The organism is Halomonas sp. A40-4 (assembly GCF_015767635.1).
Lineage (GTDB): Bacteria > Pseudomonadota > Gammaproteobacteria > Pseudomonadales > Halomonadaceae > Vreelandella > Vreelandella janggokensis.
The window spans coordinates 1,497,018-1,612,360 of sequence record NZ_CP065230.1 but is presented as its reverse complement, the minus strand read 5'-3'; the positions used below and the strand labels follow the sequence as shown (position 1 = coordinate 1,612,360).

Annotated in this window: 103 protein-coding genes, 2 pseudogenes and 2 riboswitches (1 of these 107 only partly in view); of the genes and pseudogenes, 44 read left to right on the top strand and 61 right to left on the bottom strand. The window is 57.3% G+C overall.

Translation table 11 applies throughout. The features are described from left to right. Positions 1-1,536 carry the 5' portion of an AAA family ATPase gene (locus IT895_RS07530; protein WP_199285162.1) on the bottom strand. Its footprint begins 183 nt before the window's first position, so the window shows 1,536 of its 1,719 coding nt (coding positions 1-1,536); its start codon is at positions 1,534-1,536; its stop codon lies beyond the left edge, outside the window. 335 nt (positions 1,537-1,871) lie between these two features. After that, a riboswitch (cobalamin riboswitch) is annotated at positions 1,872-2,063 on the top strand. A gap of 64 nt (positions 2,064-2,127) precedes the next feature. Between IT895_RS07530 and IT895_RS07525 the strand changes: the two genes are divergently transcribed. The 5 genes from IT895_RS07525 (at position 2,128) to IT895_RS07505 (ending at position 6,619) form a co-directional block, all read left to right on the top strand. Further along, positions 2,128-3,144: an ABC transporter substrate-binding protein gene (locus tag IT895_RS07525; RefSeq protein ID WP_066319062.1), complete on the top strand. Its 1,017-nt coding sequence runs from the start codon at positions 2,128-2,130 to the stop codon at positions 3,142-3,144. Further along, entirely contained in the window at positions 3,141-4,205 is a 1,065-nt protein-coding gene (locus IT895_RS07520; protein ID WP_066319060.1) for a FecCD family ABC transporter permease, read from the top strand. Before IT895_RS07525 ends, IT895_RS07520 begins: the two co-directional genes overlap by 4 nt. Continuing rightward, complete coding sequence (locus IT895_RS07515; RefSeq protein ID WP_199285161.1) at positions 4,205-4,969, top strand: ABC transporter ATP-binding protein; 765 nt, start codon at positions 4,205-4,207, stop codon at positions 4,967-4,969. The genes IT895_RS07520 and IT895_RS07515 overlap by 1 nt, the downstream gene beginning before the upstream one ends. Before the next feature lie 90 nt (positions 4,970-5,059). Further along, on the top strand, positions 5,060-5,950 hold the full coding sequence (locus IT895_RS07510; RefSeq protein WP_199285160.1) for an NAD-dependent epimerase/dehydratase family protein: 891 nt from the start codon (positions 5,060-5,062) through the stop codon (positions 5,948-5,950). A gap of 51 nt (positions 5,951-6,001) precedes the next feature. Beyond that, positions 6,002-6,619: a hypothetical protein gene (locus IT895_RS07505; protein ID WP_199285159.1), complete on the top strand. Its 618-nt coding sequence runs from the start codon at positions 6,002-6,004 to the stop codon at positions 6,617-6,619. Between the two features lie 10 nt (positions 6,620-6,629). On the opposite strand, the gene IT895_RS07500 is transcribed toward IT895_RS07505, so the two are convergent. From IT895_RS07500 to cobT, 14 genes are all read right to left on the bottom strand, one after another. Next, a complete protein-coding gene (locus IT895_RS07500; protein WP_199285158.1) occupies positions 6,630-7,835 on the bottom strand; it encodes a hypothetical protein in 1,206 nt (401 codons plus the stop codon). Positions 7,836-7,942: 107 nt separating this feature from the next. After that, on the bottom strand, positions 7,943-8,536 hold the full coding sequence (locus IT895_RS07495; RefSeq protein ID WP_199285157.1) for a hypothetical protein: 594 nt from the start codon (positions 8,534-8,536) through the stop codon (positions 7,943-7,945). 188 nt (positions 8,537-8,724) lie between these two features. Then, positions 8,725-9,129 (bottom strand): hypothetical protein, encoded by a 405-nt coding sequence (locus IT895_RS07490; RefSeq protein WP_199285156.1) that lies wholly within the window; start codon positions 9,127-9,129, stop codon positions 8,725-8,727. Positions 9,130-9,294: 165 nt separating this feature from the next. Next, the gene (locus IT895_RS07485; protein WP_199285155.1) at positions 9,295-10,506 is read right to left on the bottom strand and encodes a hypothetical protein; all 1,212 of its coding nucleotides are present in this window, start codon (positions 10,504-10,506) and stop codon (positions 9,295-9,297) included. Beyond that, the gene (locus IT895_RS07480; protein WP_199285154.1) at positions 10,503-14,075 is read right to left on the bottom strand and encodes a hypothetical protein; all 3,573 of its coding nucleotides are present in this window, start codon (positions 14,073-14,075) and stop codon (positions 10,503-10,505) included. The genes IT895_RS07485 and IT895_RS07480 overlap by 4 nt, the downstream gene beginning before the upstream one ends. Positions 14,076-14,089: 14 nt before the next feature. Then, positions 14,090-14,896: a DUF4123 domain-containing protein gene (locus IT895_RS07475; protein ID WP_199285153.1), complete on the bottom strand. Its 807-nt coding sequence runs from the start codon at positions 14,894-14,896 to the stop codon at positions 14,090-14,092. Further along, complete coding sequence (locus IT895_RS07470) at positions 14,896-17,001, bottom strand: type VI secretion system Vgr family protein (protein ID WP_199285152.1); 2,106 nt, start codon at positions 16,999-17,001, stop codon at positions 14,896-14,898. Before IT895_RS07470 ends, IT895_RS07475 begins: the two co-directional genes overlap by 1 nt. Positions 17,002-17,171: 170 nt before the next feature. Beyond that, the gene (locus tag IT895_RS07465) at positions 17,172-17,597 is read right to left on the bottom strand and encodes a bifunctional adenosylcobinamide kinase/adenosylcobinamide-phosphate guanylyltransferase (RefSeq protein WP_085919861.1); all 426 of its coding nucleotides are present in this window, start codon (positions 17,595-17,597) and stop codon (positions 17,172-17,174) included. After that, positions 17,549-18,202 carry a histidine phosphatase family protein gene (locus IT895_RS07460; protein WP_085919862.1) on the bottom strand — a complete coding sequence of 218 codons (654 nt, stop codon included), beginning with the start codon at positions 18,200-18,202 and terminating at the stop codon, positions 17,549-17,551. Before IT895_RS07460 ends, IT895_RS07465 begins: the two co-directional genes overlap by 49 nt. Next, complete coding sequence (gene cobS, locus IT895_RS07455; protein WP_199285433.1) at positions 18,139-18,909, bottom strand: adenosylcobinamide-GDP ribazoletransferase; 771 nt, start codon at positions 18,907-18,909, stop codon at positions 18,139-18,141. The genes IT895_RS07460 and cobS overlap by 64 nt, the downstream gene beginning before the upstream one ends. Positions 18,910-18,935: 26 nt before the next feature. Next, positions 18,936-19,472 (bottom strand): bifunctional adenosylcobinamide kinase/adenosylcobinamide-phosphate guanylyltransferase, encoded by a 537-nt coding sequence (locus tag IT895_RS07450; RefSeq protein ID WP_199285151.1) that lies wholly within the window; start codon positions 19,470-19,472, stop codon positions 18,936-18,938. Next, the gene (cobD, locus tag IT895_RS07445) at positions 19,456-20,571 is read right to left on the bottom strand and encodes a threonine-phosphate decarboxylase CobD (RefSeq protein ID WP_199285150.1); all 1,116 of its coding nucleotides are present in this window, start codon (positions 20,569-20,571) and stop codon (positions 19,456-19,458) included. Before cobD ends, IT895_RS07450 begins: the two co-directional genes overlap by 17 nt. Continuing rightward, positions 20,568-21,605, bottom strand: coding sequence for an adenosylcobinamide-phosphate synthase CbiB (gene cbiB, locus IT895_RS07440; protein ID WP_085919865.1), 1,038 nt, complete (start codon positions 21,603-21,605; stop codon positions 20,568-20,570). The genes cobD and cbiB overlap by 4 nt, the downstream gene beginning before the upstream one ends. Next, positions 21,602-22,666 carry a nicotinate-nucleotide--dimethylbenzimidazole phosphoribosyltransferase gene (gene cobT, locus IT895_RS07435; RefSeq protein WP_199285149.1) on the bottom strand — a complete coding sequence of 355 codons (1,065 nt, stop codon included), beginning with the start codon at positions 22,664-22,666 and terminating at the stop codon, positions 21,602-21,604. The genes cbiB and cobT overlap by 4 nt, the downstream gene beginning before the upstream one ends. 270 nt (positions 22,667-22,936) lie before the next feature. Between cobT and edd the strand changes: the two genes are divergently transcribed. From edd to IT895_RS07390, 9 genes are all read left to right on the top strand, one after another. Continuing rightward, positions 22,937-24,826 carry a phosphogluconate dehydratase gene (gene edd / locus IT895_RS07430; RefSeq protein ID WP_199285148.1) on the top strand — a complete coding sequence of 630 codons (1,890 nt, stop codon included), beginning with the start codon at positions 22,937-22,939 and terminating at the stop codon, positions 24,824-24,826. After that, complete coding sequence (glk, locus tag IT895_RS07425) at positions 24,826-25,791, top strand: glucokinase (RefSeq protein WP_199285147.1); 966 nt, start codon at positions 24,826-24,828, stop codon at positions 25,789-25,791. Before edd ends, glk begins: the two co-directional genes overlap by 1 nt. Positions 25,792-25,813: 22 nt before the next feature. Beyond that, entirely contained in the window at positions 25,814-26,683 is an 870-nt protein-coding gene (locus tag IT895_RS07420; protein ID WP_085919869.1) for an aldo/keto reductase, read from the top strand. 44 nt (positions 26,684-26,727) lie between these two features. Continuing rightward, positions 26,728-27,690, top strand: a complete 963-nt coding sequence (locus tag IT895_RS07415) for a carbohydrate kinase family protein (RefSeq protein ID WP_199285146.1) — start codon at positions 26,728-26,730, stop codon at positions 27,688-27,690. Between the two features lie 156 nt (positions 27,691-27,846). After that, positions 27,847-28,566, top strand: coding sequence for a FadR/GntR family transcriptional regulator (locus IT895_RS07410; RefSeq protein ID WP_199285145.1), 720 nt, complete (start codon positions 27,847-27,849; stop codon positions 28,564-28,566). A gap of 33 nt (positions 28,567-28,599) precedes the next feature. Beyond that, positions 28,600-29,748 (top strand): galactonate dehydratase, encoded by a 1,149-nt coding sequence (gene dgoD, locus IT895_RS07405; protein ID WP_085919872.1) that lies wholly within the window; start codon positions 28,600-28,602, stop codon positions 29,746-29,748. 28 nt (positions 29,749-29,776) lie between these two features. Next, on the top strand, positions 29,777-30,742 hold the full coding sequence (locus IT895_RS07400; protein ID WP_199285144.1) for a 2-dehydro-3-deoxygalactonokinase: 966 nt from the start codon (positions 29,777-29,779) through the stop codon (positions 30,740-30,742). A 28-nt stretch (positions 30,743-30,770) separates the two neighbouring features. Beyond that, complete coding sequence (locus tag IT895_RS07395) at positions 30,771-31,382, top strand: 2-dehydro-3-deoxy-6-phosphogalactonate aldolase (protein ID WP_199285143.1); 612 nt, start codon at positions 30,771-30,773, stop codon at positions 31,380-31,382. Next, a complete protein-coding gene (locus tag IT895_RS07390; protein ID WP_199285142.1) occupies positions 31,379-32,260 on the top strand; it encodes an SMP-30/gluconolactonase/LRE family protein in 882 nt (293 codons plus the stop codon). The genes IT895_RS07395 and IT895_RS07390 overlap by 4 nt, the downstream gene beginning before the upstream one ends. Positions 32,261-32,293: 33 nt before the next feature. On the opposite strand, the gene IT895_RS07385 is transcribed toward IT895_RS07390, so the two are convergent. The 7 genes from IT895_RS07385 to IT895_RS07355 all read right to left on the bottom strand — a co-directional run bounded on the left by IT895_RS07385 (position 32,294) and on the right by IT895_RS07355 (position 39,319). After that, a complete protein-coding gene (locus IT895_RS07385) occupies positions 32,294-32,956 on the bottom strand; it encodes a bifunctional 4-hydroxy-2-oxoglutarate aldolase/2-dehydro-3-deoxy-phosphogluconate aldolase (RefSeq protein WP_085919876.1) in 663 nt (220 codons plus the stop codon). Positions 32,957-32,997: 41 nt separating this feature from the next. Further along, complete coding sequence (gene pgl, locus IT895_RS07380; RefSeq protein ID WP_199285141.1) at positions 32,998-33,663, bottom strand: 6-phosphogluconolactonase; 666 nt, start codon at positions 33,661-33,663, stop codon at positions 32,998-33,000. Position 33,664: 1 nt separating this feature from the next. Further along, entirely contained in the window at positions 33,665-35,170 is a 1,506-nt protein-coding gene (gene zwf, locus IT895_RS07375) for a glucose-6-phosphate dehydrogenase (RefSeq protein ID WP_085919878.1), read from the bottom strand. A gap of 505 nt (positions 35,171-35,675) precedes the next feature. Next, positions 35,676-36,392, bottom strand: coding sequence for an anti-sigma factor (locus tag IT895_RS07370; protein WP_085919879.1), 717 nt, complete (start codon positions 36,390-36,392; stop codon positions 35,676-35,678). Continuing rightward, complete coding sequence (locus IT895_RS07365) at positions 36,389-36,943, bottom strand: sigma-70 family RNA polymerase sigma factor (RefSeq protein ID WP_233337418.1); 555 nt, start codon at positions 36,941-36,943, stop codon at positions 36,389-36,391. Before IT895_RS07365 ends, IT895_RS07370 begins: the two co-directional genes overlap by 4 nt. Positions 36,944-37,058: 115 nt before the next feature. Continuing rightward, complete coding sequence (locus IT895_RS07360; RefSeq protein ID WP_199285140.1) at positions 37,059-37,583, bottom strand: DUF3455 domain-containing protein; 525 nt, start codon at positions 37,581-37,583, stop codon at positions 37,059-37,061. A 191-nt stretch (positions 37,584-37,774) separates the two neighbouring features. Continuing rightward, positions 37,775-39,319 (bottom strand): carbohydrate porin, encoded by a 1,545-nt coding sequence (locus IT895_RS07355; protein ID WP_199285139.1) that lies wholly within the window; start codon positions 39,317-39,319, stop codon positions 37,775-37,777. Positions 39,320-39,710: 391 nt separating this feature from the next. Between IT895_RS07355 and IT895_RS07350 the strand changes: the two genes are divergently transcribed. The 6 genes from IT895_RS07350 to IT895_RS07325 all read left to right on the top strand — a co-directional run bounded on the left by IT895_RS07350 (position 39,711) and on the right by IT895_RS07325 (position 46,835). Then, on the top strand, positions 39,711-40,982 hold the full coding sequence (locus IT895_RS07350) for an ABC transporter substrate-binding protein (protein WP_085919883.1): 1,272 nt from the start codon (positions 39,711-39,713) through the stop codon (positions 40,980-40,982). Between the two features lie 14 nt (positions 40,983-40,996). Next, complete coding sequence (locus IT895_RS07345; protein ID WP_199285138.1) at positions 40,997-41,983, top strand: carbohydrate ABC transporter permease; 987 nt, start codon at positions 40,997-40,999, stop codon at positions 41,981-41,983. Next, complete coding sequence (locus IT895_RS07340; protein ID WP_085919885.1) at positions 41,980-42,822, top strand: carbohydrate ABC transporter permease; 843 nt, start codon at positions 41,980-41,982, stop codon at positions 42,820-42,822. The genes IT895_RS07345 and IT895_RS07340 overlap by 4 nt, the downstream gene beginning before the upstream one ends. 30 nt (positions 42,823-42,852) lie before the next feature. Beyond that, positions 42,853-44,478, top strand: coding sequence for an alpha-glucosidase family protein (locus tag IT895_RS07335; RefSeq protein WP_199285137.1), 1,626 nt, complete (start codon positions 42,853-42,855; stop codon positions 44,476-44,478). Positions 44,479-44,541: 63 nt separating this feature from the next. Beyond that, positions 44,542-45,648, top strand: a complete 1,107-nt coding sequence (locus IT895_RS07330) for an ABC transporter ATP-binding protein (RefSeq protein WP_199285136.1) — start codon at positions 44,542-44,544, stop codon at positions 45,646-45,648. Between the two features lie 137 nt (positions 45,649-45,785). Continuing rightward, a complete protein-coding gene (locus tag IT895_RS07325; RefSeq protein WP_233337392.1) occupies positions 45,786-46,835 on the top strand; it encodes a LacI family DNA-binding transcriptional regulator in 1,050 nt (349 codons plus the stop codon). Between the two features lie 9 nt (positions 46,836-46,844). Here IT895_RS07325 and gap read toward each other — a convergent pair whose 3' ends face one another. Then, the gene (gene gap / locus IT895_RS07320) at positions 46,845-47,849 is read right to left on the bottom strand and encodes a type I glyceraldehyde-3-phosphate dehydrogenase (protein WP_085919889.1); all 1,005 of its coding nucleotides are present in this window, start codon (positions 47,847-47,849) and stop codon (positions 46,845-46,847) included. A gap of 282 nt (positions 47,850-48,131) precedes the next feature. Between gap and pyk the strand changes: the two genes are divergently transcribed. After that, entirely contained in the window at positions 48,132-49,604 is a 1,473-nt protein-coding gene (pyk, locus tag IT895_RS07315) for a pyruvate kinase (RefSeq protein WP_085919890.1), read from the top strand. Between the two features lie 22 nt (positions 49,605-49,626). Then, positions 49,627-50,103, top strand: a complete 477-nt coding sequence (locus IT895_RS07310) for a methylglyoxal synthase (RefSeq protein ID WP_085919891.1) — start codon at positions 49,627-49,629, stop codon at positions 50,101-50,103. A 44-nt stretch (positions 50,104-50,147) separates the two neighbouring features. Here IT895_RS07310 and cra read toward each other — a convergent pair whose 3' ends face one another. Next, the gene (gene cra, locus IT895_RS07305; RefSeq protein WP_199285135.1) at positions 50,148-51,149 is read right to left on the bottom strand and encodes a catabolite repressor/activator; all 1,002 of its coding nucleotides are present in this window, start codon (positions 51,147-51,149) and stop codon (positions 50,148-50,150) included. A 181-nt stretch (positions 51,150-51,330) separates the two neighbouring features. On the opposite strand from cra, the gene ptsP reads away from it, so the two are divergent. The 4 genes from ptsP to pgi (IT895_RS07285) all read left to right on the top strand — a co-directional run bounded on the left by ptsP (position 51,331) and on the right by pgi (IT895_RS07285) (position 58,750). After that, positions 51,331-54,204 (top strand): phosphoenolpyruvate--protein phosphotransferase, encoded by a 2,874-nt coding sequence (gene ptsP / locus IT895_RS07300; protein WP_199285134.1) that lies wholly within the window; start codon positions 51,331-51,333, stop codon positions 54,202-54,204. Beyond that, positions 54,204-55,175: a 1-phosphofructokinase gene (gene pfkB / locus IT895_RS07295; protein ID WP_199285133.1), complete on the top strand. Its 972-nt coding sequence runs from the start codon at positions 54,204-54,206 to the stop codon at positions 55,173-55,175. Before ptsP ends, pfkB begins: the two co-directional genes overlap by 1 nt. After that, positions 55,172-56,914, top strand: a complete 1,743-nt coding sequence (locus tag IT895_RS07290) for a PTS fructose-like transporter subunit IIB (RefSeq protein WP_199285132.1) — start codon at positions 55,172-55,174, stop codon at positions 56,912-56,914. The genes pfkB and IT895_RS07290 overlap by 4 nt, the downstream gene beginning before the upstream one ends. Before the next feature lie 168 nt (positions 56,915-57,082). Then, entirely contained in the window at positions 57,083-58,750 is a 1,668-nt protein-coding gene (gene pgi / locus IT895_RS07285; RefSeq protein WP_199285131.1) for a glucose-6-phosphate isomerase, read from the top strand. Positions 58,751-58,868: 118 nt separating this feature from the next. Beyond that, positions 58,869-59,044, bottom strand: a riboswitch (FMN riboswitch). Between the two features lie 110 nt (positions 59,045-59,154). Here pgi (IT895_RS07285) and tpiA read toward each other — a convergent pair. The 13 genes and pseudogenes from tpiA to IT895_RS07220 all read right to left on the bottom strand — a co-directional run bounded on the left by tpiA (position 59,155) and on the right by IT895_RS07220 (position 73,598). Then, on the bottom strand, positions 59,155-59,913 hold the full coding sequence (tpiA, locus tag IT895_RS07280) for a triose-phosphate isomerase (RefSeq protein WP_233337391.1): 759 nt from the start codon (positions 59,911-59,913) through the stop codon (positions 59,155-59,157). Positions 59,914-60,008: 95 nt separating this feature from the next. Beyond that, positions 60,009-61,999 (bottom strand): annotated as a pseudogene (tkt, locus tag IT895_RS07275) (transketolase). Positions 62,000-62,015: 16 nt separating this feature from the next. Next, a complete protein-coding gene (gene tal / locus IT895_RS07270) occupies positions 62,016-62,975 on the bottom strand; it encodes a transaldolase (RefSeq protein ID WP_199285129.1) in 960 nt (319 codons plus the stop codon). 142 nt (positions 62,976-63,117) lie between these two features. Further along, on the bottom strand, positions 63,118-64,185 hold the full coding sequence (locus tag IT895_RS07265) for an ABC transporter permease (protein ID WP_199285128.1): 1,068 nt from the start codon (positions 64,183-64,185) through the stop codon (positions 63,118-63,120). An 11-nt stretch (positions 64,186-64,196) separates the two neighbouring features. Further along, positions 64,197-65,783, bottom strand: coding sequence for a sugar ABC transporter ATP-binding protein (locus IT895_RS07260; protein WP_199285127.1), 1,587 nt, complete (start codon positions 65,781-65,783; stop codon positions 64,197-64,199). A gap of 52 nt (positions 65,784-65,835) precedes the next feature. Next, positions 65,836-66,483, bottom strand: coding sequence for a DUF2291 family protein (locus IT895_RS07255; RefSeq protein ID WP_199285126.1), 648 nt, complete (start codon positions 66,481-66,483; stop codon positions 65,836-65,838). 67 nt (positions 66,484-66,550) lie between these two features. After that, positions 66,551-67,546, bottom strand: a complete 996-nt coding sequence (locus IT895_RS07250; RefSeq protein ID WP_199285125.1) for a substrate-binding domain-containing protein — start codon at positions 67,544-67,546, stop codon at positions 66,551-66,553. A 65-nt stretch (positions 67,547-67,611) separates the two neighbouring features. Beyond that, the gene (locus IT895_RS07245) at positions 67,612-68,409 is read right to left on the bottom strand and encodes a GolD/DthD family dehydrogenase (RefSeq protein ID WP_199285124.1); all 798 of its coding nucleotides are present in this window, start codon (positions 68,407-68,409) and stop codon (positions 67,612-67,614) included. A gap of 68 nt (positions 68,410-68,477) precedes the next feature. After that, the gene (locus IT895_RS07240; RefSeq protein WP_199285123.1) at positions 68,478-69,275 is read right to left on the bottom strand and encodes an SDR family NAD(P)-dependent oxidoreductase; all 798 of its coding nucleotides are present in this window, start codon (positions 69,273-69,275) and stop codon (positions 68,478-68,480) included. A gap of 77 nt (positions 69,276-69,352) precedes the next feature. Continuing rightward, positions 69,353-70,312 (bottom strand): sugar-binding transcriptional regulator, encoded by a 960-nt coding sequence (locus IT895_RS07235; RefSeq protein WP_199285122.1) that lies wholly within the window; start codon positions 70,310-70,312, stop codon positions 69,353-69,355. A 16-nt stretch (positions 70,313-70,328) separates the two neighbouring features. After that, the gene (locus tag IT895_RS07230; protein WP_199285121.1) at positions 70,329-71,816 is read right to left on the bottom strand and encodes an FGGY family carbohydrate kinase; all 1,488 of its coding nucleotides are present in this window, start codon (positions 71,814-71,816) and stop codon (positions 70,329-70,331) included. Between the two features lie 10 nt (positions 71,817-71,826). Then, positions 71,827-72,765: a transketolase family protein gene (locus IT895_RS07225; RefSeq protein ID WP_199285120.1), complete on the bottom strand. Its 939-nt coding sequence runs from the start codon at positions 72,763-72,765 to the stop codon at positions 71,827-71,829. A gap of 2 nt (positions 72,766-72,767) precedes the next feature. After that, the gene (locus tag IT895_RS07220; protein ID WP_199285119.1) at positions 72,768-73,598 is read right to left on the bottom strand and encodes a transketolase; all 831 of its coding nucleotides are present in this window, start codon (positions 73,596-73,598) and stop codon (positions 72,768-72,770) included. A 585-nt stretch (positions 73,599-74,183) separates the two neighbouring features. On the opposite strand from IT895_RS07220, the gene pgi (IT895_RS07215) reads away from it, so the two are divergent. Further along, complete coding sequence (pgi, locus tag IT895_RS07215) at positions 74,184-75,851, top strand: glucose-6-phosphate isomerase (protein WP_199285118.1); 1,668 nt, start codon at positions 74,184-74,186, stop codon at positions 75,849-75,851. Between the two features lie 219 nt (positions 75,852-76,070). Here pgi (IT895_RS07215) and dhiA read toward each other — a convergent pair whose 3' ends face one another. From dhiA to IT895_RS07200, 3 genes and pseudogenes are all read right to left on the bottom strand, one after another. After that, positions 76,071-76,592, bottom strand: coding sequence for a type II toxin-antitoxin system antitoxin DhiA (dhiA, locus tag IT895_RS07210; RefSeq protein ID WP_066317313.1), 522 nt, complete (start codon positions 76,590-76,592; stop codon positions 76,071-76,073). Continuing rightward, the gene (dhiT, locus tag IT895_RS07205; protein WP_066317314.1) at positions 76,586-76,855 is read right to left on the bottom strand and encodes a type II toxin-antitoxin system toxin DhiT; all 270 of its coding nucleotides are present in this window, start codon (positions 76,853-76,855) and stop codon (positions 76,586-76,588) included. Before dhiT ends, dhiA begins: the two co-directional genes overlap by 7 nt. Positions 76,856-76,921: 66 nt before the next feature. Further along, a pseudogene (locus tag IT895_RS07200) lies at positions 76,922-77,042 on the bottom strand (DinB family protein); the annotation flags it as partial. A 93-nt stretch (positions 77,043-77,135) separates the two neighbouring features. On the opposite strand from IT895_RS07200, the gene IT895_RS07195 reads away from it, so the two are divergent. Together IT895_RS07195 and IT895_RS07190 are read left to right on the top strand one after the other, a co-directional pair. After that, positions 77,136-78,221 carry a PA0069 family radical SAM protein gene (locus IT895_RS07195; RefSeq protein ID WP_199285117.1) on the top strand — a complete coding sequence of 362 codons (1,086 nt, stop codon included), beginning with the start codon at positions 77,136-77,138 and terminating at the stop codon, positions 78,219-78,221. A 41-nt stretch (positions 78,222-78,262) separates the two neighbouring features. Then, positions 78,263-78,568 carry a winged helix-turn-helix domain-containing protein gene (locus IT895_RS07190; protein WP_066317317.1) on the top strand — a complete coding sequence of 102 codons (306 nt, stop codon included), beginning with the start codon at positions 78,263-78,265 and terminating at the stop codon, positions 78,566-78,568. A 6-nt stretch (positions 78,569-78,574) separates the two neighbouring features. On the opposite strand, the gene IT895_RS07185 is transcribed toward IT895_RS07190, so the two are convergent. The 7 genes from IT895_RS07185 to IT895_RS07155 all read right to left on the bottom strand — a co-directional run bounded on the left by IT895_RS07185 (position 78,575) and on the right by IT895_RS07155 (position 84,347). Next, the gene (locus IT895_RS07185; RefSeq protein ID WP_233337390.1) at positions 78,575-79,420 is read right to left on the bottom strand and encodes a DUF2797 domain-containing protein; all 846 of its coding nucleotides are present in this window, start codon (positions 79,418-79,420) and stop codon (positions 78,575-78,577) included. Beyond that, on the bottom strand, positions 79,404-79,688 hold the full coding sequence (locus tag IT895_RS07180; protein WP_199285116.1) for a YeaC family protein: 285 nt from the start codon (positions 79,686-79,688) through the stop codon (positions 79,404-79,406). Before IT895_RS07180 ends, IT895_RS07185 begins: the two co-directional genes overlap by 17 nt. 14 nt (positions 79,689-79,702) lie before the next feature. Continuing rightward, positions 79,703-80,551 (bottom strand): rhomboid family intramembrane serine protease, encoded by an 849-nt coding sequence (locus IT895_RS07175; protein WP_199285115.1) that lies wholly within the window; start codon positions 80,549-80,551, stop codon positions 79,703-79,705. Positions 80,552-80,797: 246 nt separating this feature from the next. After that, complete coding sequence (locus IT895_RS07170) at positions 80,798-81,814, bottom strand: metallophosphoesterase (RefSeq protein WP_066317325.1); 1,017 nt, start codon at positions 81,812-81,814, stop codon at positions 80,798-80,800. Positions 81,815-81,816: 2 nt separating this feature from the next. Continuing rightward, complete coding sequence (locus IT895_RS07165) at positions 81,817-82,725, bottom strand: NAD(+) kinase (protein ID WP_066317328.1); 909 nt, start codon at positions 82,723-82,725, stop codon at positions 81,817-81,819. Between the two features lie 113 nt (positions 82,726-82,838). Next, on the bottom strand, positions 82,839-83,708 hold the full coding sequence (locus IT895_RS07160; RefSeq protein WP_199285114.1) for a carboxylate/amino acid/amine transporter: 870 nt from the start codon (positions 83,706-83,708) through the stop codon (positions 82,839-82,841). A 117-nt stretch (positions 83,709-83,825) separates the two neighbouring features. Then, the gene (locus IT895_RS07155; protein WP_199285113.1) at positions 83,826-84,347 is read right to left on the bottom strand and encodes a YqaE/Pmp3 family membrane protein; all 522 of its coding nucleotides are present in this window, start codon (positions 84,345-84,347) and stop codon (positions 83,826-83,828) included. 223 nt (positions 84,348-84,570) lie between these two features. On the opposite strand from IT895_RS07155, the gene IT895_RS07150 reads away from it, so the two are divergent. The 5 genes from IT895_RS07150 (at position 84,571) to putA (ending at position 92,189) form a co-directional block, all read left to right on the top strand. Continuing rightward, the gene (locus tag IT895_RS07150; RefSeq protein ID WP_066317336.1) at positions 84,571-84,978 is read left to right on the top strand and encodes a CBS domain-containing protein; all 408 of its coding nucleotides are present in this window, start codon (positions 84,571-84,573) and stop codon (positions 84,976-84,978) included. Positions 84,979-85,249: 271 nt separating this feature from the next. Further along, positions 85,250-85,609: a hypothetical protein gene (locus IT895_RS07145; protein ID WP_066317341.1), complete on the top strand. Its 360-nt coding sequence runs from the start codon at positions 85,250-85,252 to the stop codon at positions 85,607-85,609. A gap of 23 nt (positions 85,610-85,632) precedes the next feature. Beyond that, positions 85,633-86,457: an AraC family transcriptional regulator gene (locus IT895_RS07140; protein ID WP_199285112.1), complete on the top strand. Its 825-nt coding sequence runs from the start codon at positions 85,633-85,635 to the stop codon at positions 86,455-86,457. A gap of 427 nt (positions 86,458-86,884) precedes the next feature. Then, complete coding sequence (putP, locus tag IT895_RS07135; RefSeq protein WP_066317345.1) at positions 86,885-88,375, top strand: sodium/proline symporter PutP; 1,491 nt, start codon at positions 86,885-86,887, stop codon at positions 88,373-88,375. A gap of 148 nt (positions 88,376-88,523) precedes the next feature. Further along, on the top strand, positions 88,524-92,189 hold the full coding sequence (putA, locus tag IT895_RS07130) for a bifunctional proline dehydrogenase/L-glutamate gamma-semialdehyde dehydrogenase PutA (RefSeq protein WP_199285111.1): 3,666 nt from the start codon (positions 88,524-88,526) through the stop codon (positions 92,187-92,189). Positions 92,190-92,369: 180 nt separating this feature from the next. Here the strand turns inward: putA and ltrA are convergent, their stop codons facing one another. Continuing rightward, a complete protein-coding gene (gene ltrA, locus IT895_RS07125) occupies positions 92,370-93,758 on the bottom strand; it encodes a group II intron reverse transcriptase/maturase (RefSeq protein ID WP_199283554.1) in 1,389 nt (462 codons plus the stop codon). On the opposite strand from ltrA, the gene IT895_RS07120 reads away from it, so the two are divergent. Further along, positions 93,757-93,993, top strand: a complete 237-nt coding sequence (locus IT895_RS07120) for a hypothetical protein (protein ID WP_199283555.1) — start codon at positions 93,757-93,759, stop codon at positions 93,991-93,993. The genes ltrA and IT895_RS07120 overlap by 2 nt on opposite strands. 276 nt (positions 93,994-94,269) lie before the next feature. Here the strand turns inward: IT895_RS07120 and IT895_RS07115 are convergent, their stop codons facing one another. Further along, positions 94,270-95,154 carry a LysR family transcriptional regulator gene (locus IT895_RS07115; protein ID WP_066317353.1) on the bottom strand — a complete coding sequence of 295 codons (885 nt, stop codon included), beginning with the start codon at positions 95,152-95,154 and terminating at the stop codon, positions 94,270-94,272. A 316-nt stretch (positions 95,155-95,470) separates the two neighbouring features. On the opposite strand from IT895_RS07115, the gene IT895_RS07110 reads away from it, so the two are divergent. The 3 genes from IT895_RS07110 (at position 95,471) to IT895_RS07100 (ending at position 98,315) form a co-directional block, all read left to right on the top strand. Beyond that, positions 95,471-96,337: an aspartyl/asparaginyl beta-hydroxylase domain-containing protein gene (locus IT895_RS07110; RefSeq protein WP_199285110.1), complete on the top strand. Its 867-nt coding sequence runs from the start codon at positions 95,471-95,473 to the stop codon at positions 96,335-96,337. Between the two features lie 11 nt (positions 96,338-96,348). Further along, positions 96,349-97,215: a DMT family transporter gene (locus IT895_RS07105; protein WP_066317355.1), complete on the top strand. Its 867-nt coding sequence runs from the start codon at positions 96,349-96,351 to the stop codon at positions 97,213-97,215. A gap of 473 nt (positions 97,216-97,688) precedes the next feature. Then, positions 97,689-98,315: an OmpW/AlkL family protein gene (locus tag IT895_RS07100; RefSeq protein ID WP_066317356.1), complete on the top strand. Its 627-nt coding sequence runs from the start codon at positions 97,689-97,691 to the stop codon at positions 98,313-98,315. 74 nt (positions 98,316-98,389) lie between these two features. Here IT895_RS07100 and IT895_RS07095 read toward each other — a convergent pair whose 3' ends face one another. Continuing rightward, positions 98,390-98,722, bottom strand: coding sequence for a YqcC family protein (locus tag IT895_RS07095; RefSeq protein WP_066317359.1), 333 nt, complete (start codon positions 98,720-98,722; stop codon positions 98,390-98,392). A 285-nt stretch (positions 98,723-99,007) separates the two neighbouring features. Between IT895_RS07095 and IT895_RS07090 the strand changes: the two genes are divergently transcribed. The 4 genes from IT895_RS07090 to IT895_RS07075 all read left to right on the top strand — a co-directional run bounded on the left by IT895_RS07090 (position 99,008) and on the right by IT895_RS07075 (position 102,082). Beyond that, positions 99,008-100,048, top strand: a complete 1,041-nt coding sequence (locus IT895_RS07090) for a DUF3549 family protein (protein WP_199285109.1) — start codon at positions 99,008-99,010, stop codon at positions 100,046-100,048. 76 nt (positions 100,049-100,124) lie between these two features. Further along, positions 100,125-100,565, top strand: a complete 441-nt coding sequence (locus IT895_RS07085; RefSeq protein WP_066317365.1) for an ATP-dependent zinc protease family protein — start codon at positions 100,125-100,127, stop codon at positions 100,563-100,565. Positions 100,566-100,638: 73 nt separating this feature from the next. After that, positions 100,639-101,547 (top strand): 30S ribosomal protein S6--L-glutamate ligase, encoded by a 909-nt coding sequence (gene rimK, locus IT895_RS07080; protein ID WP_066317374.1) that lies wholly within the window; start codon positions 100,639-100,641, stop codon positions 101,545-101,547. Between the two features lie 88 nt (positions 101,548-101,635). Beyond that, positions 101,636-102,082, top strand: coding sequence for a hypothetical protein (locus IT895_RS07075; RefSeq protein WP_066317376.1), 447 nt, complete (start codon positions 101,636-101,638; stop codon positions 102,080-102,082). Here IT895_RS07075 and IT895_RS07070 read toward each other — a convergent pair. The 9 genes from IT895_RS07070 to IT895_RS07030 all read right to left on the bottom strand — a co-directional run bounded on the left by IT895_RS07070 (position 102,079) and on the right by IT895_RS07030 (position 109,998). Then, the gene (locus IT895_RS07070; protein WP_066317378.1) at positions 102,079-102,759 is read right to left on the bottom strand and encodes a SanA/YdcF family protein; all 681 of its coding nucleotides are present in this window, start codon (positions 102,757-102,759) and stop codon (positions 102,079-102,081) included. The two genes, IT895_RS07075 and IT895_RS07070, sit on opposite strands and share 4 nt — an antisense overlap. Before the next feature lie 19 nt (positions 102,760-102,778). Then, positions 102,779-103,348: a putative Fe-S cluster assembly protein SufT gene (sufT, locus tag IT895_RS07065; protein WP_066317380.1), complete on the bottom strand. Its 570-nt coding sequence runs from the start codon at positions 103,346-103,348 to the stop codon at positions 102,779-102,781. An 8-nt stretch (positions 103,349-103,356) separates the two neighbouring features. Then, positions 103,357-104,622 carry an aminotransferase class V-fold PLP-dependent enzyme gene (locus IT895_RS07060; protein WP_199285108.1) on the bottom strand — a complete coding sequence of 422 codons (1,266 nt, stop codon included), beginning with the start codon at positions 104,620-104,622 and terminating at the stop codon, positions 103,357-103,359. A 14-nt stretch (positions 104,623-104,636) separates the two neighbouring features. Next, complete coding sequence (sufD, locus tag IT895_RS07055; protein WP_092829347.1) at positions 104,637-105,977, bottom strand: Fe-S cluster assembly protein SufD; 1,341 nt, start codon at positions 105,975-105,977, stop codon at positions 104,637-104,639. Next, the gene (sufC, locus tag IT895_RS07050; protein ID WP_066317385.1) at positions 105,974-106,723 is read right to left on the bottom strand and encodes a Fe-S cluster assembly ATPase SufC; all 750 of its coding nucleotides are present in this window, start codon (positions 106,721-106,723) and stop codon (positions 105,974-105,976) included. Before sufC ends, sufD begins: the two co-directional genes overlap by 4 nt. A gap of 74 nt (positions 106,724-106,797) precedes the next feature. Further along, a complete protein-coding gene (sufB, locus tag IT895_RS07045; RefSeq protein WP_085919940.1) occupies positions 106,798-108,240 on the bottom strand; it encodes a Fe-S cluster assembly protein SufB in 1,443 nt (480 codons plus the stop codon). A 79-nt stretch (positions 108,241-108,319) separates the two neighbouring features. Beyond that, positions 108,320-108,784: an SUF system Fe-S cluster assembly regulator gene (locus IT895_RS07040; RefSeq protein ID WP_199285107.1), complete on the bottom strand. Its 465-nt coding sequence runs from the start codon at positions 108,782-108,784 to the stop codon at positions 108,320-108,322. A gap of 268 nt (positions 108,785-109,052) precedes the next feature. After that, positions 109,053-109,529: a YbhB/YbcL family Raf kinase inhibitor-like protein gene (locus IT895_RS07035; protein WP_085919919.1), complete on the bottom strand. Its 477-nt coding sequence runs from the start codon at positions 109,527-109,529 to the stop codon at positions 109,053-109,055. Positions 109,530-109,620: 91 nt separating this feature from the next. After that, a complete protein-coding gene (locus IT895_RS07030) occupies positions 109,621-109,998 on the bottom strand; it encodes a thiol-disulfide oxidoreductase DCC family protein (RefSeq protein ID WP_085919920.1) in 378 nt (125 codons plus the stop codon). A 78-nt stretch (positions 109,999-110,076) separates the two neighbouring features. Here IT895_RS07030 and IT895_RS07025 point away from each other — a divergent pair, with 78 nt between their 5' ends. Further along, positions 110,077-110,538 (top strand): flavodoxin family protein, encoded by a 462-nt coding sequence (locus tag IT895_RS07025; protein ID WP_199285106.1) that lies wholly within the window; start codon positions 110,077-110,079, stop codon positions 110,536-110,538. 100 nt (positions 110,539-110,638) lie between these two features. Next, positions 110,639-111,727, top strand: coding sequence for a histone deacetylase family protein (locus tag IT895_RS07020; RefSeq protein WP_199285105.1), 1,089 nt, complete (start codon positions 110,639-110,641; stop codon positions 111,725-111,727). Positions 111,728-111,801: 74 nt separating this feature from the next. Here IT895_RS07020 and fadA read toward each other — a convergent pair whose 3' ends face one another. Beyond that, the gene (fadA, locus tag IT895_RS07015) at positions 111,802-112,980 is read right to left on the bottom strand and encodes an acetyl-CoA C-acyltransferase FadA (RefSeq protein ID WP_267905864.1); all 1,179 of its coding nucleotides are present in this window, start codon (positions 112,978-112,980) and stop codon (positions 111,802-111,804) included. A gap of 24 nt (positions 112,981-113,004) precedes the next feature. Then, entirely contained in the window at positions 113,005-115,182 is a 2,178-nt protein-coding gene (gene fadB / locus IT895_RS07010; protein ID WP_199285103.1) for a fatty acid oxidation complex subunit alpha FadB, read from the bottom strand. Between the last annotated feature and the right edge of the window lie 161 nt (positions 115,183-115,343).

The following is a 115,343-nucleotide window of genomic DNA, read 5'->3' as shown; positions in this document are numbered from 1 at the left end:
GTGCAGCCCGGGCTCGCGGCGCTGCCACTGATGGATCAGACGTTTGGCCTCGATCACCGCCTCGCGCAGCGGCGTGCCGCCGCCGCCGGTGGCGGCCTCCAGCGCCGCCTCTACACGCTTGGGTGCACGTTGCCGGGAGAGCAGAGGCACCACGCCGCCGTTGCCGAACCCGACGACGGCGACCTGTTCGCGTGCCGCGTAGGCCTGGCGCACCAGCGCTTCCACAAGCCCCTTTGCCTGGCCCAGCAGGCGCTGCCCCAGGGTGGAGCCGGAGGTATCCAGCAGTACCAGGTGCGCCCTTGGCTGCCCGGCCTGTGTCTTGCGCATTTTAAGCGTTCGCCAGGGCCACTGCCCGCGGTTGGCGATCAGGGTGCCAAAGCCGTCCAGACGGGACGTTTCAGTCCGCGAGCGTCCCTTGCCTGATACCTGCCCTTTTTCACCGGACGCCGAAGTCATCGCCGTTTTCGCCTGACCAACACCGTTTGGCGTATTCGCCAGTTCAGGCACTGCCTGCTGAATGGTTGACTGAGCCTGGGGCGGCATGGCGCCCCACTGACCCTGTTCGCCGCGCTGCTCGGATGATCCGCTGGTCGACGTATTAGTCGTTGATGACGAACCGCCCTCGCCTCCCGAAGGTGGTGCCTTCGGCGGCGAAGACGGCGGGGTTTGCTCGGGCGATTGGGTGCGCCGATGGTCCAGCACCCACGGCTCGACGGTATCGATATCCTGCTGCGCCACTTCGCTTGCACCGCGCCAGGCGGAGTGGGCACGAGCGGCGCGGTGCCAGGTGACGTCGGCTCGCAACCCTTCCACACCGGCGGTTTCACAGCGCGAGGCGATGGTCTGATACACCCATGACGGGGTAATGACATCCACCAGATGGCGCTGGGCCTGATGAATCCGCTCGGTCAGTGCGGCCTGGGCCTCCTCGAAGCCACGGGCCGCCCCCGCAGGGTCGCGGTCAAAGGCTTCGCGCTGCTGGACGATGGCGATACGTTCTTCCACGCTGATGCTCGCGGCCTGGTCGATACACAGCCCAAAACGATCCAGCAACTGCGGGCGTAGCTCGCCTTCATCCGGGTTCATGGTGCCAATCAGGCTGAAGCGCGCCGGGTGGGAGTGGCTGATACCGTCGCGCTCGACGATGTTCGTTCCGCTGGCGGCCACATCCAGCAGCAAATCGACCAGTGTATCCGGCAGCAGATTGACCTCGTCCACATACAGCACGCCGCCATCGGCTTTAGCGAGCAGCCCGGCATGAAAGGTGGCTTCGCCATTGGCCAGCACCTTTTGCAGATCCAGACTGCCGACCAGCCTGTCTTCACTGGCGCCCAGGGGCAGAGTCACAAAAGGAGCACGCTGCCCGTCGCTATCGCCAGGTAAAATAGCGGCCAGAGCCCTTGCCAAGGTCGACTTGGCGCTACCTCTTGGCCCACTAACCAGCACCCCACCGATACGCGGATTAATGGCATTAAGGATCAGCGCGGTTTTCAGCGCTTCCTGGCCCACCACCGCCGCAAAGGGAAACTCACTCACCGGCACCTCCCGTGCTGGCCAAGCCGGTCAGCCGGTCAACATCCGCCAGTTGATTTGATGGCTGCGAGACTTGAATATGATTCATGGCAATTAGCTGAGGGATAATAAAACCATTCATAAAGAAGTGGGAATATAAAAGGTGTTCAGTATAGAGGAAGGCATGGCGGCGAGGCCAATTTGTTACAAGCTATTAACTTTGCGAAGGCGTATATCAGCTGACGCTAAGAATCCCGCTGGATTTTTACACGTCTTCTAAATGTAATGTTATAACATTGCTTTTATGATAAGGTCTCATAAGATCCTTAGGCTTTGTGTTGTTCGCTATCCCCCTGCCACCTAGAATAGCCAGTGTCGGTGTTCCCCACGGAACTTAATAGAGAATCCGCCGCGGCTTGCCGCGAAACGGAACTGCCCCCGCAACTGTAGGCGGCGAGCGATGCTTTTTGATGCCACTGGACACATTGTCTGGGAAGGCGAGCTAGCCATGACCCGTCAGTCAGGAGAACTGCCGATATATTGTTTACATCGAGCGAAGTGGCTCGGCCAGTGTTTTCTGGCCGAATGCGGAGCTCATCATGCACGGGAGTGTACATGATGTTGAGATTGACCACGGCCATCGCCGCGAGCGCTGTTGGCCTTGCCCAGGCGGCTTACGCCTCCACCGACTACCCGCTTACGCTAACCAATTGCGGTGTAGAGATCAGCGTGGCGTCGCCCCCGGAGCGAACGGTGACGGTAGGCCAGTCAGCCACGGAGATCCTCTATTCGCTGGGGCTCGCTGATCGAGTGAATGGCACCTCGGTGTGGTTCACCCCGGTCCTGCCCCAGTTTGCTGAGGTCAATGAAGCGATCGAGCGGATCGCCAACGACGACCCAAGCTTTGAGGCCGTGGTCAATAAACGGCCTGATCTGGTGGCGGTACAATACGAGTGGCACGTGGGCCCCACCGGCAGCGTCGCCACCCGGGAACAGTTTCATGAGCTGGGTATTAACACCTATATTATGCCCGCCGACTGCGACACCAAGGATAACTCTACTGGCGGCGATGGCACCCGCACCGCCGCCTTCTCGACGGACTCCATCTATAAAGGGATCACCGAGTTAGCCAAGATCTACGACGTTCAAGACGCTGGTGAGGCGTTAGTAGCAGAGCTGAACGACCGCGAACAGCGCGCTATCGACTTGGCGAGCAGCCTTGATTTACCGGAAGACTTGTCAGCGGCATTCTGGTTCTCATCGACAGACCTGGGGGTTAGCCCCTTTGTTGCGGGTCAGTTGGGCGCGCCGGGCTATATGATGGATAAGCTCGGTATGCGCAATGTGATCGAGTCCGATGAGGAGTGGCCCACGGTGGGCTGGGAGAGCATCGCCAGGGCTGACCCCGATGTGCTTGTTATCGCTCGCATGGATCGCCGTCGCTTTCCTGCCGACGACATTGAAGCCAAGCGTGAGTTTCTGCACAGTGACCCGGTTACCCGTGAAATGACGGCGGTTAAAAACAACCACATCATAGAGATGGATGCCCACGCCATGAGCGCCACGATGCGCACTATTTACGGCCTTGAAACACTGGCCGAGGCGCTAGCGACAATGGCATTTGACGAATGAGCATTGCGTTAACGCGTCTATCTACGGCAGGTTTTGCACTGCGCTGGCTATGGATCACGCCGCTGGTGCTCGTGGTGGCGCTGATCGCGGGCACCGCCATCGGCGAGACACCGATTCCCGTTGATACCATTCTCAAAGTGCTCGCCAATCAGCTACTGGGCGCGGATTATGCGGTTGACCGGATCGATGCAGGCATTATCTGGAACTACCGGCTTAGCCGCGCCGTGGTCGCTGCCTGTTGTGGTACCAGCCTGGCCCTGGCAGGGGTCGTGCTTCAGGCGCTGCTGCGCAATCCCTTGGCCGACCCCTACTTGATGGGCATTTCCGCTGGGGCCTCTACCGGCGCGGTGGCCGTTGCCGTCGCTGGCCTTGGCGCGGGGGCGCTTTCGCTCTCCCTGGGTGCCTTTGTGGGCGCCCTTCTCGCCTTTGGTATCGTGGTGATGCTCGCCCATGCGGCCAACAGCGGCGTGGGGGGTGGCCGCGGCGTTCAGGCAGCGGGGGCGATTATTCTGGCAGGCATCGCAGGCTCACAGCTGTTCAATGCGCTGACCGCTTTTATCATTACCAAGTCGGCGAGCGCCGAGCAGGCCCGGGGCATCATGTTCTGGCTGATGGGCAATCTTTCCGGGGTGCGCTGGGCCGATGTGACCTTGGCGGTGCCTGCCGCGCTGTTTGGGGTACTGGTTTGCCTATGGCACCGCCGCTCCCTGGATGCCTTTACCTTCGGTGCCGACAGCGCCGCCTCCATGGGGATCGCGGTGCGCCCGGTGCGCGGCATGCTGATTATCGCCATGGCGCTGGTCACGGCGGTGATGGTGTCTATTGTGGGGGCGATTGGCTTTGTTGGGTTGGTAATTCCCCATGCCATGCGTTTTATCGTAGGTAGCCAACACACGCGTTTGGTTCCAGCCACGGCGCTTGCTGGGGCGGTCTTTTTGATTGGCTCAGATATTCTTTCGCGCACTCTGATCCCCGGCCAAGTGCTACCGATCGGGGTGATTACTTCACTGATTGGCGCACCTGCCTTTGCGCTCATTCTCGTGCGCGGCAAGAGGTCTTAATGCAGTTAACCGCTCAAAAACTCGATTGGTCAGTGCATGGCACGCCTCTACTGATTGACATTAACCTTGCCGTCGAGCCCGGCCAAACCTTTGGCCTGGTGGGGCCGAACGGCTCGGGCAAAACGTCGCTACTTCGCCTGTTGGCAGGCTTGAACAAACCCAAAGCAGGACAGGTGCTAATGGGAAGCCAGCCCCTGCACAACCTCAAGCAGCGGGCGATTGCACAGTCTATTGCCTTAGTCGAGCAACAGGCTGATACCACCGATAGAATTAGCGTGCGTGACGTAGTGGCGCTGGGCCGGACGCCCTTTCTTACCGCATTGCGCCCCTGGTCAACTGAAGATGATGCCATCGTGGTTCAGGCGCTGGTCGATGTCGATATGGCGCATATGGCCGACCGGCTTTGGCACACGCTTTCCGGCGGTGAGCGCCAGCGCGTGCATATTGCCCGCGCATTGGCGCAGCAACCCAAGATTCTGCTGCTCGATGAGCCCACCAACCATCTGGATATCCGCCACCAGCTGTCGATCCTTGAGCTGGTCAGGCAGCTTCCGGTTACGGTGATTATCTCGCTGCACGACCTGAACCACGCCATGGAGTGTGACCGCATCGGCGTAATGGACGGCGGCCGCCTGGTGGATAGCGGCCCGCCTAAAGAGGTACTGACGGCATTCCGGCTACGCCAGACCTTTGGTGTCTACGCCGATATCTTCGCCGACCCCATCGACGGCAGCCAGATGATGCGTTTTCGCAATGCTATTTAGTCATGACGCGCACAGCCAGGTGATCAATCAGCGGGGTTAGCCGTTGTTTGCTAAGGTGATGTGGTGCTTACCATTAACCAAGGGATACCTATGCGACTTCTATTCACCGGTGGCAGTGGCAAGGCGGGCCGCCATGCGACCGCCTATCTTCGCGACCAGGGTCACCGCGTCACCAACCTGGACTGGGCAACATCCGACGTGCCCGGCATTACCACTCTGAAGACAGACCTCACCGATGCTGGCCAGGTGTTCAACGCCTGCCACGCCTACGCCGGAATGGACGAGCTGGAACCGGGCACCGGCGTGCCGCGCTACGATGCCATTGTCCACTTTGCGGCGATACCCGCCATCCTGCACCGGCCGGACAACGAGACCTATCGCATCAACACCTTGAGCACTTACAACGTACTGGATGCCGCCACCAAGCTGGGTATTCCCAAGGTGATTTTTGCCTCCAGCGAGACGACCTACGGCGTATGTTTTGCCGACGGCGAGGTGCAACCGGATTACCTGCCGGTCGATGAAGAGCACCCCACCGTGCCCCAGGACAGCTACGCCATGAGCAAGGTGGTCAACGAAGTCACCGCGCGCTCCTTCCAGGCACGCTCGGGTATCGATATCTACGGCCTGCGCATCAATAACGTTATCGAGCCCCATGAGTACCGCCAGCATTTCCCGACCTACATGGACAACCCGGCGCTGCGCCGTCGCAACATCTTCGCCTACATCGACGCCCGCGACCTGGGCCAGATGGTCGATTGCTGCCTGAAGACGGACGGCCTGGGCTACCAGGTGTTCAACGTCGCCAATGACGATCTATCGGTGGGGCTAACAAACGCCCAGGTGATTGAACGCTTCTACTCAGGGGTACCGATCAAGCGGGAAATGGGCGAGCACGAGACCTTCTATAGCATTGAGAAAGCGCGTCGTCTGGTCGGCTTTACACCGCGCCATTCCTGGCGGGATGAGCTGGAGAAGTAAGGGTGCCGTGAACTAGCGACGTTGATTTGTCTAGCCAACAAGGAGACGACCATGGCCGATTCCCCGGTAGCGGGTGTGCCTCGATGGCTGAAGCTGGCCTTTTCGTTGTGGGTCCTGATCTGGGCGCCGAGCTATGCAGTGCTGCTGGGCCCCCAGAATTTCTTCTGGCTGTGCAACGTGGCAAACTTCCTGTTGCTGGTGGCGCTTTGGACGGAGCACCGTACCCTGATGTCGATGCAGTGGCTGGCAGTGGCGCTGGTCGGTAGCCTCTGGACGTTTGACGTCGCGACGGCGGCGTTCACCGGCGTACACCCCATCGGTGGCACCGAGTACATGTTCAACCCCGAGCACCCACCCATGACGCGGGCCATGTCGCTTTATCACGTTGTACTCCCGCTGGTGGCAGGCATCGGCGTGGCGAAACTGGGCTACGCGCGCCGCGCCCTGCTGTGGCAGACCCTGCTGACCTGGATCGTGGTGCCGTTGTCCTACTTGCTCACCGACCCAGACCGTAATATCAACTGGGTACACGGGCCCTTTGGCCAACCTCAAGACAGCCTCGACCCAGTGCTTTATCTGTTCCTACTGGCGCTGATATGGCCGGTAGCCGTCTACCTGCCGCTGCACCTGGTGATGGTTGGCGGGCAGCGCTGGCGGAATCGTAGTTAATGCGACGTCGTTAATGATTGTCAGGCTTGTTCTGCGCAGTTGAGTCTTTTGCATCAGCGCGCTCAACAAAGCGGTCCGCCTTGTTGGGGAAGCGGCCGTAGGCGTTAACGTCTTCGGGTTCTGCGGTATAGCTGTCGCCATAGCCGGGCACAGATTGGGCCATTAGGTCCGGGCGGCTGCCCCAGGGCGCGGCATCGACCACCTTTCGGTGCTCCTCGCGCCATTGTTTCAGTTCCTTCTCGCTGGCATTCGCGTAGAGGTCACGCCAGTAGGTCGCCGGTCGACCGCGCTTACCCTCCTCATCAAAGGCCTTTGTGGTGGGGTCGAGATGACGAAAGGGCTCTAGTCGAGGAATATCAGGTAGTGGCTGGCTGACGTCCATATAGCGGCCCAGCATGTCCCACATGGCATAGCGCTCGGCGATACTGCCGGTATCGGTGGGGAAGGTGAACTCCAACGGCAAGCCGCTGTGTTTGTCCTTGCTGAATTGCGGATAGCGATGACGCACCTTAAGGGTGTGACGCTGATTGCCCTTCATGTCCGCGCTCATTTCGATAAAGGCATCGAACTCGTAGAATGGAAAATTCCCCTGAAAGCTCTTGACCAGGCCGGAACGACGACAGAAAGCAACATCATCCGACCAGTTCTGGTTACTCTTGTAGAAACGAATACTATGTTTCTCAAACAGAGTTTTAAATACAGTCGCCACACCACAGAGTGCAAAAACTGACAAAGGAACAGCTAGTGCGCCGAAAGGAAATTTTTCACTTGGATCAAAAACCTCCAAAACCAGGAGAAGCACGAGCAGTACCATAGCAATGGCTGAAAAAAACCACCCTCCCCCCTTTCCTCCTCCAGGTCCAATAAAACTAAAACCATGACTGACAATAACAAACCAGAATCGAAAAAAACGATAGATCAGGCTGATATCTTCATCGACGAACTTCGACCAACGCAATTCGTTAATATGATTAAAGTCATGGAAATCCTGCTCTCCCATATACTCGTAGTCACGATACCATCCTCCGGAATATTCATATTCGAACTCCGAGGGATTAATGCCGACATAGTGCCCCCAAGGTAGCCGCGCGACGTCAAAGTTACTTCCCAGTTTCCCCCAAACGCTTTTTTCTGGCGGTGGTGCCTGGCGTGGAATGGCGTCAGCCTGGAAGACGGTCTCGGCATAGTGATCTTGTGGCTGTTCCGTCAGGCTCATACTCCAGCTCCTTGTTTGTTCCATACCCGTTTAGCCACGCTACCGCCATGGGAAGGCCGCCAGCGGCCTTCCGAAAGAACGTATTGATAACGCTTGCTGTGGTGTCGTTAATGGCTGTCGCGCTTGTTCTGCTGGGATGCTTCTTTTGCTTCAGCGCGCTCGACAAAGCGGTCCGCCTTGTTGGGAAAACGGCCGTAGGCGTTGACGTCTTCGGGCTCAGCGGTATAGCTGTCGCCATAGCCGGGCACGGATTGGGCCATCAAGTCCGGGCGGCTGCCCCAGGGCGCGGCGTCGACCACCTTTCGGTGCTCTTCGCGGAGTTGTTTCAGTTCCTGCTCGCTGGCCTTGGCGTAGAGATCACGCCAGTAGGTCGCCGGACGCCCACGCTTACCCGCCTCATCAAAGGCCTTAGTGGTCGGGTCGAGATGACGGAATGGCTCCAAGCGGGGGATATCCGGCAGCGGTTGGCTAACGTCCATATAGCGGCCCAGCATGTCCCACATGGCATACAGCTGGGCAATGCTCCCGTCGGCCGGGAAATCGAAGTCAAGCGGTAGACCGTTGCGCTCGTCTTTGCTGTGCTGTGGATAGCGATGACGCACCTTGAGGCTATGGAACTGATTACCCTTCATATCCGCGCGCATTTCGATAAAGGCATCGAACTCATAAAAAGGGAACTCCCCACGGAAGGTCTTCACCATACCCGTGCGCCGACAAAAAGCGATATCGTCAGACCAGTTTTTATTGCTTTTGTAAAAGCGAATGCTGTATGTCTCATAAAGTCTTCGCAGTATGGTAGCTGCTCCGCAGAAAGCGATAGTCCATGCTGGAATGATCAATAAGTTAACTGATAGCTCAGGATTCTCAGAAAAAATTTGTGGCACTGCAATCAACAATGAAGCCACAACAGTAAGTCCAACAATAAAATACCCCCCCCACCTATAAAACTAAACCCGTGGGAGATGACCACAAACCAAAATCGCAAGAAACGATAAAGCAAGCTGATATTTTCATCGACAAACTTTGACCAGCGCGACTCATTAATCATGGCATAGGCTAGATAATCCTCCTTCATATACTGGTAATCCTCAAACCACTCATTGTCGTACTCATATAGGGTGGGATTCACGCCAATATAATTTCCCCAAGGTAGCCGGGCCACATCTAAATTGCTGCCCAGTTTTTTCCAAGTGCTTTTTGCTGGCGGTGGTTCCTGGCGGGGAATGGCGTCGGCCTGGAATGCGGTCTCGGCGTAGCCTTCCGCTGGTGTTAGCGATTCGTTTTGCAAACTCATCGGCGGCCTCCCGGCTGGGTCCATACCCAGGTCAACGACGAGGGTTGCGTTGTGAAGGTCATTTCGTCCTCAGTCAATAAGGGGCCGACTACGCACGCTACCGCCAAGGAAGGCAATTGCTGCCTTCCCGGACGGATAACCAATGGATGTTTGCCGAATTAGCTATCAGCGTCGGTTTTCGTCGTTCTGCTGCTGATCATGTGAATCCACGGACTGGGTCGCTTCTGGCCGATCAGAGAACTTTCCTGCCTTCCAAGGAAAGCGCCCAAAGTCGTTGACGTCCTCCGGCTCGCCCTTGCGAGTTTCGCGGTAGTTGGGCACGGAGAGTTCCATCAGGTCTGGGCGGCCGCCCCAGTGGGCACCATCCACCTCGGCGCGATGCGCTTCGCGCAATGCCTTGAGTTCCTCCTCGCTGCTATGGGCATATAAATCACGCCAGTAGGTAGCGGGACGACCACGCTTACCCGCTTCGTCGTAGGCCTTGGTGGTCGGGTCGAGGTGACGAAAGGGTTCTAATTCAGGTACATCCGGCAGCGGCTGAGAGACATCCATATAACGCTGCAGCATATCCCAGACGGCGTATAGCTGAGCGATACTGCCATCCACAGCAAAGCTAAATTCAAGTGGGTTATTGGTAAGCGGGTCAGGGCTACGGTGGGGGTAGCGGTGGATTACTTTGAACGAGTGAAACTGTGACCCTTGGGTGCCTACCCGCATTTCGATATAGGGATCAAACTCATAGAAGGGGAAATCACCTCGAGAGGTCATGACCATGCCGGTGCGTCGACAAAAAGCATAGTCATCTGACCAATTACGGTTACCTTTGTAGAATTTCAACTCATGCTTTTCCCAAAGCTTCAGAAGAAGAGTAGCGACACCACAAAATGTAGCAACAGCTATCGGAACTCCAAAAAGCACAAACGGGAATTGAGGTTCTTCCACAAAGAACTGCCCTATCGTGCCTACTAAAAAGGTGAAGACTGCGATGCCTGTAAATATCACCCCTCCGCCCACACCTCCACCTGTTCGAATAAAGCTAAAACCATGGGAGTAGATAACAAAGATAAAGCGTAACAGGCGATAAAGAATGCCTATGTTTTCATCAACCCTCTTTGACCAGCGATGCTCGTTTATCATGGTATAGTCATGATAGTTGTCGCCGATATATTGATACTCCCGAAACCAGCTTTCCGAATACTGATAGGTAGTCGGGTTGACACCTAGATAACTGCCCCAGGGAAGGCGAGTTTCCAAAATGCGTCCGCGCAGCATCTCGTTTTGAGGGGCATAGCTCTGTTCGGGAATAGCATCGGCGCGGTAAGCAGTTTCGTCGTAGCCTCCTCCCGCTGGTGTTAGCGCTTCGTCTTGCAAGCTCATCGACGGCCTCCCTGCTGATTCCATACCCAGGTCAACGACGCTGGGTGCGTAGTGAAGGTCATTTCGTCCTCAATGGGTTGATAGGTTCTGCTAGCCCGATCCCAGAACTGAATGGAGCCCTGCCCCGTTAGGTCATCAAGATACAGACGCACTAGACTGGCTTTCTGATGATATTCCTGCGTGTAATCGGGCTCATGCTGAAAACGGCCACGGCTATTGCGCAACCAGCGTGGGTCTACACCTAAGTGCGAGCTGGGAATACCCATGCGCTGCCATTCGCGGGGCAAGGAAATTCCCAGATAACGGATAGCTTTATCTTCAGGGTCTTCTGCCTCCGCAGAGGCCACCAAGCGCTGCCCCTTGACGACCGGGTAATACTGATAAGTGAAGCCCATATCAGGCACCGGCGCCAAATAGTCCGCGCTGACGCCTAGAGGGGGAAGCTGGAACTCACCATAGCGTAACCCGGCGCAGCTGAATTTGACCGCGATATCACAATCTGCGAAGCGCGGAGATCGCTCAGCTAACGCTCGAGGAGAGACAAGTTCAGCATAAGTGTCATGCAGCCCCTGCAGTAGGTAAAGATAGGCTTGGTGGGGGCTGGCCCCTTTTAGCTGTACCAGGTAATCATGAATGGCGGCTGAATCCTGATCATCCTCTTGGGCGGCGAGCTGGGCCAAGCGCGATTCCAGTTCATCGCGACGGCTGCCGAAGGGGCCGTAATGCACCCAAAGAGAGAAGCCATCATCACGGTTATTCGTAGCCAGGTACTGAAAGAAAACAGAGGCCGCCAGGCTAATCACGGTGATGGGCACTGGTCTTGGTGTACCCACCCAGCCCAATACTCGGTTAGCAAGATGATAAGGTAATAATCTAGCCTCGGATACACGACTGGCAGCTGTACCGAAACCAGAGCCATAAACGGTCGCCACGCCTATAGCGGCGGCCTGAGCGGCGGTCAATCGTGCAGCTCGCTGCTCACCACGCTGGGCCAGTTGATAAGCATCATTGGCCACAAGCATGGTAGTCAACAAACCGGCCCCTAATGTCGCTAAACCACGGTATTTTCCCGCATCGGCCATGGCTTCTTGCCAAGCGCCAGATCTGACATAGGAAGTATCTAGAAAGTTGTTGGTCTTGACTGCCCAACCCCATTTACTATTTGCAAGCTTCAATCCTTGTGCGCTAAGCAAAAAAGCGTCGGCCGATGCGCTACCGAATTTTGCAAAACTCTCCAAGCTTGGATCAGTGATGAGATCACCACTACTATTTGATAAGTTGGCAGTTTCTAGTACCACCAAAACTGCCCAAAACGCTGTATAGCCTGTCCGCGCCATATTAAAACGCCATTCGGTTGTCTCCCGACCAGTGACACGAACGGTTTGTGAAGGGGACGACGAGGTGTGATTGCCCCCAAGAGCATTGGTGGTGGCAGTGGCCTTTAGAGCTGCACTGGCTTGGGCCATTTCTTCGGTGACGGTTTTGAACTCGCGCGGAGCAATCCATACAATCCCGCCGCCCTTTAGTTCGGCTTTGATCGGCAAGCCGCCTCCCAAGGCGCCTTTTAGATCAGCATAGTCCGAAGCGATATCCACAGACATGGACTGGCCCAGTTTGAGCCAGGGAATCGCGGCCATCAGCGGAGGCAGTGTATTAATGACAATCGCGTCGGAGCCATTAAGCACACGGCGCATAACATCCGCCGTGGGGTTTGTTTCTTCGACAAGCTGGTTCTGCAGGGCCAGCAGGTCATCTGCCGTCATCGTAGCCGCGTTGGCTTCCTGAGAAAGTATTTGCTGCGATGCCTGGGTGATTCGATCCAAGTCTCTTTCATAAGCTTCACCCCAGCTGTTATTTACATCGCACAGCTTCCCTTGGAAGAAGAACGTTGAGACAGGGTGCTTACCCTCATAGAGGGCATCAAGAGTAGCTCGACACCGCTCCGGGGAGTGGTAGTCAGCAAGTTCCTCTGTGGTGCCCTTGGGGTCAAAGGGCCGTAACCCATTCAGCAACATATCGATACTTCGAGCCAGGATGACATAGGGTTCGAGCAGATTGATGTCATCGAAAAGCATGGCATCATGCAGAGCATGTGCAAGCGCCCCTGGCGAGACGTCATTCAGCAATTCGGCAAGGGCTGTAAGGGCCTGATCGCGCCTTAATCGCGCAAGGCGGCGCTCTTCCATTTTGACTAGCCGACAAAACAGGCTTTCCCGACCACGGTCAAGCTTACGGTCAAACCACTCATCCAGGTAGCGGGGGTTGCTTTCACCATCCGGTCCTTCGGCCATAAAACAGTTAGCATGTATCAGTTCTGCCGAGGCGCCATGAGGGTGGTACTTCATGCTCTCCGCCAGCACCATCAGCAATTCGGTCGTGGCTTGGATATCGGCCATCAGGTGTTCTACTGTCTGCTTAGGATCACGCAGAAAGAGACAGCAGAGCTGCTGATCGCGTAGCGTTGCAAAACAATCCTCTGTGGCGGTAGGCGCCTTTATAAGCGCTAACTCTGATTCTTCAGCCTGTTCATCATTAGGCCTTAGGGGGTTGCACCACTGTTGTAACAGGGTGCCACGCAGCCCTGGCGAGAAGTTACGCTGCCTTTTCGCCATATCGATATCCGGGAGCGTTGCGTCTTCCTCTTCGGAATCGAAAAAGGCACGTTCTGACTCAAGCTGGTCGATTAATGCGCTCCAGCCTTCTGCAGTCGGGTCTTCAATATAGTCTCTTGGGCTACCCCATGCTTGCTCATATACCGCATCGCGTGGGCGCATGGACGGCAGCCAGTCCAGGGCGGCCTTGCCAGCGCACTCGTCACGGCCGACCTCCACGCTATGGGTGTACATGTTGCGCATGTCGCCCTGCAGCATGGCACTCACTGACGATTCATTGAGGGCAAGCGGTTGGCAGCGTTGGTTGATCAACGCTGGGTTGGCTTCCAACTGTTCGATATGCGCCCAGGGCCAGGGGTGATCAGAGAAAGCCAGGCGCACATTGGCTGCTTCGCCGTTGAGCTTGAGGGGCAAATGGAGCTGTGCCAGAGCGGGACCGGTGAATTCGCGAACGGTGGAAACGTCACCCTGTTGCCGGTACGTCGCGATGTCGCTATCGGTGAACCGCGGCGCTTGGTTCGGCTCGCCGGATACCACCAACTCCCTGATCAGTCGGTTGTCGAGAAACACGTAGATGAAGCCGCCACGGCATGGCCCTGCCGCCAGCTCCTGATGATCGATGTACAGCATGGGCAAGGTCGAGACCATCAGGTTGTGCTGGAAGGCGCGTTGCTTGGGAATCAGGCCGCATTTAGATACCTCTTCCACCTGCAGTAGCGGCACTTCAATATCGCCTATCTTTTGTACCAAGCGATAGTTTGCCAACTCTTCTTCTAAGTACGTTTGCTGGGTCTCGACAATCGGCCCGTAACGGCCTTCCGAAGCATCTCCCTCTGCCAGGCATTCTTCGGCGGCGTCACCCTGATAAAGCCAGTATTCATTCTGGTCGTTATCCGTATGACGACCGGTGATTTCCACGTAGATCGCCTTGGGGCTGCACGCATGGTTCTGTGACATTCCCGTGTCCTTTGTCATGTCATTGCATCGAGAGAAAGGGACTCGATGAAGTGTTCAAATGCGTCACTCGCTATCAGCTTGCCTTGCGCGTTTTCCACCGCTTGCTTGCGTGACAGATTGAGTTGCCAGGTGTCGTGCCAGTAGTGCTCCAGCGCCCACCATAGAGAGGTGATGCAGTCGTCTTCTTTTTGCAGCAGGTCGAAACGGTGGACGGCGTCTCCCAGTAAGGGCATCAGCCGGGAAAACTGCCTCAAGCCTTGCAGACGCTGCTGAGTCTCCGGCGCCAATCGTAGCGGCTTACCGTCTGGCCAGTTGTTACCGCCCGCCGAGAAATAGCGTTCATGGACGATGTTTTCCTGACTCAGGCAAAGCGGCCACGACCAGCAAGTGTCCTCCCCCATCAGGACAAGGCGGTCTGTCTGATCGAGTTGTTCCTCACCCAGCAAGAGGTGCAAGACGGCTGGCTCGTGAAAGCGCAGCAGCCCCATCCCGCTGCCAGACGTGTCGATGGTCAAACAGGCGGCCAGGCGCTGTTGCAGGTCATCCAGAGAGGCAGGCGTGTCGATGACCACCGATGCGGCATACGGCATCCAGTCTGCACTGCATTGCTGCCACACCTTGGCATTGTGTGTGATATCCAACAGCACGGGGCCGCTTTCTCGCACGCCGTGATAGGCCGTGCCGTCGTAAAGCCAGCGAAACATGGGCTGGTCCACTACGCTATAGAAGCGACGCAACACCTCACCTTCGGGAAGGCTGGCCGTATCGATCAACCAGTAGCGCCGTTCTCTTTGCTCTGGAAGATTCACTGCATAACGCATTAACTCGCCCTACCCCGGCATGGACAGTCAGACAGTGGGCAACTGCCATCGGTCTGCTTTTGGCATAGTTGGACGATGCTAGCCTCCTGTGCTGAAGCTTCCAGCAGCGCCTCATGGGTGACGGGCGGTATGACCTCATGCGCTTCCGCCACCGCATGCCCTGGCAGCAGCGGGCCTTCCACCGCCTGCCCGCTGCCACTGCTGGGGCTGCCGCCTGCGTTGACGCGCACCTTGGGGCCCACCACGGTGACGCCGCTGCCATCCAGCTTGAGAAAGCTGCCGCCAGCGTTCAGGGTTAATTCGTCACCCGCCTCAAGCACCACTTTGTGACCTGCCTTGATATGCAGTTCCCGGCCGCTTTCACTAAGCCAGGCCTGGCCTGCGTTGATATGCAGGGTGCCTTGTACCGTCAGGTGCTGCTGGCCTTCGGTATGCTCGAAACGGTTGCCGTGCACCGTGTGGTGATCGTCGTTGTCGACCTCGCTGATGCGGTCGTTATTGACCTTCAAGAAGCTGTCGTTGCGGGTCTCTTCAATACGGTCGTTGAGCGTCAGCAGCTCCAGGTCTTTCTGGGCATGGAGCCAGATTTGCTCTTCGCCCGCTTCGTCTTCAAAGCGCAGCTCGTTGAAGCCTTCTGCCTTGTGGCTTTGGGTGCGCAGCACCGTGCGAGTCATGTGTTCCGGCAGCGGGTACGGCGCGGTGTTGACGGCGTGATAAGTACGACCGGTGACCAGCGGCTGATCCGGGTCGCCTTCCAGAAACGAAACAATCACCTCATGGCCGATGCGCGGCATGGCGATGCTGCCATAGCCGCCGCCCGCCCAGCCCTGGGCAACCCGCACCCAGCAGCTGGCCGTTTCATTCGGCTCGGCGTAGCGGTCCCAGGGGAACTGGACCTTGACCCGGCCGTGTTCGTCGCAGTGAATCTCTTCGCCCTCGGGGCCGACCACAAAGGCGACCTGGGGGCCGTCGACACGGGGCTTGGGATTTGGCGTGGCCCGCCAGGGGGCATCGCCGGGGATCAGCGTGACCTGATTGTGGTAGCGGGTCATACCGTTTGCATCACCCTGGGTGATGCCGTCCTCTTCCAACGCCTGGGGTTGCTCGCCGTGGTGAGTAACGCTAATGGCCTGCCAGTCGCGGTTGAGGCTGTCGCTGTCGTGGTCGGTCAGCGTGAAGCGCAGGCCGGGGGCGAGCTCGGGCAGGTCGCTTTCGGCGCTGGCAGTAATCGCCTCACGGCGCAGCTGTTCCAGTCGAATGCGGGTAAACGGCTCGCCGGAAGCGTCCTGCTTGTAGCGGCCGGGGTAGTCGTAGTGCTCGTAATCCACCTGCTGGCCGTGCTGCTCGACGTCGCGGCCCAGATGGTCGTGAAGTTGCGCGTAGGCCGGGTTCTTGAAGCTGTAGTCTTTCAGCGTGGCGGACGAACTCGCTACCCGGGCGGTATGGCTGAGCTTGCGTACATGGCGCGTGGGCGCAGTGCCCCCGGCACGGCTGTGGTACGTGCGCTCGCCGAGATGGGTCAGTACCTGCGGATCATCGGCAAACACCAGCCGATGGGCGCCGTTGGCACTCTCCTCGAACTCATGAAAGTAAAACAGCCCTTCTTCGGCGGCCAGGCGCTCGATAAAGGCAAGGTCGGTCTCGCGGTACTGCACGCAGTACTCGCGCTCGGGGAGCTCGCGAGTGACCGCAAAGGCTACATCCCGGATGCCTCGCTCATCGCATAGGGTATTGATAATGGTGAGCGGGTCGACCTTCTGAAAGATGCGCGAGTTCTGGCGCAGCGAGAGCCGCCAGAGCGCCGGGCGCAGTACCAGGGAGTAGAAGGTACGCCGGTGGCCGCGGTCGCCGCGGCCAAATTCGCTGACGATACCGTGCACCCGGCGTAGCGGTTCGCCGTCCTGCCAGATAGTCAGGGTGGCTTCACGATCCAGGAGGTCGGCGGCATCCAGGCTGCCGTCGCGGCTGGCCAGGTTGAGCGCCAGCTCGAAAGGCTGGGAGAGTGCTTCGCGATGGGTGAAGTCGATCACCGCGATATCATCCACCCCCGGTAGCGCTAGGGTGAATTGCAGGCCTGTTTTGTTCGCCCCCGTCCTTTCCGACATAATGCCGCTCCCTGGACCATCAATCGCTAATGAAAACGGTCAGAATAGCGAGCCGGAAGCGAAGCGCAACCCTTGCAGGGCACGTCACAGCGATCTCTTACACCGTGTAAGAAATAGCTTACAAAATGGGCAAGAATTCGCCCGAATTAGCGTGATAAAAGCCGGGATAACTACTTGATCAACTGCACCAATCCATGCCGTACGTACCAAACCTTGTCTGCCTGGGCGGTGGCGTCTTGAGTGAACCAGCCATTGAGGTCGCGCAGGCGGCGCTGCTTGGGTTGCATGGGCACAATACCCCGGCCAACGTCATTGGCAATAATGATCAGCGGCGCCTTTAGCTCGCCAGCACGCTGGCAGAGCCGTGTCATATCGCCCTGCCACTGTTGGCGCAGTGCATCGTTTTCCGCGTTTGCTAAAGCGGCTTCGAGCCACTCGAGCACACCGGTTATCACCAGCGGGGTGTCGGCAACCAGGGCTTGCTGGCACTCTTCCAGCCGCTTTCCCGGTGCGAGGCGATGCCATACGGCGTCGGGAAAGCGAGCCGTTACGGCGTCGCGTTTACCAGCGCAGGCACCGCCGATGAAGAGCTGCATTGCCAATCTCCTTTGCCATTCGCATCGGTTTGATAAGTGAGTGTCCAGCGCCTGCCCTGGGCCTGACTCACTGAGCCATCCCAGAAGTGAAGGGTTTCAAAACGACGGCGCAGTTCGCGAATCACACCACCATGAGTGACCGCTAGAATCTTTCGCTGGCCGCCCTGCCGGGCATTCACGGCGACATCATGCAACCAGGCCTCCAGGCGTGTGCGCAGTTGGGCGGCGGATTCACCGCCAGGGATTTGCAGCTCGCCGACGCTGTCGATCCAGGCGCGGTAATGGGGCAAATCTTTTAGTTCGTCGTAGACCTTGCCTTCATAGTCGCCAAAATCGAGTTCGCGCAGACGCGGCTCCAGCGCAACCGGCACGCCCTCTTTTGCCGCCTGGATCCACTCAAGCGTCTGTTGGCAGCGGTTCAAGTCGCTTGAGTAAATGGCATCAAAACGCTCATCCACCATTGCGTCGCGCAGTGCGATCAAGCCCTCTTCAGCCTCAGGAAACAGCAGCGCAATATCGCGCTGGCCCTGGTAACGGCGCTCTAGATTCCAGGCGGTGATACCGTGGCGAACTGCCACCAGCTCCACACTAAGATCAGTAACCAAAGCTCTCCTCCTTCGATGGTGGCACCGACCATGTCACCGTTGATGCCATTAAACAGGCGCTGCATAAGCCAGCGCATAAGTCCCACAAAAACGCAGGCCGTCAGCAGCATCACCACCAGTGTGGGTGCCAGCAGGGCTATCACCGCCAGCGGTACCAGCGCCAGCGCCACATCCTGGCCGCTAAGCGACTGCTGCCAGCTCCAGGCCAAGCCCTTAGGCTGGGCGCAAGGGGTCAGCACCAGCAATGCCACACCTGCCCAGCGCCCGAGCGCGGGCACCACCAGCAGCCACCAGAGCGGCGCTTGATAGGTAAGTAATGCCCACAGTAGAACGCCCTTCCAGGCAAGTAGAAACACCAGCGCCAGCATGCCGAAACTGCCGATTTGCGGGTCCTTCATGATTGCCCAGCGGCGTTCCAAGGGTTGATTGCTGCCCAGCGCATCGGCGATGTCCATGACGCCATCCAGGTGCAGCCCACCGGAAAGCGCGACCCAAAGGCTAAGCAGCGCCAGCGCGGTCATAGGCGTGGGGACGTTTTGCATGGCGAATGCCACCAGCACCAACACGCTGCCGATGAGCAAGCCGACCAGAGGATAGGCACGCACCGCCCAGCGCCGGGTTGCAGGCGTCCAGGGGCAAGCGACAGGGATCGGGATTCGGGTCAAAAACTGCAGTGCGAGCAAGAGACCGAACAGAACGTTTTTCACCGCGTGTTCTTTTACAGTACTTTCTTTCACATCAACTTCCCGTCGTTTTTCCACTCGATGGCACAGCCCGCGACCACTTCCAGCACCGAACCCGCCTCTGCCGCCACGCTGCGGTGGGCACGCTGAAGAAAGGCCAGGTAGCGCCAGGTCTCGACATCGCTGGGCGGTAACGTTTCGTTGATATCGTTAGAGACAATCACTAGATGCACGCGGCGCGCCTGGGCATCTGCGAGGGCGTCTGCCAGTAACGCCAAGCCTTCGTCTTCGCTAAGCTCACTGGCATACAGTACCTGACTGGCCCAGAGGGTCAGGCAGTCCAAAAGCACGCTGCTGCCATCAGGCACTTTTTGCAGTGCTCGATCAATGGCCAACGGCGCTTCCAACGTCAGCCACTGCGCGCCCCTGGATTGCCGATGACGAGCAACACGCGCGGCCATCTCGTCGTCATATACGTCTGCGGTAGCTAGATAGTAACAGGTTGAACTGGCTGCCACGTCCAGCACCCGCTGCTCGGCGATGTCGCTTTTGCCGGAACGCGCCCCGCCGCTAACGAAGACAATCATGCAGTACCTTTTTTAATACATTCAATAACCGCTGATTGTCAGGCTTGTCGCGCAGGGCCACACGGAGCCAGTCGCCATCGAGCCCGGCAAAATTGTGGGTATGGCGCACCAGCATGCCTTCGTGTAGCAGTCGCTCAAATAGCACATCGCTGGAGATGCCTGCGGCGCGCTGCTCGGTACCCGGGCGGGTAAGGAAAAAGCAGGCCTGGCTGGGTACCACGTCCAGCCCCAGCTCGCTAAGCGCTTGGGTCATACATGGACGCTCGCTGGCTAACCAGCGTTGGGTGCGCCGGGTGAAGGCGCCGTCCGCCAGCAACGGCGCTACCAGCTCCGCTGCCAGGTGATTCACGCTCCAGGGCGGCTGGTGGGTCTGTGCTGCTTGAATCGTGGCCGTATCCGCCAGCATATAGCCTAGCCGTAGCCCTGGCAGCGTATAAAACTTGGTCATTGAGCGCAGCAGCATCAGATGCGGGTAGCGATCCAGCAGCGGTACCAGCGACACTGCATCATGCGTATCGCCGACCATATCCACAAAGGCCTCGTCCACCACCACTCGGCAGCCCGTCCAAGCCGTGTAATCCAGCAATGTCTCCATGACTGATGTATCGATAAGCGTCGCCGTGGGGTTATTGGGCCGACATAGAAACAGCACATCGATACCATTAAGTGCTGCCAACAGCGCATCAAGATCCAGGGCAAAGTGCGGTGCGGGTAGTACGATCTCAGTGACTGAAAGCCGATGGGCGCAACACGCTCGGGCGTACTCGCCAAAGCTTGGCGTCATAATCGCCGCCCGCTGCCAAGCGTGTAGCGCGGCGGCAAGAAAAATCGCCTCAGCGCCACCGTTGGTCAGCAGCACCTGTTCGGGCTGAAGCTGGTGATGGCTGGCGATGGCATCACGGGCAGCGGAATAGTCCGGCGCCGGGTAGTGCTCAAGGCCAGCCAGCTGTTGTGTCAAACAGTCGCGTACCCAGGCGGGAGGCCCCAAGGGATTCAGATTGGCGCTAAAGTCGTACAGCCGGTGCCCTGGTGGCAAGCCGAAGTGTGCTAATAACGCCTCGGACTGCCCGCCGTGGCTGGGCCATTCGGGTATGCTCATAAAAGCCTCGGAAGAATCAAACTCAGCCCAACCATCAAGACAGCTGACAGCCACATAAACAGCATCCAGCCACCGTGCATCAAGCGAATCGTTGCGTCGATATGGGCGACGTGCAGCGCCTCCAACGGCTCGCCCAGCGTCGCACGATGAGAGGCAACACCCTGATAGAAATTAGTGCCCCCTAACTGAACGCCGAGCAAACATGCCACCATGGCTTCCGGCCAGCCGGCGTTGGGGCTTGGGTGGCGGGGCGCCTCGCGGCAGGTGTCACGCAACGCGCCCCGCCAGCGCAACCGTAAAACGCCTGAAACGCCTGAAACGCCTGAAACGCCTGAAACGCTGAGCAACAGCCCTGCAAGCCACAGACACAAGGCCGTCAAGCGTGCTGGCAGCCAGTTGGCCACGTCATCCAGCTTGGCCGAGGCGTAGCCAAACTCGTTATAGCGTGCGTTGCGGTAACCGACCATCGAATCCAGAGTATTCACCGCCTTGTACGCCAGCGCCAGGGGGGCACCGCCGATCAGGGCAAAAAACAGCGGTGCGGTAATGCCATCGACGGTATTTTCCGCCACGGTTTCCACCGCCCCGCGGGTGATCCCGGCTTCATCCAGGCCCTGAGTATCGCGCCCCACTATCATGGCCAGCGCTTGCCGAGCAGCAGGCAAATCGCCTTTGGCAAGCGGAACGGCAATGGCACGCCCTGCCTCCGCCAGCCCTTTAATCGCCAGCGTCGTGGCTAACAGCCCTATCTCGGCGACAACGCCAAGCCATGGGTGCAGCGCGCTCAACAGTGCCAGCACCAGCCACGCAACGCCAAAGGTCCCCAGCACGATAACGGCGGTGAGTAAAAACCCCAACCGCCATCGACGCTTGGCGGCGCCCTGGTTCCAACGTTTTTCCAGCGCACTGATGGCTCGGCCGATGATCACCACGGGGTGCGGCAGCGATCGCGGATCACCGACGATCAGGTCAATTACGATCGCCACGGTCACCCAAACCAGCATGGCCGGAAAATAGTCGCTGAACGGCATCATTGGGAGTTGTTGTCGCTAACGCCTGCATCGGCGAAGGTCGCCATCTCATTGAGCATTCCGGCAGCCGCCTGGAGCAGCGGGAATGCCAGCGCCGCGCCACTGCCTTCACCCAGCCGCATGCCCAGCGCCAGCAGCGGTTGGGCGTCAAGTGCCTCCAGGGCCGTGGCGTGGCCGGGCTCTTCCGAGCGGTGGCCAAACACCAGATAACCTCGCACCGCCGGGCATAGGCGGCACGCCACAAGCGCTGCCACCGTGGCGATAAAGCCATCCACAACGGCGGGCAGCCGGTGAACCGCTGCGGCTAAATAAGCACCCACCATGGCAGCAATTTCCAGCCCGCCGAGTTTCGCAAGTACGTCTAAAGGGTCATCGGGGTCGGCCTGGCGTGCCTGAATGGCGCGTTCGATTACCGCCACCTTATGCGCTTGCTGGACGCTATTGATACCCGTCCCGGCACCGACTGCCTGGGCCACCGGGGTGCCGGCCAACACCGCCAGCATGGCGCTACTGGCGGTGGTATTGGCAATCCCCATTTCGCCGACGATGAGGCATTTAGCACCTGCCTGCCGAGCCCGCTCCACGGCGGCCACGCCTACCTCAATCGCCGCCTGGGCTTCCTCAGGTTGCATGGCATTTTCGAGTGCCATATTGGCCGTACCCTGACGCACCTTGGCGTGGGTCACGCCAGGCATCGTCAAGTTAGACGCCACGCCCACATCCACGATCTCGACATGGGCGTCAATCTGCCGGGCAAACACATTAATTGCCGCCCCACCGCTGGCGAAGTTGGCGACCATCTGGGCGGTCACGGCCTGGGGAAACGCCGACACGCCTTCTGCCGCCACACCGTGGTCGGCGGCGAACACCAGCACGCCGGGCGGCGTTACCCTGGGCATTAGCTCACCGGTAATGCTGCTTAGCTGAACCGCGAGCGCTTCTAGCTTTCCAAGGCTGCCCGGCGGTTTGGTGAGCGTATCAAGATAGGCACGCGCACGTTCACCTGCGCAAGCGTCTACCGGCACGATACGCGCGATCATCGACGGGGCAACATCGGGGGGCATGGTGGCTCCAAAGCGTTCAACATAAAGGAAGGGGGAATGGTAGCAAATGCAGGCCTGCTATACTTGCGGTTTAAACTTGGCAAGCGGGCACTGACCGCCACGATCAGCCAGTCCTCTTTAGCCCCGGTTGTTCAGAGCGATAGTTGTCATCAATTAGGGTAATAAAACTACAAATAGCAATTTTATTGCCGTAAAGTCTCTCCTATCGCCACCAAAAAATGTAAAATAACTACAGGTTTGACTCACCGTCTCTACCATGCAGAGGTAATTATGCCGAGCTCAACACACGCCCCTTTAAATCCCACCGTTGCCGAGGTTACCCAACGCATACGTGAGCGTTCTGCCGAACGGCGCGCCCTCTATGAGCGCCGCATGGCCGATCAGCACAAGCGCGGCGTGCATCGCGGCGAGCTCTCCTGCGGTAACCTGGCCCACGGCTTTGCTGCCTGCAACCCGCAGGACAAAAATTCCCTCAAGCTGATGAATAGCGCCAACCTGGGGATCATTTCGGCCTACAACGACATGCTGTCGGCCCACCAGCCATTCGAAACCTTCCCGGCCACTATCAAAGCCGCAGCCAGCGCGATGGGGTCCACAGCCCAGTTTGCCGGTGGCGTACCGGCGATGTGCGATGGCGTGACCCAGGGCCAGCCGGGGATGGAGCTGTCGCTATTCTCACGGGATGTAATTGCCATGGCCGCCGCCGTGGGCCTTTCCCATAACATGTTCGATGCGGCACTTTACCTGGGCGTGTGCGACAAGATTATCCCCGGGCTGTTTATCAGTGCCGCACGCTTCGGCCACCTGCCCGCGATGTTCGTGCCGGCAGGCCCCATGCCCAGCGGCCTGCCCAACAAGGAAAAAGCCCGCATTCGCCAGCTTTACGCCGAAGGCAAGGTGGGTCGCGATGCGCTGCTGGAGGCGGAATCCGAGTCTTATCACAGCCCTGGCACCTGCACCTTCTACGGCACGGCCAACTCCAACCAGCTGATGATGGAAGTGATGGGCCTGCACCTGCCGGGCACTTCGTTCGTCAACCCTGGCACCGAAATGCGCGAAGCCCTGACCCGCTACGCGACCGAGCAGGCGATCCGCAACACCGAGCCTGGCGGTGACTACCGCCCGTTCTATAAGCAGATCGACGAGCGTGCTATCGTCAATGCCGTCGTCGGGCTACTCGCCTCCGGCGGTTCCACGAACCATACCATGCACCTGATCGCCATGGCGGCAGCGGCAGGCATTACCCTGAACTGGGACGATTTCACCGACCTTTCCGCGGTCACGCCCAGCCTGATGAAGGTGTATCCCAACGGCCAGGCAGACATCAACCACTTCCAGGCAGCAGGCGGCATGAGCTACCTGTTCCGCGAGCTGCTGGGCGCTGGCCTGCTCCATGGCGATATTCCCACCGTGTTCGGTACCGACCTGACCGCCTACACCCAGGAGCCCTTCCTTGAAGACGGCAAGGTCGTCTGGCACGAAGGTCCTGAAAAAAGCCTCGACGAAGACGTTGTACGCCCGGTTTCATCGCCCTTTGCGCCCACCGGCGGCCTGACGGTGATGAAAGGCAACCTGGGCCGGGGCGTGATCAAGGTCTCGGCGGTTACCGAAGAGCACCGCGTGGTGGAAGCGCCGGTGAAGATCTTCGAAGACCAGAACGAGATGAAAGCGGCCTTCGAATCCGGCGACCTGGATCGCGACGTGATCGTGGTCGTCCGTTTCCAGGGCCCCAAAGCCAACGGCATGCCGGAACTGCACAAACTGACGCCGTTCTTGGGTGTGCTACAGGATCGTGGCTATAAAGTGGCGCTGGTGACTGACGGCCGCATGTCGGGCGCATCGGGCAAGGTACCGGCTTCCATTCACATGAGCCCGGAGGCCCTGGACGGCGGCCCGCTGGCGAAACTCCGCGATGGCGACATCGTCCGCCTGGATGCCAACGCCGGCACGCTCGACGCCAAGGTAGACCCTGTCACCTGGGGGCAGCGTGAACTGGCCATCGGCAATCTTGACCACTACCACGTTGGCCTGGGTCGCGAGTTGTTTTCAGGCTTCCGCCACTTGGCCATGCGCGGCGAGGAAGGCGCAGGTGTCTTTGGCGGCTTCGAAGCCGACGATCTCGCCCGCCAGCAAGGTCAGATCTTCGAAGAGGACGCCTGATGCGACCAGCCTTGATCGGCGATATCGGCGGGACCAATGCACGCCTGGCGCTGGTGACGCCAGGCGACATCACCCCGCACGATATTATCAACCTCCCCTGCGCCGACTACCCAGGCGTTATTGAGGCGATTCAGGACTACCTGACCCGAGTGGGGGCGACCGGTAACAACGCCCCTCGCGAGGCATGCCTGGCGTTTGCCTGCCCGGTTCACGCCGAGCGGGTGAAGATGACCAACAACCACTGGGACTTCATGAAGCGCGAGGTTCGCGAAACGCTGAACCTGTCGCTATTCAAGGTTATCAACGATTTTACTGCTCAGGCCCTGGGCGTGCCCCACGTGACGGCCGATGACCTCGTCGCGGTTCAGGCCGGTGACGGCCAGGCACATTCCACCCGCCTGGTGATTGGCCCCGGCACGGGGCTTGGCGTAGCCGGTGTCTTCCCCGGCCAGCATGCCTGGATACCGCTGCCTACCGAGGGTGGCCACGTCACCTTCGCGCCCACCGATGACACCGAGCGCGCGCTGCTTGACGTGTTTTTACAGCGCCACCAACGTGTTAGCGTCGAGCGCATTCTGTGTGGCCAAGGCTTACTCGAGCTCTATCAGGCCCACTGCGCGCTCGACGATCAGGCACCCCGCTGCGCCTCCCCCGCGGAGGTGACCCAGGCAGCCAACGAGGGCGACTCGATCGCCACCGCCACGCTGTTACGGTTCCTGAAAATCCTCGGCGATGTATGTGGCGATGCCACGCTGACCATGGGCGCCAGAGGTGGCGTTTACCTATGCGGCGGAATCTTGCCACGCCTTCTTGACTGGCTGCCGACAAGCCAACTGCGCGAGGCCTTTGTCAACAAGGGCCGCATGGGCGCCTATAACGCCGACATCCCCGTTTGGGTGGTCACCCATCCTTGGACAGGGTTGCTGGGTGCCGCTGAGGCGTTGCACAACGAAGAAGTGTTTTAAGCCCACCAACAGGAACCTCCCTATGCCCGCGCCAACCTTCGACGTGCCCTTTGTCCTTGGCATGATGCGTCTCCACGAAACCGCCGAGATGCATCAGGCCAACCACCTGGCTGACTGGATAGAGGCACGACTCGAGCAGGGCCTGCACTGGTTTGACCACGCCGATATCTACGGCAAGGGTGCTGGCGAGACGCTGTTTGGTCAGGCACTGCGCGCGCGCCCCGCGCTTGCCAAACAGCTTCACGTGGTAACGAAAGCCAGTATCGCCAACGATAACCCGACCCCGGGGGACGGCAAGGTGAAGCACTATAACGCCAGCCCGGCCTACCTAAACCGGGCGATCGACGACGCGCTAGACCGCTTGAGCGTCGAGCGTATCGATCACTTTCTGATTCACCGCCCCGACCTGTTAATGGATGCCGAAGCCACCGGACGCGCCCTGGACAAGGCCATCGAAGCAGGCAAAATTGGCGCTGCTGGCGTTTCCAACCACCTGCCCAGTCAGTGGCGCAGATTACAAAACGCCATGCACCAGCCTTTGCGCGCCAATCAAATCGAGCTATCCATTGCCCATAGCACGCCGCTATTCGACGGCAGCTTCGACGACCTATGTGCCGACGGCCACGCACCGATGGCCTGGTCGCCGCTCGCGGGCGGCAAGCTACTGCAAGGTGAAGTCAATCACACGCTTGGGCGGCTCGCCGAGGAACACACCAGCACCCCAGGCGCTCTGGCGCTTGCCTGGCTGCGTCGCCTGCCCCATCGGCCAGTGCCGGTGGTCGGTAGCGTGAAATCCGAGCGCATTGCCGATATGCTCAAAGGCCCCGACACGCTGCCCAGAGAAGATTGGTACGCATTGCTCGAAGCTGCTCGCGGCCACTGCGTCGCTTAGGTGTATCTCCTCTCCATCTGACCAATAATCACAAGGATCCCATGATGACGCCGATAATTGCCTTTGGCGAAGCCCTCGTCGACATGCTTTCAAGCCGCCTGGGTGACGCATCCGGCCCCGAAACCTTCACGCCTTACGCTGGCGGCGCCCCCGCCAATGTGGCGGTTGCCTGCGCAAGGCTGGGCGTCCCCAGCCAGTTTCTGGGCATGGTGGGTGAAGATACCTTTGGGCATTTCATCATCCGAGAGTTACAGCACCACGGCGTGGACACCCAGGGCGTGGTACTCACCCAAGAAGCACGTACGGCGCTGGCGTTTGTTTCCCGGGACAGCGACGGCGAGCGTACCTTTGACTTTTACCGCCCACCTGCCGCCGACCTGCTCTACCGTCTTGAACACCTCCCCCAGGGCGTTTTCGAGAACCCCGCGATTCTTCACCTGTGCAGCAATAGCCTGACCGACCCGGAAATCGCCGACGTGACGCTGGCCATGGCGACCATGGCGAAACGCACAGGTTGCCTGGTTAGCGTTGATGCCAACCTGCGCCACAATCTCTGGCCAGAAGGCGAAGCGGATATGGGATTGGTGACGCAACTGCTGGATAGCGCCGAGCTGGTCAAGGTATCGCTCGACGAACTTGATTACCTGCGCGGCGATCACCCCCAAGACGCCTGGATAGCAGAGCGCCTTGCCGCGGGCGTGAAAGTCATGCTGGTAACCGACGGTCCCAATAGCGTCGCCCTCAAGGGCGCGGGTCTCGATCAGACCATCGCGCCCCCCAGGGTTGACGCCGTGGACACCACCGCCGGTGGCGATGCGTTCATCGGCGGCCTGCTGGCCGAGTTGTCAAAGCACGGTATCGAGGAAGGCTGGCACCAGGATATTGACTTCCTCTCCCGCGCGGTGGACCTCGCCTGCCGCTGTGGCGCTCACGCCGTCACGCGTCCCGGCGCCTACTCAGCGCTGCCCACCCACGCCGATATCGAAACGTTGCGCAACTATCCTTAAATAACACTCCCTATATAACACTCACTAAATAACAGCCACTTGCCCAGGGCGCACCGATAGGCGCCCTTCATTGCAGACAAAGGTCGTACAGTTCCGACTTGTATAAATGTCAGACATTTACTAGCATACCTTCACTATCGTTAATAAGTGACCGCCATGACGCTGGAGACCCTTCCCCGCCATAAAGGGGGTGCGGATGAATTAGCCCGCCTGCTGGCAAGGGCATTACTGGCAGGCCACTGGCAGCCGGGTGACATCTTCCCCAAGGAAATGGACATCGGCACGCATTTCGATGTGAGCCGTAATCAGGTGCGTAATGCGCTGGCCCGCTTGACCTCCGCTGGTCTTTTAGACCGTACCGCCGGGCGTGGCACGCAAGTCCGCGAAATGAGCGACTGGCACCTGCTGGATCCGCTGATGAGCGAATGGATGACGGGGCTTACCGACCTCGACCCGCAGCTCACGCGCGCCATCTATGCGTTTCGCTTTTCGGCCGAGCCTGTCGTGGCGGGCCTTGCCGCCGAAGCGGCCGATGCGGCCGATATCGCCCGGCTAGAAGCCGCCTTTGAAGGCATGCAGAAAACTGCCCAGTCAGCCGCCGCTCGCGCCCAGCATGCCGAGTACGACGTCATGTTTCACGATGCCACCTACCAGGCCAGCCACAACCTGGTGTGGCGGCAAATGGGACACCTGTTGCGCCCTTCGATCATGGCCCTGGTACATGGCTCTCAGCACCGCACCGACACCTTCGACGACAGCCTGTCACGGCATCGCCGCGTTCTTGAAGCCATTGTGCGCCGGGATGCCGAGGCGGCGTCTTTCGCCGCGCGGGAAGTGCTTCGCCGCACGGCGATCGACCTGGGCATCGTCAATTAACCGGCCATCGACCACTGACTAGGATCTGACCCTATGAAAATTACCCGACTGAAAACCTGGCAAGTCCCCCCGCGCTGGCTGTTTCTCAAGATCGAAACCGACGAAGGCTGCTACGGCTGGGGCGAGCCGGTCATCGAAGGCCGCGCGGCGACTGTCGAGGCTGCCGTTCATGAGCTTTCCGACTACCTGGTTGGCCAGGACCCGCACCGTATCGAACACCTGTGGAACACGCTGTATCGCGCCGGGTTTTACCGCGGCGGGCCAATCTTGATGAGCGCCATTGCGGGTATCGACCAGGCGCTGTGGGATCTTAAAGGGCGCGATCTGGGTGTGCCCGTGCACCAGCTACTGGGCGGCGCGGTGCGCGATAAAATGCGCATGTACGCCTGGACCGGCGGCGACCGTCCTAGCGACGTGGGTGCAGGCGCCAAGGCACTGGCTGACAAGGGCTTTACCGCCTTCAAGATGAACGGCACACCCGAGCTGCAAATCGTCGACTCACACCGCAAGGTAGACGAAGCGGTCGCCCGGGTGGCCGAAGCGCGCAATGCGGTCGGCCCGGATGTGGGCATTGGTATCGATTTTCATGGCCGTGTGCACCGCCCCATGGCCAAAGCACTGCTGCGCGAGCTGGAGCCCTACCACCCGATGTTCGTCGAGGAGCCGGTTGCCCCCGAGCACTTGCCCTGCCTGAAAGACATTGCCGGTGGCCTTGGGTACCCGCTCGCCACCGGCGAACGGCTGCATACCCGCTTTGAATTCCGCGACCTGCTTAAAGACGGCATGATCGACATTATTCAGCCGGATATCTCCCACTGCGGTGGCATCAGCGAGGGGCTTAAAATCGCCGCCTTGGCGTCCGCCTACGATGTCGCCCTGGCGCCCCACTGCCCGCTTGGTCCCCTGACCCTGGCCGCGTCGCTACAGTTGGACGCTGTCAGCCACAATGCCTTTATTCAAGAGCAGAGCATGGGCATTCACTACAATCAGGGCAACGACGTACTCGACTATCTGGTCGACAAATCGGCGCTCAGCATTGAAGACGGCTTCTGTGCGATTCCCCAGGGGCCAGGGCTAGGTGTGGAGATTGACGAAGCCTTCGTTGAAGAGCGCGCCAACGTTGGCCACCGCTGGCGCAACCCGGTATGGACCCATGAAGATGGCTCTATTGCCGAGTGGTAAACCAAGCGACTAACCGGGAGATAGCCCTATGGGCGCGAGTGAGTTAACACATCCTTTAGCGTGGATTGCGGTGGACTGGGGGTCAAGCAACCTGCGCGCCTGGGCCATGGATGCCCAGAATCACGTCATGGCGAGTGCCTCCAGCCCTCGCGGCATGCTGTCGCTGACCCCCGCCGAGTACGAGGCCGAGCTGCTTGGAATCGTCGGCGACTGGTTGCCCGACAGCGGCCAAACGCCCGTGATGGTATGCGGTATGGCGGGCGCGCGGCAGGGTTGGCAGGAAGCCGCCTATCTGGCGACGCCCACGCGTCTCGATCAACTCTCTCGTGGCACGGTGATGCCGGCTCTCGCCGACGCTCGCCTGCAGGTTTACTTGCTGCCTGGATTAAGTCAGTCCGGGAGCAATACGCATCTCTACGATGTGATGCGCGGCGAAGAAACCCAGTTAGCGGGCCTTCTGGCCGATTCGTACCGCTTTAACGGCCTTGTCTGCCTGCCCGGCACCCATGCCAAATGGGCACGCTTAACCGATGGTGCCGTCACCGAGTTTGCGACCTACTTGACCGGCGAGCTGTATCAACTGCTCGCGCATCAATCCGTACTGAAGCACTCCGTAGGGCAGGATGACCTGCAACACGACGGCTGTCTCCAGTCGTTTACCCAGGCGGTCAAGGCAAGCTATCAGGCGCCCGAACGCTTCAGCCAGCGGCTATTCGGCGTCCGCGCTCAGGACTTGCTGGCTAATACCTTGCCGAGCGGTGATGCCCGAGGTGCCGTGCTTGCCGCACATCTCTCGGGGTTGGCGATCGGTCTCGAACTGGCCGGTGCCTGCCACGAGCTGACGCCAGGGGAAAGCGTGACCCTGATCGGCAACGAGGCGCTCAACCACCGCTACGCACTCGCCCTGGAAGCCCTCGACATCGGCACCCAGCGCGTTGACGGCGACACAGCGGTATTGGCCGGACTGACCCTCGCCTACCAAAGCACCCGGTAATAAGCATCAGCTAAACAAGGAGAGCGCTATGACACTGCCTTTAATTGGCATTTTACGTGGGGTAACGCCCGATGATGCGGTGGCCGTTGGCGGCGCCTTGCTTGATGCGGGCATCACGCAAATCGAGGTGCCGCTTAATTCCCCCGACCCATTCACCAGCATCCAGCGCCTGGCGGACGCCTTTGGCGACCAGGCGCTGATCGGTGCGGGAACGGTATTAAGCGCTGAGCAGGTACGTGATGTTCATGCTGCAGGCGGTCGATTGACCGTCTCGCCCAACTGCCGCCCTGCCGTCATTGAAGAATCCTATCGCCTCTCAATGGCCAGTTGGCCAGGCATTGTGACGCCTTCCGAAGCCTTTGATGCCCTGGATGCCGGTGCGACCGGGCTAAAGCTCTTCCCGGCGGTACAGGTGGGCATCGAGGGGATGAAGGCTGTCCGCGCCGTGCTGCCCCTTAACACCTTGCTATATGCGGTGGGAGGTATCGGTATCGACAATTTTGCCGCCTGGCGCGCCGCGGGCGTGGATGGCGCAGGCCTGGGCAGCGCGCTTTACCAACCGGGGCAAACGCCCCAGCAAGTCGGCAAGCAGGCCCAGGCACTGGTAGACGCCTGGCAAGCCGCAGGAGATCGTTTATGAATCACAACAAGATGGCGGAACTAGCGGTGGATTGCCGCTGCGAGCTGGGCGAAGGCCCCCAGTGGGACGCCGGGAGCGGACGGCTTTACTGGTGCGATATTCTGGGCAAATGCCTCCACTGGCTGTCACTTGAAAACGGCGAGTACGGCCATTACCCGCTTGAGCAAAGGGTATCGCTCGCGACCCCGCTGAACGATGGTCGATTAATGCTGGTCGGCGAGCACAGCCTGAGCCTGTTGAATCCGGCCACGCAACGCCTTGAGCATTTTGCCGACTTTGAAGCCGACAACCCCGTTACGCGCAGCAACGATGCCCGCGTGGACCGCCACGGCAGCCTGTGGCTTTCCACCATGGGCAAGACCGCCGAACCCGAAGCGGGCAGCCTCTATCGGTTGCATCGTGGGGAGCTGACTCGGCTGCGCAGCGGGCTGACCATTCCCAATGCCGTCTGCTTTTCACCCATGGGTGACACGGCGTATTTTACCGACACAGCCACCGGCATCGTGATGCGCTGGGCATTGGATAGCCAAGGCTGGCCAGTGGGCGAACCGGTTGCCTGGGCGGACTTCACGGCGCTTGAAGGCAACCCGGACGGCGCGGTGATCGACAGCGAAGGCTGCCTGTGGCTTGCCCTCTGGGGCGCGGGTAAGGTCGTGCGGCTCGATACCGCGGGTCAGGTGATTAACGAAGTGCATGTGCCGGTCAGCCAGCCCTCCTGCCCGGCGTTTGCAGGCCCTGGCCTTGAAACGCTCTATATCACCACGGCGCAGGAGGGATTCAGCGACGCACAGCGCCGCGAAGAGCCGCTGGCAGGCGGGTTATTCAAGGCCAACGTAGGCGTTCATGGCCTCGCCGATCCGTTACTGACGCTTGAGTAAAAAAGCCCCGGCGCAAGTCCGGGGCGATTCAGGTTAGTGGTGGAAGCGTTCGGCGGCCTGGCGGGCCAGTTCGCGGATGCCGTCCCAGTCTTCCGCCTCGACCATCGCCTTGGGCGTGACCCAGGAGCCGCCCACGCACATGACGTTCGGCAGCTTGAGGTACTCTTCAGCGTTATCCACCGTGATACCGCCAGTCGGGCAGAAGCGTGCTTCCGGAATCGGCGCGCCAAACGCCTTGATCGCTTTTGAGCCACCGCTGGATTCGGCGGGGAAGAACTTGAACCGACGATAGCCGTACTGCCAGCCGGTCATCAGCTCCGAAATGGTGGATACGCCAGGCAGCATCGGCACCGGGCTTTCCACGCCGTAGCGATAAAGCGCCTCGGTCGCTCCTGGGGTTACCACGAAGTCAGCGCCGACCTGCTCGGCCTGGCGATACTGGGCAGGGGTCAATACCGTGCCTACGCCGATACTCGCCCCGGGCAGGGCGTCTTTCATGCGCTTGATGGCGTCCAGCGCGCACTCGGTCCGCAGGGTAATCTCCAGCACGGTCAGGCCACCTTCGACCAGGGCACGGCCCAATGGCACGGCGTCTTCCAAGCGGTCGATGGTAATCACCGGGATCACTTCGGCTTTCAGGCAAATGCTGTCCAGCTCTGCGGTGCGGGTCGACGGCAGCTGTTTATCGATGGTCATGCGTGAGTCTCCAAGCAAATTATTATCTGTAAAACCTGGCGCTAAGGCGCCCAGTAAATCGCCAAGGGGCAGGATAGAAAGGCACGAATGGGCAGTTGACGCATGTCGTCCCCGCTCAGTGCCTTGGCCAACACGGCCCGCTTATCGTCGCCGGTAATATGTAAGATGTGACGGCGCGCCTGATGCAGCCGGTCTGCCGAAAACGTGATGCGTGGCTGCGGTTGGCTGGGCGTTCGCACGGCGACCAGCGGCTCCTCTGTGGCGAGCGCCAGGCCAAGCTCCAGGCTGTCAGGAAAAAGCGAGGCCGTATGGCCGTCGCCGCCCATGCCCAGGATCACCACGCTTGCCGGCCAGCTAAGCGATAGCGCACGCTCGCTGACATCAGGCACGCCTTCTTCAGGAGTGCCTGCGTCGCTGGTCAAGGGTTCAAAATGGGCCGCCGCCGCTGCCCCCTGAAGCAAATGCTCGCGGACCAATTTAGCGTTGCTGTCATCACTCTGTGCATCCACCCAACGCTCGTCCGCCAGCGTGATCTCCACCCGCTCCCAGGGCAGCGGCTTGGCCGCCAGGGCTTTGAAAAAGGGGACTGGCGTCGAGCCGCCGGAGACCACCAACAAGGCGTTCTCCTGGTGTTCCAGGTCGTCGTTCAAGGCTTGAAAAACGGCCTCGGCCAACTGTTCGGCAAGCTGTGTGCGTGCATCGCTCATGTTAATAATCCTCGTACCAGCTGCGACCATCCTGGGTAATCATGGCAATGGAGGCGACCGGCCCCCAGGAACCTGCCGGATAACGCCGCGGTGGGGTTTCCCGGGCCTTCCAGCCATCAATCAGTTGATCGCACCAGCGCCAGGCGTGCTCGACTTCGTCACGGCGCACGAACAGGTACTGCTGGCCTTTCATGACTTCCAGCAGCAACCGTTCGTAGGCATCGGGAATGCGCGATTTGGGGAAGGCGTTGTTGAAATCCAGATGCAGCGGGCCGGGGCGCAGGCGCATGCCTTTGTCCAGGCCGCTGTCCTTGGTCAATACCTGGAGCGCGATACCCTCTTCCGGCTGCAAGCGGATGATCAACTTGTTGGCCGCGATATTGCGCTGATCCGGGTCAAAGATATAGTGCGGCTGCTGGCGGAAGTGGATCACGATCTGCGACAGCTTCTCCGGCATGCGTTTACCGGTACGCAGATAGAACGGCACGCCCGCCCAGCGCCAGTTGGCGACCTCGGTTTTCATCGCCACAAAGGTTTCCGTCTGGCTCTCGGTGTTGGCGCCCTCTTCTTCCAGGTAGCCCGGCACCTGCTGGCCGTCGCTGGTGCCTGCCGTGTACTGGCCGCGCACCACATCGCGACCCAGGGCTTCGCCGGTAAACGGCTTGAGCGCCTTGAGCACCTTGACCTTTTCGTCGCGAATGGCGTCGGCGTCCAGATTCGAGGGCGGGTCCATGGCAATCAGGCAGAGCAACTGCAGCAGGTGGTTCTGCACCATGTCGCGCAGCTGACCGGCTTCGTCGAAATACCCCCAGCGGCCCTCAATGCCGACTTTTTCGGCCACGGTGATTTCCACATGGGAGATATGGTTCTGGTTCCACTGGGTGCCGAACAAAGGGTTGGCAAAGCGCAATGCAATCAGGTTCTGAACGGTTTCTTTGCCCAGGTAATGATCGATGCGATACACCCGCGACTCGGGGAAGACGTCGCCAATGGCGTCATTAATCTCCTCGGAAGACGCCAGATCGAAACCGATCGGCTTTTCCACCACGACGCGCGTGGCATCATCCAGGCTGCCGCTTTGCTGAAGGTTTCGACAGATATCGCCGTAGATTTTAGCGCCCACCGACAGATAGACCACCATCGGGCGCGGCGAACCCTCACGCCATTGTCGAACGGCATCAAAGCCTTCCACGCTGGTGAAATCCAGCTTCAAGTAATCGAGGCGATCTAGAAAGCGCTCCATGCTCTCTTTATCCTGCTCGTCCTTTTTTAACCGTTTTTGCAGCGCACCGCTAACCAATTGACGAAACGCATCGGGTTCATACTCTTGGCGTGCCAACCCCAGAATACGCGTGCTTTCGGGCATTAATCCTTCACGGTCGAGGTGGTAGAGCGCAGGAAACAGCTTGCGCATCGCCAAATCGCCCAGCGCGCCAAACAGCGCTAGGTCGATGGCGTTATTCGGATCGCCCAACGGGGCACCCTGGGAAGCAGGTGACGGGCTCATCTCAGCTCCTGTTGACCATTAGATGATCTAATGTTGTTAGATTACCTAAAATCTATCTGAAAAAAGGTATTATACGCAATATTTCGTGTAATTTTACTACAAAAAACCTTCAAGCGTTACCTTAACGCTATTATGGTGTTGCACTGTTGCAATATGACATAGCGGCGGCTCTTCACATCAAGTATTCCCACCATATAAACGACTTCTGCGTCCCGGAAGAATGAGGCAGTGCAGGTATGAATAAGCGTAGCCAAGCCTGCTCAAGGGGCAATGCCAACACCGCCGACAAGAACTGAGGTTTCACTTCGTGGCTGATCAACGGACGATCAGGATAGGTGATAACGAGGATCGGAAAGGTATCCGGAAAAGGCCAAGTAGCCGCTATGATGAGAATGAGAACGCCTGAAACCTGGAACTGGAACGCAGCGGCATCGATTAGGGAGTTTTCATGGGCGAAGCAGCAGGCAAACACCCGGCAAAGGTCGGGTGTTTATTAATGAAACAACTAAATCTCCACGGCGCGCCCAATAAACTGGATAGGGCCAGTAGGCAAGCCAGTAGGTGAGCCGGTTTCTTCTTCCAGCGTCAGCTCAAACAGCTGGTTGTCCTCAAGCGGCGGCAGGTTATCTAGCTGCACGCGAATTGGCTCTCCCGGCTCTACCAAGCCAAGCGATACTGGGGCCTGCCATTCGTCGGCCTTGGTCCAGAACTCCAGCGCCTTGCCTTCCGGTACTTCAAAGGTACCCAACGGTATCAGCTCGATGTCCTGGCGGGTTGACGCCTGCACCACCCAGCCGGCGGACTGACTTTGCGGAGCCAGCAGTACGACCATGTATTCCGGCGTTGTGGGCGTGGTAGACACATTGGTCAACACCACGCCCAACACTAACGCAGCGGCCATGCCGATACCGGCGGCCCCCTGCCAAAACGGCAGGTGGTTGACCCAGCGACGGCGTGGCGGTGGCATCACGCTCTCTGGTTCTGGGTCATGCGAAGCATCAAGGCTGCGTTCGATACGTGGCCATAAATAGTCAGAAGGCCTTACTGGCTGAGTCAGCGCAGTATAGGGCATGAAGCGTTCTTCCCACGCCATCACAGCCCGGAGTAATTCCGGCTCGTTTTTGAGTCGCGCTTCGACTGCCTTACGCTGTGCCAACGATAGTGTTCCCAGTACGTATTCACCTGCCAGGGCGTGGTCGTCGTGCTCAATGGGACCGGTCATGCCATACACTCCCTTAGGCGCAGCAGGCTGCGTTTTATCCAGGCTTTAACGGTACCCAGCGGCGCACCCGTGTGCGCGGAAATTTCCGCGTGACTGAGACCATCCACATACGCATGTAGCACACAGTTTCGCCGCTCGGTCTCTAACTGATGCAGACAGTCATCCATGCGCTGGCCGGTCTGCCAATCGAAAGCGTCTTCGACAACGGACGAATGCTGGAAATGTTCGTCGAGGTCTATCTCGGTGGGGTCATTACTATCAAACGTGATTTCACGATCACGGTAACGTATGGCGTTTAATGCCTGATGGCGCGCCACGCTGAATATCCATGTTCGCGCCGACCCTTTGGCTGGGTCGAAGCTATTGGCGCGTTGCCAAATATTAATGCAGGCATCGTGGACAATATCTTCGGCCATGCCACGATCCTTGACGATTCTTAAGACAACACCCAGCAGCCTGGCACCTTCATGGACGTATAGCTGGTGCAAGGCATCATGCTCGCCGCGAGCACATCTCGCTAATGCGCCAGCATGATCAAATTCTGAGGACACGTCAGTCAAACCCTAGCTCCCTGGTGACGGCACCGACGCCAGTCGTACTCTCAGACAGCATAGCCGCTGAGGGCTCGACAAACGAGTCCTCAGCGTAATTGGCGTTCCAGCCGACTTATTCAGCCGCCCAGAAGATGTAATCGGCTTGGTAGGTAACGACGGCGGTGGCACCGTCATGATCCATATCGCAGGCCACATCTGGAGCAACGCCACCCTGGGTGTTCAGGCGCTGGATGTAGCTGACGCCAGTCATTGCACCTTCACCTTCAGCGGGGTTGGCTTCAACAAGCTGGAGCGGAATGTTGCCATCTCCATTGGCAGCCGTAGCCAGTTGGGTGCCGGTTACTTTTGAGCCATCCAACGCTTCCCAGGTGGCGGGCGGACCGTAGTAACTGCCGACCTGGCTACCGTCGCTATCATTAAGTGCAGCGTGCGGGCCTTTAAATACCCAAGCCATGGTGTCGTCGTCGTTCATTTCACACATATACGTGATTGCGCCAACACCGACAGTTTCGAGCGCAACGGCATTGCCGTCCGGTACCTGGACATCCGCGGGCGTCATGTCTGCCAACGCAGCGTGACTGAAGGATGCAATCAGAGTGGCGGCCAAGGTAGCGCGCGTTAGATGATGAATGGTCATTTTCAGTCTCCTAAGGGTTAAATATCAGTTGCCTTTCATAGCAGCTGTATAGGGAATACCCGTGAGGAAGCCTTTTGGATGCAGTCAATTCATAATATTTCTAAAAAACGTAAAAAAAGCCCGCGACGTGTCGCGGGCAAACAGAAACGGAGAAACAACAAGCGGCCTGGCCTTCTGCCAGGCTTACTAGCTTAGAACCATATCTCGCTTTGTACGCCAAAGGTCCATTCACCTCCTGTAAAGCCTGACTGACCGAAAGAGTCTGAAATATCGTTGCCGCCGGCATCAGTCGCATCGTTTTGCAGATAACCGTTCAAGTCATCATCCCAGTCGCTCCAGGTCGTAAAGAAACGAATTTCGGGGCGCTTCCAAAAGCCACCGACTTCAGGCTTGAAGGTCGGCGCAATGGTGAACTTGCTGTAGCCCCCATCAACCTCATTACGCTGACCGTAGCCTTGAGGATCTAAATCCATCCATTGATAACTCGCTTCGTACTGCATTTCGAAGTTTTCAGTCAGCTCGTTGGCCAAGCGGACGTTGAGCGTGGCCCAGTCATACGAATCGCCTTCTGCAAAACGGTCTTCGCTGGTTTCAGCAAGCACTGAGGGCGCAATACGCCATTTGGGTGCAAGATAGGTAGTCCCATAAAGCGCTAGACGGGTTGAGTTGGCATCATCGGTCAAATCACCGTTGGCGCCGATGTTTTTCGTCTCGGCGCCCAGGCCCTGGCCATGCAGCACCGCCGCTTTATAACTGCCCTCGCCCATGCCGAAGAAGCTGTCGCCGTGATAGGCTACCATGGTGTGGAAACCATTTTCGGCAGCTTCCTGACCTGACCCGATATCACGGGTGTCGTTATCGGCTGCCGACATGCCGTTGACCATCCACTGCCAGTTACCAAAGTAGTTGTTGGAAGTCAGGATCAGGTTATCGGTATTGCCTTTCAGGCCGGGGTCTTCACTGCTAACCACGTCAAAGTCGGCAAAGCTGCGGCCGTAAATCGACAGGTTGGATTTCCAGTTATCGGCCAGCTGCATGTCGTAAATACCGCCGCCGGTACCGGCGAGGAAGACCACATCGCTATCCAGCCAGTGGATGTCGAAGTTGTCGCGGTCAAAACGTTTACCGGCCCAGATGGAGGCATTTTCAAACGCACCGGTGAAGCTCGGTAGATCGCTGAATTCGGCATATACCTGACGGACGTTGATATCCGACTCGCCGCCAGTCCAGTCATTGCTCGAGGTGGTGCCGTCGGCAATCATGGTGCGGTATAGCGCTTTGGCACCGTTATCGAAACGCATGCGGTAGTTCAGAATCGCTTCGGCATAGGTATCTGGCTCGTTACCCAAGCGACCCACCGCGCCGCCTTCAGGGCCTGCAGGGGTGACGTAAGGGCCACCCTCTGCACTTTTGCCATCTTCACCGATCAACAGGCCCGAGCGCGCGTAGACATTGAATGAAAACCCTTCTTCGCCATCAGCATAGCGCTCTACCCTTGCCAGACGCTCTTCAATTTCAGCATCGCTTTCAATATCGGCGGTTGCGGCGCGCTGCTGTTCAGCCTCGGCGGCACGCTGCTCGGCGGCGACGGCCCGCTGTTCAGCGGCGATAATCCGGGCTTCCAACTCGGCAAGCCGCTCTTCCATGGTGGTATCGGCCATGGCCGCACCGCTGACACCCAGGCTGGCGGCGGCGATGGCAATCGCCAGCGGTGTTTTGAAAGTCATTTTATCCATTGTTTTAAACCCTGTTGTTGTTCGACGCCCCGCCCATCACTGCTTTTTCAATCCGATGCGCATTAAAGCGGTCGCGTTTGAGTCGATCGTTGTAAAGCGTATTTATTCCAACAGTTGGTAAAGCAACTGTTGCTACCAACCAAAACGCTGGAATACGTGAAACTTAATCGATTAAGACTTCGTAAACCAACCAGTAATCACTAATTATCGACCAATGTCTAAACACCAAGCATCGGGTTAGCACAACCTGAATAAATAATTAGACAAAAGTCTCTATTGAACTTGCTGGCAAGAGGCGGCTAACTAGGCGCATCAACTTAATCGTTTAAGTTCAAATTCGACGGGCTTGAACGGTGCGCTACCCGACAACAACAAACGCCGAGGAACCATCATGAAAAAAACGCTTTTAACGACCGCCATTGCACTCGCCAGCGCAACCGGTGGCATCAGTCAGGCCCAGGCGGCTGACCTGACCATTTCATGCGGTGCTGTGGGTGCCGAACTGACGCTTTGTGAAGAAGGCATTGAAGCGTGGGAAGAAAAAACCGGTCATGAGGTCGATGTGGTCTCGACACCCAACTCATCCACCGAGCGGTTATCGCTTTATCAGCAGATCTTGTCGGCTAATTCCAGCGATATCGATGTGATGCAAATTGACGTTGTCTGGCCGGGCCTGTTGGCCAACCACCTGCTGGATTTGCGCGAAGTGCTGGGTAATGACGTCGCTGCTGGGCATTTCGAGACCATCGTGACCAACAACACCATCGACGACCGGCTGGTCGCCATGCCGTGGTTTACCGACGCGGGCGTGCTCTACTACCGCGAAGATCTGCTCGAAAAACATGGTCATGACGTGCCCACCACCTGGCAAGAACTTACCGAGACCGCCCGCGAGATCAAACAGGCCGAGCGCGAGGCAGGCAACGACCGCATGCAGGGCTATGTCTTCCAGGGACGCGCCTATGAAGGCTTGACGGTGAACGCCCTTGAATGGGTAGCTAGCCACGGTGGCGGCAACATTGTCGAGGCCGACGGTACTATCAGCATCAATAACCCGCAGGCCGCCGAAGCCCTCGACCTTGCCGCATCGTGGATCGGGGACATCTCGCCCAATGGCGTGCTCAATTACACCGAAGAAGAGGCCCGTGGTGTGTTCCAGAGCGGCAACGCGGTGTTCATGCGTAACTGGCCCTACGCCTGGGCGCTGGCTCAGAGCGAAGACAGCGACGTGCGCGATAAGGTTGGCGTCACCCAGTTACCGGCGGGCGGCGAAGACGGTAAAAGCGCCGCTGGCCTGGGTGGCTGGAACCTGGCGGTATCACGCTACACCGAAAACCCTGAACTGGCCGCCGAGCTCGTCGCCTTTCTGACCAGCGAAGAAGAGCAGAAGCGACGCGCCATTGAAGCCTCTTATAACCCCACTATCGATGCGCTCTACCAGGATGAAGAGGTGCTCGACGCCGTCCCCTTCTTCGGCACCCTTTACGAGACGTTCACCAATGCGGTGGCACGCCCGTCAGCTCCCACCGGTGATGCCTACGGCCGGGTGAGCAACGCCTTCTTTAGCGCTTCACACGAAGTACTGTCAGGCACGAAAGATGGCGCCCAAGCCGTTGAGGACCTGGAAAACGAGCTTCTCCGTTTGAAGCGTCGTAACTGGTAACGCTGGAGAGCCTAATGACGACTTCTCACTCAAGCTCGCTCGATGGGGCGCGCACAGCCGCATTGACGGCGCGGCGCTCTCGCGGCACCAAGGTGCGGCGCCAGCGCGTCAAAGCGGCCTGGTTATTCCTGACGCCCATGCTGGTCGCGCTAGCCCTGGTGGCTGGCTGGCCTTTATTTCGCACCTTCTTTTTAAGTTTTACCGACGCCTCACTGTCTGACCTGGGCACAGCCAACTTCATCGGCTTTGAAAACTATCTGGTTCACGATAACGGCCGCTGGTTTGGCATCATGGCCGACCCCGTATGGTGGCAGTCGGTATGGAACACCGTCTATTTCTCGGTGGTGTCGGTATCGCTTGAGGTTGTCTTTGGCGTCATCGTCGCGCTGATTCTCAACGCGGAGTTTAAAGGGCGCACCATTGTGCGTGCCGCCGTACTGATTCCCTGGGCCATCCCCACCATCGTCTCGGCGCAAATGTGGGCATGGATGCTCAACGACCAGTTCGGCATCATCAACCACATGCTGATGGGGATCGGCGTCATCGACAACCCTATTGCCTGGACCGCCAGCGCCACCTACTCGATGTGGGCAGTGATCATGGTCGATGTCTGGAAAACCACTCCGTTTGTCGCCCTGCTGGTGCTTGCTGCGCTGCAGATGCTGCCCAAGGACTGTTACGAGGCCGCCGAGGTCGACGGCATTCATCCAGTGCGGGTGTTTTTCAAGGTAACGCTGCCACTGATAACGCCTGCCTTGATGGTGGCGGTGATTTTCCGTCTGCTCGACGCGCTGCGGGTGTTCGATGTCATCTACGTACTGACCTCGAATTCCACCAGCACCATGTCCATGTCGGTGTATGCACGCCAACAGCTGGTTGAGTTCCAGGACGTCGGTTATGGCAGCGCGGCGTCCACCCTGCTGTTCCTGATTATTGCCTTGGCAACCGTTGCCTACATCTATGCTGGCCGCAAGCAACTACAACTGGGAGGTGAGGCATGAACGCACGTCAGTTGAGTAAAATAGCCAAGCAGATCGGCTTCTGGGCACTAATCGTGCTGATCATGGTTTACGCCGTCTTCCCGTTTTATTACGCCGTGATTACCTCGTTCAAGCCATCGAGCGAGCTGTTCCGTGTCGAGCTATGGCCTTCTTCCTGGCACCTGGGCAACTATGTTCAAGTATTGACCCAAGCCAGCTTTTTACGCGCCATCTTGAACTCCATTGTGGTGGCGACCAGCGTGGTATTTATCGCCCTGTTGCTGGGTATCACGGCCTCCTATGCCCTGGGTCGCGTACGTTTTCGCGGGCGCTCAACGGTATTGCTGGTCATTCTGGGGGTATCGATGTTTCCCCAGGTGGCAGTGCTCTCCGGGCTGTTTGAAGTTATCCGCACGCTCAACCTCTACAACAACCCGGCCGGGCTGATCTTGAGTTACACCATCTTCACCCTGCCCTTCACGGTGTGGGTGCTGACCACCTTCATGAAGCAGCTCCCCATGGAACTTGAAGAAGCCGCCATCATGGATGGCGCCACACCGTGGATCACCATTACCAAGGTGTTTTTACCCCTGATGTGGCCTGCCATGGCGACCACCGGGCTGCTCGCCTTTATTGCCGCGTGGAACGAGTTTCTGTTCGCGCTTACCTTCACCCTGACCGACACCCAGCGCACCGTACCGGTGGCGATCGCCCTGCTGTCCGGCGGCAGCGCCTACGAATTGCCCTGGGGCCCCATCATGGCTGCGTCTGTCGTGGTAACAGTTCCGCTGGTGGTGCTGGTGATCATCTTCCAACGCCGCATCGTCTCTGGACTCACCGCTGGCGCCGTCAAAGGCTAAGGATTTTTAATGTCATCAACGGACTCTCTCATGCAAGATACCCAAGACACAAAAGCCTGGTGGCGCGGCGGCGTTATCTATCAGATTTATCCGCGCAGCTTCATGGACAGCCGCGGTGACGGTATCGGTGATTTACCCGGCGTTACTGAAAAGCTCGACTATGTAGCATCACTCAATGTCGACGGTATCTGGCTATCGCCTTTCTTTACCTCGCCAATGCTCGACTTCGGCTACGACATCAGCAACTACCGCGACGTTGATCCGATGTTCGGCACCCTGGACGACTTCAAGGCGCTGCTGGCCAAAGCGCACAGGCTTGGCCTGAAAGTGATGATCGACCAGGTCATCAGCCATACCTCGGATCAGCATGCCTGGTTTCAGGAAAGCCGTCAGGATCGCACCAACCCCAAGGCCGACTGGTTTGTATGGGCAGACCCCAAGCCAGACGGCACGCCACCCAACAACTGGCTGTCGATTTTTGGCGGGCCGGCATGGACCTTTGAGCCACGCCGCCAGCAGTATTACATGCATAACTTTTTAACCAGCCAGCCGGACGTCAACTTCCATAACCCGGAAGCACGTCAGGCCCAGCTGGATAATATGCGCTTCTGGCTGGAGCTGGGTGTCGATGGCTTCCGCCTGGACACGGTCAACTTTTTCTTCCATGACGCGGCGTTACGCGACAACCCGCCTGTTCCCAAAGGCGAAGCCAAAACCCTGGGCGCCCCGGACAGCAATCCGTATACCTGGCAACGTCATGTTTATGATCTCAGCCGCCCGGAAAATCTCGACTTCCTTAAAGACCTGCGCGCTCTGATGGATGAGTACCCCGGCACCACGACTGTGGGTGAAATTGGCGATGACAATCCGCTGGAGCGCATGGCCGAGTACACCGCAGGCGGCGACAAGCTGCACATGGCTTATACCTTTGACCTGCTCAACAAGCCGCATTCCGCTGCGTATCTACGTGAAGTGATCGAGCGTTTCCAGCGGCTGGCGGGCGATGCCTGGCCGTGCTGGGCCACCTCGAATCACGATGTTGAGCGCAGTGCCTCGCGCTGGGGCGCTGACGAAGACCCAACGGCTTATCCTAAAGTTGCCCTGGCGATGCTGTTTTCACTACGTGGCAGCGTCTGCCTTTACCAGGGCGAAGAGCTTGGCCTTCCCGAAGCCGACGTCCCCTTTGAACGCATTCAGGATCCCTATGGCAAGGTGCTATGGCCCGAGTTCAAGGGCCGCGATGGCTGTCGCACCCCGATGCCCTGGGATGGTTCGCCACAGGCTGGCTTTTCAAGCGCTGAGCCATGGCTGCCGATCTCGCCACGACATCGCGAGCTTGCCGTCAGTCAGCAACAGGGCGACCCGGCGTCCCCCCTTAATGCCACACGCCAGTTGCTGGCGTTTCGTCGCCAGCACGCTGCGCTGTTTGATGGCAATTTGACGCTGGTCGACGTGGGCGATGACCTACTGGGCTTTACCCGTCAACACGACGACGAATCCCTGCTGTGCGTTTTCAACCTGACCGGCCAAGCGCAAGAGGTCTCGCTCCCCGTTACGGTGGCCGGCGACCTCGATGGTCATGGCTTCAACTATCAGCGCGACAGCAACCGGCTGAGGCTCCCTGCTTACCAGGCGGCCTTTATGCGCACCGCCTAGACCGTTTTAAACAACAACAGGCCAACCCGGGGCACAGGCCTTGAGGTTGGCAAGGAGTCACCCATGGCAAGTGTTACGCTTGAAAAAATCAACAAGGTGTTTGGCCGCGACCACATCATCGACGATGTCGACCTTGAAATCGGCGACGGCGAATTCGTCGTTTTCGTCGGCCCATCGGGCTGCGGTAAATCCACCCTGCTACGCCTGATTGCCGGTCTTGAGTCGATTACCGATGGCGATTTACGTATCGACGACACTGTGGTCAACGACTTACCACCACGTGAACGCGGTGTCGGCATGGTCTTCCAGTCCTACGCGCTCTACCCGCACATGTCGGTCTACGAGAACATGGCCTTCGGCCTAAAGCTGGCGAAAAAGACCAAGGAAACTATCGACGACCGCGTGATGGCGACGGCGCGCATCCTGCAGCTGGAGGAGCTACTGCACCGCAAACCCAAGGCGCTTTCCGGTGGACAGCGTCAGCGTGTGGCCATGGGGCGTGCCATGGCCCGGGAGCCACGTATTCTGCTGTTCGATGAGCCGCTTTCCAACCTCGATGCCTCGCTGCGCGTGCAAATGCGCAACGAGATCGCGCGTCTGCATTATCGCCTGGGCTCCACCATGATTTACGTGACCCACGACCAGGTGGAAGCCATGACCCTCGCCGACAAGATCGTGGTGCTCAACGGCGACCATGTCGAACAGGTGGGCAGCCCTCAAGAGCTTTACCAACGCCCCGCGACCAAATTCGTTGCCGGGTTCATCGGCTCGCCCACCATGAATTTCATACCTGCCCAACTGCTGGCAAACGATGACAATGGCTGCCGGGTACTCGCTGCTGGAGTCGGCGAACTTGCCTTGCCACAGGATGCAAGGGCGCAGCCGCAAAGTGCCCCGCTCAGTATTGGCGTGCGCCCGGAACACCTCCGCTTGGCAGAACCTTCTGGAGACAATCGCTTCGAAATCGTCAACGTGGAATACCTGGGTAACGAAGTCTACGTATATCTGGACCCAAAAGCAGGGGATACGCTATTGATCCATCGCAGCGAAGCCCCGAGCCAGTGGAAACTGGGGCAGCACGTCGCGCTGGTGCCTGACACCCAGCATGTTCACCTGTTCGACGAGGGCGGTGCCGCCCTGGATTTGCCTGCTCAACGACAGGCCGCTTAATCGGCACACCTTGACCACTCCACTTACTGACCCACGCCGATCGCGACAAGCATTATGAGGCAAGGCTTGTCGGGAGACAGCGTGGGTCGGTATTCTTGAGAATGGACGTCTCATCATTAGTTTGCATAGGAAAACCCGTGACACCACCCCGCCGAATGACGCTCAAGGACCTTGCCCGTGAACTCGGCGTCTCGACTGCCTCCATTTCCAACGCCTTTAACCGGCCGGACCAGCTATCTCCCACCCTACGCGAACGCATCTTGAGTGAGGCGGCCCGTCTGGGCTATAGCGGCCCTGATGCCAAGGCCCGCAGCTTGCGTACCGGACGCTCACGGATCATCGCCGTGGTGCTGGCGGAGAGTCTCACTTACAGCTTGAATGATGCGGTGGCCAGTGAATTTTTATCCGGCGTCGCCGAGGTGCTCGACGCCCATGGGCACACCTTGTTGCTCTTGCCAGGGCGGGGGCACGACTCACAGCCGGCCGGCTCGGCGAATATTGCCGACGGTTTTATTGTCTACGGCTTGATGCCCAACAATCAGCTGTTGAATCGACTACCGGCGCAGCGTCCGATCGTGTCCGTGGACTTTGATGTGGATGACTGCCCAACGGTGCACATCGACGATAGCGAGGCCAGCTATCACATCGCCTGTCATGCCCTGAAACAACAACCTAGGCGCCCGGCCATCATCAACCTACGGTTGACTAAAGAAGCCTGCAACGGTCGCGTGACGCCCGAGCACACCCTGCTGCCCAATACCAGTACGATCAGCCGCGCACGGCTGGAAGGTTTCCATACCGCACTCAGCGAACACGGGGTGGATACACAACAAGTACCGCTGTGGAATATTGAGGAGAATACGTTCGAGGTGTGCGGGCCGGTGTTGGCAGAGTTGCTCGACCAACCTGAGCATCAGCGGCCCGACCTGCTGCTGTGCATGTCGGATCGCATTGCCCTGACGGCGCTGACGTTGGCCGAACAGCGCGGCATTCGGGTGCCTGAAGATCTGAGGATTACCGGGTTTGACGGCATTGCAGAGGGCCAGTACCGCGCTCCTCGTTTAACCACCGTTCGTCAGGATAGCGAAGGCAAGGGACGGGTCGCGGCACAGATGATTCTCGGCCTGTTGCCTGCCGAGCAACAACTGTTGAAAACGGAGCTGTTGCTCGGCGATACCTGCCCCTGATCCGTTGGATTACTTGGCGGCAGCCTGCATGGCTTCTGCGGTATCCAGCATGCGGTTGGAGAAGCCCCACTCGTTGTCGTACCAGGCCATGATTTTCACCAGCCGCCCGTTCACCCGGGTATGGTTGGTATCGAACGTGGACGAGTTGGCGTCGTGGTTGAAATCGATAGACACCAATGGCTGCGCGTTGACCGCCAAGACCGGTGAATTGACAGCCGCTTTTTCAACAACCGCGTTGATCTCTTCTGCAGTGGTGTCACGGCCAGCGGTGAAGGTCAGGTCCACCAGCGAGACGTTGATCACCGGCACCCGAACCGCCAGGCCATCGAATTTCCCCTCAAGCTCGGGCAGCACCTTGCCAACGGCAGCCGCGGCGCCGGTCTTGGTCGGAATCATCGACTGGGTTGCACTGCGCGCCCGGTAGGGGTCAGTGTGATAGACATCCGACAGATTCTGGTCGTTGGTATAGGCATGCACCGTCGTCATCAGGCCATTCTCGATACCCACGGCATCGTTTAACGCCTTGGCAACCGGTGCCAGGCAATTCGTTGTGCAGGAGGCATTCGAGACCACTTTATGGTCGGCGGTGAGCGTCTCTTCATTGACGCCGTAAACAATCATGGCATCGGCATCAGGGCTGGGGGCCGAGATCAATACGCGCTTGGCACCCGCCTCAATATGCTTGGCTGCCGCTTCACGCTTGGTGAATAAGCCGGTGCATTCCATGACGATATCGATGTCCATCGACGCCCAGGGCAATTTAGCAGGATCCCGCTCGGAGGAGATCGCGATGCGGTCGCCGTCGACGCTGATGCTTTCCGCGTCATGATCGACAGAATAGGGAAAGTGACCGTGGACGGTGTCATGGCGAAGCAGGTGGGAGTTAAGCGACGGATCGCCCAGGTCGTTGATCGCAACGACCTGCATACGATCACGGTAGCCGTTTTCATAGAGGGCGCGTAATACGTTACGGCCAATCCGACCGAAACCGTTGATAGCGACTCTTGTTGTCATGGAGCACCTCACCTTTGCAGAGAACGTTTGTAACAAAAATACATAGCTGATTTTTTGCTACATAACCAATTGTATATTTCGTAAAAAATTACTAAAAATACGTAGTTAAGCACCTTATTGGGGTCGTCGGTGTGTCTCAAGCCTCCAAAAAGGCAAACCATCAATCAATATGTAGTAAAATTACTATATAGACGCTATCGTAGTCCACAACTTAATAGCCTGCAATTTCAATATCCAGCGCAGCGCCAACAATAACCAATGGCCGACTCAGGAGAATGTGCAATGACGAGCCAACCCCTCTCGCTCCCCTTACGCCGCACCAAGATCGTGGCCACGCTAGGCCCTGCCAGCGACCGCCCAGGCGTTCTGGAAGCCATGCTTAAAGCGGGCGTCGACGTCGTTCGCCTCAACTTTTCCCATGGCGCTGCCGATGACCACCGGCGGCGTCTCCAGGACGTCCGCGAGATCGCCCAACGACTGGGCCGCAGCGTTGCCGTATTGGGCGACCTCCAGGGACCCAAGATTCGTATTGCCCGCTTCAAGGATGCGGCCATCCACCTCACCCAGGGCCAGCCGTTTATCCTCGACATGGCAATGGAGGCCGATCAGGGCGACCAGGAGCGGGTCGGCTGTGACTACAAATCGCTGATCGATGACGTCACCACCGGCGACCGCCTGCTGCTTGACGACGGCCGCGTGGTACTGGATGTCACCCAAGTGGTTGACCAGGAAGTTCACACCCGAGTTCATGTGGGTGGCAAACTGTCCAACAATAAAGGCATCAACAAGCAAGGCGGCGGTCTTTCCGCCCCAGCGCTCACTGAAAAGGACAAGGCTGACCTGATTACCGCCCTGGATATCGGCGTGGACTATTTGGCGGTTTCCTTCCCGCGTAGTGCTGCCGATATGCAAGAGGCACGCGACCTGCTGGGCGAGGCTGGAAGAGAAATCGGCCTGGTCGCCAAGCTCGAACGCGCCGAAGCCGTGGCCAACGACGAAACCCTGGATGGCATTATCCTGGCCTCAGAAGCGGTGATGGTAGCCCGCGGCGATCTGGGCGTGGAAATTGGTGACGAAGCGCTGATTGGCACGCAAAAACGCATCATCAAGCATGCCCGCACTCTGAATCGTGCAGTGATTACCGCCACGCAGATGATGGAATCGATGATCGAGTCGCCGCTGCCCACGCGCGCCGAAGTGTTCGACGTGGCCAACGCGGTGCTGGATGCCACCGATGCGGTAATGCTCTCGGCCGAAACCGCCGCGGGCGATTATCCGGTTGAAACCATCGAGGCGATGAACCGCGTCTGCCTGGGCGCCGAGCGCGAGCGCATTGCCCAGGAGTCGAGCCACCGCATTCATGAAGGTTTCGAGCGCATTGACGAGACGATCGCACTATCCGCGATGTATGCAGCCAACCATCTCGAGGGCGTCAGTGTCATCGCCTGCATGACTGCCACCGGCTACACGCCCCTGATTGCGTCGCGCATTCGCTCTAAGCTGCCAATTGTCGGCCTGGCCCATAGCCCCATCGCTCAGCGACGCATGGCGTTGTATCGGGGCGTTGTCTCGATACCGTTTGACACGACCCATATGCAGGCAGAAGACGTCAACGGCGAGGCGCTGAGATTATTAAAAGCCCACGGCTTGGCGGATCCCGGCGAGCATGTCATTCTCACCCGAGGCGACCATATGAACGCCCATGGCGGCACCAACACCATGAAGGTGTTAGCGGTGGCGGCCGAGTCGCAATGATCCTGCTTTGGAGATCCATACCATGAATGATGCGCGCCCTCCTCGTCAGGCGACTCGTACGCTCCAGGCCCGCAAGCGGATTGCGTTGATCGCCCATGACGGCAAGAAAACCGAAATGCTTGAATGGGCGACGCGCTGGAAGGATACGCTGGGCCGCCACGAACTGCTCGGCACCGGCACGACAGCAAAGCGCTTGCACGACGCGCTAGGACTGCCTATCGAAGGGTTGATGAGCGGACCGCTTGGCGGTGACCAACAGATTGGCGCGCGCATCGCCGAGCAGGCGCTCGACGTGCTGATTTTTTTCTGGGACCCGTTCGCTCCCCAGCCCCATGACCCGGATGTCAAAGCGCTGCTTCGCCTTGCGGCACTATGGAACGTCCCGGTGGCATGCAATGCAGCGAGCGCCGACTTTGTCCTTTCCTCGCCTTACCTGGATGAAAGCTACGACATGTCGATTCCCGATGCCAACGCCTGGGCCGCGGCACGCACGGAGTGACTGACCACCGACCGGCTGCTAATGAGTCAGCTCAACCCCTTGGCTCAGGCCCTCATTTGCGCACCGGGATGGCGGGTGCGCAAATGCCTTGCGACCACTTGCTGGCCGCATTGAGGTTCGCCCTCTGTCGCGGCCAATGCACAGCGCAGCGTCAGCTCAGCGATGCGATCGTAATCCTGCAAGGCTGAATTGACCGGCTGAGGCAAAAAGTCCAGCAGGCGATGATCCCCAAAGGTGGCCAACCGCATCCCTTCCGGCAAACCTCCTCGCTCCAGAAAGACATCAAACGCACCTTCCAACAGCGTATAGGACGCGGTGACCAATGCATCTGCCCCGCCCTCTTCAGCCAGTAGCTTGACCGCCAGCCGGGCGCCTTCGCTACGCTCATAGTGCGTACCGCTTAGATATAGCGGCGTAATGGACGTGCCCGCAAGCGCTTGTTCGAATCCCGCCCTGCGTTCTCGGCTGATGGAAAGGTCAGGCATCGCTTCCAGCCATGCAACGCGCCGGGTAGCAGGATCAATCACCGAGTGGGTCAGCGCCAGCGATGCTTGGCGGTCGTTACTGACCACACTGGCAAAACGCGCAGGATCCAGCCCCCGGTCCATTCCCACCACGCTCCAGCCCTCTTTTACCAGGTCTGCGTAAAACGGATCATCGCTGGCCAGACAACTCGCCGTGATAAGCACTTCACAGCGCTGCGCACGCAGCGCTAGCGCCAGCGCCCGCTCGCTGTCCGGGCAGTCATCGGAGCTCACCACCAGCAGTTGATAGCCACGTTCGCGAGCGCCCCGCTCTATGCGCTTGGCAAGCCGCGCGTAACTGATGTTTTCCAGATCGGGCACGATCAACCCCAGTAAACGACTCGCTCCCCGGCGCAATGCGGCCGCCTGGGGATCAATGTGATAGCGGTGCTGGCGAACGACCGACATCACCTTGTCGATGGTCGCCTGGCTAATGCGGCGCTTTTCGGCCTGGCCATTAATCACATAGCTGGCGGTAGTACGTGATACCCCGGCAAGCCGGGCTATATCGGCAAGTGTCATGAATTTCCCCTCTGATTGCCGCCAGTTTAACAGTCGACAGACGCCCATCAGACCAAAGTCTAGGCGCGAACCTCTTGTGTCCTGAAGTGAATCGATTCAGCATAGCCAACTATACACAGATGACACGATTCATCCAGCCCACTTCGGTGCGCTACGACCATGGTTCTACACGGAGACACCTATGCTGACGCTCGGCTCTGATGACATATTGCTGGACTGCCATGCTGACGACTGGCAAGCAGCACTCAACAGCGCTGCCGATGCGCTGGTGGCGGCGGGGTTTGTCGACCCTGATTACCGTGACGGCCTGCTCGACCGGGAAGCTCAATCCTCGACGTTTCTGGGCAATGCCATCGCCATCCCCCACGGCACCCCGGAAAGCCGCCAATACGTCAAGCAAACCGGCGTACGCGTTTTACAATTCCCCCAAGGCGTTCAGTGGCACGACGGCCAACAGGTGCACGTACTGGTGACTATCGCCGCGCAAAACGACGAGCACCTCGATATCCTGCGCCAACTGACCCATGTATTGGACCGCGAAGGTGTCGCTGAGCAACTGGCTAACGCCACCTCCACCGACGACGTGGCGCGCCTGCTTTCCAAGCCAGCCGTGGTGCCACGTCTGGATAACGAAACGCTGTGCGTTAGCTTCCCCGCCAAGGACCTGCAGGAATTGACGCTAGCCGCTGCCGCGCGACTGCGTCAAAGCGGCTGTGTCGATAATACGTTTATTAGTGCCATTGCCTCTGTCGAACCCACCTGGCTGGGGAATGGCCTATGGCTGGCAAGCCACCCTCATGGTGTCGCCCAGCCTGCACTGGGTGTCGCAACCCCGGCAGATACATCACTGAGCCATCAGGAACATCCCGTGCATGCCTTGTTCTGCCTCGCGGCCAGCGGTGAGAGCCATCGTTCGCTGCTTGAGCAATTACTGCCACTCCTTGATCACAGCGAAAGCAAAAGCCTGGTCAATAAAACCAGCGCCCAGTGGCTGGCCGCCTTGGCGGGTGAAACTGCCAGCACACAAACTCAACGTGCCCGCGTGCTGAACCCTCACGGCCTGCACGCCCGCCCGGCCAAGCAACTGGTACAAATTGCCCGCGCCCAGGCGGTGCCGATCAACGTTCGACTGGAAGAAGGCAGCGCCACGCCGGTTTCCGCCGCCAGCTTGACCAAGGTGATTGGCATGGGCGCGAGACGCGGGCAATGGCTCGTGTTTTCTGCCGAGGGCGAGCAGGCAAGCCAGGCACTCGCGGCCGTCAGCGAGGCCGTCGAGTCTGGCCTGGGCGAGAAGGTTGCCCCATTTGATGGCGGCCGGGAAAGCCTCTCTCCCGCCGCCGAAAGCACCAAACCCGCCGCCGAGCCGCTGGTTAACGATACGCCACATGCGGGCGTGGCCGCCTCCCCGGGGCTTGCCATTGCACCGGTATTTGTCATTCGCCCGGTAAGCTTTGAATACCCGCAACACGCCGACGACCCCGAACAAGAGGCTGCCCGTCTTCGCGAGGCGCTGAAGGAAGGTGCCGCCCAGTTGGAAACACTGGTGCATGACGCGCCGGGCGGTGAAGTCGCCGACATTCTTTCCATGCACGAAGAAATGCTCGACGACCCGGAGCTGCACCAGGCCGCCATCGATGCTATCCGCGAAGGGGCGTCGGCAGAAGCCGGCTGGTGGGAAGCCATCGACACCGCCGCCCACGCCCAGGAAATGCTTGCCGACCGGCTACTGGCCGAACGCGCCGCCGACCTGCGCGACGTGGGCCGCCGAGTCCTTGGCGTGCTGTGCAACGTCAAGCTGCCCGAGCCGCCCGACCATCCGTATATTCTGGTGATGGACGATATTGGCCCGTCTGATGTCGCGCGACTGGATACCTCGCGAGTGCGTGGCCTGCTCACCGTTCGCGGCGGCGCTACAGCGCACAGCGCGATTCTGGCCCGCGCGTTAGGCATTCCGGCGGTTGTCGGTGCCGGTGACGCCGTCATGGCGCTACCTGACGGCGGCATGATGATTCTTGATGGCGAACGCGGACGGGTCACCCACAAGCCTTCGGAAGACCGTCTGCAGCGCGCCGAGCAGCAATTGCTTGACCAGCAGCAGCGCGAAGCCGACGCCTGGGAAACGCGCTTTGAAACGGCTCAAACCCGCGACGGGCACCGAGTCGAAGTCGCCGCCAACCTGGGCAACACCGCTCATGCGGAAGACGCCGTTGAACGTGGCGCCGAGGGGGTTGGCCTGCTGCGCACTGAATTCCTGTTCATGGCCCACGCCAGCGCGCCGGACCTGTCCACCCAAATCGATGAATACCGTCAGGCAATTGACGCCCTTGATGGCCGCCCGCTGGTGGCCCGCACGCTGGACGTCGGCGGTGACAAGCCACTGCCCTACTGGCCGGTGCCTCAAGAAGATAATCCCTTCCTTGGCCTGCGCGGCATTCGCCTGGCGCTGACCCAGCCGGAAGTGCTCGAAACCCAGTTTCGCGCGCTGTTGATGGCCGGCAAAGACAGCCCTTTGCGCATCATGCTGCCGATGGTCAAGGACATCGCCGAGTTCCGCGCCGCCAAGGCGATCTATGATCGGCTGCTGAGCGAAATTTCGCCATCACAACGTGCCACTGACGTGCAGCTCGGCGTGATGATCGAAGTGCCCTCCAGTGCCCTGCTGGCGCCGTCACTGGCCGCCGAGGTGGATTTCTTCTCGGTGGGCACCAACGATTTGACCCAGTACACCCTGGCCATCGACCGTGGCCATCCGGAGCTTTCCGCCCAGGCCGACGGGCTGCATCCCGCGGTACTGCGCTTGATCCAGATGACCGTTGACGCCGCCCATGCTCAGGGCAAATGGGTTGGTGTCTGCGGCGAACTGGCCTCAGACGCCATGGCGGTGCCGGTACTGGTCGGCCTGGGCGTCGATGAACTGTCGGTCAGCGCCCGGCAGATCCCGCTGGTCAAGGCGCGGCTGCGCGAATTTGATCTGGCGGATGCCCAGGCCAGCGCTCAACTGGCGCTGGCTCAGGCCACCAGCGATGACGTGCGCGATGCGCTGGAGGCTCGCTGATGGCCCGTGTGCTATGCATTACGCTCAACCCGGCACTGGACCTGGCGTTCAGTCTTGACCAGCTCACTCCAGGGGCGGTTAACCGCCCCCACAGCGCACAGCTGGAAGCCGCGGGTAAAGGCGTCAATGTCGCCCGCGTACTGGCAGGGTTAGGCCATGACGTTACCGTGAGCGGTTTTCTGGGCGCTGACAACGACGCGCCTTTCGCGCTGGCCTTTCAGCACGCCGCCTTGCACGATGACTTTGTGCGCGTAGCAGGGGAAACACGCATCAATGCCAAGCTTGCTGAACAAAGCGGCCGGGTCACCGACATCAACGGGCCCGGCACGCCGATCACCTCAAAGGATCTGCAACGCTTAACGGCAAGGGTGGATGCACATTTATATAACGCCACACCGCCTCACGCCGTCGTGGTGGCGGGCAGTTTACCGCCGGGGCTCAGTCTCGATGACTTTCGCGCTTTTCTAAAGCACCTGAAGGCCAGCGGCGTTCCTCTCTGGGTGGATACCAGCGGCGCGGCACTTAACGCCGCCATTGAGGTAAAGCCCACCGCCGTCAAGCCCAACGAACTTGAGCTTGCACACTGGGCCGGTGCGCCGCTTGAAACCAGCCTTGCGCTGACCCAGGCGGTGCGTCGTCTGCATCAGGGCGGCGTGGAACAGGCGCTTGTTTCTGCCGGCGCCGATGGCGTGCTGTGGGTGAATGCCCAGGGCAGCTGGCAGGCAACGCCACCGTCCGTGACCGCCGTCAACACCGTGTGCGCCGGTGATACGCTCGTTGCGGGCATGCTCCACGGCCTGCTCAGCGGCCACGATCCCGAAACAACCCTTCGTTTCGCCACGGCATTATCTGCCGATGCGGTCCGCCATGTGGGCGTGGGTAACCCCCAGGCCGACGACTTCGACTCACTCCAACAACAGACCCGGGTACGGCGTCTTGACGACACCATCACCGAGGGAGCCACGCTATGAATATTATTCTGATTACCGCCTGCCCCAGCGGCATGGCGACCACCTTCCTCGCCGCCAAGCGGCTGGAGCAGGCTGCAGAACGCCAGGGCTGGCACGTTCATGTGGAAATGCACGGTGAGCTGGCGCCGCTTCAGGCGGCCACCGCCGAGCAGATTGCCAATGCCGACCTGATCGTCGTCGCGGCAGATCATGTGCCCGCGCCCGAGCGCTTTGAAGGCAAGCGGCTTTATCAAGCGCCGATTACCGACGCGCTCCCTGACCCGAGTGGCTTTTTGACCACGGCGAAACGCGATGCGCCGCTTTATCAGGCACCCACCGATGCACCCGCAGCCCGTTCTGCGGCGCCAAGCGCCACTGAAGGACAGAATATTGTCGCCGTGACGGCCTGCCCGACGGGCGTTGCGCACACCTTCATGGCGGCCGAGGCACTCGCCGAAGCCGGCAAAGCCATGGGCCACGCTATCCGCGTGGAAACCCAAGGCTCGGTAGGCGCACAAGATCAGCTGACGGATAAAGAGATCGCTGATGCTGATGTGGTCGTGCTGGCCTGCGACATCGACGTTGACCCTGCCCGCTTTGCGGGCAAGCGCATTTACCGCACTTCCACCGGCAGTGCCTTGAAAAAACCGCGCCCAACACTGGAAGCTGCCCTCGCTCACGCCAGCATTGAAGACGGCAACCAGCCCAGTGCCAGCAGTGAAGGCAAAAGCGTCAAAGAGAAAGGGGTTTACAAGCACCTGCTGACCGGTGTGTCGTTCATGCTGCCGATGGTGGTCGCGGGTGGCTTGCTGATCGCACTGTCGTTTGTGTTCGGTATCAACGCCGCCGAGGAAGAAGGCTCACTGGCCGCCGCGCTGATGAAAATCGGCGGCGGCACCGCCTTCGCGCTGATGATTCCGGTACTCGCCGGTTATATTGCCTACTCGATTGCCGACCGCCCCGGTATCGCGCCGGGCATGATTGGCGGCATGCTGGCAGCCGATATAGGCTCCGGCTTTATCGGCGGTATTCTGGCCGGTTTCCTGGCCGGTTACGTCGCCCTGGCGGTTACCCGCTACGTTAAACTTCCTTCGAGCATTGAATCGCTGAAGCCGATCCTGATTATTCCACTCATCGCCAGCCTGGTGACTGGCCTGGTAATGATCTATATCGTCGGCGAGCCGGTGGCGGGCATTCTTACCGCGCTGACCAGCTTCCTTGAAAACATGGGCTCCACCAACGCCGTGCTGCTGGGCATTCTGCTGGGCGCCATGATGTGTTTCGACCTGGGTGGCCCGGTCAACAAAGCCGCATATACCTTTGGCGTCGGACTTCTGGCCTCGGAAACCTATGGCCCCATGGCAGCGATCATGGCCGCCGGCATGGTGCCTCCCATCGGCATGGGCATTGCGAGCCTGGTGGCACGAAGCAAATTTTCGGCGCCCGAGCGCGAGGCAGGCAAGGCCTCCTTTGTGCTGGGTATGTGTTTTATCAGCGAAGGGGCGATTCCGTTTGCCGCCAAAGACCCACTGCGGGTCATCCCTGCCTGCATGCTGGGCGGTGCCGTTACCGGCGCACTTTCCATGCTGGTAGGCGCCAAGCTGATGGCACCCCACGGTGGTATCTTCGTACTGCTTATCCCCAATGCCATCACCCCGGTCTTTCTCTACCTGGGCGCCATTGTGGTCGGCTCGCTGATTACCGGCCTTAGCTATGCCATGATCAAACGTGGCGCCACCCAGGTGGCCATTGCCAGCTAAGCAATACCAGGCGGGCCAAGGCCCGCCTTTTTCTTGAGACCGTTATTGGTTTTATTACCGCGCAACACGCTTTTGTTTACAGTGGTTTGCCACAGTGCGCGTTTTATGTAGTATTTTTACACACATAACATCAAGACAACTCGCCGATCTACAACAACGGACACCGCTATGTTTCAGCTGACCCGCAGTGTGACGTGGCAGGCACTCGAACGCCTGCGCGACAAAACCGCTAACGACCGCATTCGTGACTACTTCACCAATGACCCGCAGCGCTTTGAAAAAATGAGCCTGCGGGTAGGCGGCCTTTTCCTCGACTACTCGAAGCACCACGTATCCGACGAGGTCAAGGCCAAGCTGATCGAGCTGGCCGACCACTCCGCTCTGGTGCAGCGCCGAGCGCAGATGTTCTCGGGCGATATCATCAACGTCACCGAAGACCGTCCGGTACTCCACACCGCGCTGCGCCACCTGGGCGACGAGCCGGTGTTTGTCGATGGCAAGGATGTAATGCCCGAGATCACCCGCACCCGCGAGCAGATCAAGCAGTTTTCCGAGGCGGTGCGTAGCGGTGAGTGGAAAGGCTATAGCGGCAAACGCATCAAGGACGTGGTCAACATTGGCATCGGCGGGTCGGACCTGGGCCCCAACATGGCCGTCCGTGCGCTATTGAAGTACCGCCACCCGGAGCTGCACTTCCACTTCGTTTCCAACGTGGACGGCACCCATATCCAGAAGGTGCTTTCGCGTCTCGACCCGGCCACCACGCTGTTTATCGTCTCGACCAAGACCTTCTCTACCCAGGAAACCCTGCTCAACGCCAAGACCGCCAGGCGCTGGTTCCTGGAGAACGCCGGTGAAGACGCCGATGTGGGCGCGCACTTTATCGCTGCCTCTACCAACCGCAAGGCAGCGATGGAATTCGGCATTCGTGAAGAGAACGTGTTCGAGTTCTGGGCCTGGGTCGGCGGGCGCTACTCCATGTGGTCATCCATTGGCCTGCCGATTGCGCTCTCGATTGGCTTTGAGGGCTTTATCGAGCTGCTGGAAGGCGCTCACGAGATGGATAATCACTTCATTGAAGCGCCCTTCTCCGAGAACATGCCGGTACTGATGGCGCTGATTGGCATCTGGTATATCAATTTCATTGGTGCGGAAACCCAAGCCATCGTGCCCTACGACCAGGCCCTGCACCAGCTGCCGTCGTTTCTCCAGCAGCTGGATATGGAGTCCAACGGCAAGTCGGTGGATATTTTCGGCCACCCGGTGAATTACAAGACCGGCCCGATTGTCTGGGGCCAGACCGGCTCCAACGGTCAGCACGCTTTCTTCCAGCTGCTGCATCAGGGCACACGCTACGTACCCATCGACTTTATCGCCTCGCTCAAGCCCGAGCCGGGTGTCGAAGACCACCACTTCGCGCTGCTGACCAACATGCTCGCCCAGGCCAACGCCTTTATGGAAGGCAGCCAGGGAGACGCCAAAGAGCTCAGCCAGCATGACCCTTACAGCTGCCCTGGCAACCGCCCATCAAGCACCCTGCTGCTGGACGAGCTGACGCCGAAAAACCTGGGTGCCCTGATCGCGCTCTACGAACACAAGGTGTTCGTGCAAGGCGTTATCTGGAACATCAACTCCTTCGACCAGTGGGGTGTTCAGCTCGGCAAGCGCATCGCCGGTGAAATCAGCGAGCGCATCGACACCAACGCCGCCGACTTCGACGCCTCGACCCAGGGACTGCTGGAGCTGCTGCGCGGCCATTTCCCCGGCAATGGGGGACGTGAAGACAGCGCCGCAAAAGCCAACGGCGATAAAAAAACCACGCGGAAAAAGCGCTAAGCGCTAGCGAGTCACGAACTGGATAACGCGAAACGCCTTGGCTTTAGAGAGCCAAGGCGTTTAAGCGTAAAATTACCCTATTTTCACTACAGTAATCATCGCGAACACCCGTCAATAGAGCCGTTCTCTTCCATCCGAACTATCACCATCGGCTTCGGAGTTGCACCGAATCTGATGACTCTAGCCTTAAAGACATTAATAACAAACCACATGCCGACAATTCTAGGCGCTCGCGGGCTAGGGCAACAAACCATGACCGCCGGTGGGGACTTTCACCCCGCACTGAGAACATCGACTTTGGCATCGCCAAAGTCGCGAAACATTACGCTCGAGAACCTGCAATGAAGGCAGCATTGCCGTCTAGGCAACACACAGATCAACTCCCTCACCCTCATGTCCAAGGCTCAACGATGCTCCGCTGCCCGACAAATGTTAGCAAAAGAGTTTGGGGAGAGAGAAGCGCCACCGATTAAGCCACCGTCGATGTCTGGCTGAGCAAACAGGGCCGCGGCATTATCGGCCTTAACACTGCCTCCGTAGAGCAGCGGTAAGCGTGCTGCGAGCGGCGCAGAGTGCCTAGCCAACCACTCGCGGATAAAGGCATGCACAGCCTGAGCCTGATCCGGTGTGGCCGTCTCGCCGGTGCCGATAGCCCAGACCGGCTCGTAGGCGATCACGCCGCCGCTAAGGGCTTCGATACCTAACGTATCCACCACCGCTTGAAGCTGCCGTGCCACTACCGCTTCTGTGTCACCGCAATTGCGCTCGGCCAAAGTTTCACCCACACAAAGCACCGGCGCCAAACCTGCGGCCTGGGCGGCGGCAAATTTTGCCGTTACAGCGATGTCAGACTCACCGTAAAGGCTGCGTCGCTCTGAATGACCAACCAAAACATATTGGCAACCCAAATCTTTTAACATCGCAGCGCTAACCTCGCCGGTATGCGCACCTGCTTCATGCTCATTGAGCGTCTGGGCGCCGAGGGCAACAGGGTTATCCTTGAGGTGCTGCGCCACCTGAGCCAAGTAGGGCAAAGGTGGGCAAACAGCAACCTGTACGTCCTCTAGCTTTTCGAGCGACGATAGCAACGCCTCCAGCAACGTCTCGTTGGCCAAGAGGTTACCGTTCATTTTCCAGTTACCGATAACAATGGGTTGTATCACTTCCAGGCTCCTTTCCATGCGGGTCTGCCTTCATAGCTAACATCACCGTTCACGACACCGCTCCCATGCGACCGGAAGCTCGGTGTCGCGTAACGTTATGCGTTTGGTTCTGCCAGCAATTGTTCAGCCTCAGCTTTGAGATGCTCAACGGTTATGCCGAAGTGCTGAAATAGATCCCCAGCCTTGCCGGATTCACCATAGGAGCGCATACCGACAATACGACCCTCTAGGCCGACGTATTTGTACCAGTAGTCGGCGTGGCCGGCCTCGACCGCGACTCGTGCTTTGACTTCCGCTGGTAGCACGCTCTCTCGGTAGGCGGTGTCCTGAGCGTCGAAGGTATCGGTGGAAGGCATTGAGACTACGCGTACGGCGCGACCGGCCTGACCGAGTTCGTGTGCGGCGTCCACGGCAAGGGCAACTTCAGACCCGGTCGCAATCAAGATCAGCTCGGGGGTGCCAGCGCAATCCTTCAAAACGTACCCTCCACGTTGGATCTCAGCCAGCTGCGGCTTAGTGCGCGCCTGATGAGGCAGGTTCTGGCGTGATAGCACTAGCGCCGTGGGCCCTGCCTGACGCTTGAGTGCGGCATCCCAGGCTGCGGTCGTCTCCACGGCATCGCAGGGCCGCCAGGTCGACAGATTGGGCGTTGTACGCAAGCTGGTTAGTTGCTCTATCGGTTGGTGGGTAGGACCATCTTCACCTAGGCCGATGGAGTCGTGGGTAAAGACGTAGATCGTCCGGTGGCCCATCAACGCAGCCATCCGTACAGCGTTGCGCATGTACTCCATAAAAATCAGGAAGGTGGCGCCATAGGGAATGAAACCACCGTGAGCGGCAATACCGTTAATAATCGCGCCCATGCCAAATTCGCGCACCCCATAGTTAAGGTAGTTGCCGTCTGGCGCGTCGGCGCTAATCGGTTTGGCGCCGTCCCAGAAGGTCAGGTTCGAAGGCGCTAGATCCGCACTGCCACCCAGTAACTCGGGGAGTTGCGGGCCAAGCTCGTTGAGGCAGGCCAGTGAGGCTTTGCGCGAGGCGACGGTCTCACCGCTCGCTTGGGCCTGTTCAATCATTGTCAGGCTTGAAAGCTCGCTGGGTAGCTCGCCCTTCAGGCGGCGCTTTAATTCACGGGCTTGCTCAGGATAGGCAGCGGCGTAGCGCTCGAAGCGGGCATTCCAGTCAGCTTCGCGCTCGGCACCGTGCTCGGTAGCGTCCCAACCCTGATAGATGTCTTCGGGTATATGGAAGGGCGCGTGGGGCCAGTTTAACCGCTCACGAGCGGCGGCCCCAGTGCCGCGCCGTGGCACTCTTCCTTACCTTGCTTGTTGGGCGCACCGAAACCAATGATCGTCTTGCAGACGATCAGACTAGGCTGGTCGTCATGGCTGCGGGCCTGCTCAATGGCAGCCTTGACTCCCTTCGGCTGATGGCCGTCGACACTTCGCACCACGTGCCACCCATAGGCCTCGAAGCGTTTGGCGGTGTCATCGGTGAACCAGCCCTCAACCTCACCGTCGATAGAGATGCCGTTGTCGTCGTAGAAGACGATAAGCTTGCCCAGCCCCTGGGTACCCGCCAGCGAAGCAACCTCATGAGAGATGCCCTCCATCAGGCAACCGTCACCGACAAAACAATAGGTGTAATGGTCGACAATGGCGTGGTCAGGGCGATTAAACTGGGCCGCCAGTGTGCGTTCAGCCATCGCCATGCCCACGGCGTTGGCCAGGCCCTGACCCAGCGGGCCAGTGGTGGTCTCTATGCCCGGCGTATAGCCCAGCTCGGGGTGGCCCGGGGTGCGCGAGTGCAGCTGGCGGAAGTTCTGTAGATCCTCCAGGCCTAAGTCGTAGCCGGTGAGATGGAGAAGCGAGTACAGCAGCATTGAGCCGTGGCCGTTGGAAAGCACGAAACGGTCGCGGTCAGCCCAATCGGGGTTGGCCGGGTTGTGGTCAACGAAATCATTCCACAGCACCTCGGCGATGTCAGCCATCCCCATCGGAGCACCGGGGTGGCCAGAGTTGGCCTTCTGAACAGCGTCCATGGAAAGAGCGCGAATGGCATTGGCCAGCTCGAAACGGGTCGACATGAGGTAAATCCTATAGTCAGTGGGCAGTGAGGCGTTCGTTGATCAGGCTTTCGAGGCTGGCTTGATCCTCGGCGAAACGGCGAATGCCTTCAGCCAGTTTGTCATTAGCCATGGCATCCTGGTTATGGCCCCAGCGGAACGCCGCTTCGCCTAGCGGTGCTGGGCGCTGGCTCTGCGCCTCGCCCATTTCAATCCCTCGCGCCACGTCACCCTTGGTGGCGGCGAGCTCCTCAAGCAGCGTCGGCGAGATGGTCAGCCGGGGGCAGCCAGCGAGTGCCAATACCTGACCGGTATTACGGAAACTGGCGCCCATCACCACGGTGTCGAAGCCGCCCTGGTTGACTCGCTGGCAAACGCCGCGCACAAACTGCACCCCCGGATCGGTGTCGGGTGTAAAGTCTTGACCTGTCGATTGCTTGTACCAGTCGGTAACCCTGCCGACAAAGGGCGAAACTAGAAATACACCTGCGTCGAAGCAGGCTTGAGCCTGAACGTCGCTGAACAGCAGGGTCAGGTTGCAGTTGATACCCTCCTTTTCCAACACCTCGGCAGCACGGATACCTTCCCAAGTGGATGCCAGTTTGATCAGCACACGTTCCGAGGAGATGCCTCGTTTCTGGTACAGTTCAATTAGCTCGTGGGCTTTGCGGATACTGGCCTGGGTATCGAAAGACAGCTTTGCGGCTACCTCAGTTGACACGCGGCCGGGCACCACCTTGGCTATCTCACTGCCCATTGCAACAGCGAGACGGTCCACAGCATGTTCGGCCTGGGTTTGGCGATCACCGCCTTCAGCGCTAATCGCCGCCAACTCCTCGTTAATCAACGACTGGTAATCGGGAAGATCAAAGGCCTTTAGGATCAGCGAAGGGTTGGTGGTAGCGTCCTGAGGCTGGTATCGCCGAATAGCGGCAAGATCGCCGGTATCAGCAACTACCAGGGAAAGAGATTTCAATGCATCAAGTTGGGAAGACATACAAGGCTCCTGACAATAGTCTTTGAAGCTTGAGGCGCAAAAAGCGCCCCAAGCGAATAGTTACCGGAAGGGATCAGTCCGTTGACAAGTCAAAGGCTCACGAATGATGGGGGGTTAATCCAAACCAAAATGACCGCGTATATTAAGTCAAGACCATAACGCGCTTATGTAGACGCTGCTGCAGTTGGTCAATGACCACGGCGATGATAATCACTAGCCCCATGATGACCATCTGCCAGAAATTACTGACACCGGACATCACCATGCCATCGTTAAGAATACTGATGACGCATGCACCAATAACCGAACCGATGACCGAGCCACGCCCCCCGGAAAGCGCAGTACCACCCAACACCACCGCCGCGATAGCGCGCAACTCATAGGTATCCCCCGTCATCGGATGCCCAGTCTGCAACTGGGAGGTAATAACGAGACCCACGATCGCGGCACAAAAGCCTGAAAAGACATACACCCACAATTTAATCCTGCGAACTCTCAATCCTGAAAATACGGCAGCAGACTCGTTGCCACCAATCGCATAGACATAGCGACCAAAAGGCGTCTTATAACTCACGAACCACGTGACTAGAGTCAAAGCCAAGAGCAACCAAACAGGGATACCGATACCCAACAAAGAGCCATTGCCTAGGATGGAGAATCCCATGTTACCCAGCTCTTCGTGGCCTTGCAGACGAGAAAAAGTGCCGCCGTCGTTAAACAGCAACGCCGCACCGCGCACCACATATAGCATGCCCAGAGTAGCGATAAACGGTGCCACATTGAGATAAGTTATGAGGGCACCATTGATATAGCCGATAAAGGCACCAACCAAGCAGGTCACTAATATGACCTCTGGGATATTCAGAAATAATACGGAATCCCCAATAGGAATACCGTTCATTATCAGAAAACCGGCCATCATTCCACTAAAGCCGACCGTCGAACCTACCGAAAGATCGATGCCTGCCGTGAGGATAACCAGCGTCATGCCAATGGCCAGAATACCAATGATGGTAATATGCTGGGCCATAATCAGTAGATTATTCGTGGTCAGGAAGTTATCCACGCTCAAAGAGAAGTACAACACCACGGCGAACAAGGCTACAAATATCCTGAGCTTTAATACTTGCAGCAAAACCCAGGACGCCTGGGCGCTCTTACTGCGATGCGGATGGTCTTGGGAAGACATATTATTGGTTACAGTTGTCATGATTAGATTCCTTACTGAGCGGCGGCGTCTTGAACCGCGGAAGGTGATGCTTTTTGGGTAATTAAATCGCGGTCCACCTCATCACGCGGAAGGTCAACGGTAATCCGCCCTAATGCCATGACCAGGACTCGATCAGCTACAGCCAGAGCCTCGTCCAGCTCTGAAGTGGTATATATAACGGAGACGCCCTGATCGGCGATATCATTCATGGCTCGGTAGATATCGGCCTTAGCCCCCACATCGACACCACGAGTAGGTTCATCAAACAACAGTACACGTGGCTCGGTTAGCAATGCTTTGCCAATAATGACCTTTTGCATGTTGCCCCCACTCAGCGTGGTGATCTTGTCCGAGTCATGCGACACCTTAATACCAAGTGTTGAGACCATCCGCTGGCTCTGCTGCTTTTCGAGTTGGCCCCGAATCATGCGAAAGCCGAGGAAATGCGAGCAACACCGACCGATGCTGGACAGCGTCATGTTGTCACGCACTGACAATGTCTGAACCATGCCAGACGTTTGGCGATCTTCTGGTACCAAGGCAATGCCAGCCTTGATTCGATTGGCGGGCTTACCTTTAGCTAATGGCTTTCCATCGAACTCGATCTGGCCCACTGCGCTACGATGAAGCCCAAGCAGTACTTCCAGTAATTCGGTTCTACCAGCCCCCATCAAGCCATAAATACCAATGACCTCTCCGCGCCCAACGCTAAAATTGACGTTATCAAGCGCAAAGGTGCCATTGACTCGTTTTAGGCTCAGATTCTTGACTGTTAATGTGGGTTCGCCGATTTGGCGAGGACGGTAGTCGAATATCTTGTGATCGCCGCCTACCATCTGACGTACGATCCAGGGAATATCAATATTTTTAACCAGATCGACACCGACAATCCGACCATTGCGCAGGACAGTAATATGGTCACCGATCCTCATGATCTCTTCTAAACGGTGAGAGATATAAATGACAGCGACGCCATCCTGGCGTAACGCATCAATGATACCAAACAGCACCTCAACTTCTTTTTGACTAAGGGCAGACGTGGGCTCATCCATAATCAAGACATCAACTTGGCGGCCGAGCATCTTGGCGATCTCAACCAATTGTTGCTGCCCCACATAAAGATCGCCAACACGTATGGAAGGGTCAGCCTCCAGCCCTACTCGTTCAAGTAACTGCGTTGCCTTACGATATTGTGCACGGGTATCGATTTTCCCGGCATGGCGCATCTCGTTACCGATAAAAAGATTTTCAACGATGCTCATATCTGGGAACAGGTTGAGCTCTTGAAAGATAATTCCGATACCGGCTTTCTCCGCATCTCGCACACCATGAAAGTGGACCGATTTTCCTTTAACGAAAATATCCCCTTCGGATGGCCGCTCAGCACCAGCCAACAATTTCATAAGGGTCGACTTACCCGCGCCATTTTCACCGATCAAGACATTTACACTGCCGGGGTATACCTCATAGTTAACCGCGTCTAAAGCCACGGTCCCGGGATAACGTTTCGTGGCGTTCTTAACTTGAACCAACGCTTTTGATGGCGACTCAAGATGCTGCTCATTGCTTGAATTGCGTTGTTCTTCCACCGTGTGCATGGCGTTACCCTCCTCCGAATCGGAGTGATAATTATTGAGCATTATTTTCATATCACTCTGCATTGACGCGGTTCAGTTCTACCGGAACAATCTGTAAAGTGTCCTCCACCCCGCCCCAGGTTGAAAAGGCCCCTACGGCACTCACACGATCACCGGGAGTGATTTCTTCAACTTCGTCGACTAGTGATATCGCTTCTCTGTTGAGGGCTTCGGACAAGTTGGCGAAGGCGTCTTGATTTCCAAAATCGCTGTAATCGATCTCGGGATAACCATCACGCAAGGCAGTATCCGGGATAACAGGGCCAATCAGGATTTCCACATTCTTGTCGCCACTAGACAGTTTTATCTTTCCAACCCGCGAGGAGGTATCGACAGCTGCGACGGTACCGGCGACCTTTACCCAAAAAGTACAAGGGAAAGCCTGGCTCTTTTGCACACCATATTCCTGGCAAGCTTCACTGAAACCTTGTTTGTCGATCGCAGATAGGATCTCATCAGCTTCTCGTGATGAGGAAATCGCCCAAGGAGCGATATCGTCATGGAATAATGACGAAGTATCCACTTCGGGTGCACTACCTTCATTTCGAATTTTGGTAAGCTCTTCGGACGACACTATCTTAAAGCCACTCGTCATCACGACAGTCGACATCAACAAGACCATTCCGAAGCTACGTATAATTACATGGCGTCTATCATTCATATCCGCACCACACTTCGTCACACTGAAAGGGAAGGAGTGGTGGCTTTCCACCACTCCTGTACTTCGCTTAATTATCTTTGTATTCGAAATTGTTAACCGACTCCGCATTATCTTCAGTGATCAAGATACTGCGGAAGAGTTGACGCTCTGACTCCCCAGTCTCGCCCGTCTCCAGATACTGGTGAAGCTGATTGACACCCTGTCGTGCGAGTTCCTGAGCCTGCAGCATGGATGTGGCATAAAGCTGACCATCCAGGACAGCATCACGTTCATCATTACTGCCATCAATCCCAACCACCGTGACATCGTCCATTCCTGCCGACTCCAAAGCGGAAATGGCACCCAGCGCTACGGGGCCATTGCCTGCAATGACGCCGACAATGTCCGGATGACTCTGAAGAATGGATTGCATCGATTGCCTAGCTTTGACCAATTCACCTCCAGCGTCTTGACGCGCGACCATCTCAAGGTCGGGATACTGGTCAAGTATGCGATGGTAGGCATTCGAGCGTGCGACGCAGTTGTTATCCGCCAAGTTGCAGGTCAACTCGACATACTTACCCGATTCTCCAACCTTCTCGATGAAGGCCTGTGCGACTTGAGAAGCTGCCTGGTTGTTATTGTGTGTCAACTGAGCAATAGCGATGCCATCTTCAGGGATTTCACGATTGATTAGCACCACAGGTACATCACGCTCCGTGGCATATCGCACAGCCGCCACACTAGCTGACGAGTCAGCATTGTCCAGTACGATGCCATCCACACCCTGGCCAACAACGGAAGTGATAAGATCACGCTGCCGGTTTAGATCTTCGTTGTGTGAGAAAGTACTGGCCGCGTAACCAAGTTCTTCTGCACGTGCCTCAGCAGCTGTTGCCTCGGCAGAGTAATAAGGGTTATCTAGGGAATTGACGAGAATCGCAATATTGCCCTTCTCGCCGTCATCGCTTAAATCAACATCACCCTGAGCTTGTGCAGAACCGACACCAGCAACTGCTACCATCGCAGAAAGAGTGGCAGTGGATGCAAAACGATTGAGTAACTGCATTGAGGTCATTTTCATTGTTTTCACCTTTATTTCTTTGTTTAAGAATCAGATTTTTTCTTAAGTTGTTGATTTAATATTTTTCACCAAATGGTATAGCCACCATCTATTACTAAGTCCGCGCCATTGATCATGTCACTGCCATTTGTGGCTAGAAACAAAATGCTTGCGGCAATCTCGTCCGTATAGGCAAACCTCCCCGTTGGAATCATGGTTTTCATACGCTCCCCTTTTTCGCCTGACCAGGCAGCCGCCCCCATAGGGGTCAACACTACGGTGGGAGAAATGCTGTTAACCGTAATGCCATGCGGCCCCCACTCTTTCGCCAAGCTTTTCGTCATACCGATAAGTCCCGCTTTCGCCGAGGTGTAGGCGCAGTGCTGATCGATGGCGACCGTGGCGGCCTGAGAAGCAATATTAATAATCTTGCCTCCGTGGCCGCTTTTTAACAGGTAACGCCCGACTTCTCTGGCACATAGGAAAGGGGCAGTCAGATTGACATCAATCTGGCGCTGCCACTCGGTGAGCATCACGTCTTCAGCGAAATTTAACGTGATAGCGCCAGCGGCATTAATCAAGATATGCAGATCACCAAAGTGGTCGACCACGTCTTTTACGCATCGCTCTACTTGAACTTCCTGGGTGACATCACAGCACCAGGCCTGAGCGCGATCTTTCGGAAACTGTGCCATGACCTCTGCCACCCGATCAGCCTCGAATTCCGGGTAAAAAATGGCAATACTGGCTCCTTTATCAAGCATCGCTTCGTTGGCTGCAGTTGCGATTCCCCCAAGCCCACCGGTGATTAATACAACTTTGCCTTCAAGTGAAAAGTTGAAATCCACACCGTGCTTAAGAGACATGTCATACGTTGTCGTCATTGCGTGCTCCTTATTTCATCTTTAAGGGCTATCTTTAAGGGCTATCGTTTTTTGGAATTAGCGGTTAATCAGGACATGATTAGTCCACCATCGACATTGATCGCTTGCCCGGTGATATAGCGCGCATCTTCAGAGGCCAGGAAGGCTGCCGTCCCACTGATTTCTTCAGGCGACGCGGCACGTTTCATGGGAACACTGGCCACCCATTCGCGGATTAACTCACCGGGCTGGTAATCCCCCAGGAGCTCACCCCAAGCTTTATCGTTGTAGTCCCACATATCGGTCATCACGATACCGGGACAGATGGCATTGACGGTGATACCCGAGGTGGCAAATTCACGCGCCAGGCTTTGGGTGATCCCTAATACCCCGAACTTGCTGGCGGCATAATGCGGTGTATAGATAAAGCCCTGACGCGCCTGACCCGAGGCCATGTTGATTAATACCCCTCGACCAGCTTCTGCCATATGCCGGAGCGCTGCCTTGCAGCACAGAAAAACCCCTTTGGTATTCACGTCCATAACTTTGTCCCAATCCGACTCAGGAAGATCCTGTAAGCGAGAGATCGTAATCACGCCAGCGTTTTGAATTGATACATCAATGCGCCCAAAGCGTTTGCATACGTCGTTATAGAACCGTTCAACCTGGTCACTGTTGGTGACATCAACTTCCGCGGCCATGATGCTACCCGACAAACCTTTTTCGCTTCCTCGACGTTCAAGATCCGCCGCAGCCGCATGGATTTCCTGGCGGTTGGAGGCCATCGCAACGCTCGCCCCTTCATCTGCGAAACGGGTCGCCATGGCAAGCCCGATTCCACGATCGGCGCCAGCCACCACCACTACCTGCTGTTCGAAACGTTTCATTGTTATTCTCCTTTTCAGCATCAGTGCTAGATTGCTTAAGCACTGATGGTTAGATTGATAAACTGCTCGCAGCCTGGCTAACTCGCAGTGTCTAGCAATGCTTCGGCAGTAAAGCTGTCGGTAATTAGCACCTGGATCCAACCGCCCAAGGCTGCCGCACGTATCGAGGCCACTTTTTGCTGACCTCCTGCTAGACCGACAACCCTTGGTATGGCCTTCAAGCTCTCAGGCGAAATCGCCACCACTCTTTCGTTGAGAGAGTGCGGGACCAACTCGCCGTTGCTGTCATAAAACCTCAAACAGACATCACCCACAGCGCCGCAGCCATCTAGATCTGAAAGCTCTTCTTTAGAAAAGGTGTTGCCACTTCTAGCCAGAAATCGCGAAGGCTCGAGTGTGCCAATACCGACCAGGGCAATACTTAGCTCATCAAACAGCGCCATGGTCTCGCGTACATAAGGCTCCTGACTGATCACCTTGCGAGCCTCGGGGGTACTGGCAATACCTGCCACCTGCATAAATCCAGGGCGCGCATCCAGTCGATTGGCCAGTTGCAGCGTCAGGTTTTCGGCAAGATGCTCTGCATGATCGAGAGCCATACCGCCCATCAGTTGCACAACACGCTGTGCTTTTAGCGAGCCATTTTTTGGCAGTTGTTCGGCAAGCGCTACCAGCGCCGAACTCCAGCTCGAAATCCCTATCTGGTCGTTAGCACGTAAGGTCGATTCAAGGTATTGAGCTGCCGCTTCGCCAATACTCAGCAAGATGGCGTTCTCACTGTTGTCGGGACAGGCAGCCACCACCACCTCTTCAAGTCCGTACTTGGCACATAATGCTTCCTCAAGCAGGTGATAGGTGCCTTCGGGCGGTTTGATGCTAATGGAGACGATGCCCTCCTTCTGCGCGCGGCGCAGCAAACGTGATACGCCCGCTTGTGACAAGTTCAGCCGCGCGGCAATATCAACTTGGCGCATCTGCTCAACCCAATAGAGGTGAGCCACCTTAGTCGCCAAACGCAGTTCGTATTCGGGATTCATCGTCGTTTTCTCCGGCCTAACCTTTTGATTTAGAGAGGGTACGCTCCACAGACTTGAGCCACGTCTGGTGGCGTTCGTCTTGGTCGGCACCCAGCCCCTCGAATGTATCAAAAGACGACAGTGCCTTCTCCAAAGCATCTAGCGTCGGCCACACCCCTAGCTCAAGGCCCGCCAACATTGCCGTACCGACGGCAGACAACTCTGCTTGAGCGGCTCTTTGCACCGTAATACCTAAGGTGTCTGCCTGGAGTTGCATTAACCAGTTATTAGCACTAGCACCTCCATCGGCCTTGAGCGCCGTTAGCGGTGGCAATCCATGGCGCTGACATGCTGACTGCATAACATCGACGACATCTTTGATTTGGAAAACAATGGACTCGAAAGCGGCCCGCGCTATATCAGCAGGTTCGGTATTGAAGGTCAGCCCATCCATAAGGCCAGTGACGTCGCCCACCCAGCGCGGCGCCCCTAATCCCACCATGGCGGGTACCACAACCTCTTTGCCCCTACCACTCGCAGCTTCAGCAAGTTCAGCCAAGCGCTCGACAGAGCCGTCGAGCCCCAGCAACTTCGCGGTCCAGGGCAATACGGCTGCGCTTACCGTGATATTGCCTTCGAGTGCATAGACGCGCTGTTCTGAAGTTTCCCAGGCCACCGTGGTCGCTAGGCCCTCGGCCCGTACCATCTGGCTTTGGGTGGTGGTCATCACTGAAGACCCAGTTCCGTATGTCGCCTTAACAACGCCGGGGCGAAATCCCCCTTGGGCGAACAAAGCCGCGTGGGAATCACCGATCATGGACAAGATGGGAATGCCCTCCTTTAGCAATCCAAACTCGCATGTCTTTCCGAAGGTGTGGCTTGATGGACGGATCTCCGGAAGCATCTCGGGACTGATACCAAATACATCGAGCAACTCTGGGGACCACTGGGCAGTGCTGATATCGCACAGCTGGGTGCGCGATGCATTGGACGTATCCGTCAGATGCACCCTCCCCTCAGTGAGATTCCATAACAGCCAGCTGTCGACATTACCCAGTCGGACATTATGACGATCGATACTGTCGTCGAAGGAATCGAGCAGCCAGCGGAACTTTGAGCCGGAGAAGAGTGGATCAATAGGTAAACCTGACAACTCGTGAACCCTGGCATTGAGGCCGAGACGCTTTAGCTCCTCACAAAAGGGCTGGCTGCGGCGGCATTGCCAGCTGACACAGGGTGCAAGCGATTTACCACTGAAACTATCCCAGGCGATAGCAGATTCCCGCTGAGCCGATATCCCCACGGCAACGACGTCGACATCCTGCTGCGTTGAGAGACAAACGTCGATGGCCTGCTTAACACTCAGGACGACTTCCTCACCCGATTGCTCGACCCAACCCGGCTGTGGATACTGGCAAGGGATCCCCACCGCTGCCTTGGCAATAATATTGCCGCCGAAGTCCACCAGCACTGCCTTAGAGTTGGTAGTGCCTTGATCGATAGCGAGAATGGCGGATGTTGCCATAACCTTCTCCTTACTTAAGCAGCGCTTTGGCCGAGTCCACGATGCCACCCACAGACATGCCAAAGTGGTCGAGCAGCCACTCAGCCGAACCTGTCGGAGCAAAGGCAGGGAAGCCCAGCAATTTCATCTTGCACGGCGCTTTGCTGACAACGACTTCGGCGATCGCGCTGCCCATACCACCGCGCACACTGTGCTCCTCAATGGTCAGCAGATGCTTGGTTTCCTGAGCGCACTGTATGATGGTCTCTTCATCCAAAGGAGAGATGCTCGGGAAATTAACCACCCGCGCCTCGATACCCTCGCTGGCCAACTGCTCAGCCGCGTCCATGGCCCTGCAAACGGTCACACCGCAGCCGATCAAAGTGATGTCCTTGCCTTCGCGCAGGATTTGAGCCTTACCAGGCTGAAATTCGTAGTCCTCGGGCAGCAGTCTCGGCACGCCCATGCGGCTCAGGCGAACGAAGGTCGGATGGTCGTTTTGAGCGACATAGCGAATGACCGCTGCCGTTTCCACGTCATCCACCGGAACGAAAATATCGAGGCCTGCCAGCGGCCGTGTCCAAGCAAGATCTTCGATAGAGTGGTGCGTGGGACCAAGTTCGCCATAGGCGACACCGCTGCTAATACCACACAGTTTGACGTTGGCGTTCGAGTAGACGATGTCGGCCTTTATTTGCTCAAGTGAACGCCCCGTAAGGAAGCAGGAGGCTCCACACACAAAAGGCACCAACCCTGAGTTAGCCAAGCCCGCGCCTGCACCGACCAGGGTCTGCTCAGCGATGCCGACATTGATTAATCGCTCAGGCCACTTGCTACGAAAATCGCCTAGCTTGCTTGAGCCGATCGAGTCGTTACAGACACTAACGATGCGCTCATCTGCTTCAGCTAGTGCCTCAAGGGTCTTCGCAAAGGCATTGCGACAATCGTGTAGTTGAATATCATTCGACATGGTTATACGCCTCTCTCCAGCTCGTTCAGGGCTTCTTCGACTTGTTCCGGCGACGGTACTTTATGATGCCACTCAACCCGATCTTGGATGAAAGACACGCCTTTTCCTTTGAAGGTATTAGCCACTAGGCAGCGAGGCTTACTTTCTACACGCGGCGCCTTTAGTGCTTCAATCAGCGCACCATAATCGTGGCCATCAACTTCTAGTGAATCCCAACCAAAGGATTTGAAGCGTTCAGTCAAAGGCTCTAGTGAAGTCACATCATCGGTGCGATCACCCTGCTGGAGACGATTGCGGTCGATAATCAGTGTTAAGTTATCCAGTTTTTTGTAGGCAGCAGTCATCGCGGCTTCCCAGTTGCTACCTTCCTGAATCTCACCGTCGCCAACGACCACGTAAACCTGCCAGGGTTTCTTCTGAATTTTGGCACCGATGGCCGCACCTACGCCTACAGGTAGGCCATGTCCCAGGGGACCAGTGCTAGTTTCAACACCGGGCAACTTCTCGTTGCAGGGGTGACCATTGAGTCGTGACTGGGGCTGCACGAAGGTCGACATTTCTTCAACTGGGAAGTAGCCCGCGTAAGCCATGGCTGTGTAGAGAGCGACCGCACAATGCCCTTTACTCAAGATAAAGCGGTCACGATCCGGGGCTATCGGATCCTCAGGATTCACTTGCAAGACATTGAAATACAAGGTTCCTAGTATATCGATCACGGAAAGATCACCACCGATATGGCCCATATTGGCATTGCCGATGGTTTGGATGATGGTTTTCCGCATCTGACAACACTGCTCTGCCAGTTCATCGGGTCCCAATGGTTTACGTATCATCTTTGCCACACCTCTTATGAATAAATATTCAATTACTGAATATTGATTTATAGGTATCTTTGTTCATATACTGATTACCGTCAAGAGCAATCCAAAGAGCAAAGCTTATACATTAGTCTGATATTGGACAGGAACCTTCCGCGGTTTTAAGTGCTATAAATGAACAAATAGCCCTATATCAAAAACTTGATGGCATTTTTCCAGTAGGTAGGCGCTTAGCAATGGCTGGCTCAAATATTTATTCACTGATATTTTTTGAATACATATTCAAAAGCCAGCCAAGAAAGCTAAAACTGTATATAGGCGAGGGGGGAGGGGATTTAATATGCTATTAGATTAAAAGATTGTCTTATAAATTATTCATACCAGATAATTTGCAACTTACATCATCATGGTGATTTTTTCGACAAACATTAGCTCTATTCTTTACCAAAGCAACTCAAGGATATTTTATATAGCCTTGATTAATGCATAAGAAAATTTCGACATTTAATGTAGCTTTTTACAATGAAGGGGAGCTAAAGCACAGGCTAGCAGTGCAGACCCCATCTATTAATAATGATCTAAATAACAGGATCGCCCGTTATGTTTCAGTTAACCCGCAGTGTGACGTGGCAGGCGCTCGAACGCCTGCGCGACAAAACCGCTAACGATCGCATTCGTGACTATTTCACCAATGACCCGCAGCGCTTTGAAAAAATGAGCCTGCGGGTAGGCGGCCTTTTCCTCGACTACTCGAAGCACCACGTATCCGACGAGGTCAAGGCCAAGCTGATCGAGCTGGCCGACCACTCCGCTCTGGTGCAGCGCCGGGCACAGATGTTCTCGGGCGATATCATCAACGTCACCGAAGACCGTCCGGTACTTCACACCGCGCTGCGCCACCTGGGCGACGAGCCGGTGTTTGTCGATGGCAAGGATGTAATGCCCGAGATCACCCGCACCCGCGAGCAGATCAAGCAGTTTTCCGAGGCGGTGCGTAGCGGTGAGTGGAAAGGCTATAGCGGCAAACGCATCAAGGACGTGGTCAACATTGGCATCGGCGGGTCGGACCTGGGCCCCAACATGGCCGTCCGTGCGCTATTGAAGTACCGCCACCCGGAGCTGCATTTCCACTTCGTTTCCAACGTGGACGGCACCCATATCCAGAAGGTGCTTTCGCGTCTCGACCCGGCCACCACGCTGTTTATCGTCTCAACCAAGACCTTCTCTACCCAGGAAACCCTGCTCAACGCCAAGACGGCGCGGCGCTGGTTCCTGGAGAACGCAGGTGAAGACGCCGATGTGGGCGCGCACTTTATCGCTGCCTCCACCAATCGCAAGGCCGCGATGGAATTCGGCATTCGTGAAGAGAACGTGTTCGAGTTCTGGGCCTGGGTCGGCGGGCGCTACTCCATGTGGTCATCCATTGGCCTGCCGATTGCGCTCTCGATTGGCTTTGAGGGCTTCATCGAGCTGCTGGAAGGCGCTCACGAGATGGATAATCACTTCATTGAAGCGCCCTTCTCCGAGAACATGCCGGTACTGATGGCGCTGATTGGCATCTGGTATATCAATTTCATTGGTGCGGAAACCCAGGCCATCGTGCCCTACGACCAGGCCCTGCACCAGTTGCCTTCGTTTCTCCAGCAGTTGGATATGGAGTCCAACGGCAAGTCGGTGGATATCTTCGGCCACCCGGTGAATTACAAGACCGGCCCGATTGTCTGGGGCCAGACCGGCTCCAACGGTCAGCACGCTTTCTTCCAACTGCTGCATCAGGGCACACGCTACGTACCGATCGACTTTATCGCCTCACTCAAGCCCGAGCCGGGTGTCGAAGACCACCACTTCGCGCTGCTCACCAACATGCTCGCCCAGGCCAACGCCTTTATGGAAGGCAGCCAGGGAGACAGCAAGGAGCTTAGCCAGCACGATCCCTACAGCTGCCCTGGCAACCGCCCGTCCAGCACCCTGCTGCTGGACGAGCTGACGCCGAAAAACCTGGGTGCCCTGATCGCGCTCTACGAACACAAGGTGTTCGTGCAAGGCGTTATCTGGAACATCAACTCCTTCGACCAGTGGGGTGTTCAGCTCGGCAAGCGCATCGCCGGTGAAATCAGCGAGCGCATCGACACCAACGCCGCCGACTTCGACGCCTCGACCCAGGGACTGCTGGAGCTGCTGCGCGGGCACTTCCCCGGCAATGGGAGAAGTGAAGACAGCGCCACAAAAGCCAACGACGATAAAAAAACCACGCGGAAAAAGCGCTAAGCGCTAGCGAGTCACGTACTGGATAACGCGAAACGCCTTGGCTTTAGAGAGCCAAGGCGTTTTTGTTGCTATTGGACGACTGGCTTGGTCGTAGCGACGCTATTCAATCTCTACCTGCCGCCGGATCTTTGGCCAGTCAGCTTTGAGCTCAATTCATGGCTTATCTTCCACCACCTGCGTACTTACTCTTCTTAGAATATCTGATTTAACTTCCTGGTTTTATCGCTGTGCTGTAGAACGCTCACTGACATTCTCTTTTGCTAATTCGATGACCGCATGCCCCAGTTGAACCAAGGTGGCGAAATTGGGGGTGGTTTGTGGCTTTAGAGAACGATAGGCGCTGGTACGGCTTTTGATACCTGCTTTGGCAATGACCTGGCTATGCCCGAACTGCTCCACGTAGGAACGAATAGCAGCCTGTAAAATGTCGGGACGCCCTTCCTGCATAGAGTCCCATGAGGCTTGCTTAATAACGTCTTCCATTTCCTGCACATTGAAGTGAGTGGCTGCTGTTTTCTGCACGCCTTTTGTCACTGCACGCAGGGTGCTCGCAGAAAGCTCATTGCCACCCCAGTTGAGCGACCCAGCCGCGGTTAGTGAGAACTTTTGGAAGTCTTTAATCCCTGAAAAAGGAGCCTTGCTAAAATAGCCTGATAGATCAGCAACGCCATGAAAACCATCGCTAAAAACCAGTTCAAGCGTATATGACCCAACCAAGTCCACATCAATGATTTTTAACATATGTCACCTAATTTGCCTGGGTTTTCACCATTGACTGCTTTCTGCCACATATGCATTAGCTGCTCCCGATGCTCAGCAATGTGGTTTTCTGCCCGCTTACGATGCTTATTGGGCAGATATCCCTCCAAGCACTCACCTGACTCAATTGCGATTATCAGTTCATAGCCACCATATTTGACGTGCAGGTGAGGAAGCTTGTGCTGCTTGTTATCAAAAAAATACATACAAAATGAAAGCCCGAGCAGAGCATCAATCTCTGGCATGCCCCCTCCTTGAATGGCACCCTGAAGATAGAATAGCACCGTATCCTGAAAGAGACAAAATAACCATCATTTTTCCATCTCATCCGGAATCATCGCCAGCAGAGCGGTAACGCCAATATCCACACCGGCTTGAGAGAATTAAGGTGGCCACCTGCCCTCGGTGATGGGTTTGGTGATTGAAGAAGTAAAAATTTAGCACTTAAGCCCTTTTCCCTCGCCTTGCGTCTTTTTACAAACGCCATATACTGTATATATAACCATATATTAACGGGGGTGGCAGATGACGTCTTTTCATTACGCTGATGGCGGCTCCTCTGTACGCAAAGGGCGTGGAGCGACGTACGACCCGCATAACCGCTTTGCGCCCACCCAAAGCGTTGCGGAAGACGATGGCTGGTGGCGGGAGGAAGCATCCACCTCCATCGCCACCGAGGTACGCGAAGAGGTGAGTAAAAGCGCCCTGTCGTGGAACACCTCGCCGGATTTGCCGTTTGATCGCTCACTGAATCCTTATCGCGGCTGTGAGCACGGCTGCGTTTACTGCTATGCCCGCCCCTCCCATGCCTACTGGGATTTATCGCCAGGGCTGGATTTTGAAACCAGGCTGATTGCCCGCAGCGGTTTGGTGGAGCGGTTAACCGACGAGCTGTGCCACCCTAATTACGTATGCCGTCCGATTAACCTTTCCGGCAATACCGACTGTTACCAGCCACTTGAGGCAAAACACCAAACCACCCGCCGCTTGCTTGAGTTGTTATTGGAATGTCGGCATCCGGTCACCATCGTGACCAAAAGCAGCCTGATACTGAGAGACCTGGAGCTACTTTCGGAAATGGCCGAACACCGCCTGGTGCGAGTGTTTATCAGCCTTACCAGCCTGGATGCCAACCTGAAACGCACCCTCGAGCCGCGCACGGCGTCGCCTCAAGCCCGCCTGAAAGTCATCCGCGAGCTGAATACGGCGGGGATTCCTGTGGGCACCCTGGTTTCGCCGATCATCCCTGGGCTGACCGACCATGAGATCGAGCGGATTCTTGAAGCCGCCAGCCGAGCGGGGGCGCGCACCGCCACCTGGATGCTGTTGCGACTGCCCCATGAAGTGGCGCCACTGTTCGAGGCATGGCTGGAAGCCCACTACCCTGAACGGGCAGCCAAAGTGATGAGCTTGATTCGCCAGTGCCGCGGCGGAAAGGATTACGACGCCCGCTTTGGCAAGCGTTTCCGCGGTGAAGGGGTGTTTGCCGAAATGATTGGCCAGCGGTTCAATCGTGCCAGTCGCCAGTGGAAATTGCAGTCCCGCACCGAGCAGGGATTGAATACCCGCGATTTCCGCCCGCCGCGCGCGCAAGGGGATTTATTCTATTAGACTGGGCGGCGTTACTGTCGACCCCCATAAAAGGATGCGCCATGCCCGCGCCGTTAAGCAAAACCAAATCGAGCTTTTACCGCCGCCTTTATGTGGCGTACCTGATTGACCAGGGCGCTGCCAGCGTCCCCGCCTTGATCGAGGCGACAGGCATGCCAAGGCGCACCGCGCAAGACACCATTACCTCGCTTGCCGAATTGGATATCGAATGTGTGTTCGAAAAGGATGAAGGCGAGCGGCACAACATCGGCCGCTATCAGATACGCGATTGGGGGGCGATTGACCCACACTGGGTGGCAAGTCACGCCCAGTACCTGCAAAAGGCACTGGGCTACGGTAACGCCTAAGCGGTATTAAGCAACGCTTACCTCGTAACCGGTAAACTTACGCAGATTGATCACGCCGGTATCCAGCATCAAGTATTGGCCTTTGATGCCTTGCAAAATGCCGCTGACTTCGGGCTGCTTATCAAAGTTATGCGACACGATTTTGCGCGGGAAGGCCGCAACTGGATAGTGAAAGGCATGGTGTTGACCATCCAGCTCGCGAATGGCGTCCTCCCCGTGTTCGCTTTTCAGTTGCCCAAGGCCGCTGGCGGTTGCGGCCATCAGGCGATCGCGTTCGGCTTTCAGATCAAGCTCCGCCACCTCGCCTTTGAGCATGGCCCGCCAGTTGGTGCGGTCACCAACATGCTCCTTGAACAGCATCTCCACAAAGCCTGATTGCTGGCGGGTATCGACCTCGATAATCGGCAAGGCCTGTATCGCCCCCTGGTCCAACCAGCGGGTGGGCATTTGCGTTTTACGGGTAATCCCTACTTTCAACCCCGACGAGTTGGCCAGGTAAACAATATGCGGCTGAAAGCAATGCTGCTCCGCCCATGCGGGGTCGCGGCAGGTACCCTGATAGTAATGGCACGTTTCCGGCTTCATGATGCAGGTATCGCACTGGGCCAGGCGCTTGAAGCAGGGGTAGCAGTAGCCCTGGGCAAAGCTTTTTTTGGTTGCACGACCGCAATGGGTGCAGGCGATAGCGCCGCTCCAACTCAGCTTTAACGGCGATCCCAACCGTGCGTTCAAATCAATACGATGCTCACCCGCGCGCAGCTGATAGCTGACGGGTTGCGCCTGGGTCGAACCCGGTTCCACCGCCATTTTCCGCAAGCAGCCCTGCACTAAGCCATCAGTCACGCGACGCATCCTTGGCAAGGCCGACCATTTCCGGTGAAACGCCCTGCCCCGTGGCGCCAGCACCGCAGGTGCGCTGTTCCAGATACCCGACGCGGTTCGCTTCGGGCACGTTGTTTTCCACCTCATAGCGCATCACGGCTTCAAGACACAATTCGGTCTGCTCGGCAGTGAGGTAGCGACCATCGGGCCACTTGCGCAGCGATACGGCCTGCTTGAGGCTCTCATAGATCGCCGGGGTCATCTGGTTGATCATTTTATCGAAGGTCATATCGCTCATGCCAAACTCCTCAGTTAAGACCGTAAACGCCGCGCACTATAATACCAGCCTGTAACCAGGCCGACGATCAGCCCGCCAAGATGCGCCTCGTTGGCAACATTGCCAAAGCCTACCAGTCCGGCCATGTCGGTCATGGTAAAGACCATCCAGCCCAGCATGAACACGACGAGCATTTGCGGTACAAAAAAGCCGCTTCCCGGCACCCGACGCGACATCAGCCACACATGCCCCAGCAAGGCATAAACGACACCCGACATGCCACCGAACAGCACGGTGCCAGCCGCGTACTGCGCCAGGTTCGCCAGTACCCCTGCGACGACCAGTAGCAGGAGCAGCGTCCGTCCGCCCTGAAATGCTTCGACCTGACGCCCGAAATACCAGACCCACATCAGGTTGAAGATCAGGTGCATCCAGCCAAAATGCAAAAAAGCTGGCGACAGCAGACGCCATATCTGGCCGCTGGTTAGCGTCTCCGTCAGTGACCCGAAGGAAACTAGATCCCTACCTATAAAAGTTGTAGGAATAATGCTTAGGACAGACATAATTTGCCCGTAGAACTGACCCAACAATACAAACACAACCAGGCTCACTACCACCATGGCCACGGTAACCGGCAACTGCTTTAGCGTTGGGAACACCCCCGGGGAATCCGCCTTTGAGACCTGCTCAGCTAATTCAAGGGGCTCGCCCTTCTGCCAGCGGGCTACCAGCGCGAGAAGTGCTTCACGCTGATCTGGATCGGCGACCCAGAGCACCAGGGCATCGCCTTCAGCGGTAATCCGGTGCCCTATGCGATAACGCCAAAGCGCTTTGCGAAGTGCCTGGGTATCCGCTTCAGGGGGTAAACGCATTACGGGGTGCATAGGCTTCCTTCATGGTAACGACATAGGCTTTTCATACAAACGCCAAGCTTGGCAACCATTTGATAGAACACGCCGGGGCGTGACAAGACAGTGGTTATTATTTCCACAAAAAAAACCGGCGGGGGGGGCCGCCGGGTAAATAGCAAGGGATCATTCAAGGGAACACCTATTCTGACGAGCAGCGACAACGTTAGTTCATATGTTTTGCAAAAATTATGTAAATTAATGTAACATTAACAATTCGGATCAATCATCGTCATCCTGCACGGTGTTTAAAACACTCTGCTCTTCTCTAGCAACCCGAATCCAGACAAACTGATCGGCATTCAAGTTTTGTTCCCCATTCCAGCGATAGGCAACCAGACGGCCATACTTCACCGCACTGTAATCAAGACAGGCAATGTTCGCCGTGGGCAACGCAGGAATGCCTTCACACCAGTAATGGCCGACAAACAAGGGCGGCTCGTCAGGGCCATAATAACTTAGTGTCTCGCGTTCTTTTTGGCTGAGCGGTCGCTGCTCTAGATCGCCGGGTAAGTTATCAGGCTGGAAGGCGACATCGCCCCAGCACTGCGGCGATGCTGCCCAGAAATGAGTGCGGAAACTGCGCCGCGTAAACCCATCACCCGAATGAATGGCAACATTGTCGGGAAGCGGTAGATGACTGCCCCGCGTCAGGCGATCCAGAATCTGAAATGCCTGGGTCGATGGATCGGTAGACGCGACCAGAAAATCGTCATCCAGGCAGCCATCCGGGTAATCCTGCTTGAATTGCGCAATCAGCTGGTGGTCCCAGCAGGCATGGACCACCCGCAAGCCATCCTGCTCGAGAAACAACGGCAGCGTTTTAAACCACGCCAGCGTGTCTTCCCATTCATTGGTGTGGTCGCGGTACTGTTCCAGCGTATCCTGAATAATCCGGTTGTGACGCGGTGTGTGCTCGCGTAACCAGCGCTGTTGGCTATTCGGCGGTGCCGGGTGGGTATACGCCAAGGCGTTATATTCATGGTTGCCCATGACAATCTGGGCCTCGCCCGACTCGACCATACGCCGGGCGATCGTCACAGCAAGCCGGATGCGCGGCCCCCGGTCGATAAGATCACCAAGAAAGATCACCCGGCGGCGCGGATGGCGATAGACACCACTGCGCTGGCGATAGCCGAGCTTTTCGAGGAGCGCCGCGAGCGTGGCCCCGCACCCGTGCACATCCCCAATCAGATCGTAGCCTTCAAACACCGACTTGGTGGCGATTTGGTGGGCCATCTTCAGTCTCCCAACCGGTTGCTCCAGCCGAGTTTGCTGCGCAGCACCTCGTAGAAATTATGCCCAATGGGATGCACCAGTTGGACGCGTTCTGGCTTGCGCGTAATGACCACCACATCATCCGGTTTGGCGACCGAGCGTGTTTGCCCATCGCAGCTGACGTGGGGGTAGGACAGGTTGGTCTCACCGATGTGCAGGCGGATCTCGCTGGCCGCATCGATGACAATGGGGCGGCTTGAAAGCGTATGCGGGAACATCGGCACCAGAGTAATCACATCCAGCTTGGGGTGCATGATCGGTCCACCGCCGGATAAGGCGTAAGCCGTAGAGCCCGTGGGCGTGGCGATAATCAGCCCGTCGCTTCGCTGGCTGTAAACGAACTGGCCATCAATGAACAGTTCGAACTCGATCATGCGCACCGCTTTGCCAGGATGGACGACGACTTCATTGAGCGCTTCACCCGACCCCACCATGACACCGTTGCGATATAGCGCCATATCCAGCAGAAAGCGTTCCTCGCGTTCGAACTCACCGGCCAGCACTTCGCTAACGCGGCTTTCCAGCTCATCCGGCGAGATGTCGGTCAGAAAGCCCAAGCGACCTCGATTAACGCCTAAAATCAGCGTCCCGCTATGGCAAAGAGTTCGGGCCGCGCCTAACAGGCTGCCATCACCACCGACCACAATCACCAGGTCACACATCTCCCCCAGGGCTCGACGACTGGCCTCGGGCTGACCATGGTGGGGGATCACCGTTGCGGTGCGATCTTCGACCAGTACGCGGTAGCGATGCTCAACCAGGTAATTGACTAAGCGCTGCAGCGAGTCGACGACTTTATCGCTGCCCAGGCGGCCAATTAGCCCGATGGTACTAAATGGCCGCCCTGACTCCTTGGGTGTATTCGATGGCACAGCAGCTTCCTGAACATGATGGGTCGTGGGTCGACTCAAGTAATATCAGTCCATTATGGCCAGAGCAGGCAGCGCGGGCAAATGGACTTACGTGAGTGAAACGTCAACCGGCCCTAGGCAGGGTGTGCCTGCTGACGTTGCAGCCACCAATGATTCAACCAAAGGGACGCCGCCATAATGCCCGCGCCGAGCAGCAGCCGAGCCACATCGGCCTCACGGTTCCAGATCAACAGGTTGACGGCCAGCCCTGCGGGTACCAGCGCGTTGTTCATGACCGCAAGCGTACCTGCATCGACCCGGATAGCCCCCTGGTTCCAGGCAAAATACCCCACGCCCGAAGCGACCAGTCCAAGCCAGGCCAACACGCCCCACTGCACACCGGTTGTTGGCAAGGCGGCGCTATTACCGAACAGCAGGAAGACCGGCAGCGCAATCACCATGGCGCCGATAAAAAACCAGCCAAATACATTGTGCCAGGGCAAGTCTGCGGGCAGGTCAGCCGCTAGACGCCGGTAGCCTACCTGGCCAATGGCAAAACACAGATTGGCCCCCTGAACGACTAAAAAGCCTGCCCAAAAACCACTATCCACCCCATCGTAGCGGATAACCGCCGCGCCCAGCACAGCCAAGCCAGCGCTTAACAGGTAGATCGGCGTAAACCGCCCAAACAGCAGGTCATCCAGCAGTGCGATATAAATGGGCGTGAAGATAGTGAACAGTAGAACTTCGGGCACCGACAGCAATATAAATGACTGATAGAAGAAGGTGTACATAATGCCAAGCTGAATGGCGCCCAGCGCCATCAGCGCCAAACGCTGCTTGCCTTTTAACAGGCTCGGCCGCAGGAACGGCAAGAACACCAGGGCGGCAAGCCCTACCCGGAGGAGGACCGCAAAATAGCTGTCCACCTGGCCCGCCAGATAAACGCCAATCAGCGAGAAAGAGAACGCCCACAGCGCGGTGACACCGACGAGATACGCCATTGTAAACCCCAGACATTATAAAAGTTGACATGGATTATACGTAGCGTTTCGTCAATGCCAATGGCTGGTAGGCAAAAACATCGCTTGAATGTTGACCTGCCTGGGAATTGGCGCGCCTTATTGTCGGCGAAGCCAGACAAAAGCAAAAACGACTCCAGGTAGCCAGACGCATAGCGTCAGTAAGGTCGTAATGGCGACGCGTCGCGCGCCCCCATCCGTCAGCGCTACCGCCAATGGCGGGAATAGCACAGCCAATGCATAGTACGCGGCCTTCACCGATGAAGGCATGTCTCTCAGCGGCGGTGGCTGCGTCGCCGATTCGTTAACAGACGGTTTTTCAGGGGTGTAATATTCAACGCTTTTATCAACAGCGGGCGTCGCTTCAGCCTTGGTGGACTCGTTAACCTTCGTCTTGCGGTGTGCTTCCTTGTCGATTTTTTGCGTCAGAGCGTCAGCGTCGTGCGCCAGATCATCGTGATAGCGCTCCCACTCTTCCCAATCGTGGGGTGTTCCCACCTTGGGGGGTTGATGCCCGGCTTCACGCGCACGCTCCCAGGATTTCTCTTCCAGCGTGTTGGGGCGGTCGGCATCACGGTCCAGCGGCACCCCTTTGCGATTCAAATATTCACGTGCGTCCATAATGTTTCCTCACGCCAAGTCATTGGGGTCTGTTGCGGCCAGCCCCTTGGGTTATTCGACCAGATAAGAATAACAATTGCGACGCCCCCGGCCCTTTACAAGCGCTTTTAAAGCGTTGAATGCTCCAGCGGGATGATCATCGCATCTGTATGTAAATCTTCTAAAGTGAATGGAGTGACGGTTAACTAAACGTTCGCCATGCTCACGCAAAAGGAGAACCACAATGTCAAAACCCACGCCTCACACAGTACGCGATATCATGTCTCGCGATTGCTATCGTGTTTCGCCGGAAATGTCGATCACCACGTTGGCCCAGGGGCTCGCACTGCACCGACTGCCAGGGGCGCCGGTGGTCGACCGGCATGACAATCTGATCGGCTTTATCTCGGAACAGGATGTGTTGGGCCGCGTTCTCGACAGCGTGTATCATGACGACGAGGCCCCCCTGGTTAGAGAATTGATGCGCAACGAAGTGCTCAGCGTTACTCCGGTGAAAAGCATTACCGATCTGGCTCAGGAAATGCTGGGCGCAAAGCCCAAAATATATCCGGTGGTTGAACAACGCCGCCTGGTTGGGATTGTCACACGGCGGGATATCCTTGTCGCCTTGCTAACCATTCGCCGCCACTAAGGAGGCTGTCGCCAAACATTGCGAAAGCAGGCCGCCGTGACGTCATGAACGTCAGGCAAAAAAAACCGCTGCTCATGGAGCAGCGGAAGCAAGGGATCAAAACAATAGCGAGACAACACCATTAGCGACTGCTATCACTACGTTGTCTGTACTTACTCAGACACGCTTTTCTGAAAAAGTTCGGCAATCTGCAAAATTTTCGTTTCAAAAAATGTGAACGGTATAATGGTCTGTATCGACATTTCGCACTCAACCCCCAAGGGAGTACTGCATGGCACTTTATCTTTTGGTATTCGGGGTGTGTTTTCTGGTGATTGGCAGTGTCGTCGCCGTGTTGCTGACCTCACGCACGCCAAGGTACCGCACCGAGCCGAAAGATCTGCTGGCACTTTTTGACAAAGCGCTGGCCAGCCAGGTGAGCGAGACGGAATGGAACGCCCTGATCGGCTACCCCATCCGGCATGACGAGTACCTGGAGGGGGTGCGGAGGCGGGCATCCCACTTGATGGACCAACATGGTAGGCGCTGGCAGCTGGCTCAGGGAAAGCCTCTGCTTAACGCAGAAGGTCAAGCGGAGCTGAAAGCCCTGCGTGACCATTTGGCGGCCCACACCGAACTCCATGCACATTAACGCAGGTGGCGACGGAGATTCCTATGCCCAGCACGATTCGCCGAATTCCTCTGGAAAGCGCTACGCGTCACCACGCTCATGATTTTCACCAAATCGTTATCACTCTATGCGGTGCGTCGGAGTTTGAGATCGAGGGGCTGGGCGGCCGTGTCAATGCGTTTTCGGGCTGTATCGTGCCCGCGAATCATGAGCACTACTACTCGGGCAGTGGCTATAACCGACAGCTGATTCTGGACCTGCCAGAAGATGCACCGGCGCTTACCGGTGAGCAGCGCGAGCTGGTCGCCCTGTTCGATGCGCCGCGTTTTTTTGCTCTGGATGCCTCGCTGCGCCACTACCTGGCCTTCATGGAATGTGAGCTTGGCCAGACCGACTCCCCTGGCCTGCCGCCCTTTCAACATGACCGACTGGCTGCCACTTTTCTGGGGGCTCTCAAGGGGCGCCTGGGCAATGTCTCTGACCCACCCTCGCGTCTCGATATTCGCCACCTTGACCGTTATATTCAACAGCATATGGCCGACAATCTGCGTGTCGCCGACCTGGCGAAACTGGTGTGCCTGAGCGAGGCACATTTTTCGGAACGTTTCCGTCAACAGACAGGGCTCTCGCCCTGGCAATACGTTAAGCGTCAGCGACTCCATGCGGCCCATCAGCTTGTGGTACAGAGCCAATTGTCGTTGACCGATATTGCGCTGCAAACCGGTTTTGCCAACCAGAGTGCGCTATCGCATGCGTTTCGCCGTGGCTATGGGCTCTCTCCCCGCCAGCTTCGTCAATCCCGCAGACTCTCCACCCCGTTGACTAGCCGTCCATATAATCCCCTGGCAGAGCCTGTCAAACTAAACTAACGTCTTATAAGTGATCGACTTACCTCGAATTTGACATATTTTCCCGTGGAAATGGCATACACCGACAGCCACTCCGCTCTACATTCGAGCGTTAGCTCAGGTTTTACGTCCTGTTACCATTATTACCGCTTTAATGGGCGGAAACGCGCCGCTTTCGGCGCAGGGCGATGAGTAAGCAGCTCATCATCGACAAACCAAAACTCATGAACAGGGAACTCTCTTATGGTCGAAAATAATACTGGGATCATTGCTGATAAAGGTGCCATCAACCTTTCTGACACTGTCTATTGCGGGCGTTCGTTAAGCCCCGTAGCGTGAATGAAAAACGGGTTAATAAAAATAATGCGGATGACTACCGGGCCCTTCCCGGTAACCGCACAAACCGGGCGGAATTAACGCCGTCCCGAAGAATTATTGGAGAAGTTACATGGCTATTGGTGTTTGGATCAGTCTCATTGCCTACTTTGCGCTCATGATTGCCATTGGCATTTATGCGATGCGCAAAGCCACCTCTTCCTCGGAAGATTACATGCTGGGTGGCCGTAACCTCAGCCCCAAAGTGGCCGCCTTGTCAGCTGGCGCGTCGGACATGAGTGGCTGGTTGCTGCTGGGCTTGCCCGGTGCGATGTTCGCTTCTGGCCTCGGATCGGCCTGGATCGGTATTGGCCTGCTCGTCGGGGCATTATTCAACTGGATTCTGGTCGCTCCGCGCCTGCGTGAACAGACGGTTCACTATGGCAATGCGATCACCATTCCGGCTTTCCTGGCAAATCGCTTTCCGACACGGTCGCTTTCCCTGCGCACGGTGTCTGCCATCGTGATCGTCATCTTCTTTGCGGTCTACACCGCATCGGGCCTGGTAGCCGGCGGCAAGCTGTTCGAAAGCGCCTTTGCGGGGGTCGTGAACATTGGCGGCATGAGCGACTATGGTGCGGGCGTGCTGATCACCCTCGGCGTCGTGCTGGTTTACACCGTGGTCGGTGGCTTTCTGGCGGTGAGCATGACGGACTTCGTGCAAGGCTGCATCATGATGCTGGCCCTGGTGATCATGCCGGCGGTTGTCCTCTTTGGTGAAGGCGGCGGCGGCTTCGGCCAGGCATCACAGACCCTCAATGAGGTCGACCCCACGCTGCTGTCGTGGACGGAAGGATTGACCTTTATCGGCTGGCTGTCTGCGGTGACCTGGGGGCTTGGGTACTTTGGCCAGCCACACATCATCGTGCGCTTCATGGCAATCCGCACGCTCAAGGATGTACCAATTGCCCGCAACATCGGCATGAGCTGGATGGCCATCTCGCTGATCGGCGCGGTGTCGCTGGGTATTTTTGGCCGCGCCTATGCGGTCCGCAACGGCATGGATGTCGAAGACCCGGAAACCATCTTCATTATCCTGGCGGAGTTGCTGTTCCACCCGCTGATCACCGGCTTCCTGTATGCAGCGCTGCTGGCGGCGGTCATGAGCACCATTTCCAGCCAGCTACTGGTAGCGTCTTCTTCGCTGACCGAGGACTTCTATCGCCTCTTCCTGCGTAAAGAAGCCACGGACAAGGAGTGCGTGAACGTGGGCCGTGTGAGCGTCGTCCTGGTGGGCTTGATAGCAGCCGTGATTGCGTCGGATCCAGACTCACAGGTACTTGGATTGGTCAGTAACGCCTGGGCAGGCTTCGGCGCCGCCTTCGGCCCGCTGATCATCCTGTCGCTGATGTGGTCGCGTACCAACGGCAATGGCGCCATTGCTGGCATGGTCGTGGGTGCCGCCACCGTCATGATCTGGATTGCCCTGGGCTGGAACGCTTCCTTCATGGGTGGCCCGGGCATTTACGAGATCATTCCCGGCTTCATCGCAGCCTTCCTTGCCATCCTGGTGGTAAGCAGCGCCACGGCCGATGCCGGCGAGTATCAGCACATTACCCGCTAGCAAGAGCGCGCAGGATACATTCAACGTATCAGGAGGGCTCCCCCAGGAGCCCTCTGTTGGTTTGATCTTTTGTGTTTGCTGCCAAAAGACCGACTAAACCCTAACCGACGCAGTAACGTTACGTGTCGGCTAGCAAGGAGAGATCCCTATGAACGAAGCCAACCCTCATCTGCATAGCGACGTGAGTGACCTGCGCTCACGCATTCGCAAGAATTACGACGCCAATGAAGCAGATGTACTGCACGGGCTTGTCGAGCGTATCAAGCTGTCGGAGGATGACCGCAAGCAGGTCGCCGCCGTTGGTGCCAAGTACGTAGAGCGTGTGCGCAAGGAAAGGTCGCCCTCGATGATGGAGGCATTCCTGGCCGAGTACGGGCTCTCGACCACCGAGGGCGTTGGCCTGATGTGTCTGGCAGAAGCGCTACTGCGCGTGCCCGATGCAGAAACCATCGACGACCTGATCCACGACAAGATCGAACCCTCCGACTGGGGCGCCCACCTGGGCAAGTCTTCGTCTTCAATGGTCAATGCCTCGACCTGGGCACTACTGTTGACCGGCAAGGTCCTGGAAGAGGACCCCAAGGGCCCCACACGGGCGCTGCGGGGCCTGGTTCGCCGCATGGGCGAGCCGGTGGTTCGCAAGGCAGTTGGCCAGTCGATGAAGATTCTCGGCCGTCAGTTCGTGCTCGGCCAGACCATCGAAGAAGGCATGAAGAATGCCCGTGAGCTCGAGAAGCAGGGCTATACCTATTCCTACGATATGCTGGGCGAAGCGGCGCGCACCGACGAAGATGCCGTCCGCTATCACCAAGCGTATGCCAAGGCGATTTCCGCCATCGCCGAGCAGGCCAAGGGTGATGTCCGCGGCAGCCCCGGCATTTCGGTAAAGCTCTCGGCGCTGCATCCCCGCTATGAATACACCCACCGTGAAACGGTAATGGCAGAACTGCTGCCTCGCGCCAAAGAGTTGGTGCAGCAGGCAGCCAAGGCCAATATCGGTTTCAATATCGATGCCGAAGAGCAGGATCGGCTGGATCTCTCCCTCGACGTGATCGAGGCGCTAATGGCTGACCCCAGCCTGGACGGTTGGGATGGTTTTGGGGTGGTCGTGCAAGCCTACGGGCGCCGCGCCGCGCCGATGATCGAGACGCTCTACGAACTCGCCGAGCGGTATGACCGCAAGATCATGGTACGCCTGGTGAAAGGCGCCTACTGGGATACCGAGATCAAGCTATCCCAGGAGATGGGCGTCAAGACCTTCCCGGTCTTCACCCGCAAGGTCAACACCGATGTCAGCTACATGGCCTGCGCGCAAATGCTGCTCGACCGGCGCGACCGCATCTACCCTCAGTTCGCGACCCACAACGCCCACACCTGCGCTGCCGTCGTAGAAATGGCGGGCGACGACAAGGACAGCTACGAGTTCCAGCGCCTGCATGGCATGGGCGAATCGCTGCACCACATCGTTAAAGAGACAGAGGGCACGCACTGTCGCATCTACGCCCCGGTTGGTGCGCACCGCGACCTGCTGGCCTATCTGGTTCGCCGCCTGCTGGAAAACGGCGCCAACTCCTCGTTCGTCAACCAGGTAGTGGATAGCTCGATTCCGCCCAGCGAGGTCTCGAAGGATCCCATTGAAGGCTTTAAGCAGCTCGGCAATGACGTTTCAAGCCCCTTGATCCGCCAGCCCAGCGAGCTGTTCGAGCCTGAGCGCAAGAACTCCAAGGGCTACCGCATCAACGAACCCGCTTCAATTTTGCCGCTACTCAATGCCCGCGAAGCATTTGCCGACGCCACCTGGACGGCAGGCCCGATGCTGGCAGGCAACCCGACTCCCAAGGGCCCGGCACGTGATGCGGTCTCCCCCGCCGACGGCTCTCGGGTAATCGGTAAGGTGCATGAAGCCACCCCGGAAGAGGTCGCCACTGCCCTCGACGCCGCCGAGGAAGGCTTCAAAGAGTGGTCGGCGCGCCCTGTGGCAGAACGCGCCGCGGTACTGCGCCGCACCGCCGACCTCTACGAAGAACACATCGCCGAACTGACCGTGATCACCACCCGCGAAGCGGGCAAGATGATGTTCGATGGTATCGCCGAAGTGCGTGAGGCAGTGGATTTCCTACGCTACTACGCCAACGAAGGCGAGCGGCTGGAAGCGGAAGAGCCCGGCAGCGCCCGCGGTATCTTCGTCTGCATCAGTCCGTGGAACTTCCCCCTGGCCATCACCACCGGGCAGATCGCGGCCGCACTGGTGGCTGGCAACGCGGTACTCGCCAAGCCCGCCGAGCAGACGCCTCTGATCGCGGCCCGTGCCGTTGAGTTGATGCGCGAAGCCGGTTTGCCCGAAGCGGCGCTGCAACTACTCCCGGGCGATGGCCCGACGGTAGGTGGCCCGTTGACCAGCGATCCGCGTATTGCCGGTGTCTGCTTTACCGGCTCGACCCCGGTGGCACAGATCATCCACAAGGCGCTGGCCGAGAACGCGGGGCCTGATGCCGTACTGATCGCCGAAACCGGCGGACTCAACTCCATGATCGTCGACTCCACGGCGCTCACCGAGCAAGCGGTGCGCGATATTCTGATCTCCTCCTTCCAGTCGGCCGGCCAGCGCTGTTCCGCGCTGCGCATGCTGTATGTCCAGGAAGAAGCCCGTGACCGGTTGCTCAACATGCTCTACGGTGCCATGGACGCGCTCACCATCGGCGACCCCTGGAATACCGATACCGACGTATCGCCGGTGATTGATGCCGATGCCCAACAGGAAATCAGCGATTATGTAGCGGCGCAGGAGAAGGCTGGCAAGGTGCTGAAGAAGCTTTCAGTGCCGGAGACCGGCACCTTCGTTACCCCGGCGGTGATCGACGTTGGCGGCATCGAGGATCTCGAGCGTGAAATCTTTGGCCCGGTGTTGCACGTGGCCACCTTCAAGGCGCGGGATATCGACATGGTGGTCGACGACATCAACGGCAAGGGCTACGGGCTGACCTTCGGCCTGCATACCCGTATCGATGACCGCGTACAGCAGATCGTCGAGCGCATTCATGTCGGCAACGTCTACGTCAACCGTAACCAGATCGGTGCCATTGTTGGCTCCCAGCCGTTCGGCGGCGAGGGCCTCTCAGGCACTGGACCCAAGGCCGGTGGCCCGCTCTACGTCACTCGCTTCCGCCGCACCGCAGACGCCGAACGCACTGAGGCGCCACACGAAAAAACCGTATCACTGGACGATCTCCAATCCGCCATCGACGGGTTGGATGCGCGCAACTGGGCGGTACGCCCCAATCGCATCGAGGTACTGCGCAAGGCGCTCTCCGGCAAAGGCGGTGTGATCCGCAAGGCGCTCAATGAGACAGCAGCGCTGGATATGACCCCGCAGACACTGCCGGGGCCGACAGGTGAAAGCAACCGTCTGGCGATGTATCCCAAGGGCATGGTTCTGTGCCTGGGGCCAACCCTGGATGTTGCCGTTGCTCAGGCCGCACAGGCTCTTGGCACTGGCTGTGCGGCCGTCGTGGTCGCGCCAGGCGCCGAACAGGCAGTGAAGCCGCTGATCGATGCCGGTGCGCCAGTCGCGGGGCTAGACGGAAGCGTCTCGGCCGAGACATTGAGTGATGTCAAAGGTATTGCGGCGGTCGCCGCCGCGGGCAACAGCGACTGGACCCGCGAACTGCGCATTGCGCTGGCCAAGCGCGACGGCGCCGTCATCCAGCTCGAGACCCAGACCATTTCGCCGGAACGCTACGTGGTGGAACGCCATCTGTGCATCGACACCACCGCAGCGGGCGGCAACGCGAGCTTATTGGCAACGGCTGAATAGGATCGCTACTGAACGTGATCTAACGTGGTCGGGAGACGCCAATACTGGCGTCTCCCCAATGAAAGACACAAGGTCATTCAGTCGCCACCTGTAACGAAGTTCTACAGAATCGAGTAGGAAGGGGAGTTACCTCCCCTGTCCTCTCACACCACCGGGCATACGGTTCCGTACCACGGCGGTTCATGAACAACGTTTGAGCCATCCTACCGTATCGAGTATCGAGATTAGGCCATGGTCATAAAAGCACTTCCTCGGCAGGGCCTGATTCATGTGCGATGCCCCGGCATTCCACCAGGGGCCTCGCCCATTACCCGCCGATTTCCAAGCTCGGTATGCGTCCAGACCTAGGCCTCGGAGTTTCCGCCGCCGGGTCGCTGGGCGCTTCCATTGCCGCCAGAGCAGGCCGCGTAAGCGGCGGCGTATCCATTGATCCAGCGCTTCCAGCGGGCGCTTTACATCAACGAGGCTGAAGTAGTTGGCCCATCCTCGTAGGACTGGCCTCAACCCTTCGATTACCCGTTGGATGTTACGCCCCCTGCCACGCTTCAGGATCTCCCGGACACGCTGCGTCATACGCTTCAGGCTGGTCTTGGCTAGCGTCAGTTTCGGCTGATTGTGCCGAGTGAGACTGTAGCCTAGATAGCCGCGTTTCCACGGCCGATCCACCGCACTTTTGCGGCGATTGACCGTCAGCCGGAGTGAACTCTCGAGATACTCACTCAAGCTGTCCATGACACGCTCGCCTGCTCGTCGACTTTTGACGTACACCTGAACGTCATCGGCGTAGCGACAGAAGCGGTGGCCTCGGCGTTCCAGCTCCTTGTCCAGATCGTCCAGCAGGATGTTCGCCAGCAGCGGGCTGAGGGGCCCACCTTGAGGCGCTCCTTGGCGTCTCGGTGTGGGCAGGCCGTGCTGGAATATGCCTGCCTCCAGGTAGCGGCGGATCAGGCGCAGCACGCATTTGTCGTCAACGCGTCGCGCCACCCGTGCCATCAGCAGGTCGTGGTTCACTCGGTCGAAGAAGGCTTCCAGGTCGAGATCGACCACCCAGCGGTGGCCGGCGGTAACGTGGGCCTTCATGGACGAGACGGCCTGCTTGGCGTTGCGTTTGGGGCGGTAGCCGTAACTCGACTCGGAGAACATCGGGTCGAAGATAGGCATGAGCACCTGCAGCAGCGCTTGCTGGATCAGTCGGTCTGTGACCGTAGGAATGCCGAGTTGCCGCTCGCCGCCTTTAGGCTTGGGGATCGTGGCCGCTCGGATTGGGCTTGGGTGATACTCGTCGGCCAGCAGCCGCTCGCGCAGCGTTGGCCAGTATTGCTTTAGGTGGTTGGCTAATTGATGCACTGTCATGCCATCGACACCCGGTGCCCCTTTGTTGGCAACCACCTTACGGTAAGCTCGCTCCATGTTCTCCGGGTCAACGACCCGTTCCATGAGCGAGGTTGGCTCCGCTTTCGTCCACGATAGCGACGCCGGGGTCGTCTCGACGCTCACCGGCTGGGGCTCAGGGTACTGCCCCTGCCCCTCTGGGTGAGTGACGGTGTTAGCGTCAGTTTCTGTCTTCATGATCGATCCTCGAGACGTTATCGCCTACTCGCGGTTCTTCATGTTCGGCCCTTGGTGCCGGAGTGAACCGGCACTTACTATGGCCTCTGCTGACGTCTGGTGGTCCATCCCGTCGCCTCTCGACGCCGGTAGCACCATGGCAGACCACCAGACCTCCCAGGGTAAGACGCGCGACCTTCCCGCTTATGCCTGTCGGATTTACGTCATGACGTTCCGTGCAAGTATCGGGCTTTAGTGATTAGTGCCACCTCACCCCGCCATAACGCCTCGTATCCGCTTCCTATTCGTCAGGCCAGCGTTTTGCCTCAGGCTGCCTTCAGATTCCCCCTCGCGGGAGACACCCTTGCCGTCGGCTAGCACTTCCCCTTGCCGGGCGTGCAGGGGACTTTCACCCCCAAGTCATCCTGAGGCACCACCCCCAGGAACAGCGCCAGTTAAGGCGCTGCGCGCCATGCCTGGCGCACACTAAAAAGTCGGCTTAAGAACTTTTAAAATGATAGAAGAAGGAGCGTTAACATGCCTTAACCACTGATTTACTTATATTGTTTTTATATTCAAAAAAACCAACAATCATTTCTTCTACCATTCTCACCGGACTATCTGGATTTGTACAGTTAGCTGATACAGAGATATCAATACTTCCTAGGTTCGGTAAAAAATTATTGTTTTCCAGTTTGTAGACATCATCAGTTACCGCAACATGTGGGATCGCCGATATAGCGAGATTATTTGCTACTGCTGATAAAACACCAGCAAGGTTTGATGACGAAAAGACAATCTCATAATCTAACCCGTTGCTATCGAGGGCATTGAGGATCATGGATCGGTCGGAGCAACCATCAGTAAAGCAGGCAATCCTCAACCTCTTCTCTTGCCAAGAAAATTGGGCATTTGGTGCTATCCATACCATCGGTGTGGTCAACAACAGCCTGCTTGAAATAGACTCAGGGCAATTCTGAGTAAGTGCAATATCAACCTCGCCTGTCGAATAAGCACGCCAAATCTCATCACTATATCCAGAGACAACTTCTATACTTATTCCTGGATGAGAGTCACAGCACGCTCTAAGCAAGTCCGGTATGAAACTTGCCAAGAATACATCGCTGGTTCCGATTGTCACCTTTTGGTCGTCGCTGACACCAGACAATTCATTTAGCGCCAGCTCGTTTATTTCGAGAATTTCTTTAGCCCGCTTGAGTAACTGCTTGCCAGCTTTTGTGAGTGACACACCGCCGCTATGCCTTGTGAAAAGCGGCGTTCCTAACTGTAGCTCCAGCTTCCTTATCTGCCAGCTGATTGCAGACTGTACACGATGACGGCGTACGGCAGCTTTGGTGAAGCTGCTCAGCTCAGACACGGCGATGAAGGTGCGTAAGCAATCGATGTCTAGATCCATTTGGCACTCCTAGTCCTGAATTCAAGTAATAATAAGTGCAGCACCTGCGGTTTCAAGTATTCCCAAACACTTTCTTAAAAAGATCTTGTCTGGCACTCAGTGCCCCATACTCTGCTTCAACCTCTGCTCTCCCCATGCCCACCATGCTTTATAAAAGGTATTTTAGTTATTCTATGGATTAAGATCCCATAAGAATAGGGCAGTCACCATATCTAAAATATTGATACCCACCTATCAACATTATTCGCTGGGATTTTCCCACTTTGACAGCTAGGGTTAAAAACAATCTTCCAAACTTTCAAGTGGAGTATAAGCTATGTCTTTTATTGTGGCAAAAATCGACCTTGACGCAGTCAACCTTTCTAGCGAAATTGAATACCTCAACAATCTACCCAAGATCCATGAAGAGTATGATGAATTTGCACAAGGGTATTGGAAAAACATCTCGTTGTTTAATGCATCAGGACATGACTATGACACACAGTTTCGAAACTGTGAAATAGCAATACCGACGTCGCACCTCAAAAAATGCCAAATGATAAATAAAATTATCGAAGATAATTTTTCTATTAAAAATCTAATTATGGTTAGAGCTAGAAACTTGATTGACGGAATGGTTATCCCGCATCGAGATTTTGTTGAAATGGACGGTGAAACTGAACGCTACTTTCGAGTTTTTATGATGCTTGAAAATAACCCTGAATCCTACCACTCTGATGAAGGCGGTGTGTTCCAGATGCGCAAAGGAGAAGTATGGTTCCTTGACGCGGCCAAAGATCACGCTGCCATTAATTTTTCAAACAAAAGCCGTATGGCAATCTGCCTTGATTTTGTTTTTCAGGGAGATTTTGATCCTCGTGATATTTTCAACGAATCAGCAAGGTACGAAGAAGGTGTCAAACCGACCTATGTAAAAAGAAATACAGTCAGTTCAATCGAAAAAAATGAAATTGTGGCAAGCATCGCTAAGATGTTAAACAAACAAACCTTTAAAGATATAATATTTGCCGCATCAAAATTCCATTTCACTTACGATATACCCGTATCAGAATGCTATGACTGGATAATTGATGCCGCATTGAGCAAAAACGATGAAGAGGTCGCAGCCAAGGCGAAAGCGCTTAAGCACTATTTGATTGAGAACCGAAATTTGGGTGAGCGCTTTTCAATCGCCAGTTGGTGAGTGACTCCATTATGGTCAGTTTCAATCTTGCCCGTTTGGCGCCACTGCTCTTTCTAGCCATGTGGAGCAGTGGTGCCCTTTTTGTTAAAGCTGGTTTACAGGACTCTTCTGTACTGTCCTTCCTCCTAGTCAGGTCTCTTGGCGCCTTGCTGGTGATGACGATATTACTGGCTACGCTTCTTCCGGCCGAGATTCGGAGCTTGCTTTCAATGCCCAGGCCAACCTGGATTCGGCTCTTATTCGTGGGGCTTTTTTTGCAGGTCCTCTATCAGGGGTTCTTCTTTGCTTCTATCGCTCACGACCTGTCGCCCGGCATGCTTGCTATTGTACTTGGATGCCAACCTTTACTCACCCCTGTGCTTGCGCTGGAACGCATTGGTGGCAAAGGCTATATGGTGCTGCTTCTTGGATTTGTCGGACTGGTGATTGCAGTCACAGGGGGCGGTGCGGTAGATGTTGTTACGGTACCCGGACTTATATTCGCCAGCTTATCCGTGTTGGCAATGACGTTTGGTACTATCCTACAGAAGCATACCAACGTTCATGTAATGAGTTCGGTGCTGGTTCAATACTGCTTATCCTCTGCCATCTTCGCTTTTGGGGTTGGACTTTATGGTTTTGACGCAAAACTAACGCCACAATTTATCTTTTCAGCGCTATGGATGATTGTCGTGGTCTCAGTGGGGGCCGTGCTTTTGCTGGTATACATGCTGAAAGGGGACAAAGCAAGCAAGGTCTCAACGCTGTTTTTTTTGGTGCCTGTTATTACATATTTATTAGACTATCTTGTCTACGATGCACCATTGAGCTTATTAACGATTATCGGTGGAGCAATGGTTGTATCTTCACTGCTTATATATGGTCGGCTTATTCGGTGAGGAGTCGGTTTTAGGGCTTTAAGTAGACAATCAGTTCTTAAAAAAGGTGAACGTCGGGCCAATGCCACCCATCCTCCTCCAGAGCTCAGCAAACACAGATCAGGATTGTCCCCCCTACCGCATGACCTTTCCTTGTTAGTGGCCAAATGCTGCGCGCCTCAGTTGCTGTGATTCCGGTCATGACGCATCTCTTGCATATTCAATTCTCAACTAATATACGCCTTTAGGTACATATACGTTATCATGGCGCCCGCAATCACGCGCTTGTTGCGAGGTGTGGCTTGCATTTTTATGCCAGCCTGAGGGGCATCTTCTTTAGGGCATAGCACCTACCCAGCAACCCTTGCCCTGGATCAATAATCCACTCCCTGGATCTCGTTACACTGGCCACATCGTTAAGCGGCTATCGAATAGCCGTCCAGCGTTGCAACGAGTCGTTTGAAACTGTCTGTTTTAACATCAGGAGTGCCCCCATGCGTAAAGCCGCCCTGCCTACCCTACTTGTATCCACCGTTGCCGCTTCTGCGTTGATGACCAGCAGCCAGGCATTCGCTTACGGCGCGGGTGATTTCTTTACCCGCGTGGGTGTTGCCAAAGTCGCTCCTAAAAGCGACAACGGCTCACTGGCCAACGGTGCGCTGGCCGTGGATGTACAGGATGAAACCGATTTTGCGTTCACCTTGGGCTACCGCTTCCTCGATAAAGTCGGCGTGGAGCTATTGGCCGCGCTGCCGTTCGAGCACGATATCCACCTGAACGGCGGTAATATCGCTTCAACCAAGCACTTGCCGCCAACCCTGACAATGCAGTATTACCCGTTGGGCGGCACACAGTCCCGGGTACAGCCTTATGTCGGCGCGGGTATTAACTACACCCATTTCTCCGATGAAGAGCTCGCGATTGGCGATTTAGATCTGGATGACTCCTGGGGTGCAGCGGGGCAAGTAGGCGTCGACCTGCTGATTGATGACCACTGGGCGTTGAACGCCGCGGCCTGGTACATCGACATCGATACCGATGCCAGCGTTGACGGTGCAGCGGCCGGTACCGTTGAGATCGACCCTGTCGTGGTCATGGGTGGCCTCAGCTATCGTTTCTAGGCTGACAGCCAATAACCTCTCAGGCGTTATCCACAAAGCCTGCCTTGCGGCGGGCTTTGTTGTTACAACGGCCTTCAGTTTTCAGTGACGACCTTATCCACTCTCTCCACAGCCCGCACAACGAGCAACTGGTGATGGGCAGGTGTTTGCTCCTGCTGCAAATAGGCCGCCACGGCGGGCGCCACCTCGCATTTGGCGGGCATCGGCCCACCCGCTTCAGCCAGCGACTCCAGGCGCGCGATAAACACAAAGCGCAGCCACTGGAGCAGCGACATTGTATCGACACAGAACGGCTGCTGGCTGGAAAAAGCCGCTGCTTCTGGGGTTGGCATACGCCATAGGTCAGCGGCCTTTAGCGTCGCTTCAAGGTCAAGAAGCGCGGTATGAAGCTCGCGATGTGCACCCATAAACCACCTATGTTAAATCAGATAATTAAACAAGCATTATCCCTACTCTATGGCTGAGTTGCCACTCATCCACCGGGATCTTCGTTATTCACAGATTCACAGAAAACCTGCAAGAGACTGTGGATAAGCTATGGAAAGGTATCGCATCCGCGTTTCCCATGCGGGTTGGCGATGACTGTTTAATTTTTAACCAGACAGTAAAAAAGGCGTGATATTATGGGTGCCTACGGCTGACAGGCTGCTATCCGCAAGGTAGAGTGCAGGCTTGCAATGGGAAAGGACGTTATGCAACCAATTCGCACCCTAGACGAGTTTTTTCAGCGCAGCGGAGCCAGTGTGTCGCTTTATCATATGGGACGGCGCGTCACCCCGTGCCCCATTGATGCACTGCGCCAGCTGGAAAATGCCCAAAGCCCATGGCCTGAACCCTGGCAAGGTCAGGCGCGCGTGGCCATTGTGTTTCGTCTGGGTGATATGCCCGAACCGGCGATCTGGTTTCTGGCTCTGCCGTTGGACGAGGAAGGCCACCTGGTGCCCGCCCAGCGCGATGCGTTTCTGAACCGGCTGCTTGAAACCCTCGGCCGCAACGTCTCGCAGTTGGGTCAGGGGCACGGCTCGGGAGTTGATAACCTGATGAAGGACAACCCGCTCGCCTTTACCCCGAGCGCCCCTTTTCAGGCGATGCTTAATGCCCGGGCAACCCATGCGCTTGACTTGCCTGCCAGTCGGTATTTTGAACCCGTCGACGCTTACCTCCGCGATCCACAGGCGCTAGACTGGCAACAGTTGGGGTTACAGGGTATCGCCGACGTGGTAGTCCGCCTCGATGAAGAGACGGCAGAGCGATTAGCCACCCAGTTCGCCCGTTTGCCCACAGAGGTTGCTCAGGCCTTTTGCCTTTGTCTGGAGCATCAGCCTTTGCCCAGCAGCCTGGTCGCCGCATTGCGCCAGCGGGGTGAAAAAGCCATCATTGCAGGTGATCTGGAAATGCTATGTGCCTGCGTACGGGCCGTCGGAGCGACGGACACCGACGAAGCAGGCAATTGGTATGCTCAGTTGCTCCGCGATGAGACCACCAGTGGCCCCGACGTACTGGCGGCGATGGCGGGCAGGGGCTGGTCACATCTGGAAGACGGCGAACGCCTGCCGCTTTTCCTGTCGCGCCTGGCTGATGATGAACGCACCGATTTTATTGCGATGGTAAAAGACTTGGCACTGATTCCCCGGCTACGTTTGCCATTACTGATGGCGCTGCGTGATGCACCGGAAGGCTCAAGGATCCACGCCCGCGTAGCTGAATTGTCGGCCGATAGCGGCCAGGGTTGATTACTGATGTTGCTAAGGAACGCCCGATGAACGTGAAGAAGGCTATCGTCAATCGTCGGCTTCCTAAGGAGTCGTTTTGAAAGAACTCCCTTACCAGGCCAAAGCGGTGATTGGCCGTCGTGAAATGGTCTATTTGCCAGATCTGGGACTTCATCTGTGCTGCAAAGCAGACACAGGGGCGCGTACCTCGGCGTTGCACGCCGAGGAGATCCAGACCCATGAAGATGAAGAAGGTCAGCTATGGGTCAGCTTTATTACCCATAGCGGTGGGCCTGAAACCCCGGCTCACCGTCTGAAGGTGCATTTACACGATCGCCGACGGGTGACCAGCTCGAACGGACACGCTGAATGGCGTTATGTGATCCGCACTCCAATGCGCCTGGGTGACCTCAACTTTCCGGTTGAGCTAAGCCTTGCGGACCGCAGCAATATGCGACACCCCATGCTATTGGGGCGGCGTGCAATGCGCCGTTTGCTGGTGGCACCGGGGGCTGCGTTTTTACACGGCGAACCTTAAGTTTGTTAGCATTCCACGCTGGTTTTCCACTTCCTCTTTCACTACGCCCCTTCGACTAGGCTTGGAGTTTCGCATGCACATCGCTTTGCTTTCCCGTAATCGCAACCTCTACTCCACGCGCCGCCTGGTGGAAGCCGCTGAAAGTCGTGGACACACTGCGCGAGTGGTTGACACCCTGCGCTGCTATATGAGCATTGCCTCACACCACCCGTCGATTCACTATAAGGGTCAGGAAATCGAGCCTTTCGACGCGGTCATCCCGCGGATTGGTTCATCCGTCACCTTTTATGGCTGCGCGGTGCTCCGTCAGTTCGAAATGATGGGTACTTACGTTATCAACGATAACGTCTCGATTACGCGTTCAAGGGATAAGCTGCGCTCGCTTCAATTGCTGTCACGCAAAGGGTTGGGGCTTCCCATTACCGGCTTTGCCCACTCGCCGGATGACATTCCCGACCTGATCACCATGGTAAAGAGTGCCCCGCTGGTCATTAAGCTGCTGGAGGGCACCCAGGGCATTGGCGTGGTGTTGGCTGAAACCAATCAGGCGGCGGAGTCGGTTATTCAAGCCTTTATGGGCATGAAAGCCAACATTATGGTGCAGGAGTACATCAAGGAAGCACGCGGTGCCGATATTCGCTGTTTTGTGATCGGTGATAAAGTCGTGGCCTCCATGAAGCGTCAGGCGGCCGACGGTGAATTCCGTTCGAACCTTCACCGCGGCGGCACCGCCAGCGTCATCCGGATTACGCCTGAAGAGCGCTCCACCGCCATCCGTGCGGCCAAGGCCATGGGGCTGCGGGTTGCGGGTGTCGATTTGCTGCGCTCCAATCATGGCCCGGTGATCATGGAGGTGAACTCCTCCCCCGGTTTGCATGGCATCGAAAGTGCCACGGGCAAAGACATCGCCAGCATGATTATTGAACACATCGAAAAAAATGCCATGCCGGCGCGTAAAGCACCACCCAAGCCGAAAGGCTAACCGGTCTGCGCAAAAATAATTCGTCAAGGGGGTGGCAAATCTAGCGCACCCCCGCCACAATCTGCGTCACCGAAGGAGGTAGACGCTCATGTTTCTCGACAATCGCCAAGTGGCGATGGACAGCGCATTGGAAGCGCTGGCCGATAGCATTGATTATTTCCAGGACAATATAGAACGCCTGCGACCTTCCCTGCGCGAAGCATTGAAGCCGCATTACGCTGCACGCCTAGAATCCATGCACCAGTTGCAGGACCTGGCACGGACGCATCTGAAGATGCTGCCCCGGGACGCTGACGTTGAGCGCGACGACTTTCTATGGCTCTGGAGCCGTCTGAAAAGTTTTGTCGGCAACGACAGTCAAGTGCTGATCAACGAGCTGCTGGAGCAGGAGCGCGTCTTGATGCAGGCGTTGTCAACGCTCTTCACTCATCCGCTACCCGCCCCTATCGAGCCGGTTATCGAAGATTGCATGAAGGGCTGTCGTCAGCTGATCCGCGAGCTATACGAGCTGCAAAAACGCAAAACAAGCCGCTAATTCGTGCGCTCGGGTAAGGTTTGAATAGGCTCCGGCGGGCCTAGAAAGTAAGGCTCGCGCCCCCAGATATACAAATCACCGAGCGTGGCCACCCTGGCTGCCCACTCGCGCATCAGCACGTGCCAGCCACCCGCTCCATCGCGCTCTTCAGCAACACAGCCAGTTACCTCCATGCCCAATGCCTGGGCGATGAAGATCGCCCTGGGCAAGTGCCAGTCCTGGGTAATCAATACCGCCTGGTCCAGCTGAAAAACGTCGCGGGCTCTTGCCAGGGTGTCGTAGGTACTGAAACCGGCAAAGTCCATTGTCAGCTGCTCAGGGGCTACGCCTCGGCGCGTCAAGTCTCGCCACATGGCGCGGGGTTCATTATAGGCCTGAGTACGATTATCGCCCGACAGCAGCAGATGCTGTACTTTTTGATGGTCAACCAACCGGGCGGCGGTGCGCATTCGCGCATGGAAATGAGGATTGCGCATGCCGCTGCGTGTCCAGTTCGAGGTACCAAAGACGATCCCTACCTCGGTGGGTACACACTGGGGAAGTTGTTCATGGATATAAGCGCTTGTTCGCCCCAGAATCCATAGATTGGCACCTACAAATAGCAATGTCGCCAGAAGCAGCAAGGCTCCCAGCGACATTAACATACGCGATATCCATCTGATCAGCGGTATACGCATTTAGCGCGCCGTCCCGCCGTTAAAACATACCCAGCTCAAGCTTCGCCTCTTCGCTCATCATGTCACGGCTCCAGGGCGGGCTGAAGACAATCTCGGTATGCACCTTGCTGATCTGCGGCGCGCCAAGGATCTTGTTACGCGCGTCGGCAGCAATCACATCACCCATGCCACAACCAGGGGCGGTGAGCGTCATACGAATGGTCACCATCCGTTCACCGCTGATCAGTCGCTCGATCCGGCAGCCGTAAACCAGCCCCAGGTCGACGATATTGACAGGTATCTCAGGGTCAAAGCATGTCCGCAGTTGATCCCAGACGAACTGCTCGATTTCGTCTTCCGTGGCATCTTCGTGCAGCGTTGGTCGCGGCAATGGAGGAAGCCCCAACGCATCCAGGTTGCTGCCTTCAATCAAGAACAACCGCCCCTCAAAGCCGACACTCACCGTACTGCCCTTGGCCTGCATGACGCTTACGACGCTATCTTCCGGCAACTGCTCGGTGCTGCCAAACGGTATCGCGATCGCTTCCACATCGCGCTGAAGCGGTAAGCTTTGCCCACGCTGCAAACTGGCTACTTGCTCGATATCCATAAGCTCCCTTAGCGCACCATTCCGATAACGCGGTTGAGCGCCGCTACAAAGGTTTCTACCTCTTCAAGGGTATTATACGCAGCAAATGAGGCCCGACACGTTGCTTCTACCCCAAAGTGATGCAGGAGCGGTTGAGCACAGTGATGCCCCGTACGGATCGCCACGCCCAACTGGTCGATCAACAGGCCAATATCCTGGGCATGTACCCCGTCAACCACGAAGGATAGCACGCCTGCCTTGTTCGGTGCGGTACCCAGAATACGCAGCCCGTCCACTTGGCTGACCGCCTGGGTGGCGTGATCAAGCAATACGCCTTCCCAGGCACTGATCGCCTCGACCCCGACACCTTCCATCCACTCAAGGGCGCGACCCAAGGCAATGACTTCGGCAATTGCCGGTGTACCCGCCTCGAACTTGTGCGGAATAGCAGCAAAGGTAGTGCCCGCGTCAAAGGAAACGGTGTCGATCATCTCACCGCCACCCTGCCAGGGAGGCATTGCTTCCAGCAGCGCTTTTTTGCCATACAGCACACCAACGCCGGTAGGCCCGTAGACCTTATGCCCCGAGAAGGCATAGAAATCAGCATCGATGTCCTGCACGTCAACCCGTTGATGCGGCGCGGCCTGGGCGCCATCAACAAGGGTCAAGGCGCCAAACTGATGCGCCAGCGACGTCATCTCTTTAACGGGATTGATCGTACCTAACGCATTGGACACGTGATTGACTGCGACCAGCTTGGTACGCTCGCTCAACAGTTCCCGATAGGCGTCCATATCCAGCGCGCCATTTGCGTCCACGGGAATGACCTTGATGGTAAACCCGCGCTCGGCTGCCAGCAGTTGCCAGGGCACGATGTTGGAATGGTGCTCCAGCATCGATATCAATACCTCATCGCCAGGATGCAGTTGGGTGCGCCCCCAGCTTTGCGCCACCAGGTTAATCGCCTCGGTGGTGCCCCGGGTAAAGATAATCTGACGCGCGTCTTCCGCATTGAGAAACCCTTTCACCCGCTGACGCGTACCCTCAAACGCCGCGGTGGCCTCATCGGCCAGGGTGTGCAGACCACGGTGAATGTTGGCGTTATAGCGCGAGTAGTAATCGCTGAATACGTCTATCACTGGCTGCGGCGTCTGGCTGGTCGCCGCATTGTCCAGGTAGATCAGCGGCTTGCCGTTAACTTCGCGGCTAAGCACCGGGAATTCCCGGCGCAGCGCGGCCACGTCATAGCGCGCGCTGTCTTGCTCCAAGGGCGTCTCAATCACGGTATGGGGCATCGATAGCTCCTTGATTAGTCGTTGAGCGAAACCGCTGCTTCTACCAACCCGGCAAGGTTGAAACGCTCTGGCAATTTACCGGCGACGGCAAGCTCCACGCGCTCGGCCACGGCATCCAGCGCCACCTGCTCCAGCACTTCACCGGCAAACGCCAGTGTCAGTAGACCGCGAGCGGTCGCTTCGTCGATTCCCCGGGTGCGCAATGCGTAGATGGCTTCTTCATCAAGCTGGCCGGTGGTCGTGCCGTGGGAGCACTTGACGTCGTCCGCGTAGATTTCAAGCTCAGGCTTGGCGTCGATGTGAGCACGGTCGGAAAGCAGCAGGTTCTGGTTGCTCTGGAAACCTTCTATCTTCTGGCTGTCGCGTTTGACATATACCTTGCCGTTAAACACGCCGTGGGCACGGTCATCCAGAATGCCCTTGTAGTTCTCGTTGGAGAACGTCAGTGGCGCATTATGATTGACCTTGGTGTGATTATCGACATGCTGGCGACCCTGGCCAAAGAACAGCCCGAGGAAGTTGGTTTCAGCCCCCTGGCCGTTCAAGTCACTGATCAGGTCGTTACGCACCAGCGCACCGCCCAGATTCAGGTTGTAGGAGCTATACCGGGTATCGCGGCCTTGCTCGACATGGATACTCGCCACGTGCATATCGCCCAGCGGTGCTTCCTGAAGCTTGTAGTGGTTCAGAATCGCACCACGGTCCAGCATCAGCTCAGCCACCACGTTGGTGAAATTCGTGGCATCGGTTTGACCGGCATAATGTTCGATCAGCGTCGCTTCGCTGCGGCTACCCGCTTCTACCAGAATACGCGGATGGCTCATCACTGGCGTACCGGCACGGGAAAGGAATTGCAGCAGAATGGGCTTTTCCACCACTGTCCCCGGTGCGATGCGTACCACGGCACCTTCTTCCATAAACGCCGTATTTAGTGCCGCAAAGGCGGAAAAATCAACGCTTGTCAGACGACCCAGCGGCCCGCCAACGGCTTCATGATTGTCGGTCAGGGCCTTGGACAACGGCAGCACCTGAACGCTATCGGGCAGTGCCTCCAGATCAGACAGCGCTGATGAAAACACGCCGTCGACAAACGTCAGCCGGTAGGCATCCAGGGGCAGCGTCAATGCGGCTGCCTGGGCCTGGGAGAACTCGGCACTTTCCGCCAGGGCAAAATTGCCCTGGGCAATAGAGCGAACATCGGTGTATTTCCACTCTTCATCACGGCGAGTGGGGAAGCCAACAGCCTCGAAGCGCGCCGCGCCAGCCTGGCGGCGAGCCGCGATCCAGGTCGGCTCTGCATCGCGCTGTTGGCTACGCGCGTTCAGCGTGTCCAAAAACGTTTGCGTGTCGCTCATGCCGCAGACTCCTCAATGCCTTCGTACCCGTTGGCTTCCAGCTCTTTGGCAAGCTCTGCATCGCCGGTTTTGACAATGCGCCCGTCGACCAGAACGTGAACCTTGTCCGGGACGATGTAATCGAGCAGGCGCTGGTAGTGGGTCACCAGCAGAATCGCGCGGTCTTGGGCGCGCAGGCTGTTGACCCCGTCGGCAACGACTTTCATGGCGTCGATATCAAGCCCCGAGTCAATCTCGTCAAGCATGGCGAGCTTGGGTTGCAGCACCAGCATTTGCAGAATTTCGTTGCGCTTCTTCTCGCCGCCAGAAAAGCCTTCGTTGACCGCACGCTGCAAAAAGCTGGCATCCATCTTCATCAGGCCAAGCTTCTCTTTCACCAGCTTCATGAACTCAGGTGCTGGCAACTCGTCTTCACCACGTGCGGCACGCTGGGCGTTGAGGGCGGCTTTGAGAAGGTAGATATTTTTCACCCCGGGAATTTCGACCGGGTACTGGAAACCCAACAGCAGGCCCGCCTGGGCACGCTCTTCGATTTCCATTTCCAGCACGTCCTGACCCTTGAAGGTAATGCTGCCCTGGGTGACCTCGTAGCCATCCTTGCCCGCAATTACCGCCGACAACGTGGATTTACCCGCGCCGTTAGGGCCCATCAGCGCATGCACTTCACCCTCGTTGATTGTCAGACTGAGGCCTTTGAGAATCTCGCTGCCTTCGACGGTGACGTGTAAATCTTTAACTTCCAACATAGTAAAAACCCTTCAAATGCTTACAGATCGCTTACGCGACGCTCATAAAAGTTGTCTGGTACCGTAGCGCGCACTTAGCCTACCGCGCCTTCCAGTGTCACGTTCAGGAGCGCCTCGGCCTCGACCGCGAACTCCATCGGCAATTCCTGGAACACATCCTTGCAGAAGCCGTTAACGATCATGCTGACCGCGTCTTCCTCGGTGATACCCCGGCTCTGACAGTAGAACAGCTGGTCTTCACCAATTTTGGACGTGGTCGCTTCGTGTTCAATTTTGGCCGTGCTGTTACCTATTTCCTGGTACGGGAAGGTATGCGCACCTGACTTGTCACCAATCAGCAGCGAGTCGCACTGGGTAAAGTTACGGGCTCCTTTGGCGCGTGGGCCGATTTTCACCAGACCGCGGTAGGACTGATCGCTCTTGCCGGCAGAGATACCCTTGGCAACGATATAGGAGCGGGTGCCCTCCCCGATGTGGATCATCTTGGTACCGGTATCGGCCTGCTGGCGCCCATTCGTCACGGCGACAGAATAGAACTCGCCGATACTGTCTTTACCGCGTAGTACGCAGGAGGGGTACTTCCAGGTGATGGCTGACCCGGTTTCCACCTGCGTCCAGCTGATCCGCGAACGCGCGCCGCGGCATTCGCCACGCTTGGTCACAAAATTGTAAATGCCGCCCTTGCCGTCTTCATCACCGGGATACCAGTTCTGGACCGTGGAATACTTGATATAGGCATCGTCCAATGCAACAAGCTCTACCACCGCCGCGTGCAGCTGGTTTTCATCGCGCATTGGCGCGGTGCAGCCTTCCAGATAGGAAACCTGAGCCCGGCTTTCACAGATGATCAGCGTACGTTCGAACTGGCCGGTGTTGGCCGCATTGATACGGAAGTAGGTCGACAGCTCCATCGGGCAGGTCACGCCTTCCGGCACGAAGACAAAGGACCCGTCGGTGAACACGGCAGAGTTCAACGCCGCAAAATAGTTGTCGTTCTGCGGCACCACGGTCCCCAGGTACTGTTTGACCAGTTCTGGATAATCGCGAATCGCCTCAGAAATCGAACAAAAGATCACCCCGGCTTCTGCCAATTGCTCCTTGAACGTCGTGGCGACCGACACCGAGTCAAACACGGCATCTACCGCAACACCGGCAAGCGCTGCCCGCTCATGCAGCGGAATGCCCAGTTTCTCGTAGGTTTCCAGTAGCTTGGGATCGACTTCGTCGAGGCTCTGGGGACGATCTTCGGGACGCTTCGGTGCACTGAAGTAGGAAATCGACTGGTAATCGATCGGCGGATAATTCAGGTGCGCCCAGGATGGCTCTTTCATTTCCTGCCATTTGTGGAACGCCTCAAGACGCCACTCCAGCATCCACTCCGGCTCGCCTTTCTTTTTAGAAATAAAGGCGATGGTGTTTTCGTCCAGGCCAGGTGGCAGGGTGTCGCTTTCGATATCAGTTACAAAGCCTTCTTTGTAATCGCGACGAACCAACTGTTCCATTTCTTCGGTTGCCATGGTCATACCCTCCGGGCAGTTGGGTGGCGAGGTTAGCTCGCCGTCAATAAGAGATAAGTGCCTGTATCGGCCATGCTGGTCATGCAGTAGCTGCCGATAGACTTATGCTTTGAATTGGTAGCTGTACGGGTAGCTTGATCGGCGTGGTATCGGCCAAATGTGCAAGCGTCACGCTTTCAAGCAGTGTGCGGATGGCAAGCGATACGCGCTGCCAGTTGTCCGCCACGCCACAGGTGGCCACGAGATCGCAGTCACCTTCTGCCTGGCTGCACTCGGTCATTGCCACTGGGCCTTCAATCGCGGAGATAATGTCTGCCGCCGTAATCTGGGAAGCAGGCCGAGCGAGCAGGTAGCCACCCTGGGCGCCACGCTGTGATTCAAGAAGTCCTGCTTTTACCAGCATTTTGAGCGTTTTGCTTACCGTCGGATGAGGCAGCTGCACCGCATCGGCCAAGTCTGCCGCCGCATGTGACGCCTGTGGCTGACGAGCAATCTGCGCCATGACCACGGCGGCATAGTCTGTCAGCCGGGAAAGCTTAAGCATGTCGACTCCCATTAGCCATTGCATTTGGCCTGTCCACTCAATTGAGGACCATTTTAGTCCTGTATAAATTTGATGTGAAGCCCTTCTGCAAATTCCTTATCAAATAGCGCAATTTCCTGACACGTTCGCCGCTGATAACATCAAAAAAGCTAATCATTATCATTCAATAAAACTATCGAGATGCTGAGCGAAAAAAACCCGCGAGTAAATTCGCGGGTTTCGTCAAAAAACGATGGGAGAATGGTGCTTCCCGGTTACTATGGCAGCATCAGTCGCGCTGATAGGTGCCGACCAGTCGATTCATACCTAGCAGGTTCGGTTCAATTTCACGCAGCAACTCGGCGAGTGTCAGGCCCTCGGGCAAGGCCGTTTGATGGTCCAGCGCCAGCACCCAAAAATAATAATAATGCGTACCATGGCCTTCTGGCGGCATGGGACCACCATACCCCTGGTTGCCGAAGTCATTGGCACCGGCGGTACCCAGCGCCGTATTTTCACTCAGCTCGTTGAGATCGCCCGGCAGGTTATACAGCACCCAATGAACAAACCCGTAGGTGCCGTCTTTAACAAGCGGCGCATCGGGATCGTGGCACACAACGGCGAACCCCTTGGTACCGTCAGGTGCGCCCTGCCAAGCCAGTGCAGGCGATACATCATCTTGCTCGGCACTATGTTTAGCCGGAATCGCTTGATGATTCGCAAAAGCACTGCTGGTTACCTGCATTGAAGATAGAGCAAACGCCATAGCTTTCTTTCTCCTTGATCATCCAGTGAGAAGTGCCAAAAGCCTTGTCGAAAAGCGCGTCGTTGTCAATGTCATCAGGCGACAGAATGCCTTATTGGGGCGGCCAGCGGCCCTCACGCTCCAAGCGCTTCTTCACCCAGTGATCGTAGTAACGACGCAGCGCCTGCTTGATACCAGGCAAACCAATCAACCATGCCACGGGATAAAATAACGGTATACGCTGCATGAGTAATCGATAAGCATCAATACCCTCAATCATGCGCCCGTCACTCAGCTCGATATGCAACGATCGCAAAGCTGCTTCCGGCGCAATCCCCTTGTCGCGCAGAAGCTGCTGATGCTCGGTCACATCGAGCCAATCAATATCTCTGGCACGCTTGCCTGCCCAGCGTTCAAAGCGCCGTCGATCCTTGCGACAGCCAGGGCAGATCGCATCGTAATACACATTGATCATGGCATTCGTGGGCATATAGGCTCTTGGAATAGGTTAACGCTTAGTGTGGCATGTCGCTGCAAAGACGCAAACCTCATCCCCACAGGTTAACTAATGAAACAACTACTTATCGTTGCTCATACCCCTTCACCGAATACCCAGGCGCTCAGTGATGCTGCCTATCGCGGCGCGACGCACAGCGACCTTGAAAACGTGCGATGCGTTGTCAAGACCCCTTTCGAAGCCGGTCCTGACGATGTAGTGGCCTGCGATGGCATACTGTTAGGTACCACGGAAAACCTGGGTTACATGAGCGGTGCGCTCAAGGATTTTTTCGATCGCAGCTACTACGGGGTCATAGAGGAAAAACAGGGCCTGCCATGTGCCCTGTACATTCGTGCCGGGCTTGACGGTACAGGCACTAGACGAGCGGTTGAGAGCATCGTTTCCGGCCTGCGCTGGCGCTGGGTACAGCCGCCACTCACCCTGCAGGGCGAGTGGCAGGATGATTTTGCCACCCAGGTGGAGGAGTTGGGGCTCTATTTAGCGTTTAGCCTGGATAATGGCATTGTATAACGCCGTCAAGCCTGCCTTACTATAAGCAACCTTTTTAGCGCTTGGGGTACCAACAAGTGACACGCCTGCACTGCGCGCGCCCTAACTCAGGTATATGACCATGCATAACGTTATCGCCTTCTATGATGATCGCGTCCTTGCCCACGAACCCAATATTGATGCCGATTTTCTACCTGACCGCATTGATAAACGGATTCGACAGCTGCTGTCGGGGCTCTCTGTTCCCTGGAAATACCCGGAACACCCCGGTCGGCTAAAAGCTATTCAACAGTTACTCAACAAAGCCCCAATCGAGGGGCTTGTCTTCGAAGGTGGCAAAGCTGCCACCCATGAACAGCTGGCCCGGGTGCACACGACCTCCTACCTGAGCGACATCTTCAATTTGAGAGGCAAGAATGCCTGGCTGGATGTGGATACCACCGCCGTGTCACCGGGCAGCGTGGACGCCGCCGAAGTCGCTGCCGGCACCGCCATTGCCGCCGTTGAGGCCGTCATGGAAAAACGTACCCGGAGCGCCTTTGCCCTCGTTCGCCCCCCAGGTCACCACGCCGAGCCCGTGCGCGCACGGGGCTTTTGTCTGTTCAACAATGTGGCAGTCGCGGCAGCGCATGCGCGCAGCGCTCTGGGGTGCGAAAGGGTCTTGATCGTCGATTGGGATGCTCACCACGGCAACGGCACCCAGGATATTTTCTGGGCCGAGCCCGACGTGATGTTTTTTGATATCCACCGCGCCGCGCCCTTCTATCCGGGTTCCGGCCATCTGCATGACGTCGGCGCGGGCCTTGCCGAAGGCACCACCGTCAACGTGCCGTTACCGGCGGGCGCCGGAGATGAAGCCTATCTCAAGGCGTTTCGAGACATCCTGGCGCCGGCAGCCGACTGGTTCAAACCCGATATCATTCTTGTCTCCGCCGGCTTTGACCCGCACTGGCACGACCTGGCCCTCAATGTTTCCTACGACGGGTTTGGTGCCTTGACCGGCTTTTTACAGCAGCTGGCCGAAAAACACTGCGACGGCCGCCTGGTCTTTGTGCTCGAAGGCGGCTACAACCTCGAATCGCTGGCCAACGGGACGCGCGCCGTCCTTGCCGTACTTGCCGGCCAGACAATCCCCGTCCCGGACAGCTGCGGTATTGCAGACGTTGAGGCAGCGGCCAATTTCCATCGCAGCGCCTTTCAGGCCGAATAGCCGATACCCCAAGCGCTTGCGGAAAAAAACGGCACCCCGAAGGGTGCCGTTTTACGCTCTGGCTAACGCCATGGTTATCTGAGGCGTTCAAATACCGTGGCAACCCCCTGCCCCATGCCGATACACATGGTGGCGAGACCGAGGGTGGTGTCGCGCTGCTGCATGACGTTAAGCAGCGTTGTACAGATGCGCGACCCCGAGCAGCCCAGCGGGTGCCCCAGCGCAATGGCGCCGCCGTGCAGATTGACCTTCTCGTCCATGGCATCCAGGAAACCCAGGTCTTTCAGGACGGGAATGCCCTGAGCGGCAAAGGCTTCGTTAAGCTCGACGGTCTGAATGTCGGCCGCGGAAAGCCCAGCGGCTTTCAGCGCCTTCTTGGAAGCAGGCACCGGGCCATACCCCATGATGGACGCATCACAGCCCGCCACACCAGTAGACAGTACCTTGGCAATCGGCTCGAGGCCCAAGGCCTGGGCACGCTCGTAGCTCATCACCGCCATCGCGGAAGCGCCCACCGATAGCGCCGAAGACGTGCCAGCGGTCACGGTACCATTGCGGGGGTCAAACACCGGCTTGAGGTTAGCCATTGACTCCATGCTGGCATCGGGACGGATCACTTCATCGTTCTTGACCATGACTTTGAAGCCTTGCTGGTCATGGCCTTCGACACCGATGATTTCGTTATCGAAGTAACCTTTTTCCATCGCCGCCTGGGCACGCTGGTGGGAGCGTACGCCAAACTTGTCCTGATCTTCACGGGAGACACCGTGCATTTTACCCAGTAGCTCGGCGGTCAGGCCCATCATCATAGCGGCTTTCGCGGCGTGCTTGCTGGCCGCGGGATTGACGTCAACGCCGTGGGTCATTGGCACGTGTTCCATGTGCTCGACGCCGCCGATGATGTAGAAATCCCCCATACCGGCCTTGATATTGGCCGAGGCGATATGCAGCGCGCTCATGGAAGAGCCGCACAGGCGGTTGACGGTCTGCGCCGGCACCGAGCGCGGAATGCCGGTCATGATGGCGGCGTTGCGCGCAATGTTCATCGATTGTTCAAGTGTTTGGTTAACACAGCCCCAAATCACGTCGTCGACTTCTGAGGCATCCAGGTTGGTATTGCGCTGAAACAAGGCCTGCATGGCGGCCGCTGATAGATTTTCTGCCCGCACGTTACGAAACGCGCCGTTCTTGGCTTTGGCCATGGCGGTACGTACGGCGTCGACCACCACGATATCTCTCGGATTCAAACTCATCATATTTCTCCTGTACGTGGTGATTTAGGCCTGACCGTCGGCGGTATAAAAGCGTTCGCCATTCTTAGCCATCTGGCGCAGCTTGTCGGTGGGCGCGTAGAGCGGTCCCAACTCATCGGCCAGGCCTTCGGCCAGCTTGACGAACTCGGCCACACCCATGGCGTCAATGTAGCGCAACGCCCCGCCGCGGAACGGCGGGAACCCGATACCATAAATAAGCGCCATATCAGCTTCGGCGGGCGTCGCGACAATACCGTCTTCCAGGCAGCGCACGGTCTCCAGGCAGAGGGGCACCATCATGCGGGCGATAATGTCCTCGTCCGAAAACTCCTTGTGCTCTTTCACCACTTCATTGACCAAGGTGTAGGCCGCTTCATCGGTGACTTTCTTGGGCTTACCCTTTTTATCCTCTTCGTAGGTGTAGAAGCCCTTGTCATTCTTCTGACCGAGGCGCTCGTTGTCGTACATGACCTGGATGGCGGTCTTGCCGTCACGGGCCATTCGATCCGGGAAGCCTTCGGCCATGACCTCGTTGGCGTGAACCGCCGTATCCATACCGACCACGTCCAGCAGATACGCAGGGCCCATCGGCCAGCCAAACTTCTCCATTACCTTGTCGACGTGCTGGAAGTCGGCGCCTTGCTCGACCAGGAAGCTGAAACCACCGAAGTACGGGAACAGCACTCGGTTGACCAGAAACCCGGGGCAGTCGTTGACCACGATCGGCGTTTTGCCCATGGCACGCGCGTAGGCGACCGTGGCGGCTACCGCGGCATCCGAGGTTTTCTCACCGCGGATTACTTCCACCAGCGGCATACGGTGCACCGGGTTGAAGAAGTGCATGCCGCAGAAGTTTTCCGGACGCTGGAGGTTCTTGGCCAGGCGGTTGATGGAAATGGTCGAGGTGTTAGAGGTAAGAATCGTATTCTCGCTGACCATACCTTCTACTTCGGTCAACACGGCGTCCTTGACCTTGGGGTTTTCGACCACGGCCTCGACCACCAGGTCGACATTGCCGAAATCGCCGTAGGAGAGCGTTGGGCGAATATTGCTCAGCTTCTCGGCCATTTGCTCGGTGGTCAGCTTGTTACGCTCGACCTGCTTGGCAAACAGCTTGCGGGCTTCCTTGAGGCCCAGCTCGATGGCGTCATCCTTGATATCTTTCATCAGGATGGGCGTGCCTTTCGAGGCGCTTTGATAGGCGATACCGCCGCCCATGATACCCGCGCCCAGCACCGCGGTCTGGTTGACCGGCTGCGCCTGCTTCTCGTACTGGCTGCCTTTTTTCTTGACCACCTGGTCGTTGAGGAACAGACCCACCAGGTTGAACGCCACGCTGCTCAGCGCCAGCTTGGCAAAAGCCTTGGCCTCGATCGCCTGAGCGCGACCACGCTCCTCACCAGCGCCCTTCTGGATTACCTTGATGGCTTCGACCGGCGCGGGATAGTACGGCCCCGCCTTGCCTGCCACGTAACCCTTGGCGGTTTCAAACGCCATCATCTGCTCGATGGCATTGAGCTTGAGCGGGCTGGTCTTTTCGTCGCGGCGCGCTTGATAGTCGAGCTCGCCGGCATTAGCGCGGTCGAGGATATCCAGCGCGGCGCTTTCGAGCAGCTCATGGGCGACGACGGCATCGACGGCTCCCATCTTGAGCGCAGCGTCCGCACGATTTTCCGTACCGCCGGCGATCCATTCAATCGCATTGTCGGCGCCGATCAGCCGCGGCAGACGAACGCAACCACCCCAGCCCGGCAGAATGCCCAGCTTGGTTTCCGGCAGGCCAATCTTGGCCTTTTCGCTCATCACACGGAAATCGGTGGTCAGCAGTACTTCGCAGCCGCCGCCCAACGCCAGCCCGTTGATCGCCGTGACCGTGGGGAAAGGTAAATCTTCAATGGCGTTGAAGATGTCATGAACCTTGAGGTTCATTTCCACCAGGTACTCTTCGCCTTTATCGAACAGGGTGTGGAACTCGGTAATATCAGCACCGACAATAAAGGCTTCTTTGGCACTGCCAATGACCAGTCCCTGCAAACCGGCTTCTGCCTGAAGGGCTTTTACCGCTTCTCCCAGCTCTGTCACCACGGCGCTGGACAGCTTGTTGACGGACTCATCTTTCAAATCGAAAGTGAGCGTTGCGATGTCATTGCCACCCTGGGTGTCACGACGCTCCACCGTGATGGCATTGCCTTGATAGATCATCCGCGCTCTCTCCACAAGTTCGGGTGGTCCCAATCAACGGGACGCACCTCGCATTTCATACGGTCGTTTGATTGCGTAAGCTTGGTTGAGTTACCCAAGAACGTCAAGCCCTGACTTTTGGCTAATTCTATAAACTTCTTCGACCAGCGCTCCCCGCCGGG

Excerpts from the sequence above, each read along its gene's own strand:
- IT895_RS07095 (WP_066317359.1), bottom strand. The coding sequence starts at position 98,722 with ATGGGTGCACATCGCGAGCTTCATACCGCGCTTCTTGACCTTGAAGCG.
- IT895_RS07360 (WP_199285140.1), bottom strand. The coding sequence starts at position 37,583 with ATGACCATTCATCATCTAACGCGCGCTACCTTGGCCGCCACTCTGATT.
- IT895_RS07350 (WP_085919883.1), top strand. The coding sequence starts at position 39,711 with ATGAAAAAAACGCTTTTAACGACCGCCATTGCACTCGCCAGCGCAACC.
- IT895_RS07500 (WP_199285158.1), bottom strand. The coding sequence starts at position 7,835 with ATGAGCCTGACGGAACAGCCACAAGATCACTATGCCGAGACCGTCTTC.
- IT895_RS07475 (WP_199285153.1), bottom strand. The coding sequence starts at position 14,896 with ATGCGTTATGCAGTGAATCTTCCAGAGCAAAGAGAACGGCGCTACTGG.
- IT895_RS07330 (WP_199285136.1), top strand. The coding sequence starts at position 44,542 with ATGGCAAGTGTTACGCTTGAAAAAATCAACAAGGTGTTTGGCCGCGAC.
- ltrA (WP_199283554.1), bottom strand. The coding sequence starts at position 93,758 with ATGAAGACAGAAACTGACGCTAACACCGTCACTCACCCAGAGGGGCAG.
- IT895_RS07250 (WP_199285125.1), bottom strand. The coding sequence starts at position 67,546 with ATGAAAATGACCTCAATGCAGTTACTCAATCGTTTTGCATCCACTGCC.
- IT895_RS07345 (WP_199285138.1), top strand. The coding sequence starts at position 40,997 with ATGACGACTTCTCACTCAAGCTCGCTCGATGGGGCGCGCACAGCCGCA.
- dhiA (WP_066317313.1), bottom strand. The coding sequence starts at position 76,592 with ATGTTAAAAATCATTGATGTGGACTTGGTTGGGTCATATACGCTTGAA.
- IT895_RS07075 (WP_066317376.1), top strand. The coding sequence starts at position 101,636 with ATGTTTCTCGACAATCGCCAAGTGGCGATGGACAGCGCATTGGAAGCG.
- IT895_RS07070 (WP_066317378.1), bottom strand. The coding sequence starts at position 102,759 with ATGCGTATACCGCTGATCAGATGGATATCGCGTATGTTAATGTCGCTG.
- IT895_RS07310 (WP_085919891.1), top strand. The coding sequence starts at position 49,627 with ATGAATGATGCGCGCCCTCCTCGTCAGGCGACTCGTACGCTCCAGGCC.
- pgl (WP_199285141.1), bottom strand. The coding sequence starts at position 33,663 with ATGAGCGATGCACGCACACAGCTTGCCGAACAGTTGGCCGAGGCCGTT.
- cobD (WP_199285150.1), bottom strand. The coding sequence starts at position 20,571 with ATGAGCATACCCGAATGGCCCAGCCACGGCGGGCAGTCCGAGGCGTTA.
- cra (WP_199285135.1), bottom strand. The coding sequence starts at position 51,149 with ATGACACTTGCCGATATAGCCCGGCTTGCCGGGGTATCACGTACTACC.
- IT895_RS07470 (WP_199285152.1), bottom strand. The coding sequence starts at position 17,001 with ATGTCGGAAAGGACGGGGGCGAACAAAACAGGCCTGCAATTCACCCTA.
- IT895_RS07395 (WP_199285143.1), top strand. The coding sequence starts at position 30,771 with ATGACACTGCCTTTAATTGGCATTTTACGTGGGGTAACGCCCGATGAT.
- rimK (WP_066317374.1), top strand. The coding sequence starts at position 100,639 with ATGCACATCGCTTTGCTTTCCCGTAATCGCAACCTCTACTCCACGCGC.
- IT895_RS07175 (WP_199285115.1), bottom strand. The coding sequence starts at position 80,551 with ATGCACCCCGTAATGCGTTTACCCCCTGAAGCGGATACCCAGGCACTT.
- IT895_RS07115 (WP_066317353.1), bottom strand. The coding sequence starts at position 95,154 with ATGGATCTAGACATCGATTGCTTACGCACCTTCATCGCCGTGTCTGAG.
- zwf (WP_085919878.1), bottom strand. The coding sequence starts at position 35,170 with ATGAGCCCGTCACCTGCTTCCCAGGGTGCCCCGTTGGGCGATCCGAAT.
- IT895_RS07290 (WP_199285132.1), top strand. The coding sequence starts at position 55,172 with ATGAATATTATTCTGATTACCGCCTGCCCCAGCGGCATGGCGACCACC.
- IT895_RS07520 (WP_066319060.1), top strand. The coding sequence starts at position 3,141 with ATGAGCATTGCGTTAACGCGTCTATCTACGGCAGGTTTTGCACTGCGC.
- IT895_RS07510 (WP_199285160.1), top strand. The coding sequence starts at position 5,060 with ATGCGACTTCTATTCACCGGTGGCAGTGGCAAGGCGGGCCGCCATGCG.
- dhiT (WP_066317314.1), bottom strand. The coding sequence starts at position 76,855 with ATGCCAGAGATTGATGCTCTGCTCGGGCTTTCATTTTGTATGTATTTT.
- IT895_RS07170 (WP_066317325.1), bottom strand. The coding sequence starts at position 81,814 with ATGGCCCACCAAATCGCCACCAAGTCGGTGTTTGAAGGCTACGATCTG.
- ptsP (WP_199285134.1), top strand. The coding sequence starts at position 51,331 with ATGCTGACGCTCGGCTCTGATGACATATTGCTGGACTGCCATGCTGAC.
- sufB (WP_085919940.1), bottom strand. The coding sequence starts at position 108,240 with ATGGCAACCGAAGAAATGGAACAGTTGGTTCGTCGCGATTACAAAGAA.
- sufD (WP_092829347.1), bottom strand. The coding sequence starts at position 105,977 with ATGAGCGACACGCAAACGTTTTTGGACACGCTGAACGCGCGTAGCCAA.
- edd (WP_199285148.1), top strand. The coding sequence starts at position 22,937 with ATGCCGAGCTCAACACACGCCCCTTTAAATCCCACCGTTGCCGAGGTT.
- IT895_RS07355 (WP_199285139.1), bottom strand. The coding sequence starts at position 39,319 with ATGGATAAAATGACTTTCAAAACACCGCTGGCGATTGCCATCGCCGCC.
- IT895_RS07450 (WP_199285151.1), bottom strand. The coding sequence starts at position 19,472 with ATGATTGTCTTCGTTAGCGGCGGGGCGCGTTCCGGCAAAAGCGACATC.
- IT895_RS07120 (WP_199283555.1), top strand. The coding sequence starts at position 93,757 with ATGATCGATCCTCGAGACGTTATCGCCTACTCGCGGTTCTTCATGTTC.
- IT895_RS07390 (WP_199285142.1), top strand. The coding sequence starts at position 31,379 with ATGAATCACAACAAGATGGCGGAACTAGCGGTGGATTGCCGCTGCGAG.
- IT895_RS07020 (WP_199285105.1), top strand. The coding sequence starts at position 110,639 with ATGCATAACGTTATCGCCTTCTATGATGATCGCGTCCTTGCCCACGAA.
- IT895_RS07515 (WP_199285161.1), top strand. The coding sequence starts at position 4,205 with ATGCAGTTAACCGCTCAAAAACTCGATTGGTCAGTGCATGGCACGCCT.
- IT895_RS07490 (WP_199285156.1), bottom strand. The coding sequence starts at position 9,129 with ATGAGTTTGCAAAACGAATCGCTAACACCAGCGGAAGGCTACGCCGAG.
- putP (WP_066317345.1), top strand. The coding sequence starts at position 86,885 with ATGGCTATTGGTGTTTGGATCAGTCTCATTGCCTACTTTGCGCTCATG.
- IT895_RS07140 (WP_199285112.1), top strand. The coding sequence starts at position 85,633 with ATGCCCAGCACGATTCGCCGAATTCCTCTGGAAAGCGCTACGCGTCAC.
- tal (WP_199285129.1), bottom strand. The coding sequence starts at position 62,975 with ATGTCTTCCCAACTTGATGCATTGAAATCTCTTTCCCTGGTAGTTGCT.
- putA (WP_199285111.1), top strand. The coding sequence starts at position 88,524 with ATGAACGAAGCCAACCCTCATCTGCATAGCGACGTGAGTGACCTGCGC.
- IT895_RS07160 (WP_199285114.1), bottom strand. The coding sequence starts at position 83,708 with ATGGCGTATCTCGTCGGTGTCACCGCGCTGTGGGCGTTCTCTTTCTCG.
- IT895_RS07255 (WP_199285126.1), bottom strand. The coding sequence starts at position 66,483 with ATGAATGATAGACGCCATGTAATTATACGTAGCTTCGGAATGGTCTTG.
- fadB (WP_199285103.1), bottom strand. The coding sequence starts at position 115,182 with ATGATCTATCAAGGCAATGCCATCACGGTGGAGCGTCGTGACACCCAG.
- IT895_RS07400 (WP_199285144.1), top strand. The coding sequence starts at position 29,777 with ATGGGCGCGAGTGAGTTAACACATCCTTTAGCGTGGATTGCGGTGGAC.
- IT895_RS07190 (WP_066317317.1), top strand. The coding sequence starts at position 78,263 with ATGCCCGCGCCGTTAAGCAAAACCAAATCGAGCTTTTACCGCCGCCTT.
- IT895_RS07485 (WP_199285155.1), bottom strand. The coding sequence starts at position 10,506 with ATGAGCTTGCAAGACGAAGCGCTAACACCAGCGGGAGGAGGCTACGAC.
- IT895_RS07525 (WP_066319062.1), top strand. The coding sequence starts at position 2,128 with ATGATGTTGAGATTGACCACGGCCATCGCCGCGAGCGCTGTTGGCCTT.
- pyk (WP_085919890.1), top strand. The coding sequence starts at position 48,132 with ATGACGAGCCAACCCCTCTCGCTCCCCTTACGCCGCACCAAGATCGTG.
- cbiB (WP_085919865.1), bottom strand. The coding sequence starts at position 21,605 with ATGATGCCGTTCAGCGACTATTTTCCGGCCATGCTGGTTTGGGTGACC.
- IT895_RS07030 (WP_085919920.1), bottom strand. The coding sequence starts at position 109,998 with ATGCCCACGAATGCCATGATCAATGTGTATTACGATGCGATCTGCCCT.
- IT895_RS07340 (WP_085919885.1), top strand. The coding sequence starts at position 41,980 with ATGAACGCACGTCAGTTGAGTAAAATAGCCAAGCAGATCGGCTTCTGG.
- gap (WP_085919889.1), bottom strand. The coding sequence starts at position 47,849 with ATGACAACAAGAGTCGCTATCAACGGTTTCGGTCGGATTGGCCGTAAC.
- IT895_RS07410 (WP_199285145.1), top strand. The coding sequence starts at position 27,847 with ATGACGCTGGAGACCCTTCCCCGCCATAAAGGGGGTGCGGATGAATTA.
- IT895_RS07480 (WP_199285154.1), bottom strand. The coding sequence starts at position 14,075 with ATGTCACAGAACCATGCGTGCAGCCCCAAGGCGATCTACGTGGAAATC.
- glk (WP_199285147.1), top strand. The coding sequence starts at position 24,826 with ATGCGACCAGCCTTGATCGGCGATATCGGCGGGACCAATGCACGCCTG.
- IT895_RS07240 (WP_199285123.1), bottom strand. The coding sequence starts at position 69,275 with ATGAAACGTTTCGAACAGCAGGTAGTGGTGGTGGCTGGCGCCGATCGT.
- IT895_RS07090 (WP_199285109.1), top strand. The coding sequence starts at position 99,008 with ATGCAACCAATTCGCACCCTAGACGAGTTTTTTCAGCGCAGCGGAGCC.
- IT895_RS07235 (WP_199285122.1), bottom strand. The coding sequence starts at position 70,312 with ATGAATCCCGAATACGAACTGCGTTTGGCGACTAAGGTGGCTCACCTC.
- IT895_RS07185 (WP_233337390.1), bottom strand. The coding sequence starts at position 79,420 with ATGCGTCGCGTGACTGATGGCTTAGTGCAGGGCTGCTTGCGGAAAATG.
- IT895_RS07420 (WP_085919869.1), top strand. The coding sequence starts at position 25,814 with ATGCCCGCGCCAACCTTCGACGTGCCCTTTGTCCTTGGCATGATGCGT.
- IT895_RS07220 (WP_199285119.1), bottom strand. The coding sequence starts at position 73,598 with ATGATACGTAAACCATTGGGACCCGATGAACTGGCAGAGCAGTGTTGT.
- IT895_RS07035 (WP_085919919.1), bottom strand. The coding sequence starts at position 109,529 with ATGGCGTTTGCTCTATCTTCAATGCAGGTAACCAGCAGTGCTTTTGCG.
- IT895_RS07145 (WP_066317341.1), top strand. The coding sequence starts at position 85,250 with ATGGCACTTTATCTTTTGGTATTCGGGGTGTGTTTTCTGGTGATTGGC.
- fadA (WP_267905864.1), bottom strand. The coding sequence starts at position 112,980 with ATGAGTTTGAATCCGAGAGATATCGTGGTGGTCGACGCCGTACGTACC.
- IT895_RS07465 (WP_085919861.1), bottom strand. The coding sequence starts at position 17,597 with ATGCAGCTCTTCATCGGCGGTGCCTGCGCTGGTAAACGCGACGCCGTA.
- IT895_RS07195 (WP_199285117.1), top strand. The coding sequence starts at position 77,136 with ATGACGTCTTTTCATTACGCTGATGGCGGCTCCTCTGTACGCAAAGGG.
- IT895_RS07495 (WP_199285157.1), bottom strand. The coding sequence starts at position 8,536 with ATGGTGAAGACCTTCCGTGGGGAGTTCCCTTTTTATGAGTTCGATGCC.
- IT895_RS07230 (WP_199285121.1), bottom strand. The coding sequence starts at position 71,816 with ATGGCAACATCCGCCATTCTCGCTATCGATCAAGGCACTACCAACTCT.
- IT895_RS07155 (WP_199285113.1), bottom strand. The coding sequence starts at position 84,347 with ATGGACGCACGTGAATATTTGAATCGCAAAGGGGTGCCGCTGGACCGT.
- IT895_RS07105 (WP_066317355.1), top strand. The coding sequence starts at position 96,349 with ATGGTCAGTTTCAATCTTGCCCGTTTGGCGCCACTGCTCTTTCTAGCC.
- IT895_RS07385 (WP_085919876.1), bottom strand. The coding sequence starts at position 32,956 with ATGACCATCGATAAACAGCTGCCGTCGACCCGCACCGCAGAGCTGGAC.
- IT895_RS07505 (WP_199285159.1), top strand. The coding sequence starts at position 6,002 with ATGGCCGATTCCCCGGTAGCGGGTGTGCCTCGATGGCTGAAGCTGGCC.
- cobT (WP_199285149.1), bottom strand. The coding sequence starts at position 22,666 with ATGCCCCCCGATGTTGCCCCGTCGATGATCGCGCGTATCGTGCCGGTA.
- pfkB (WP_199285133.1), top strand. The coding sequence starts at position 54,204 with ATGGCCCGTGTGCTATGCATTACGCTCAACCCGGCACTGGACCTGGCG.
- IT895_RS07025 (WP_199285106.1), top strand. The coding sequence starts at position 110,077 with ATGAAACAACTACTTATCGTTGCTCATACCCCTTCACCGAATACCCAG.
- IT895_RS07040 (WP_199285107.1), bottom strand. The coding sequence starts at position 108,784 with ATGCTTAAGCTTTCCCGGCTGACAGACTATGCCGCCGTGGTCATGGCG.
- IT895_RS07370 (WP_085919879.1), bottom strand. The coding sequence starts at position 36,392 with ATGACCGGTCCCATTGAGCACGACGACCACGCCCTGGCAGGTGAATAC.
- IT895_RS07415 (WP_199285146.1), top strand. The coding sequence starts at position 26,728 with ATGACGCCGATAATTGCCTTTGGCGAAGCCCTCGTCGACATGCTTTCA.
- dgoD (WP_085919872.1), top strand. The coding sequence starts at position 28,600 with ATGAAAATTACCCGACTGAAAACCTGGCAAGTCCCCCCGCGCTGGCTG.
- sufC (WP_066317385.1), bottom strand. The coding sequence starts at position 106,723 with ATGTTGGAAGTTAAAGATTTACACGTCACCGTCGAAGGCAGCGAGATT.
- IT895_RS07225 (WP_199285120.1), bottom strand. The coding sequence starts at position 72,765 with ATGTCGAATGATATTCAACTACACGATTGTCGCAATGCCTTTGCGAAG.
- pgi (WP_199285118.1), top strand. The coding sequence starts at position 74,184 with ATGTTTCAGTTAACCCGCAGTGTGACGTGGCAGGCGCTCGAACGCCTG.
- pgi (WP_199285131.1), top strand. The coding sequence starts at position 57,083 with ATGTTTCAGCTGACCCGCAGTGTGACGTGGCAGGCACTCGAACGCCTG.
- IT895_RS07245 (WP_199285124.1), bottom strand. The coding sequence starts at position 68,409 with ATGACGACAACGTATGACATGTCTCTTAAGCACGGTGTGGATTTCAAC.
- IT895_RS07180 (WP_199285116.1), bottom strand. The coding sequence starts at position 79,688 with ATGAGCGATATGACCTTCGATAAAATGATCAACCAGATGACCCCGGCG.
- IT895_RS07110 (WP_199285110.1), top strand. The coding sequence starts at position 95,471 with ATGTCTTTTATTGTGGCAAAAATCGACCTTGACGCAGTCAACCTTTCT.
- IT895_RS07060 (WP_199285108.1), bottom strand. The coding sequence starts at position 104,622 with ATGCCCCATACCGTGATTGAGACGCCCTTGGAGCAAGACAGCGCGCGC.
- IT895_RS07335 (WP_199285137.1), top strand. The coding sequence starts at position 42,853 with ATGCAAGATACCCAAGACACAAAAGCCTGGTGGCGCGGCGGCGTTATC.
- sufT (WP_066317380.1), bottom strand. The coding sequence starts at position 103,348 with ATGGATATCGAGCAAGTAGCCAGTTTGCAGCGTGGGCAAAGCTTACCG.
- IT895_RS07100 (WP_066317356.1), top strand. The coding sequence starts at position 97,689 with ATGCGTAAAGCCGCCCTGCCTACCCTACTTGTATCCACCGTTGCCGCT.
- IT895_RS07150 (WP_066317336.1), top strand. The coding sequence starts at position 84,571 with ATGTCAAAACCCACGCCTCACACAGTACGCGATATCATGTCTCGCGAT.
- IT895_RS07260 (WP_199285127.1), bottom strand. The coding sequence starts at position 65,783 with ATGCACACGGTGGAAGAACAACGCAATTCAAGCAATGAGCAGCATCTT.
- IT895_RS07265 (WP_199285128.1), bottom strand. The coding sequence starts at position 64,185 with ATGACAACTGTAACCAATAATATGTCTTCCCAAGACCATCCGCATCGC.